Genomic DNA, 115,343 nt, shown 5'->3' on the forward strand with positions numbered 1-115,343 from the left:
TTTTTCACCTTCAAAATGATAAGTCACCATCACAGGCTTATTTGCTTTTGCACCACAAGCATAAACTACCTTTTTAGAAATGACTTTAGTATCCATTCCATTTCCTTGAGCAGATTCAGTACCCATATTGGAAGCTTTGTCATTCATTACCATTTGTTGAGAGCAGGCAGACAATGCTAATAAGCTAGCAATAATTGATAATTGTTTCACAAATTTCATATTTTTTCCTTAGATTATAAAATATAAAAAACATTTTAAACATTAAACTGTTTACTTATTAAGCAACAAACAATATCATTGAAATAAGTAAACAGTTCTATTTATTCTATTACTAATAAGATAATTATCAAATAATATTTTAATGAATATTTATTCTAATGAAGCCGCAACTTCATCACTAATTTCACCATTATGATAGACATTTTGAACGTCATCACAATCTTCAAGCATATCAATTAATCTTAATAATTTAGGTGCAGTTTCTACATCTAAATCAACGCTAGTAGATGGAATCATTGATACTTCCGCATTTTCAATTTTAAATCCTGCTGCTTCAATACCATCGCGTACCGTACCAAGCTCTTCCCAAGCCGTATAGATCTCAAAACTACCATCATCTTGTGGCTGAATATCTTCTGCACCCGCTTCAATTGCCGCTTCAGTTAATGCATCTTCATCTGCATCAAGAATAATGATTAATCCTTTTTTACTAAATAAATAACCAACAGAACCTTCTGTACCTAAATTACCACCGCACTTTGTAAAACTAGGACGAACTTGTGAAATAGTACGATTTGCATTGTCACTTAAACATTCCACCATAACAGCAGTGCCACCTGGACCATAGCCCTCATAAATACGTGTTTCCATATTGGTGTCATCACCACCACCAACGCCACGGTCAATAGCACGATTAATAGTATCGCGTGTCATATTACTTGCGAGAGCTTTATCCACCGCTGCACGTAAACGTGGGTTTGCCGCAACATCGCCCCCACCAATTTTTGCTGCAGTAACTAACTCACGAATTAATTTAGTAAAAATCTTACCACGCTGCGCATCTTGTGCAGCTTTACGATGTTTAATATTGGCCCACTTACTATGTCCTGCCATGTATATTTCCTCTTTATAAAAAAATGCTAAATATAATAAATTTTATATAAAATAGTTAATTAACTTAATAAATATTTTTCAATCGCTAAGCGATTATTCCAAGATTTTGTTAAAGACGACGCCTCTTTTGTACTAAGCCACTGATAATCTATATGCTCAACTAATATTGGCTCTCGTTCTTCTGGTAATGCTAATAAAAACCAATGCTCAACACAATGTGTCACATTAGGTGCGTATTTATAACGAAAATGTGGAAAAATTTCAAATTCAATTTTTTCCTTACAATCAAAGAGCGGTAGTTTTTCAGCAAGAATATCTATTCCTGTTTCTTCTCTCACTTCTCTAAAAGCGGTGTCATAAGGTGTTTCATCATTTTCAATAGATCCTGTTACTGATTGCCAAAATGTCGGATCATCTCGGCGTTGCAACATCAATACACGTTGTGTACTTTCTGCATAAATGATGACTAGTACCGAATGATTATTTTTATATTTCACGTTATAACTAAATGGTTAAACTAACAAAAATAAGGAGTGGACTTTAGTCCACTCAACAAATAACACAAAAATTATATTTTATCTGACTTAATCACAGAAATTGCCAACTCAGCTAAAGCTTGAGGATGTCCAAAACTTGGAGCATCAGTCATTAAACAAGCCGCTGCCGTTGTTTTAGGGAAAGCAATTACATCTCTTATATTCTCCGTTCCTGTCAATAACATTGTGAGACGATCTAAACCAAATGCTAATCCTGCGTGTGGCGGTGTACCAAATTTTAGTGCATCAAGTAAGAAACCAAATTTCTCTCTTTGTTCTTGCTCACTAATGCCTAAGATACGGAAAACAGTTTGTTGCATTTTTTGATCAAAAATACGCACAGAGCCACCGCCAACTTCATAGCCATTAATCACCATATCATAAGCATTGGCAACTGCATTAGTTGGATTAGCTTCTAATGCTTCAGGTGTAAAATCTTTTGGCGATGTAAACGGATGGTGCATTGCAGCCAAACCACCTTCATCATCATTTTCAAACATTGGAAAATCAACAATCCAAAGCGGTTGCCAACTATCTAAATTAGTTAATCCTAAATCACGCCCTAATTTTAAGCGTAATGCTCCCATTGCATCTGTCGTAACAGAATATTTATCCGCACCAAAAAATAGAATATCACCAGTTTGAGCTTGAACACGTTCAAACAAAGTTTTCAATACATCCTCTGATAAGAATTTAGCAATTGGACTTTGTACTCCTTCAAGACCAGCAGTTACATCATTAACTTTTAACCAAGCTAATCCTTTCGCACCATATATACCCACAAACTGTGTATATTCATCAATTTGCTTACGTGTAATATTATTACCATTTGGTACGCGAATTGCAGCCACTCGCCCGTTAATGTCATTTGCTGGTCCACTAAATACTTTAAAGTCAATATCCTTAACAATATCAGCAACATCAACTAGTTCTAGGGGATTGCGTAAGTCAGGTTTATCAGAACCAAAACGACGCATAGCCTCCGCAAAAGTCATTGTAGGAAATTCTCCTAAATCAACACCAATAATCTCTTGCCATAATCCACGGATCATACGTTCCATAATAGCTCGCACTTCAGGTGCGTTTAAAAATGAAGTTTCCACATCTATTTGGGTAAATTCAGGCTGACGATCTGCACGTAAATCTTCATCACGAAAGCATTTTACAATTTGATAATAACGATCAAAACCTGACATCATCAATAACTGCTTAAATAATTGTGGTGACTGTGGTAATGCGTAAAATTTCCCTTTATGCACACGACTTGGAACAAGGTAATCTCTCGCCCCTTCTGGGGTTGCTTTAGTCAACATTGGTGTTTCAATATCTAAAAAGCCATTATCATCCATAAAACGACGAACAAAACTAGTAATTTTTGCACGCGTCTTTAAACGTTGAGCCATTTCTGGACGACGTAAATCTAAATAACGATATTTTAAACGCTGTTCTTCTGTATTGTTTTGGTTGAAATCTAAAGGTAAAATATCTGCTGTATTGTAAATGGAAAGAGTATGAGCTAAAACTTCTACTTCACCAGTTGCCATCGTCTTATTAACTTGATTATCAGGACGAGCAATCACTTCACCCTCAATTTGAATACAATACTCATTACGCAATGTAGCTGCTTTTGTTAATGCCTCTTCGAATTTTGGGTCAAAACAAACTTGCACAATACCATCACGATCACGCATATCAATAAAAATTAGCCCACCTAAATCACGACGGCGATGAACCCAACCACTTAAAGTTACCTTTTGTCCAATATTGCTACGGTTTAATGCTCCGCAATAATGAGTTCGCATCATATAATCTTCCTTTCTTTTTAATGTTAAAATTTTTGTAAAATAATCCGTAAATTATAGCCCAAACACCAATAAATAAAAATCTTAAACATAAATTTATTTGAGCTCAAAGAAAACTTCTTCTAAAATAACCGCACTTTTATCAAAAATAGGCAATTATGAGTAAAGATACTATTTTTTCAGCTCCAATTAAAAATCTAGGTGATTTTACCTTTGATGAAAATGTCGCCGAAGTATTTCCTGATATGATCCAACGCTCTGTTCCTGGATATAGTAATATCATTACTGCTATTGGTATGCTTGCCAATCGCTTTGTTACTGAAAATTCTAATGTGTATGATCTTGGTTGCTCTCGTGGTGCCGCTACGCTTTCTGCTCGTCGTAATATTCAACAAAAAAATGTCAAAATAATTGGGATTGATAATTCCAAACCAATGGTAGAGCGTTGTCGTCAACATATTCAAGCCTATCAAAGTGAAATTCCCGTAGATATTATTTGTGATGATATTCGCAATGTAAAAATAAATAATGCCTCTATGGTCATTTTAAATTTTACACTACAATTTCTTCCCCCTGAGGATAGATACACATTATTAACAAAAATTTATCAAGGCTTAAATCCAAATGGCTTACTAGTGCTATCGGAAAAATTTCGCTTTGAAAACAACAAAGTTAATGAATTACTGATCGATCTTCATCATCAATTCAAACGTGCAAATGGATATAGTGAATTAGAAGTTAGCCAAAAACGCACCGCTCTCGAGAATGTTATGCGTACTGATACCATAAGTGATCATAAAGCACGCTTAAGTTCCATTGGATTCTCACAAATAGAGCTATGGTTTCAATGTTTTAATTTTGGTTCGATGATTGCAGTAAAGTGATTAGTAAAAAAAACCGCACCTTATATCACTAAAAAATAAAGGTGCGGTACATTTTTTTATTATGTTTATATAGTACTTCTAACTATCAAGACTCACAGGCTTTATAATTTCACTAGGATAACAGCCTAATATTTTCAAATAATTACTGTATTCTTTCAATTCATTAAATACGATTTCTGTCTTAGGATTATGAATATTTGCTTCAATCTCCAAATAAAACATTTCCTCCCAAGGTTTTCCGTAAATTGGGCGAGATTCGAGTTTAAGCATATTAATATTGTGTTTTTTAAATACCAATAAAGCATCAACTAAAGCACCAGCTTGTTGGCTTGTACTCATTAATAATAACGTTTTAGTATGAATCTGTGGGGAAACAATAGCTGGTTTTTTAGCAATGACAATAAAACGTGTAATATTATTTAATTGATTAGCTATATTAGAACATAATACATTTAGCCCATAAATACGCCCACCGTCAGCATTTCCCAAGGCTGCTATATTAGGCTTATTCAAATTTGCAACCAACTCCATAGCGTGAGAGCTACTTTCACAATATTCAATATGCACAGAATCTAACTTATGAATAAATTGACTACATTGTTGAATAACTTGAGGATGACTATATAAGCTATCAATTTTTTCTAGATCGCTTTCTCCATTTATAAGTAAGCAATGTTTTATCGGATAAGCTATTTCCCCAACCAAAGACAACTCAGTATGTTGCAATAAATCATATACTTCATTGATAGCCCCTGACGTTGTATTTTCTAAAGGAAGTACGGCGTAATCAGCCTCTTCTTTTTCTACTTTATGAAATACCTCATCAAATGAATTACAACTAACTTCAATTAATTGTTTCTGGTAACGAATCGCATAATTACAGGCTGCAAGATGAGAATAAGATCCCTTTTTTCCTAAAAATGCAATACGAATATTTTTCCCTTTTTGATCATTTAATTTTTTTTGTAAATAAACTTGCTGAGTCACCACAGAATCTTCAATAATTTTTTGAAAAATATCAGTAATATATTGTGCTTCTAATTGATAATCTTGGCTTTCTGAATATTCTATTAATTCTTTTAAAAGCTGTTGTTCACGTTCTAAATCTCTTAATGATTTTTGCGTGACTTCTTTGCTACGAACAACATCGAAAGCTAAACGATGTCTTTCTGATAATAATTTTAATAAACTACGATCGATATTTGTAATCTGTTGACGAATTTCATTTAAATCCAATGTCATTTTTTGTTCCTTAACTCTAATAAAACATAATCTAATTATTAAATCTTAGTTATAAAAAAAGCTATACTTCAATTAGAAATATAGCTTTCTATCTTATTTCTTTCTAATTAGATGAATACTTGAACTGGTGCTACATAACCTTCTGGGACAGAATCTTCATTATCAAAAGTAACAAACTCCCAAGATTCTTGATTTTCTAATAAGGCTCTAAGTAACTTATTATTTAACCCATGACCTGATTTATATGCTTTAAAATCACCAATAATATTATAACCAGCCATATAAAGATCACCTATTGCATCAAGCATTTTATGACGAACAAGCTCATCTTTAAAGCGTAAACCATCTTCATTAAGAATACGGTAATCATCTAATACAATGGCATTATCTAAACTACCACCTAAAGCAAGACCTTGAGATTGTAAATACTCAATATCTTTCATAAAACCAAAAGTTCTCGCACGACTAATTTGCTGGATAAATGCTTGTGATGAAAAATCCATTACATAGTTACGTACATCTTTACTAATAGCAGGATGAGAGAAATCAATGGTAAAATCAAGTCTGAAACCGTGATAAGGTTTAAATTCTGCCCATTTATCACCATCTTCTACTCGAATAGCTTTCTTAACTCGAATAAATTTCTTCGGTGCGTTCTGCTCTTCAATGCCTGCATCAAGTAATAGATAAATGAAAGGACTCGCACTACCATCCATAATTGGAATTTCTGGTGCATCAACCTCAATAATAATATTATCAATTCCTAAGCCAGCTAATGCAGAATTTAAGTGTTCAACTGTTGAAATTTTTGTACCATCTTCATTTATTAAGCAAGTACAAAGCATTGTATCACGAACAGCATCTGCATTAGCTTGAAATGTCACTGGCGGGTTTAAATCCGTTCGACAATAAATGACGCCAGTGTTAGCTGTTGCGGGTCTTAAAGTTAATGTCACTTTATTACCACTATGCAAACCAACACCCGTTACTTTTATACTTTGTTTTAATGTTCTTTGTCTTATCATATATTTAACCCTAGTACCACATAATTACATTATTTATCTGAATTACGTGAAAAATCAGAAACATTCACTCTTTGAAAAGCACTTAGCCTATCTGTAATTGGCGTATCTAAAATATTTTTCTCTTTGAATGAAGTAGGCTTAACTCCCTCATCACGTGCAGAATATTTGCTTTGTAAACTATTTTGAGATGATAAATCCCCTGATTGAGTAACAATATTCTCATTAGGTTTAATTTTCGGCATTATTTGAATATTAGGTTCCTCTATTTCACCAATCCCTGTTGCAACAATAGTTACTCTAATCTCATCAACCATATCAGGCACCAATGTTGTACCTACCACCACTGTTGCATCATCTGAGGCAAACGCTTTTATCGTATCACCAATACTATAAAATTCACCTAACCCCAAATCCATTCCCGCAGTAACGTTAACAAGTACCCCTCTTGCTCCAGATAAATCCACATCTTCTAATAAAGGACTAGCCACTGCATCTTGTGCAGCTTTTTCCGCTCTTCCATCCTCAGGAGAACCTTGAGCAAAACCTGATCCCATCATGGCCCTTCCCATTTCAGACATAACTGTTTTTACATCAGCAAAGTCAACATTAATGATCCCCGGAGATGTGATCATATCTGAAATACCTGTTACTGAATTACGTAAAATATCATTTGCTGCGGCAAAAGCATTCATTAAACTAATGTTTTTACCTAGTACTTTTAACAATTTTTCATTAGGAATCACGATTAAAGAATCAACATATTTAGATAGTTCTTTAATCCCCAATTCAGCAAACTGCATTCTTTTTCTGCCTTCAAATGAAAAAGGTTTTGTAACCACTGCAACAGTCAAAATATTCAATTCTTTAGCAATTTGCGCAACAACAGGTGCTGCACCGGTACCTGTTCCTCCCCCCATACCTGCAGCAATAAAGACCATATCCGCTCCTTCAAGCATAGAGCGAATAGCATCTTGATCATCTTCAGCGGCTTTACGCCCCACATTTGGATTTGCTCCTGCTCCTAATCCTTTTGTGGTCGTTCCACCAATTTGGATAGTATGCTGAACATTACTTTTACGCAAAGCCTGAGCGTCAGTATTGATTGCATAGAACACAATACTACCATGCTCTTCATCTGGGATAGAATAGCTAAGTTCACCAGTATCAACAATATCGCCACTAAATTCATTTTTTATCATGTTAGCGACCATATGGTTAACAGCATTACCGCCGCCACCGCCAATACCAACTACTTTGATGAGAGCTCCTTTCGGATCACCAATATCGTAATCTACTGGTTCAAACATATACATTCTCCGTAAAATGCTAATTTTTCATATATTAGCAATAAGTTAAATTCGTATTACTCTTATTGTAGATTAAAAATGTTAATTTTCAAAATTCTGAACGCACTTTATTTAAAAATTTTTTAATTCCCGATAATATCGGATTTTGAGATATACCATTTGATGATGAATAACTACCACTATCGACTTCATCTAAATGGTTATGATTAACATGCAATAATCCAACGACTGTCGAATACTGAGGTTTATTCACATAATCGGTTAAACCTGTAATATTCAAAGGACTTGCAATACGAACTTGTGTTCCAAAAACCTCTGATGCACATTCTTTTAAATCTTCAATTTGTGCACCGCCTCCCGTAATAACAACACCTGCAATTAGTTCAAATTTCATTTGCTTATTTTCTAATTCATCATGTAATTGCGCTAATTCACTTTTTACTACATTGAGTAAATCTTTATAACGAATAGATGTTACTAAAGATAACTGTTCCTTTGTTAATAGTCTTGGTGGTCTCCCCCCAATACTTGCTACTTCAATTTTCTTTTCAGGCTGTGTGCTAGGGGGATTAACTGCACTACCATAGGTAACTTTAATACTTTCAGCGCCAGCTCTTGAAGTTGCACAAGCTTTAGCAATATCATCTGTGATATAATTTCCTGCATAAGGAATAACTTTACTAAAGCGAATTGCCCCATCAGTGTAAACCACAATATCCATTGTGCCTGCACCAAAATCAATCAAACAAACACCTAATTCTTTTTCATCTTCCGTCAATACCGCTTCCGCTGAAGCATAACCAGAATAAACAATTTTATTCACTTTTAACTTACAACGCTCAACAGCTTTTTTTAGATTATTTAACCAATCTTGATGACAAGCAATTAAATGAGCTTGAGCTTTCAAACGTACACCTTGTAAACCTAGTGGATCTTTAATATTCACTTGTTTATCCACTGCATACTCTTGTGGAATAACGTGCAATAAAGAAAGTCCATCACCCATTCTTACTGAACTAGCGGTATGCATTGCTGCATCAATTTCATCTTGAGTCACTTCTCCGTCACTAATAGGAACAAAACCGCTTTCGTTCAAACTTTGAATATGTTCCCCTGTAATAGCTAAAGTAACACTCAATATTTGACTATCAGCAACAGATTCAGCAGAGTCAATAGCTCGTTGAATAGAGGTAACTACCGCACTTAAATCTGTAATACTGCCTTTATCAATACCTTTTGCAGGGCAACTTGCAGCGCCTAAAATATTTACAACACCATCAGGAAGTAATTCCCCAACAACAGCGACTACTTTTGATGTACCAATTTCTAAACCAACTACAATATTCTCATCTTTAGCCATTTTATCACTTCACAATATTCAAATTAATCATTCCTAATTGACATCAATTAAACCAACAGATGCACCAATACTATATCTCAAATCAATATAAAATAATCTTTTATTTTCTGGTATCTCGATTTGCGGATAAATGGTAACAAACCGATCCAACTTATCATTCCATTTACCCCGTCCCAACTTTAAAATAACATCATTATCTAAAGTTGCTTGCCAAGATCCTCTTTCATCAATACCTAATTCTTTTAATTTAATATCTTGTTTTTTAAGATAATTATTAATATATTCCCAACTTTCTAAAACCAACATGCTCTGATAATTAGGACCTGACAACCTAGGCAAATTGTTTTTTTTCAATCTGTCTGGCGGTAGCCTAAATATTTCCCCTTCTTTTGATACGGCACTAATATCGTTCCAAACGGCAACAGGTTCGTATTCAGATAGCCAAATACTTAACCGATCAGGCCAAATTTTACGAACAACAACATCTTTAACCCAAGGAATCGTCTTTATTTGTTCTTTTATTATATTTACATCTTGAGTAAAAAAACCTTTTAATGTTCCCATTTTTAGTAATTTATCTTTAACATCATCGTAAGTTGTAAATTCATTGCTACTCAGCAATGCAAAACCACTAATAGGTTTATTATCCAATTGATCTAAATAATACTGTTTATTAATGATAATATAAATTATTATTCCCAAAAGTAATATAAATAACAATTTTGCACGAGAGAAAGAGAACTTTTTTCTTATTCCCTTACGTGAATGCATAACCGTCTTATTACGCAAAACATTCATCAAGCACTAAGCTCCAAAATTTTAACAACCAAAGCATCAAAAGTATAGCCAGCAATAGCAGCTGATTTTGGAAATAAACTATGACTAGTCATACCTGGATTAGTATTTACCTCAACTAAACGAAACTCACCATTTTCATCAGTCATAACATCAATACGGCTCCAACCTCGACAACCAACCACATCGTAGGCTCTTTTTACTAATATTGCTAATTCTTGTTGCTTTTTTTCACTTAATCCAGCTGGACAAAAATATTGTGTATTATCTGAAATATACTTAGCATCATAGTCATAAAACTCACCCTCAGGTACAATTTTTACTGCTGGTAATATTTCACTACCCAATATAGGTACCGTAAATTCTTCCCCTGATAGCCATTCTTCAATTAATACGGTTTCATCATGTTTTAATGCCAATTCAACGGCACATTTTAAATCTTCAAGTTTTTTTACTTTTGTTAATCCCACACTAGAGCCTTCAAGAGAAGGTTTTACCATTAATGGCAAACCTAGTTTATTAACAATAGCTTGAGGATTTAATTCATGAAAATTTGCTTGAGTTACCACTTCCATATCTGCAACTGGTAACCCAAAGGCTTTCCACAACATTTTTGTACGCATTTTATCCATAGTCAAAGAAGAAGCCATCACACCACAACCAGTGTAAGGTATCCCTATTTGTTCCAAAAGACCTTGCATAGAACCATCTTCACCACCACGACCATGTAAAATATTAAATACGCGTTCAAATCCACATTCTTTTAATGTTACGATGGGAAATTCTTTAGGATCAATTGGATGTGCATCAAATCCCTGATCTCGTAATGATTTTAGTACTGCTGCACCAGAATTAAGAGAAACCTCACGCTCTGCAGATGTTCCACCCAGTAATACGGCAATTTTTTGTTGTTTTAATTCTTTTTTCATATTATTTTATCCATCATTCAAACTACTTAGACCAATGCTCTGCTAATAAGCGAGATAGCTTACTCACATTCCCCGCACCTTGAGCTAAAATCAAATCACCATCTTGTATTAATTGATCCATTATTTCAGGTAATTGATTATGATCGGTAACTAAAATAGGATCTATTTTTCCTAAATTTCGAATAGAGCGGCACAATGCTCTACTATCAGCACCAGTAATAGGGGCTTCACCTGCAGCATACACATCAAGCATTATTAACACATCAACTTGCGATAATACTTGTACAAAATCATCAAATAAATCTCTTGTTCTAGAATAACGATGAGGTTGAAAAATCATCACTATTCGTTTTTCTTGCCAACCTTGACGGGCGGCTAAAATAGTAACGCCTACTTCAGTAGGATGATGACCATAATCATCTACCAACATAACTTTTCCATTCGGACGACTAAATTCACCTAATTGATCAAAACGACGACCAGCCCCTTGAAAGTTAGCCAACGCAGATAGAATAGCCGTATTTTCAATCCCCTCTTCTTTTGCTACCACTAATGCCGCCGTAGCATTTAAGGCATTATGTTTTCCTGGTACATTTAATACAACCTCAATGCACTCATTATTTGGGGTGATGACTTTATAATTACCTTTAAAGCCAACTTGTTGATAGCCAGTAATGCGATAATCAGCATCTTCACTAAAACCATAGGTAATAATTTGACGCCCTACTTTAGCACGTAATTCCATTAATACATTGTCATCAGCGCACATTATTGCTAGCCCATAAAATGGTAAATTATGTAAGAAATTCACATAAGTCTGTTTCATTTCTTCAAAATCACCATGATAAGTTTCCATGTGATCAGGCTCAATATTAGTAACAACAGAAACCATTGGTTGCAAATGTAAAAATGAGGCATCACTTTCATCTGCTTCTGCAATTAAATAACGACTACAACCTAAATGGGCATTTGTTCCAACGGATTTAACTAATCCCCCATTAACAAAAGTCGGATCCAATCCAGCCTCAGCATAAATCATTGATACCATTGCAGTTGTGGTAGTTTTGCCATGAGTTCCCGCAATAGCTATACCATGACGAAAACGCATAATCTCAGCTAGCATTTGAGCACGTTGAATAACAGGGATATGATTTTGATGAGCCGTAACGACTTCAATATTATCCGCTTTAATTGCACTTGAAATAACTACAACACTCGCACCTTCAATATTTTCTGCTTGATGAGAAAAGAAAATAGTTGCACCTAATGATTTTAAACGAGCAGTTACTAAATTTTCAGCAATATCTGATCCAGTAACAACATAGCCCTCATTTAATAATACCTCGGCTATTCCCCCCATTCCTGCACCACCAATGCCGACAAAATGAATTTGGCTAACACGACGCATTCCCGGTACTAACTTTCTCACTGCTTTCTGAAACTCTACCATTTTTATTCCTAGCTATTCTAATTTTTTATTTTGCTACATCAATAATTACTTCCGCCACACGTTGAGCGGATAAAGGTTTAGACATAGCTTTTGCTTTTATTGCCATATCACATAATATGTTCCGATCTAATTGATTTAATAAATCAACCAATACATCAACATTTAAATCTGCTTGCTCTATAATTTTTGCCGCACCAACATCAGCCAAATATTTAGCATTTAAATATTGCTGCTTATCTTTATGTTGAAAAGGAACAAAAATTGCAGGTACACCTACCGCACTCAGCTCACAAACAGTTAATGCGCCAGAACGACAGACAACAATATCAGCCCAAGCATAAGCTTCTGCCATATCATCAATAAACTCTGTAACTTTGACATCAATATTGTTATAAAGTGCGGTGATTTTTTCTAAAGATCCTGCTCCGACTTGATGTCTAATGTCTAATTTATCCGACAATTTATCTGCTACTTTTGGTATTAATAAATTTAGAACTCTTGCACCTTGACTACCACCAACAACCAATAATCTTAACTTCCCTGTTCTGTTCTTAAAACGAACTTGAGGAACGGGTAATGTAAATAGATCTTGACGGACTGGATTGCCAACAACTTCAGCTTGAGGAAACGCAGTAGGAAAAGCTTGTAACACTTTAGTTGCAATTTTTGAAAGCCAATTATTTGTCAAACCAGCAACAGCATTTTGTTCGTGTAGCACTATTGGTACACCACACAACTTAGCGGCAATACCACCAGGACCAGAAACATAACCTCCCATACCTAATACTGCATTAGGTTGATACTCTTTTATTATTTTTCTTGCTTGGAAAATCGCTCGAATAATTGCAAATGGTGCTTTTAAAAGTGCATTGATACCTTTTCCTCTTAAGCCAGATATTTGAATAAATTTAATTGGAATATTATGTTTTGGAACTAATTGTGCTTCCATACGATCTTTTGTTCCAAGCCAACAAATATCCCAACCTAATTGCTGTAAATACTGGGCAACAGCAATGGCGGGAAATACATGACCACCAGTCCCCCCAGCCATAACTAATAATTTTTTCTTATCTGACACGCTACAATCCTTTATCTATTACTCTAATCGTCTCTAAGTATCGCATTACCAATAGTCATCTGTCTATTTTCATAATCTATTCGTAACAATATACTTACTGCCATAGACATAATAATCAAACTCGATCCACCATAACTAATTAATGGAAATGTTAAACCTTTTGTAGGCAATAAACCTAATGCCATCCCTAAATTGACGAACCCTTGAAAGAATATCCAAAAACTAATTCCAAATGCTAGAAATCCTTTAAAACGCTGTTCTAACAATAATGCATTTTTACCAATTGATAACGCCTTAAAAATCAGCAAACTTAATAAAATAATAATAACAAAAATACCAATCAGACCAAATTCTTCGCCAACAATAGCTAAAACAAAATCAGTATGAGGCTCAGGCAATGCGCCTAATTTTTGAATGGAATTGCCAAGTCCTTCACCAAAAAACTCACCTCTACCAAACGCCATTAAAGATTGACTTAATTGATAGCCATCGCCTAAATAATCTTGAAAAGGATCCATAAAACTAGTCATTCTTTTCCATCTATATTCCGATGTAACAACTAAAACACCAAATAATAATCCGCCAATTCCAATGAGAGCAAGAAATTGAAAAAGATGAGCACCAACGATAAACAGCATACAAAATGTAATCACAAATAACACAACCGTACTTCCTAGATCAGGTTGTTGAATAAGTAATACCCCCATTGTTCCCATTACTAATAAAGGCTTAAATGCACTTAGCTTTCTTGAGCGTACTTCATCGTAACGGCGAGTAAAATAGCCTGCTAAAAAACAAGTCAATGCTAATTTTGCAAATTCTGCAGGTTGAAAATTAAAATAAATAAGATTAATCCAACGTCTTGAACCATTAACTTTAGATCCTATACCAGGAATTAATACGATAATAAGTAAAAATAATGCTATCCAAAACATATAAACATGGTATTTCTTCCACGTTTCAGTATGAACTTTTAGAAAAACAAAAAAAGTGATCACTGATAAAAGAAAGTAGCTTAAATCCCTTTTTGTATAAAAAAATGGATTTTTATCCACTTCAGCAACAGATGCAGAAGACACAGCTACCACACCTACCAATAACAAAATAATAAATAACCAAAATAATCCCCTATCATAAAGTGAATTTTTTGGGGTTATTCTAAGCCAATCTTGGTAATTATCTTTGATCTTATCTAAAAAAGTCATTCCTTACTCTTTATATATTTTATTAATTTAATTTAGCTAATCTTGTAAATTCTTCACCACGTTTTTCAAAAGAAGTAAACTGATCTAAACTGGCACAAGCTGGTGAAAGTAGCACCATATCATTTTGATGTAAATGCTGTTTTATATTTTGTATCGCTTGTTCCATAGTGTCGAATAATTGGCTTTGTTTGGATAATTTTGCAAGTGCAGGACCATCTTGCCCAAAACAATAACAATAAATATTTGGTTGATTAATTAAATTTGATAATTCAGAAAAATCTGCACCTTTTCCATCTCCACCTAACAATAAGTGTAAATTACCTTCAACATACAACCCTGTTAATGCAGCAATAGTGCTACCAACATTCGTTGCTTTAGAATCATTTATCCAACGAATTCCATTTTCTTGATGAACTAATTGAAAACGATGATCTAAGCCTACATATTCGCGAAGTGCGGTCTTAATTCCAGATAAATTCATATCAACAGCTTGTGCCAATGCTACTGCGGATAAAGCGTTCATATTATTATGACGACCAACTAACTTCATCTCATTACAAGGTAAAATTACCTCATCTTTTACCATTAAATACTGTTTGCCATTTTCTGTTTTTAACCAATAATCAGCATTATTTTCCGCAAAGCTAACTTTTTTAACTACACTTGGGCTTGTTTCTTCTGTTAATGGATCCTCTCCATTAATCACTGCCACTTGGGCATTCTTATAAATTTTTAGTTTTGCCTGACGGTAATCTTCTAAATCTACATAGCGATTCATATGATCTTCCGTTACGTTCAATACCGTTGCGGCTGCGGCTTTTAAGCTATAAGTTGTTTCAAGTTGAAAACTTGATAATTCTAAAACATATAAATCATAATCTTGTTCAAGTAAAGATAATGCTGGAATACCAATATTTCCCCCCATTCCAACCTTAATACCACAAGCCTTCGCCATTTCTGTAACTAATGTAGTAACCGTACTTTTACCATTTGATCCAGTAATCGCAATAATTGGTTTAGTTACCGCACGACAAAATAATTCAATATCTCCAATTACCTCAACACCAGCTTGAAGTGCGGTCTGAATTTCTGGTGTTTTTACCGCTAATCCTGGACTAATAACAATTATGTCACTATCTAGTAGCCATTGTTGATTTAAACCACCAGTATAAAGCGGAATAGATTTATCTAATAATTCAATCCCCGTTGGATTTTTTCTTGTATCAATCACTCTTATATCTGCTTGCTGATTTTGTAAATAGCGGACACAAGACAATCCTGTTTTTCCTAAACCAATAATAGTAATTTTTTTATTTTGATATAGATTATTCATTTTATTTATCTCAACACTAACGTAATTTAAGCGTAACTAGCCCAAATAAGACTAACACTAAAGAAATAATCCAAAAACGAATGATTACTCTTGGTTCTGGCCACCCTTTTAATTCAAAGTGATGATGAATTGGTGCCATTCTAAAAATACGTTGTTTTCGTAATTTATATGATCCTACTTGTAAAATCACAGAAAGGGTTTCCATAACAAAAACGCCCCCCATAATAACCAGTAAAAATTCTTGACGAACCAATACAGCAACAACACCTAATGCTCCACCTAATGCTAATGAGCCAACATCCCCCATAAACACTTGAGCGGGATAAGTGTTAAACCATAAAAATCCCAATCCAGCACCAACAATTGCAGTACAAAATACAACAAGTTCAGAGGTATATTTAATATAAGGAATATATAAATATTTAGACCATTCTATATTTCCTGTTGCCCAAGCAATTAATGCAAAAGCAGCCGCCACAAAAACTGTAGGCATAATAGCTAAACCATCTAATCCATCAGTTAGATTAACCGCATTGCTGGTACCTACAATAACAAAATAAGCAAGAACAATATAAAAAATACCTAACTGAGGCATAATTTCTTTAAAAAATGGAACAACCAAACGGGTAGCATTAGTATCTTTACCCAGTAAATACATTCCAATAATGGCAATCAAAGCAATTGCAGATAACCAAAAATATTTCCAACGAGCAATCAAACCATCGGTATTTTTACGTGTAATTTTGCGATAATCATCAACAAAACCAACTGCTCCATAGCCAAACAGTACAAATAAACTAAACCAAATATAAGGATTAGCCAAATTAGCCCATAAAATTGTACTTACGCCTACGGAGAATAAAATCATCACTCCGCCCATTGTCGGTGTGCCTTTTTTACTTAAATGACTTTCTGGACCATCATTACGAATTTCTTGTCCAAATTTTAATAATTGTAATCGCCTAATCACATAGGGACCAATTAATAATGATATAAACAATGCTGTTAATAATGCTAATGCCGAACGCACAGTAATATATGAAATAACATTAAAGCCACTATAAAATTGCTGTAAATATTCAGCGAACCAAACTAACATTGAAAGCCCCTTCTAATGAATAGATCACATCTTCCATTTTCATTCGACGTGAACCTTTTGCCAATACCACCACTTTTTGATTATTTTCTAATTTACTTTTAACTAAGTTAATCAATTCTAATAATAAATCTACTTTATCCTCAAAATGCTGACCATTTTTTACAGCCGAAATAACCCGACTCTCTAAGCCAAAACTTATAATGATGTCAATATCGGATTGCTGAGTGTAGCTTGCTACTTGTTGATGACAATCTTTTGTTTTTTCACCCAATTCAGCCATATCACCTACAACAAGAATACGACAACTATCTTTATATCCTGCTAATACACTAATTGCAGACTGTAAAGAATCAACATTAGCATTATAAGTATCGTCTAATAACAATAAATTCTCACAAGGTTGAATAGGGTATAAACGGCCTTTTACCTGTGATTTTTTTTCTAAACCTTGTTTTACTTGTTGTAAAGTAGCGCCAACATTCATCGCCAAAGCAGTTGCTGCCAATGCATTACTGATATTATGTTTACCTAAATAAGGTAAATCAATTTCAACATTTCCACTTGGTGTATTCAAAATGAACGTTGCGCCTGATACGGTCAATAATATATTTTCTGCATAGTAATCAGCTTGAGAATTCACTAGTGAAAATGACCGCACTTTATGGCTAGCGATGCTTGTTTTCCATTGTTCTAAATAATGGCAATCTAAATTAATTATTGCGACACCATTTTCAGATAAGCCTAAATAGATTTCCCCTTTTGCTTGAGCTACCCCTGCGATACTACCAAAGCCTTCTAAATGTGCAGCTGCTACATTATTGACTAAAGCAACATCTGGATGGGTTAAATCTGTTGTATAAGCAATTTCACCAATATGATTCGCCCCTAGTTCAATTACTGCAAAACGATGTTGTTCAGTTAAACGTAGTAAAGTTAAAGGTACGCCAATATCATTATTAAAATTCCCTGAGGTAAATAATACATCGCTAGGATCTTGTACCATCTCTTGTAAAATAGCGGCAGTCATTTCCTTAACCGTAGTTTTTCCTGACGAACCTGTCATAGCAACGGTTTTAGGATTAATCGTTAACCTTAACCATTGAGCTAATTTACCTAAAGCTACTCGTGTATCTTTAACCACAATTTGTGGCACATTAACATCACATTGGTGATCAACAATAATAGCCGTACAACCTTGTTGAATCGCTTGTGCAAGATAGTTATGAGCATCAAAATTTTCACCTTTTAATGCAAAAAACAAACCATCTTCTACTGATATTCGGGTATCAGTACTAATATTTTCAACAAAAAGATCATTACCTATTAATTGACCATCTAAAATTTCTGCTATTTTTCTAAGGCTTAATTTAATCATTTTATTTGCCAAATACTTTTCTTATGACTTCCTGATCCGAAAAATGATGTTTAGTTGTACCAATAATTTGATAATTTTCGTGACCTTTACCAGCCACTAAAATAACATCATTTTCTACCGCACTTTCTAATGCATAAACAATTGCCTGCTCACGATGATGAATAACTTGAATATCTTGTGAATTTTTAAATCCCTTTAAAATATCTTCAATAATCATTTCGGGAGCTTCCGTTCTTGGATTATCATCAGTAATAATCACTTTATCCGCTAATTGCTCTGCTATTGTGGCCATTAATGGACGTTTACCTGTATCACGATCACCACCACAACCAAAAATACACCATAATTTCCCTTTGCAATGTATTCTTGCTGCTTGTAATGCTTTTTCCAATGCGTCTGGCGTATGAGCATAATCAACGATGGCAGTTATACCTTGTTGAGAAGTTAGCATTTCCATACGACCACAAACACCTTGTAATCGTGCAACTGTTGCAACTAATTCATCTAAGCCATAACCTAAAGAAAGTAAGGTTGCCATTACCAATAATAAATTATTTACATTAAATTCACCGATAAGTGCACTCTGTAATTGACCATTTCCCCAGCTTGACTCAAACCTAATTGAAACACCCTGACCGCTAAATTGCAGTGCGGTTGCTTTTAACCATAATTGATGAGTAGGTTGATAATTAGCATTACAGCTTACTGCAATAGCCTCTGGAAATTCATTTAACCATTGTTCTCCGACTTTATCATCAGCATTAATAATCTTATATTTACAATCAAGTTCTGCAAATAAACGTTTTTTAGCCGAAGCATAATGTTCCATTGTATGATGATAATCTAAATGATCTCTGCTCAAATTAGTAAAAATACCAGCAGAAAAATGTAGCGCCTCTACTCTATGCTGAACTAAACCATGAGAAGAAACTTCAATCGCAGCAAAATCCGCATTTTCTTTCACAAAACGACTCAATGAGGATTGAATATCAACGGCAGATCCTGTGGTATTTACAGCCTCCTCGACTTTTCCATATAAACCATTACCAATAGTCCCCATCACTGCACTTTTATGACCAAGTATCGTTGTCCATTGAGCTAATAACTGAGCAATGGTTGTTTTACCATTTGTACCAGTTACACCAACAAGTGTTAATTTTTTGGAAGGAGATTGATAAAAGCAATCTGCAATTTTAGAAAGATTATATTGAAGAGAATAATACGCAATTAAAGGAACATTATTTGTATAAGATATTTGTAAGTGTTCTTCCAAAGAATCAGCCTCAAAAAGTACCGCACTAGCACCATTATTTATAGCTTGTGGAATAAATTTTCTAGCATCAAGTTGATGTCCCTTAATAGCGACGAAAAGACAGCCAGTCTTCACAGAGCGGCTGTCTAAAGTCATATCATTCAGCTCAACAATGTCATCCAGTTGAACATCTAATAATTCTGTTAATTTAGGCATAATATTTCACACTTAATATATTTCCCATTAAATCTAGTTAATACTTTTTGTCGGTAATTTTTTATCATTTAGATATACTGTTCGTCTGACCGTTTTTTGTTGATCATCTCGATCAGGCATTACATTATTACTACGTAAAGCATATTCCATAATACTTGAAAAAACAGGTGCGGATACGGCTCCACCATAATATTTTCCAGCTTTCGGTTCATTAATAAGCACAACCAACGCATAACGCGGATCTGAAATAGGTGCTAAACCTGCGGTAAAAGCAATATACTTATCAACATATTTACCCTTCTCTAATTTCTTAGCTGTACCTGTTTTTACTCCAACACGATAGCCATCAACCATTGCGTGTTTATTTTTTATCGCCACTTTTTCTAAAATATTAACAATATCTTTAGTAATTTTTTCAGAAAAAACTCTATTTCCTATTACTGGCGGATCAACTTTGGTAATAGATAATGGTCGATAAATACCAAAGCTTCCTAAAGTAGCGTAAGCACGGGCAATTTGTAATGGCGTTGCATTAATACCATAACCAAAAGCAACATTAGCACGTTCAATATCAGACCAACGTTTACGATTGGCATTAAGAATTCCTGATTGCTCACCAATTAAACCTAAATTAGTTGCTTTTCCTAAGCCGATACTACCATAAGTATCCATTAGTACATTCGGAGGCATTCTAAGTGCAATACGGCTTACGCCTCGGTTACTAGAATTTTCGAGTATTTCATCAAGGGTTTGTTTATCTCTTGGTGCAACATCTCTGATACTTGAACCATTCAAAACTAATGAGCTAGTATCAATAACTTCATTTCGGCGTACTGCATTACGCTCTAATGCAGTTAATACAACAAAAGGTTTAACCGTTGAACCTGGTTCAAATGTATCGGTTATCGCTCTATTTCGAGTAAACTCAGGTTTTAATCCCACCCTATTATTTGGATTATAAGAAGGGGCATTTGCCATTGCTAATACTTCTCCAGTACGTACATCAACCAAAACTGCCGTACCTGATTCTGCATTATTTTCTAATACTGCCTTTTTAATCTCACGATATACCACTGTCTGAAGTTTTTGATCAACACTTAAAATAACATCATTAGGTGAATGCATTTTTATATTTTCTATGTCTTCAACTACGTGACCAAAACGATCTCTTCGATAAGTTCTAGAGCCAGCTTTACCGATTAATAATGAATTAAAACTCTTCTCTACACCTTCTATACCACGACCACTATCAACATCTGTATAACCAATCAAATGAGCAATTTCCTCACCTTTGGGATAAACCCGTTTATCTTCTTTTTTAACAACTACACCCGTAATTTTTAGATCTTTTATGTAATCAGCAACTGTCGATGATACCTTTCTAGATAAATAAACAAAGCGAGACTTAGCATTACTTTCTATTTTCCTAATGACATTATGGTAAGGTATATCTAAGGATTTAGATAACATCTGCCAACGTTCTTTATCCTGTAACGAATGATGCTCAAAAATAAGTTTTGGATCGGCGGTTATGGAATACATTGGGACACTCGCAGCCAATAATTCACCATTACGATCTCGAATAGTCCCTCTAGGTGGTACCACTTTTTTCTTCGCCAATGTTCTTTTATCCGCCTCAGTAATTAACTCTGCTGAATTAATTACTTGAACATAAGTAGCTCGAACAATTAAGGACATTAAACACGACACAACAAAAATAATAATAAAACTAAATCGTCCCCTTAAAAAACTTTTATCAAAAGTTATTTTAGGTTTATTGCGTTTAGCTTGACTAATATTTCGTTTTATATTGGTATTCTTCACTGATTTTCTCGTGTCCTTAACCATATTCGCACCTATTCAATAAGTATCACTTCTTTTTCTGGCTGAATTTTTTCCATATTTAATTTAAATTTTGCAATCGCTTCTATTCTTGTATTATCTGTTAACGTCACTTCTTCTAACTGCAAATTCCTAAATTCATTCTGAATCGCTTGTCGCTGTAACAATAAATTTTCTTTTTCTATAACCAACAATCTTGTTTGGTAGGTCATCCATATTGTGCCAATAGCAGAACAAAAAACAGCTAAAACAAGCACGATCAACAACTTATTATCACGAAATAAATCATCAATAACTATTTTTAACAACGGATAACGCTCTGATGAATCTAACATTATATTTTTTCCGCTACTCTTAATACTGCACTTCTAGAACGACTATTAACTTGAATTTCTTGCTCTGTCGGCATAATTGCTTTACCAATAATTTTCAGTGTTTGATTACGTTGAATCTGATCTTCTCGTAAAGGTAATCCTTTTGGTACTACATCGCCCTTACTTTGTTTACGCATAAAATGCTTAACCATACGATCTTCCAAAGAATGAAAACTAATAACAGACAAGCGCCCTTTAGGAGCAAGCACCGCCACAGCCGCGACTAAAACCTGTTCCAACTCATCTAATTCTGAATTAATAAAAATTCTAATTGCTTGAAAACTACGAGTTGCTGGGTGTTTATGCTTATCTTTAAAAGGAACAGAATTAGCAATTAAATTAGCTAATTGTAAAGTACTATTTAATGGGTCTTTGCCATTCTGTAACGCATTTTTATTATAATTAACGATAGATTGAGCAATACGTTTTGCAAAACGTTCCTCACCAAAAGTTTTTAACACCCAAGATAAATCTTGCTCTGAAACTTGTTGTAGCCATTCGCTAGCTGATAATCCCTGTGTTGTATCCATTCTCATATCTAATGGACCATCTCTCATAAAACTAAAGCCACGCTCGGCCTCATCTAATTGCGGTGATGAAACCCCAAGATCGAGTAAAATTCCATCTATTTTTCCAACTAATCCAAGTTTTTCACAAATTTGAGGTATTTCAGAAAAACTATTATGTTCTATATGAAAACGCGGATCTTCTATCTTTTTAGCTTCAGCTATCGCTCGAGGATCACGATCAATAGCAATTAATCGTCCTTGTTTTGAAAGTTTAGATAAAATATAACGAGAATGTCCACCACGACCAAATGTACCATCAATATAAATACCATTGTCCTTCAAACATAGACCTTCTACTGCTTCATTTAATAAAACAGTAAAGTGTTCCGATGATGAAAAAACATTCTGTATAGTCATTATTAACCTAGTGATAATTAATTATATTTTGAGTAAAGCGGTGGATTACACCGCTTTATTTTGCTAGTACGACTGTTAGTACAGTCATCTTATTGTATTACTTATATGGATAGAGAATGCAGTGCTTCAGAAGTAGAAAGCTTACCGCTATAGCCTAACGTAATATCTTTTTCTATCTGAGCTTGCCATTCAGACTCGCTCCAAATTTCAAATTTATTTAATTGTCCAACCAACATAATGGTTTTATCTAACTTTGCATACTGACGAAGTAAAGAACTTAATAATACTCGCCCACTTTTATCTAACTCACATTCAGTAGCATATCCTAACATCACTCTCTTCACGCTACTCTGTAAATCATCAAAATCAGATAAAGCTAATAATTTTTGTTCTACCATTTCCCATTCAGTTAAAGGATAAAGTAGTAAACAAGGTTTACGAACATCTGCAGTACATACCATTTGACCTTGATCATTTTCAAAGATCTCTGGACGATAACGAGTAGGAATTGCCATTCGTCCCTTTGAATCTAGATTGATCGCTGATGCACCACGAAACATCTCATTGCCTTAATTATTTATGCAAAAATAGTTTAAAATGAAAAACCACACTTAATTTGGAAAAATTTACCACAAAAAACCACTTTTCACCACCCGAAAGTGTATTATTTGTTAAATAAAGTTGCAAGTATTTTAAAAGTTATGATTGTAAAGTTTTGTAAGTTTTAATAGAAAAGAAACTTTTAGGTAGGAAAAAAGACATAACATATCCAAATAAAAAATTATCGTTATTTTAAAACTAAAAATCACTAAAAAATTAACCGCACTTTTACTCTGTAAAATGATAGACACCACAGAAAAGAAATATATCTAAAGCTCTTTATTAAATCATAGAAAATATATATAACACTATGGATTAAAAGTAAATTTCTTTCTATAAACATAAAAATTATATTGATATTTTTCCATATTAAATTAGAATTAGATCGCATTTTAACTGTTTAATAAAAAGAGGTTTTTATGAATGCTGTATGGCTTATGTTAGTCGGTTTTGCCGCCTTTGGCTTTGGTTGGTTCATTTATTCACGCTTCTATGCTTCAAAGGTCTTAGAGCTTGATGATAAATTTGTTACACCTGCACATCAATATAGGGATAATGTAGATTTCGTCCCTGCAAATAAATTTGTTCTCTGGGGACACCATTTTACTGCTGTTGCCGGTGCGGCACCAATAGTTGGTCCAGCCATTGCTGTTCAGTGGGGCTGGCTTCCTGCATTTTTATGGGTTGTTCTTGGCACTATCTTTTTTGCTGGTATCCATGATACTTCAGCACTTTGGGCAAGTGTGAAAAACGAAGGTAAAAGTATAGGAACGATATGTACACGCTTTGTAGGAAACAAAGTTGGTCAACTTTTCATGGTGGTTATATTCCTAGTACTATTAATGGTAAATGGTGCCTTTGGTGTAATTATCGCTAAAGAAAGTGTCGAACATACAAGTACAATTATTCCTGCTTGGGGTGCTGTTGTGATAGCACTACTAATGGGGCAAGCTATGTACAAGTTTAAAATGAAACTTGTTCCAGTTACTATTGTTGCAGTTATCGCACTTTATGCACTTGTTCCTCTTGGTGTCGCTGTACCAGTAAGTTTACCTGATTCTCTATTTGGGCTTAACCAAAACGCTCAATGGGTTGTTTTACTTTATATTTATGCTGGTATCGCTTCGATCCTTCCAGTATGGGCATTATTACAACCTAGAGATTATGTAAATGGCATTCAGCTTTTTGTTGGCTTAATATTACTATATGCAAGTATTATTATCGTACACCCAGATGTCTCTGCACCAAGTATTATACCTGCAATTACGGATAATCCAGGTGGGTGGCATATGTTAGTTCCTGTTCTTTTCATTACAGTTGCTTGTGGAGCAATAAGTGGCTTCCACGGGATAGTAAGTTCAGGCACAACCTCAAAACAAGTTGATAAAATGAAAGATGTTCGTTTTGTTGGCTATTTAGGTGCAATGGGTGAAGGTTCTTTAGCGCTAGCAACTATTATTGCTTGTGTAGCAGGTTTAAGCCTTGTCAATGCGGACTTAAGTATAGATACTTGGGCTAATTTATACAAAGGTGGAGTGGCTAGCTTCGTATCTGGTGGTGGTGCTATCATTTATGAAGGTCTTGGTATTCCAAGAGAAGCTAGTGCAACTTTACTTTCTCTTATGGTTATTCTTTTTGCTGCAACCACAATGGATGCAGGCATCCGTCTTCAAAGATATATCATTCAAGAATGGGGCGATATCTATAATATCAGTTTCTTAAGAGGTAAGGGTGTAGCGACTATCGTTGCAGTAGCAACTTCTTTTGCTATCTCAATGAATGGTGTAAGTGATGGTAAAGTGGCAATTTGGCCATTGTTTGGTGCAACAAACCAATTACTAGCAAGCCTTACTCTTATGGTTACAGCAGTTATCTTGCTAAAATCTAAAAAATTTAGTGGTAGCCTTGTGGTACTTGTGCCAATGAGTTTCATACTTATTATGAGTTTCTGGGGTGCAATTATAAAATTAGGCGACTACTACAGTGCTGAAAATTATCTACTTACAACGCTAAATGCAATTGTTATAGTGGTAACATTGCTTGTTGTGTTATCTGCACTTAAAGTTATTAGTCAAATTTTATCAGAGAAAAAAGCCTCTGCTTAACTCCCTAATCCTGTCTTGTTATTTAGAGCAAGGCAGGATTTTTCTAAGGAATAAATAAATGATAAAAAAAATCCTTCGATTTTCGGAAGAATTGGAGCGTTTTTATGTCGGAATGCATAAAAGTGCCATAATGAAAGAAAATGCTGAAATTGATGATTTTTTTATGATTATCGCTTTCAGTGAAATTTATGGTATTGAAAATCCATATTCACTTTATACACTTGAAATGCTTCCCGCTCTAATGCCGAGATTCCATCGTTGGCACCAAAAGGTCGGGCTAAAACACGCGTTTTTTGAAAATTTTCCATGCAGTTGTTGTTGCTAAAGTAAAGGGTTGATATGAATAACATAAAACTTCCTAAAATACTATTTGTCGGGGGAAAGGGGGGGGTTGGTAAAAGTACAACCTCAAGCTCTATCGCAATGTCGTTGTCAAGTGGAGAAAACCCAAATAAAGTATTACTTGTCTCTACCGATCCCGCTCATAACTTAGGTGATATTTTTGATGTAAATTTTAAAAATAGTATCACAAAAGTAAACGAGAATTTGAGTATAATTGAAATTGACTCCTCTCTTGAAGCAAAAAATTATGTTCAACAAGTTGCCAAAAATATGAGGGGATTTGTTAGTGCATCTAGTTATGGACGTATAGATGATTATTTTGCCAAAGTTGCTGATAGTTCATCTACGCTTGAAGCAGCCCTTTTTGAAAGACTCACCACAATCTTAACCAATGAAGCTAATGATTATGATTACATTATAATTGATACCGCACCCACTGGGCATACGCTCAGACTATTCTTTATGCCAAAAGAGCTTAGAGATTGGAGTAAAACCTTACTTAGTATGCAAGAACGCGGTGGTATGAGTGAAAAAGTATTAGGGCATTTAGAAGGTGGAAGTAAAAATAGATTTAGTGATCCTGATGGTTTTATAAGAGGACAACTGATTGAAACACTTGATGAACGATACAACCGTTATAGTGCCTTTTCAAATTTAGTTAAAGATCCAAATCAATGCGGCATAATTTTAGTATTAAACGCCTCAAAACTAGCTATTGCTGAAACTCAACGAGCTATACAGAGTTTAAGCCAAAAGGGATTAAAGCCTTATGCCATAGTTCTAAATAAAGTCCTACCTACTGATTCAGCAGATGATTTTTTAAGTTCAAGAATTGCACAAGAATCGGAATATGTGTTACAAAGCGATGAAATATTTCGTAATTATCGCTATGCTAAAATGCCACTATTTAAACAAGATATAATAACAAAAGACAGTCTTAAGATTTTCGGGGATACCCTACTGAAAATTATAAATAAATAATCCTTATAGTGTATAACTCTCGTTATTCAATGGTAATTTTATCAATAACCTGTGTTATACACTTAATGTTATTCAAATAACTGAGGAATTATCAATATCTTGTAACGTTCTATTGGTATTCCCGTAGCATTTTTTTTACTTCTTCTCGACATCGTTTTAACCAATATTTATACCCTAAATCTTCTGCCAAATATTCTTTATAGTATTTATACCTTTTTAAAAAAGGATAATCAGCCTCATCAGATAATAACAGCAGTCGCTGAATAGAAGCCCAAGAGCTTGAAAAAGTGCGGTGGTAATTTGCAAAGTTTTCTAAAATAATTTTATCTGTCTCACAAAATATTAAATCTTTACAATTTTCCTGAAATTGCTCTCTTAATGGATGTTCGATCAGTGCAACATTTCGTTTAAATTCATTGACTGCTTGATTACAAAAAACTGTTCCTCGCTCAGTTAAACCTCGAATAGCTACTACAGAATAACTTCCACTACTCGCCTCTTTTTTATCACCAATATGGACAATATCAAAACCACAAATCCGCCAAAAATATGCTAATTCCTTGGTATAACCAAAACTTACTGATAAAAAATCTATTTGTTGTTCAAGATCTTTTACCAACTGAGCAATAAGTGATTTTCCTATCCCTTGATTTTGATAACAAGGTTGTACCGCAATTCTTGAAATACGTCTTGAAGTTAATTGACAAGCCTCTAATAAATTTGTTTGTTGTGTTAATACTTGTGCAACTAAATTACCTTTTGGACGACGAATACCACGCTGAATATCAAGAATTAGATCCACATCTTGCATATTTCCTTCTTCTAACGACCAAATACAACCAATTAATTGATTTTCAATATAAGCCAGTTGAAAATGTTGTTTTGGTGCGTCAAATAAACGACGTAAATCTAAAGGGGAAGTACGATAATGTGCTAATGTTAATAAACCATATAGCTGTTCTATTTGTTTACTTTCAACTAGTATTTGTTGCTTAATATTTTTAATTTCTACTTTGGATTCAACCGCACTTTGTAAAAAAATATTATCACTAATCTGATTTTCCGCTTCTAATAATAACAATGTATCAATAAATTGTTCCAACAGATCATTTTCTTGCCAACGTAATGGTTCAACTAATTCAAAATGCTGTAAAGTGCGGTTAATTTTAGGAATAAATTTTAATAAAAATCCTCGTCCTGTTCCTTCATAGCTTTGAATGGTTGTCGTACACAAAACACCTTTGAAATATTGAATTAATTTTTGTAATAAAGCTAATGGCAACATTGCCGCTTCATCAATAACCAAAAATTTATGTTTAAAAATTTCTGGATTTTCTGTAACTTGTTCGAGCAATAAATCAGGTGCAATGAAATCTAAAGGTCTAGATGAAAATTCTTGTAAAATTTTGACCGCACTTTTATTTGGTGCAGTTACTATAACTTCGTCAATTTGCTCCGCTAATAAACCCGCCAATGCAGATTTTCCTCGTCCTCTTTTTGCCGTTACCACATAAATATCTGCATCAAATTTCAAAATCTCATTAATAATTTTTTGCTGACTAGCTGTTGCCAATTTCTTATTTTTAGGCAATTTTTTCTCAGTTTGTAAGGATAAAGGAATAGCTAAATCAGCTGATTGAAAATACACAGGAAAATGGAATTGCTGAATTTTTTGTTGAAAAAATTGCCTAAAATAAGGCGTTGCGATTGCTTGAGTTTTCCCCGACCAACGTAAACTATCTAAATCTTTTTGATCAGAAAAATCTTGCCAAGAATTGACGATAATGACCAATAAGCCACCCGATTTTAGCGTACCACTAGCAATCGCTAATGCATCTAAATTTAAGCTATAACGGGCATCGTAGATAATACAATCTAACTCTTGTCCTAATTTATTCTTTGCTTTATTAAAAGGGATAAACGAAACAAACTCATTTTGGTATAATAACGGCGTATTTTCTTGATAAAAAACGACCGCACTTTGAATTATAATTTGCTGAGGTTGTTTATCAAAAAAGCGGTCTAATTGAGTTTTTAGCCAATTATCATTGCCAACTAATAATGAGAGTTGTCGAGTTTGCATCAATCTTTTTCTATTAAATAAGGATCATCAAATCCAAGAGATTGCATAATTTCTGTTTCTAAGGATTCCATTTCTTCCGCTTCATTATCTTCAATATGATCATAGCCGAGTAAATGCAAACTACCGTGTACAACCATATGTGCCCAATGTGCCATTAATGGTTTTCCTTGTTCTTCAGCCTCTTTCTCTACCACTTGACGACAAATGACCAAATCCCCTAATAAAGGCAATTCCACTTCATCAGGACATTCAAAAGGGAAAGATAATACATTCGTTGATTTATCTTTGCCACGATATTGAAAATTTAATTGATGACTTTCTTCTTCATCAACAATTCTTACTGTCATCTCAGGTTCAGTATTTTCAGCACGAATTGCCGCTATCGCCCATTTTTGAATTTGTTGCTCAGTGGGTAAATTGGTAGTATCTTCACTAGCAATTTGTAAATCTATAATCACGTTATTCATCTATTTACTCGACTACATTATTTAAACCAATCTGAAAAGTCATTGTACCTATAAATTTCAATCTTTTCATAAATTTTATGATAGAACACTAAAAATATGCAAATCATAATATAGCAATAACCAATTCTCCAAATAATTATTTCTTACCGCATTTGTTTCACTTTATTTACAAATTTTATTATTAAATAATTTAATATAAAGCAACATATAATTTTTCATAAAAGAATTATCAATCTTTGCCAAACTTTATTATTTAATTTACAATCAAGATGTTTTTCACTTGCCATTTATAAGGATTTACGATGATTTTAAAAAAGCCATTATTTCTAATAACATTTTTAATGTTATTTACCATGCCATTTAATCTAGCCGTAGCTAAAAAACTGACTGATGAGCAAATAGAATTTAATACCTTAAAATCCCTCGCAGAAAAAGGTGATCCAGAGGCTCAATATAACTTAGGCAATTTATATGTGAGCGGTCGAGGCGTTGAGCAAGATGATAAACAAGCAGTAGCTTGGTATAGAAAATCTGTCACTAAAGGATTTACCAAAGCACAATTAAACTTAGGGAATATGTACGCACTTGGTCGTGGTGTAAAACAAAATTATAGTTTAGCGGTTGAATGGTATGAAAAAGCCGCGAAACAAGGAGACAGTCAAGCACAACATAATTTAGGCATTATGTACGAAAAAGGACAAGGAGTAACGCAAGATCTTGATATGGCAAAAGAATATTTTGGTCAAGCTTGTGATAGTGGTGAACTACTAGGCTGTCAAAATTTTCGTCGTTTAAGCAAATAATTTTATATTCCTATTACAATTTATAAGGCGATTGTTTAGACAATTGCCTAGTTCTCGACAGCTCAGCATTTATAAAAACGTATTAAATAAAAAAAGCTAATATCTAAAATAATTTCCCTTCCAATATCGCTAATATCCGACAATCTTAGTTAAAAAATACCTTTATTTTCACAATATTAAGATATAAATAAATGGAAATAATCTTATGAATTAATTAATATTATACACATACCCTAATATTATCTTTTAAGTATTATTACCATACAACATTCATTACAGAAATTACGGAGGAATTTATGTTTAAACAACTTCAACAGGTTGGTAAAGCATTTATGCTACCAATCGCTATTTTACCAGCAGCAGGTCTATTGCTCGGTATTGGTGGTGCATTATCAAATAAAGCAACCGTTCAAGCCTACCCTATTTTAAACAATGAATTTTTACAAAGTATTTTCCAAATTATGTCTGCTGCAGGTAGTGTGGTTTTTGGTAATTTGGCTTTATTACTTTGTATCGGTTTAGGGATAGGTTTAGCGAAAAGAGATAAAGGTGTTGCCGCTCTCGCTGCAGTAGTTGGTTATTTAATTATGACAGGAACAATTTCGGCACTTATTCCCCTCTTTTCACCTGAAACAAAAGGAATTGATACTGGAGTGATTGGTGCATTAGTAATGGGGTTAATTACCGTAAAATTACATAATAAATACCATAATATCCAGTTACCACAAATTCTAGGATTCTTTGGCGGTTCTCGATTTGTCCCTATTGTTACAGCGTTTAGTGCTATATTCATTGGTGCAATGTTCTTTCTAATTTGGCCAACATTTCAAGGCTGGCTCGTAAGTGCGGGTAAAAATATTGCAGCAATGGGAGAAATCGGCACATTCTTCTATGGGTTTTTAATGCGTCTTAGTGGAGCGGTTGGCTTACACCATATGATCTACCCATTATTTTGGTACACCGAGTTAGGCGGTACTGAACTGGTTAATGGCGAAACCATTATTGGTGCACAAAAAATCTTTTTTGCACAATTAGCTGATCCAAATCATCAAGGATTATTTACTGAAGGTACAAGATTTTTTGCAGGTCGTTTTGATACGATGATGTTTGGCTTGCCTGCCGCTTGTGTCGCAATGTATCACGCCGTTCCCAAAACTCGCCGTAAACAAATTGGGGGATTATTCTTAGGTGCGGCATTAACTTCTTTCATAACTGGTATTACTGAGCCAATCGAATTTATGTTCTTATTCGTTGCACCTTGGCTCTATGTATTCCACGCATTCCTAGATGGTGTATCTTTTTATATTGCTGACTTATTAAATATATCAATTGGTAATACTTTCTCTGGTGGATTTATTGATTTCTTACTCTTCGGAATTTTACAAGGTAATGAAAATACTAACTGGATTACTGTTGTGATTGTCGGCTTACCTTGGGCATTATTATATTATTTCTCTTTCTTATTCTTAATCCGCAAATTTAATGTAATGACACCAGGACGTGGCGATGAACAAGAAGATGTAATGGAACAAACGACAACCTCATTAACAGATAATGCTCATATTATCATTGAAGCCTTAGGTAGTGCAGAAAATATTGAAAATGTTGATGCTTGTATTACTCGTTTACGTGTTGCGGTAAAAAACGTCAAATTAGTAGATAAAGCCAAACTCAAAGCATTAGGTGCGATTGATGTTCTTGAAGTAGGCGGAGGAATCCAAGCTATTTTTGGTGCAAAAGCCGTTTTATATAAGAGTGAAGTTAATCAAATTCTTGGAAGAGAAGATTAACTCAGTAAAAATCCCCAAAGCCTTGTTAAATAATTTTAACGAGGCTTTTTATCTATAAAATTATCATCTTTACTTTCTTCCTTTTTTTCATTTACAATTGACTATCTCATCAAAATCAACTAATGGTAAATGCTGATGATTACTAAAAAGAATTATTTTTCTACCACACTTTTTATACTTACCATAGTAATTGCTATAATCCCCTCACCATTTGCTATTGCAAACAACCTATCAAAACTAGAGCTAGGGATTAAAGCATTTCAAGAAAAAAATTATAAAGCAGCATATAGCTTGCTAAAGCCTCTAGCAGAAAAAGATAACCCTAACGCCCAATTTTATTTAGCTAAAATGAATTTTTATGGTCTAGGTATAACAAAAAATGATGCTCAAGCGTTTAGCTGGTTTAAAAAAGTCGCTGAACAAGGTTATTTAGATGGGCAAACTAATCTCGCCTTTATGTATGAAAATGGTTATGGTACTCCGCAAGATTATGTAAAAGCAGTTAAATGGTATCAAAAAGCGGCAGAAAAAGGCTATGTCTATGCACAAGCAGGACTCGCTTACCTATATCTACAAGGATATGGAGTAACGCAAGATTATGCTCAAGCTGCTGAATGGTATCAAAAAGCAGCATTACAAGGTGAAACTAATGCCCAAGTAGCTCTAGGGACTATGTATCAATATGGTGATGGAGTTATACAAGATTATGTAAAAGCAGCTGAATGGTATCAAAAAGCGGCAGAAAAAGGCTATGTCTATGCACAAGCAAGACTCGCTTACCTATATCTAAAAGGATATGGAGTAACGCAAGATTATGCTCAAGCTGCTGAATGGTATCAAAAAGCAGCATTACAAGGTGAAACTAATGCCCAAGTAACTCTAGGGACTATGTATCAACATGGTGATGGTGTTATACAAGATTATGCAAAAGCTATAAAATGGTTTCGAAAAGCAGCAGAGCAACAGCATATTTATGCACAAGCCAATTTAGGTCAAATGTACGAACAAGGTAAAGGCGTACAACAAGACTATTTTCAAGCATTTAGTTGGTACAAAAAAGCGGCACAACAAGGCGATATATTATCACAGTATAATGTTGCTAATATGAGTTTTAAAGGAGAAGGAACAGAGCAAGATTATTCCAAAGCATTTTATTGGTATTCACAAGCAGCAAGGCAAGGCTTCGATGAAGCTCAATTTAATTTAGGTAAAATGTATGAAAATGGTGTTGGTACAAAACAAAATTATTTAAAAGCGATAGAATGGTATCAAAAAGCAGCAAAACAACAACATATTTATGCTCAAAATAATTTAGCCACTCTGTATCAAAAAGGTTTAGGAGTTAAACAAAACTTCCAAGAAGCTATTAGCTGGTATGAAAAAGCAGCCGATCAAGGAAATGTTAATGCACAATTTAATTTAGGTAATATCTATTTAAATGGTCAAGGAACAAAACAGGATTACAATAAAGCAACGTATTGGTTTCAACGTGCAGCAGAACAAAATTTAGATATGGCACAATTTAATTTAGGGTTAATATACTATCAAAATCATAAAAATCATCCTGAAGCAATTAAATTATTTCAAAAATTACCAAAACAAAACTATCCTTACGCAGCACTATATCTTGGAAATCTATATCGAAACGCCACTATTAATGACATTAAAAAAATCATAAAAAAACAAGAGATGAAAGAACTTTCTTATTTAATTGAGATGTTTCCAACAGAAGAAAATCCCTCTCCTTCCCCTACAATGAGAATGTTTTTTTCTCAATGGATTGATGGTTATATGACCTATTTTCAGTCTATAAATATACAATCAAAATTTCTTTTAAGTGCAAAATGGTACGCATATGCAGCACAAAAAAATATCCCAGAAGCACTATTTAATTTATCATTAATATATAAAGAAGGGCTAGGGAAGCATAACAATATAGCCTTTGCGCTTAAACTACTAAAACAATCGGCATCATTAGGTTATCTTACAGCTCAAGTAATTTTAGGCGATATTTATATGAAAAATCAAAATTATCAAGAAGCACGTAAATGGTATCAAAAGTCAGCCAACCAAGGAGATGCGTCTTCCCTATTCAATTTAGGCTTAATATATTATAAAGGATTAGATGTTAAGAAAAATACTAAACAAGCAATAACATTAATGAAAAAAGCATCACAAGCAGGTTTATATCAAGCTCAAGTATTTTTAGGTGATGCTTATCTTTCAGGGAAAATAGTCAAAAAAGATATAAATGTAGCTAAAAAATATTTTAAACTTGCTTGTAATAATAATTTTAATGAAGCTTGTGATCAGTACAAAAAACTCAACTAATTATTATTTGTAAGCTAAATATTAAATACCTGTTTCTGAAATGATTATCAAATACAGGTATTTTACAGTAAAGACTATCTACTTTTTTATTACCCCGCCACTTGTGGTAAATACCCAGCACGAGTAATAAACGGAATCAATGTAATTGCCACACCTAATACCAACACGATAATTAACATTGGTGTACCACCAATAACTCGGTAAGGTAAATTAGGGTGTACTTGGCGAGCTTTCCAGACTAATGCAACAGGTAATACTACCGCATAAAAAGCGAACATTTGCCCTGCATAACTTAACGCTAAGACAAACCCTTTTGGATAGAAAAAAGCAAAAAGTAATGGCGGTAAAAAAGTTAAAAAACCTAAACCAAAACGCCCAATGTAACGATTAAAAGAACGCTTAAATAAGTCTTCAGTACATTCAAACAATCCTAATGAAACGCCCAAGAATGAAGTAATTAATGCCAGTGCAGAGAAAATTTTCACCGCCTGTGCCAATATTGGACTACCCGTTATTTGCAAGCTTGCATTAACTAAACCATTTAAGGTTGGATCTTCTTGCAAAATTTGCAGGAAAAGTGTTTGGCTTAACACTCCATGAGTAGAAAGCTGCCATATAATATAAAAAACTAATGTAATCGTTGACCCTGTGAGTATAGAAAATCGCAAGGCTTTCACATTGCCTTGTAAATAATTATTTAAACTTGGGATTGAGCCATGAAATCCAAAAGAAGTAAAAAAGATAGGGCTTGCAGAAAGTAATAATGCGTTATCAATCGGCATAGCCATTAAATTATTCATTGTTACTTTTGGTAACATTAAGAATAAAACAAAGATAAAGGTTGCAAGCATAATAAAAAATAATAAACGGTTAATGCCATCAACACTTCTCGTACCAATGATAATAAATGAACCAAAAAATAAGGTAAATAAACCAATAGCGACTTTAGAGGTAATATTATCATCAATAATAGTAGGTAAAGTAGAGGCAAGAATTGAGCCACCGCCAGTAACATAAGCAGATAATAAAGCATATAAGAAAATTAATAATACAGCTGTCGCTACAACTCGTCCAAAACGACCAAAATATTGAGCAGCTAATGTACCGATCCCCGCATCTGCTTCAGCCGTTTGATAGACTTCAACAAATAATAAAGCAGTACAAGTTAATAATGCCCAAAGGACAATTAATAATACTAAAGTAAAGGTAAATCCAATCCCTGCTGAAGTTAAAGGCATTGCCAACATTCCTGCACCAATCATTGTGCCTGAAACAAGTAAAGTACTTCCAACTGTTTTATTCACGATAATTTTCCTTTTGTTAAACTACAATACACTATATGTAATAATTAATTTACATCAACTGTATTATTTTTACAATAATATTCAAATAATAAATTTACTCTAATTTTTATCGAATATAAAAAATAAAAAATAAATTAAATTGTGTAAGGAAATGCTGACAGTTTTTACAAAAAGTAATGAAAATATAACTAATCTCGTTAAAAAGTAGAGATGGGAAATTGACTCATTAACATTTTATCTGGTTATAAAAAAATCCCCATTAAACTATTTTTAATGGGGATATTACTTTAATAAAGCATAGTTACAAGTTACAGATTATAACTTCTATTTCTTATTCAATAAACGATTACTTAATGTCCCAGCTACCATTGCACCATTAACATTTAAAGCTGTTCTTCCCATATCAATTAAAGGTTCGATAGAAATTAATAACCCTACTAACTCTAGTGGTAAATCTAAAGCTGATAATACTACTATTGCAGCAAAGGTTGCTCCACCACCCACACCAGCAATACCAAAAGAGGAAATTGCCACAACAAAAATTAAGCTAACTAGGTAAGAAATAGTAAAAGGATCAATGCCAACTGTTGGTGCGACCATTACCGCCAACATAGCAGGATAAATCCCCGCACAACCATTCTGTCCAATAGTTGCACCAAAAGTAGCGGAAAAATTCGCAATCACACTGCTATTACCTAATTTATCCGTTTGTGTTTCAATGTTTAGCGGTAATGTTGCCGCACTTGAACGAGACGTAAAAGCAAAACTTAATGCGGGTAAAACTTTTTTGTAATAATCAATTGGGTTTACACGAGCGACAAATAATAAAATGCCGTGAATAATAAACATCAATAATATAGCAAGGTAAGACGCCACAATAAAGCTACCTAAATTCACAATATCAGCCCATTGAGAAACGGCACTCATTTTAGTCATTAAAGCGAATACGCCATAAGGGGTGAGACGGATAATTAAACGAACTAAACGCATAATCCATTTATTTAAGGTATCTACACCTTGTGCAATACGTTCACCTAGATCTTTATCTTCTTTTGCAAGACTTAAGCTTGCGACACCTAATAGTGCAGAAAATATAACGACACTAATAATGGAAGTAGCATTCGCTCCAGTTAATTCAGCAAATGGATTACGAGGAATAAATGATAATAACATCGCAGGAATAGATAAATTTGCTACCTGCTCAACTCTACCTGCAACTTTTACTTGTGCTGCAAGCTCCCTTTCTCCTGCCACTAATCCAGCAGCGGAAAGATCGAATATGTATGCCATAGCAATACCAATTAAAGCAGCTATTGCTGTAGTAATTAATAATACCGATAACACACTAAAACTGACCTTACCTAACGCTCCCGCTTGGTTTAGACGTGTTATTGCTGAAAGAATAGAAATAAATACTAATGGCATCACAATCATTTGTAGTAAACGGACATAGCCATTACCAACTAAATTAACCCAGTCTAATGTGCCATCAATAATTGATTTATCATAAATATTTTGTAATAAAGCACCACTTACTAATCCTAATAATAAACCAATAAAAACTGTCAGACCAAGCTTTTCGGTTTTACGAAAAATCACAGCAAGTAAAAATAGCAAGCTGCCAAAAATCACTAAATTTAAAATAATCATATACGCTCCTAATAAAAAATAATAGCAAGAATAACAATCTGCCATTATTAATTCCAATAAGCGTTAAGCATTATTTATAACTAATAGTTATAATAAAATAGTATTAGAAATTAACTTATCTCGCATTCTTTTTTACGTTGTTCCGCTATCGATTGGCGACGAATTTCATCTTGAATTTCCCAAGCATCATAGGCTTGTACTACTTTTGCTACAACAGGATGACGCACAATATCTTTACTTTCGAAATAATTAAAACTTAACTCAGAAACATTACTTAATACTTCCATTGCGTGACGTAATCCTGATTTTTGTGAGCGAGGTAAATCAATTTGCGTAATATCCCCTGTAATCACTGCTTTTGAATTAAAACCAATACGAGTTAGGAACATTTTCATTTGTTCAATGGTAGTATTTTGACTTTCATCTAGGATAATAAAACTGTCATTTAAGGTTCGTCCTCGCATATAAGCTAATGGTGCAATTTCAATCACATTGCGTTCCATTAATTTTTGCACCCTTTCAAACCCAAGCATTTCAAATAATGCATCATAAAGTGGGCGTAAATAAGGTTCTATTTTCTGCCCTAAATCACCGGGTAAAAAACCCAATTTCTCCCCTGCTTCTACGGCAGGACGAGTGAGTAAAATACGACGAATTTCTTGACGTTCCAATGCTTCGACAGCCGCTGCTACGGCAAGAAAAGTTTTTCCTGTTCCCGCAGGTCCAATACCAAAGCTGATGTCATAGCGTAGAATATTATGTAAATATTGAATTTGATTTGTACCACGGGGTTTAATCACACCACGTTTAGTTTTAATTGTCGTACTGTAAACTTTACTTTCTTCTCTTGGTTGATTTTCTGCGTTAGCCTCTTGCAAAAGCATTCTACTTTCTTGAATAGCAATATGTACATCTTCTAAATCAATTTCTTTTACTTTGCCACGAATAGGGGCAGTTTCTAAATATAAATCTTCAATTAATTTAACCGCACTTTTAATTAATCCTAGATAGTGGGATTTTTTATTTTCATCTTCTGGCTGAATGGTGAAAGTAAAATTTTGTCGACAAATAGTTAAATTGAATGTTTTTTCAATTAATTTAATATTTTCATCAAAAGCACCACATAATGCTTGTAAACGTAAATTATCTTGTGGCGCTAATGTAAAAGTTTCTAGAATATTAGTTTTCAAATGTTATTCCTTTCTGTGTGGATAGATATTATATTTTAATACCACCTAAATTTTTCATTGTTATTATAGCAAGACAAAAGAGCGGTTAAAAATTTAATTATTTTTTGCCCTAATTACGTTAGATTAATAAATAACCAGCAAGTTTTTTATTTTTATTGTGATTATTTTTTTCGATAAAAAATGAATTTATTCTATTGATAAATAACAACTTTATTTAAAATAAAATTGCTAAGTTTAATAGCTGATTTCTTTATCCCCTAGTATTCTCAAGAACAATCACAATTTTATCCACAGAAATACTGAATAACTCACAATCTTGATTACTAAGAATAAATTTTAGACATACCTATTTAGTGTTGTATTTTTTACATTCAGAAAACGCACTAATAAAGTGCGGTCTGATTTATAAATAAATATTTTCCCTAAATAATAATATTAATTTTTATTGCTCTTATCCATTTGATTTAATAAGAAATATTAATGATACAGATTATTATTACTAGGTTTATACTGAACTTACCCACATCTTTATCCACAAATTATTTTTATATTAAAATCTCCTCAGGGCATTAATTATCAATTTTTTGATCGCATAAAAAAACACCTTAAATAATCTCTTATTTAAGGTGTTGTGATATTTATATTTTAAAACTATTTATAAATAATATCGCCTTTAGGCTCATAGTCACTAATACGCATTGGAGAATGTTTTTCGATATAATCTTTTAACACTTCAGCATCAACAAATCCAGTATTCACATAGCCCGCATTATCAGTTACTTTAGGATAACCATCGCCACCTGCGGCATTAAAACTAGGCACAGTAAAACGATAGGTTTTATTTAATACCAATGGTTTGCCACCAATACGAACACGAGATACTTTATTTTTACCAATTCTCATTGAGATATTCGCAAACTGTGCGTAAGCACCAGTATCAACAGGCTTTGTCGCTACAACATTAAGATATTTTAATAAATCACTTCCTTTCATTTCTACAACAGTAATTGTATTCGCAAAAGGTTGTACTTTTAATACGTCTTTATAAGTAATATCACCAGCTGGAATAGAATCTCTTACACCGCCAGAATTCATAATACCAAAATCAGCATTGGCTTTTTCCATTTGTGCTTTAGCAATCAAATAACCAAGATTAGTTTGGTTAAAACGTACAACATCACGATCACCTTCTAATTTTCCATCTGTATGACCAATTTTAACATTAAGCTGCTTTTGTCCTTTTTCTTGATATGGTGTTAAGAAAGCAAGCATTTCAGGATCTTTAGGAATTTCTTCATTAATGAATACTTTCTTTTTCTTACCGTCAACTTCAATTTTCTTCACAAGATTAACAGGAATCAGCTCATATTTAACTAAATTAAATTCGCCATTTTTGAAAGTATAATCTGCTCGACCGACATATTTCCCCCACTCGTGAGCTTGTACAATCCAAATACCATTCTGTCTATCTGGCAAGCAAGCTTCACCTGGTTTGTAATGAGCATTAACTTTATTTTCCCCTTCCATACAAACAGGCTCTTGAGAATGCCCCCCGACAATCATATCCAAACTACCTTTTGGCAAAGAGCGAGCAAGTGTTACATCTCCTGGCGCATTAACGCCATATTTTCCATTTTGATAATGTCCCATATGCGTTGCTGCAATAATAATATCTGGTTTTTCTATTTGTTTTAAATCTTCAATCACTTTTCTCGCTTCTACTTTTGGATCACGGAAATCAAGATCGGAGATATATTCTGGGTTACCAATTTTAGCGGTATCTTCAGTAGTTAAACCAATAACTGCAATTTTTAAGCCTTTTTTATTAAAAATTTTATAAGGTTGAAATAAGCGTTTTCCCGTAGTTTTACTATAAATATTTGAAGATAATAAAGGGAAATTAGCCCAAGTCGCTTGTTTTCTTAATACATCTAAAGAATTATCAAATTCATGATTACCTAATGCCATTGCATCATAACCAATCTTACTCATTCCCTTAAAATCAGGTTCAGCATCTTGTAAATCTGACTCAGGTACACCAGTATTAATATCGCCACCAGAAAGCAATAAAACACTTCCACCTTTAGCTGCCACTTCTTTACGAATACGATCGATTAAGGTTTTACGTGCAGCCATACCATATTCACCATCTCGGTTTTCCCAAAAACGACCATGATGATCATTAGTATGTAGAATGGTTAAATGGTAAGTTTGATCTGGTTTCCAATTATCATCAGTCGCACAGCCAGCAACAACAAGACCAATAGCTGTAAGAGTTATGGTCTTAATAAACGGACGCAAACGCATAGGTTCTCCTTATTTTTTATATGAATAGAAAGTATTATAAAACCCAAATTCAACATTAAAGTAAAACATTTAATATGAACAATAAATAAAGTAAGAAGCCAGATTTACATTTCTATTATCAATATTCTCATATCAAAACAAAATGAAACACTGCACACAACTCACCTTGGGAATAACGATAACATATAATAGACCTTATTAAAATAAGGATATTTATCTCAAAATTAGTTGTATAATCACCAAAGTAGCACGAAGACTACTTCCTCATAATAACTCCAAATAATATAGATAAAATCTACCCCTTTAAATCTGCAATACTGCATAGCAAAATAAATGACAATACGTCAGCCTTTGACTGATAAAATCATATTATTAGTTGTGAAATAGCGAAGTTTATGCAACAATTTGCAGTTACTATTTTATATAATTAAACAAATAATTAAGGTGAAGGATAGTGATCGATTTCGATGGCTACCGTCCAAATGTAGGCATTGTCATTTGTAATGATAAAGGGCAAGTTCTCTGGGCAAAAAGGTATGGACAAAATTCTTGGCAATTCCCACAAGGTGGTATAAATGATAACGAAACACCAGAACAAGCAATGTATCGGGAATTATTCGAAGAAGTGGGGCTAAAACCTCAAGATGTAAAAATTCTTTATGCCTCAAAATATTGGTTGCGTTACAAACTTCCTAAACGTTTACTACGTCATGATAGTAAACCGATGTGTATCGGTCAAAAACAGCGTTGGTTCTTATTGCAACTCATCTCTAATGAAAATAACATTAATTTATACACAAATAAAACACCTGAATTTGATGGGTGGCGTTGGGTAAATTTTTGGTATCCTGTTCGTCAGGTCATTATCTTCAAAAAAGAAGTGTATCGCAGAGCATTGAAAGAATTCGCTACATTTATTTTTAGCCAAAAAGATCCATTTAAGCAAGATGAAATAAAATACATTAAAAAATCAATACAAAATAATGAATTAAATAAACAACAAAAATATTCGAAAAAATATAATAGATATTCATCAAATAAGTCAAAAAATTTAAGGTAGAGGTTTAATATGATAACATTTTTTATTATTTGCCTTATTGTCGGTGCTTGCGTTGGCTTTTTTGCGGGATTATTTGGTATTGGTGGTGGTATTATCGTTGTTCCCTTAATGGTCTATTTATTACCCATAGTTAATGTTCCTGACCCATTATTAATGAGTACGGCACTTGGAACCTCTTTTGCAACTATTGTAATTACTGGATTTTCCTCAGCACAAACTCACTATAAATTAGGTAATATTGAATGGAAAGTGTTAAAAGTCTTTACGCCAATTTTAATGTTAACTACCTATGTTGCTGGGTATTTTATTAGTAATTTAGATAAAAGTCTTTCAAGCAAATTATTTGCAGTATTAGTAATCTATTTAGCGATTAAAATGATTATGTCGATAAAAAAAGAGACCGCACTAAAACCATTCTCAACATTATCTTCTATTATTGGTGGCGTATTAATAGGAATTGCTGCAAGTATTGCGGGTATCGGCGGAGGTGGTTTTATCGTACCATTCTTAAATTCTCGTGGAATAGAAATGAAAAAAGCTATTGGCTCATCAGCACTCTGTGGAATGTTATTAAGCTTTTCAGGAATGATCAGTTATATACAAAGTGGTTGGTTTGTTGAAAATATGCCTAATTATACGCTTGGCTATATTTACCTACCCGCTGTTTTAGGGATTACTCTAACCTCATTTTTTACCTCTAAATTAGGGGCGAAAGCAACAACCAAACTTCCTGTGGCGTCTTTAAAACGCTACTTTGCCTTACTATTAATCATTATTGCAATCAATATGCTACTTAAATAAAAGGAACAATATGAATACTGAATTTTTTACTTTTCCTAGCTTTGATCCGATTATTTTCTCTCTCGGACCAATCAGCTTACGTTGGTATGGTTTAATGTACCTAATTGGCTTTCTTTTTGCTCGTTGGCTCGCCATCAAAAGAGCAAATAACTCTCAAGGGGCTTGGAATGTTGAACAAGTAGATAATCTATTGTTTAACGGCTTTATGGGGGTATTTTTAGGAGGAAGAATAGGTTATGTTCTATTCTATCAATTTGACTATTTCCTACAAGAACCAAGTTATTTATTTAGAGTGTGGGAAGGTGGAATGTCATTCCATGGGGGATTAATTGGTGTCATTATTTCAATGATAATAACTAGCAAATTACAAAAACGCTCATTTTGGGTAACCGCTGATTTCGTTGCACCATTAATTCCTTTCGGTTTAGGAATGGGGCGTATTGGTAACTTTATTAATGATGAATTATGGGGAAGAGTAACCGATGTATCTTGGGCAGTGTTATTCCCTTCTGGTGGCTATCTACCTCGTCACCCTTCACAACTTTACGAAGCCTTTTTAGAAGGGTTAGTTTTATTCTTTATTCTTAATTGGTTTATTAAAAAGCCGAGAGCAACAGGCTCTATTGCAGGTTTATTTTTAGCTTGTTATGGTTTTTTCCGTTTTATCGTAGAATTTTTCCGAGAACCTGATCCACAACTTGGCTTATATTTTGGTCAACATATTTCAATGGGACAAATTCTTTCGTTACCAATGATTATTATTGGTTTAATTATTATTGCGTTCGCCTATAAAAGTGCGCTCAAAAAAGGATAAGATTTATGCGTCAATATCTAGATTTATGTCAACGAATTATCGACCAAGGTACTTGGATTGAGAATGAACGCACGGGAAAACGTTGCTTAACAGTAATCAATGCAGATTTAACTTACGATGTAGCCAATAATCAATTTCCATTAATCACGACTCGTAAAAGTTTTTGGAAATCAGCCATTGCAGAATTTCTAGGCTATATTCGTGGCTATGATAATGCCGCTGATTTTCGCAAATTAGGCACAAAAACTTGGGACGCCAATGCTAATGATAATCCTGCTTGGTTAAAAAATCCTAACCGTAAAGGTGAAGATGATATGGGGCGTGTTTATGGCGTTCAAGGACGAGCGTGGCGTAAACCAAATGGCGAAACCATCGATCAACTTCGCAAAATTGTGAATAATCTCACAAAAGGCATAGATGATCGTGGCGAAATTATGACATTTTTCAATCCAGGTGAAATTGATCTTGGTTGTTTACGTCCTTGTATGCACACACACACATTCTCACTTTTAGGGGATACTCTTTATCTCACGAGCTATCAACGTTCTTGTGATGTACCTTTAGGATTAAATTTTAATCAAATTCAAGTATTTACTTTCCTAGCATTAATGGCTCAAATTACGGGAAAAAAAGCAGGGCAAGCCTATCATAAAATTATTAATGCACATATTTATGAAGATCAACTTGAATTGATGCGTGATGTGCAACTAAAACGTGAACCTTTTCCATTACCAAAATTAGAAATAAATCCTGATATTAAAACCTTAGAAGATCTCGAAACTTGGGTAACAATGGACGATTTCAAAGTGGAAGGTTATCAACATCACGATCCGATTAAATATCCATTTTCAGTCTAAATTTAAATAAAGAATGACTGAAATATGGAAACAGATTTTGATGAAAAAATGATGAATTATGCCTTGTCATTAGCTGATAAAGCCGAAGCCTTAGGCGAAATTCCTGTGGGTGCAGTCTTGGTTGATGAACAAGGTAATATCGTTGGTGAAGGTTGGAATTTATCCATAACTAATTCTGACCCAACTGCTCACGCTGAAATTATCGCATTGCGTAATGCGGGTCAAAAAATTCAAAATTATCGACTACTCAACCTAACACTTTATGTTACCTTAGAGCCTTGTACTATGTGTGCTGGGGCAATTTTACATAGTCGTATTAAACGATTAGTTTTTGGAGCATCGGACTATAAAACAGGTGCAGTAGGTTCAAGATTTCATTTTTTTGATGATTATAAAATGAATCATATTGTTGAAATCACTTCTGGCGTACTTGAACGAGAATGCAGCCAAAAACTTAGTCAATTTTTTCAAAAAAGACGGGAAGCAAAGAAACAACAAAAGCGATTAGAAAAAGAAAAAACGATACAATAAAATTTTTAAAATTATCTAAAAAAATACCGCACTTTGACATAAAGAAAGCAACCCTTAGGTTGCTTTCCTTTTAGAATTTTACTGTTTGCCCATAACTTTCAAGAATATCTTTAATATGATTTAAAGATTCTTTTGTCGGAGGAAGTACATCTTCTAACTCATATTTTTCCCCAAAAGTTGCCCACTTATGTGCTCCCAGTCGATGATAAGGAAGTAGCTCAACTTTCTCAATATTTTTCATACCTTGAATAAATTGCCCTAACTTATGTACATCTTCATCAGAATCGGTATAACCTGGCACAACAACATAGCGTATCCATACTAACTGATTACGTTTTTCTAAATATTTTGCAAATTCCAAAGTACGTTTATTGGATACACCAATTAAGTTTTGATGGACTGTATCATTAAGTTCTTTCAAATCTAATAAAACCAAATCTGTTACATCAATTAATTCATCAATAACATTATCATAACGACGTACAAAACCATTAGTATCCAAGCAAGTATTAATCCCTACTTCTTTGCAAGCACGAAACCAATCACGCACAAACTCCGCCTGCAAAATCGCTTCCCCACCAGAAGCAGTAACACCGCCCCCCGTTGCATTCATAAAGGGTTTATAAGTAATCACTTCTTTCATTAATTCTTCAACGGTAATTTCTTTTCCGCCGTGAAGATCCCACGTATCACGATTATGACAATATTTACAACGCATTAAACAGCCTTGCAAAAACAAAATAAAACGAATCCCTGGACCATCCACCGCCCCACAGGATTCATAAGAATGGTAACGTGCAACTACCGACATATTACTTTCCTATAATAAAAAATCTAATCGCCCATTATAAACCATTCTTTTATGTATTATTAGTGTTTATTTGAGTTTATTGCTCCGAATTAGAATCACATTTTTCTATTGTAAATATATATCCTTTATTTTCATTATATCTTGCAACAGAAATTTCATTAGTAGAAAGAAAATAAATTCGAGTTTTTTCGCTTTCTTTTAAATCTTGATAAGCATTATTTAAAATCTCTTTGATTTTATCTTTTTCATTACTTTTAATACTATCAATCTCCTTTTTAATATTTTCTAGGTTTTCTAGAATAGTTCCTAATTCTCTATAACCATCAAAAGTCTTAATTTGCTCTAGTATATTCACCCTCTTTTTTTCTTTATTTTTAATTGTAGTAGAACTTTCTTCCATTTCTTTTCCGATTTTAGATATTATACTATCCAAAATATTATTAATTTCTGAAGAAAGTTGATTATTAAACTCTTTATATCTTTTAAATTCCTCTAGCTGAGAGGGAATATTTTTATAAAAATCATTAATATTTTCAAATTTTCCTAAAAGTTCTTTTATTTCTTCAGATAGTGATTTTTTTTGAGTTTCATTAAAAAATTTTACACACTTTTTAGGAGGAGCTTTATACGAAAACTCAACTATTGAATTTTTAATTATAATATCTGTATATTGCCCTTCTATCATACGCTCTAACATAGGATGTGAATACCCACCCCAAAATAACCAAAAAATACTTATTACAAAAAATTTTATCGTAATCTCTTTATTAAACTTTTTTAAAAAAATGGCTATTAGAATTAACTCAGAAACAAGTATAACAAAAAGAATAGATAACTTAACAATTATTAAGTAAAGAATATAATAAATAGAAAAACTAGAAAGAAATAAGAAATCAAAATTTTTATAATCAAACTCTAATATTCTAACAATATCATCCGTAATAGCGTAATATCCCCAATATCCCATAACAACTAATAAAGAAGAAAATACAATAAAAGCCGACTTATTTAATTGCTCTAGTATTTTTTTACTTATATCTAAGCTAATCGATACAACGAAATAATTTATTATAGGAAAAAATAAGAATAAAAAACTATTTATTTCTCTGTAAGAAATTTTATTTTTATTTATATTAGATAAATAGTAATATAAACAAAGTGTTAATACTATAACAAAAATCACTCCTACAAAAGATTCAATATACTTATGCATTTTCCAAATTTTATAATTAGTTAGCATCATTATGGCTCTTACTAACGGTATCTTTATTTTTTCTATATTAAATAAAATAAACCCCGTTACAGCCATGGCAATAATTAGATAATTATTATCAACCCCAAAAAATAAATGCAATCCCAATAATATAGAATAATACCTTAACATCACCATTACCCTTAATTATAAAAAAACAACCACTTTCATCATACAACAAAAATGGTTGTTTATTATTTAACAAATATTATTATCTAATAAAACTATTTACCACCCCAAGCTTTAATGGCATTCATACGAGCATCATAGCGATCTTTTAAGCTGCCTTTATAATAATCTTTTGCTAATCCGCCTTCCCAGTCACCATAATTTGGATTTGGTAATACAATAAATTTACGTCCAAATTCTTTGCTATTAGCTGCCACAAATGCACGGCGTTCCACATTTGGTTTATGATAAGTTTCACCAGTAAAATCATTTAGATTATCCCCAACATAAAGGATGATTTCATAGCCTTGTTTTTCAATTTCAGCAAAACGAGCGACTTTGTTTGAGGTATCTTTTTTCAAATAAAGAGTTTCTTCTGTTGCTCCTTCAAACCCTAGTTTTTTCATATCGTCTAATGTGCCAGCTTTTTCGTTTTTATCTTTACGATTAGAAACATAGAAAACTTTACCACCATATTTGTTCACATAGTTATTAAATTCTACGGCACCCGGTATTGCTTGAGTTTCACGAGCATTCACCCATCTTGTCCAATCTGCACTAGCAAAGTTTTTATTATTTTTAACTTGCCAACCGGCATAAGCACTGTTATCTACCATAGTTTCATCAAGATCGACAACGACGGCTTTTTTCTTATTCTTTTTCACTTTAGCATTATTAAAAGCAATTTTCGCTGTATTAAATGCCTGATAGGCTAATGCTTGATATTCTCCAGACTCTTGCATCCAGTTAATGCCTAATACTGCCTGTTGTTCTAATTTATGTTCATATTGATCAATATTTGATGTATTACTACAAGCCGCTAATACACATACCGCAGCTAATGAAATAACAACTTTTTTTAAATTTTTCATAAAAACCTCTTTCTATTAATCTAAATTTTATGTTACATAAAAAAACAAGGGAACATTGTATTAATTAATACAATGTTCCCTTTATTTGATTAGGACAAGATAATAATTTTCATATTATCCATTCGCTATTCACTTTACTTTGATTATAACGCTTCTGTAAATGTACGAGTAATTACATCACGTTGTTGTTCAGGTGTTAATGAGTTAAAACGTACTGCATAACCAGAAACACGAATAGTTAATTGTGGATATTTTTCAGGATTTTCCACAGCATCTAATAAAGTTTCACGGTTTAAGACATTAACATTTAAATGTTGTCCACCTTCAACAGTTGCTTCGTGATGGAAGTAACCGTCCATCAATCCTGCTAAGTTACGTTTTTGTGCTTCGTAATCTTTACCTAATGCGTTTGGTACGATTGAGAAAGTATATGAAATACCATCTTTCGCATAAGCAAATGGAAGTTTAGCAACTGAAGTTAATGAAGCAACCGCACCTTTTTGATCACGTCCGTGCATAGGGTTAGCACCTGGCCCAAATGGTGCACCAGAACGACGTCCATCTGGGGTATTACCTGTTTTCTTACCATATACGACGTTAGAAGTAATAGTAAGAACTGATTGTGTAGGAACCGCATTGCGATATGTTTTATGTTTTTGAATTTTCTTCATAAAACTTTCAACTAAGTAACAAGCAATTTCATCAACTCTGTTATCATTATTACCGAATTGTGGATATTCCCCTTCGATTTCAAAGTCTAGCGCGACATTAGAGGCAATGACTTTACCTTCTGCATCTTTAATATCACCACGAACAGGTTTAACTTTCGCATATTTAATCGCAGCTAAAGAGTCTGCAGCAACTGAAAGTCCAGCAATACCACAAGCCATTGTACGATAAACATCACGATCATGAAGAGCCATTAATGAAGCTTCATAAGCGTATTTATCGTGCATAAAGTGAATAATATTTAATGCAGTAACATATTGTGTAGCTAACCAATCCATAAAAGAATCCATACGAGCCATTACTGTATCAAAATCTAATACATCATCAGTAATTGGATCTGATTTAGGTCCAACTTGCATACCTGACTTTTCATCAACGCCACCATTAATTGCATAGAGCATTGTTTTTGCTAAGTTTGCACGTGCACCAAAGAATTGCATTTGTTTACCGACAATCATTGGGCTCACACAACAAGCAATCGCATAATCATCACTGTTAAAATCAGGACGCATTAAATCATCGTTTTCATATTGAACAGATGAAGTATCAATAGATACTTTTGCACAATAACGTTTAAAGCCATCTGGTAATTGCTCAGACCAAAGAATAGTTAAGTTTGGTTCTGGTGATGGTCCCATTGTGTAAAGCGTATTTAAAATACGGAAACTGGTTTTTGTTACTAATGTACGACCATCAAGGCCCATACCTGCAAGAGTTTCTGTTGCCCACATAGGGTCACCAGAGAATAATTGATCGTATTCCGGAGTACGTAAGAAACGAACCATACGCAATTTCATTACTAAATGATCGATTAATTCTTGCGCTTCTTGTTCTGTAATTTTTCCTGCTTTTAAATCACGATCAATATAAATATCTAAGAAAGTTGATACACGACCAAATGACATTGCCGCACCATTTTGTGATTTAACGGCAGCAAGGTAAGCAAAATATGTCCATTGAACCGCTTCTTGTGCATTCTTTGCAGGCCCTGAAATATCATAACCATAAGACGCAGCCATTTCTTTCATTTTGCCTAATGCACGATGTTGCTCAGTAATTTCTTCACGTAATTGGATAGTTGCTTGAATGTCTTCACCAGATTCTAATTTGGCTTGTAATGAAGTAAATTGTTTAAATTTATCTTTCATTAAGAAATCAATACCATATACTGCAACACGACGATAGTCACCGATAATACGACCACGACCATAGGCATCAGGTAAACCAGTAATTACCCCTGATTTACGGCAACGTAAAATATCTGGTGTATAAACATCAAAAACACCTTGGTTATGTGTTTTACGGTATTCAGTAAAAATATGTTCCACTTCAGGTTTAAGTTCACGACGATAAACTTGGCATGAACCTTTAACCATTTTTATCCCACCATAAGGCATAATAGCACGTTTTAATGGGGCATCAGTTTGTAAACCAACGATTTTTTCAAGATCTTTATTAATATAACCTGGGGCATGTGATGTAATAGTTGACGGAGTATCACAGTCAATATCATAAGGTTCGTGTGTTTTATTTTCTACTTTGATTTTTTCCATTACATCATTCCATAACGCCGTAGTCGCATCAGTTGCGCCTGCTAAGAATGATTCGTCGCCCTCATAAGGTGTATAGTTCTTTTGGATAAAGTCACGTAAATTGACTTCTGTTTGCCATTCACCTGCGGCAAACCCTTCCCACGCTTGTTGTTGAGCTTCTGTTAATTGAGTCATCGTAATAACTTCCTTTCTCTCTAAGTAAATAAACTTGATATGTAAAAGGGTAATAAATTATACCGCTTTTACGCCTGAAATAATTAGTGTGAACTTGGTCTATTTGTAAACCATTGCATTAATGCAATGCAAATACCACCACCGACAATATTTCCTAAGGTCACAGGAATTAAATTCTTTATAATAAAATGATATACATCTAAATCAGCAAACTGCTCAGGCGATAAGCCGATAGCTTGCCAAAATTCAGTGGAGCTAAAATGTGCCGTAATCATTCCCATTGGGATCATGAACATATTAGCGACACTATGTTCAAAGCCAGAGGCTACAAACATAGCAATCGGTAAAATCATAATAAAAGCTTTATCTGTTAATGTTTTGCCTGCATAGGTCATCCACACTGCAATACAAACCATAATGTTGCATAATATACCTAAACAAAATGCTTCGAACCAAGTATGATGAATTTTATGTTGTGCCGTTTTTAAAATCGTTAATCCCCATTGACCATCTGCTGCCATAGTTTGCCCTGCAAACCAAATCAATGCGACAATAAACGTAGCCCCAATAAAATTGCCAAAATAAACTACTGCCCAATTACGTAGCATCTGTAATGTGGTAATTTTATTTTCAACTCGGGCAACTGTTGACATTGTTGAAGAGGTAAATAATTCTGAACCACAAGCCACAACCATTATCACACCTAAGGAAAAAACTATTCCACCAACGAGTTTAGCCAATCCCCAAGATGTGCCATTAAGTCCTGTTTGTGTTGTGGTATAAAAAACGAAAGCAAGTGCAATAAAGGCACCCGCTGATATAGCAGACAAAAAAGAGTAAAATTGTTTTTTACTTGCTTTGTAAGCACCCGCATCTCTGCCAATGTTAACCATTTCTGCAGGGGTTGCTATCAAACTGAATGAATTTTCATTTTTCATGAAATATCTCTGAAGAATTACATTTCTTATATTTTAAAATATTCGAGTAAAACTTTAAACTAAAAAATGTTAATTTTTATAAATAGTAACAATATGTTAAACATTTTAACAAACCATTAACATACTAAGTTGAAAACTCACTTTGTTAACATTATTATACAACAAAACATAAGCAAATTGCTATTTTCGATCTTTTCTGATAAAAATACAGTTAAAATGATTCCATTATAGATATTAAGGAGCCTTTTATGGCAGAAGAAACTATTTTCAGCAAAATTATTCGTAAAGAAATTCCTGCTAATATCGTCTATCAAGATGAATTTGTTACCGCTTTTCGTGATATCGCTCCACAAGCCAAAACTCATATTTTAATTATTCCTAATCATATTATTCCCACTGTCAATGATGTGACAGAACAAGACGAAAGAATATTAGGTCGTCTCTTTACAACCGCTGCTAAATTAGCACAAGAAGAAGGGATTGCAGAAGATGGTTATAGATTAATCATTAATTGCAATAAACACGGCGGACAAGAAGTATTCCATTTACATATGCACCTACTTGGTGGTGAGCCTCTTGGTAAAATGTTGGCTAAATAATGAAAAAAATATTCTTAATAATTGCGATTACTTTCGGATTAGTAGCTTGTGGCTCAAGTAATACTTCCCCTTTAAGTAATGATAAACAACCTATTTTAAATATAGATTCTGATTTAGCCACACTTGTTGATGTCAAAACATCGCTATCTCAAGCTTGGATAAAAAATATCAGTAATAATGCTATATCTGTTAATTATCATTTTTTTTGGTACAACAAAAATGGTGTCACTCAAGGCAATGATGTTGGACAAACTGCAACAATTATCCTAAAACCACAACAGAAAACGGAGTTATCACTACAGCCACCAACAGAAAATAGCGTAAATTATCGTCTTTACCTGCGTTTGAAATAACTATTATGTCAACATTATTAATTGATTTAGCTGGACAAGAGCTACAACAGGAAGAAATAGAACTTCTAACCCACCCATTAGTAGCGGGATTGATTTTATTTACCCGTAATTTTTATGATATAGAACAACTTCAAGCCTTAATTAAATCTATTCGTAAAAATGTAAAAAAACCTTTATTGATTACTGTTGATCAAGAAGGCGGACGGGTACAACGTTTTCGGGAAGGTTTTACACAACTTCCAGCAATGCAATCTTTTGCCTCACTGATTAAAGATCCTGAGCAACAATCAAAAATAGCACAAGAAGCAGGTTGGCAAATGGCGTCAGAAATGACCGCTCTTGATATTGATTTAAGTTTTGCCCCTGTGTTAGATTTAGGACATCAATGTAAAGCTATTGGCGATCGTAGTTTTCATAATGATGTTACTTCCACTGTCCAACTAGCTAGTGCATTTATTCAAGGAATGCACCAAGTAGGTATGCCCGCAACAGGAAAGCATTTTCCAGGACATGGTCAAGTCATAGCGGATTCTCATTTAGAAACCCCAGTTGATGAGCGTAGTGAAACCACTATCTTTAACTATGATATTCAACCATTCCAACAATTAATTGAAAATAATCTACTTGATGCGATTATGCCAGCTCATGTGATTTATTCTCAATGTGATGATCAACCTGCAAGTGGCTCAAAGTATTGGCTAAAAAATATATTACGACAAAAGCTCAGATTTCAAGGAACAATATTCTCTGATGATTTAGGTATGAAAGGAGCTGGTTTTATGGGTGATTTTGTTGCTCGTAGTGAAAAAGCGTTAAATGCTGGTTGTGATCTACTGCTCCTATGTAATGAGCGAGAAGGGGTTATCCAAGTATTAGATAATTTAAAACTCGCTGAAGCTCAAACAACCTTTAATTTACGTCAAAGCAGATTACAAAAACTATACAAACGTAAAACATTTAGCTTATCAGAATTACAAAAAACAGAACGTTGGATAAAAAATCATAAAAATCTGACCGCACTTCAACAAGATTGGTTAGCGAGCCAAAGATAATATGAATTTAGCGATTAATTGCGAGCATTATCTAAAAGGTGATTGCCGTTCTTGTCAATGGTTAGAAAAAAACTATGGACAACAACTACAAGAAAAAGAACAACATTTAGAAAAATTACTAAGTGCGGTCAAATTTTCAGAAGAAAATTACTTGTCGCCCTGTCAGTCATCTTTAACTCATTTTCGCAATAAAGCCAAAATGGTAGTAAGCGGTAACGTAGAAAGACCCATTTTAGGTATATTACAAGATCCTAATGACTCACAAAGTGCCGTGGATCTCTGTGATTGCCCACTCTATCCTACACAGTTTCAAGCAATTTTTCCTGTTTTAAAAGATTTTATCGCCAGAGCAGGACTTGTACCTTATAACATCAAAAAGCAAAAGGGCGAATTAAAATATATTTTACTCACACAAAGTCAATATGACGATGATGTGATGATCCGCTTTGTGCTACGCTCAGAAATCAAATTGCCCCTTATTCAACGTGAAATTAATGGATTACTTACAAAGCTACCCCAAGCAAAAGTAATCAGCTTAAATATTCAACCACAACACGCCGCCATACTTGAAGGAGAAAAAGAAATTTTTCTTACAGAACAACAAGTTTTAGAAGAACAATTTAACCAAATTCCTTTATTTATCCGCCCTCAAGGTTTCTTTCAAACGAATCCCCTTGTTGCTGAAGAATTATATGGCACAGCACAGCAATGGATAAAAGATTTACCTATTCATCGCCTATGGGATCTTTTTTGTGGTGTTGGGGGATTTGGTTTACATTGTGCCAAAATTTTACAAGAAAAAAATATCAATATTGAATTAACTGGTATTGAAATATCCCCCTCTGCTATTTATTCCGCCACATTATCTGCTAAAAAATTAGCTTTAAATAACGTCAAATTTCAATCTCTTGATGTAACTAAATTTTCGTTAGATCAAAATCAACAACCCGATCTTGTGATTGTCAATCCACCTAGACGAGGTATTGGCAAACCACTCGCTGAATTTCTTAATCAATTACAACCGCACTTTATTCTCTATTCCAGTTGTAATGCCACTACAATGGCAAAAGATCTCACTTATTTAGCTAATTATAAAATAGAAAAAATCCAGTTATTTGATATGTTTCCACATACGGAACATTATGAGGTACTGACTTTACTAACAATTAGTTCAGATAAAAAATAGCCATAATTCAACCTATAAAACACACACTAATAGAATAAAATATAAGCAGATTAAGATATGTACAACAATCATAATCCTTGACATTTATAATATCATATTGATAATGGTTATCGTTATGGTTTTTAAAACCTATCAATAAATTAAATATAAAGGAGACAATTCAATGTCAAAATTAAGAAAATTAACCCTAGCAGTATGTGTGGGCTTAGCAATAAATACAGTAACATTAACAGCTGAAGCAGCGACAGAACTAACAACCACACAAGTTTCACAAGCTCAATCTTTTCTAGACACTTATTCAAAAATTGCCGAATTATCTTACTCATCAAGTTTACAAGATGCTAAAAAACTTCAACAAGCAATCAATACTTTTGCAAAAAATCCTACAGAAAAAACATTAGAAGCGGCAAAACAAGCTTGGAGAGATTCAAGAGAATCTTATGGTCAATCTGAAATATTTCGTCTTTCTCAAGGTCCTATTGATGCTGAAGAAGGTTGGGTAGAAGCAAAATATGGTAATAAAGAAGGACAAATCAATGCGTGGCCTCTTGATGAGAATATGATCGACTATACCATTGATGCAGAAGGCAAAAAAACCAGTGGTAATATTATTGACAGCAAAGGGGAATTTAATCCAGGTGGAGAAGATCCGAAAGCTGTGAATGTAGATACAATCAATGAAGATATTATCACTGAACTGAATGAAAATGGCGGTGAAGCAAATGTTGCTTCAGGTTATCACGCTATTGAGTTCTTACTATGGGGTCAAGATCAAGACTATAATAATTTTATTGAAGATAAAATAACACATGGTCCAATGACAGCGGGTCAACGTCCATTAACTGACTTCACAACAGATAAATTTGCTCAACGCCGTCTTGATTACTTAAAAGCAGCAACAAATAAGTTAGTACAAGATTTAGAAGTTATTTATAGCGCTTGGACACCAGATGGTGAATATCGTCAAGCATTGATGGGTAAATTAACAGGTGATAAAAGTAAAGAAAATATCGCCACAACCGATGCACTTAGAAATATCTTCATTGGAATGGGTATGTTTATTAAATCTGAATTAGCGAATGAGCGTATCGCCGTAGCAGTTTTAACACCAAGTGAAGAAGATGAACATTCTTGTTTCTCGGACAATACTCACCGTGATATTGCTCAAAACTATTTAGGTTTTGAAAATGTGTTGCTTGGTAAATTCAATAATAAAAAAATTGGTAAAGCACCAATAGATGTATTAAATAGTCAAGATAAAGCGGAAGTAGAAAAAATGCTTCAAAATATAAATGCTCGAATTGCCAAAATTGATCATTTAGCAAAAACAACAATGCATTTTGATTACCAAGTTCATCCAGAAAATAAAGCTGAAGCACAAAATATCGTGAGCTTGAAAAATGAACTACGTCGTTTAGGCGATAAAATGGTAACTGTTGCTAAAAACTATGGTATTAGTTTAACTACTACTGATGTAACAGATAGCGAAGAAAATCACGATTACGAAAAATAATCTCATCTCTAATAAAAATTGGCAGCGTCAGCTGCCAATTTCTTTTTGATGTAGGACAACTTAATGATTCCAATTACGAATACTCTCTCTACTCGTTTTATTATCAGCACAATATTATTTTCTATCTCCTCCTATTGTTTTGCCAGTAATAGTATTTTTGAGAACCGAACAATACTTCCTTCTCATAAACCAATTTCAGGGCTTACTGATACAGAGCAAGACACTTTTATGTTGGGACGATCATTTTTTAGTATTCCCTGGGTTGCCTCACCAAGTGCAACAACTGCACGAGATGGGCTAGGACCATTATTTAATGCAAATGCTTGTATTGCTTGCCATAGCGAAAAACACCATAAATCAAAAATATCTAACAATAGTTATATTCAACGTACATTAGTATTTAAACTTTCTCAGCCTAGCAAACATCATTTACGCCCTAAAAACACCTCAACAATGCCCGATCCTGTTTATGGCCCACAAATAGCCATTAATGCGACAGGAACAATACCTTTTGAAGCAAAACCTGATATTTTATGGCACAATCATCAAGAAAAACTTACTGATGGCACAATAATTGAATTACGCAGACCTGAAGGTAAACTCACAGAATTAAATTACGGCCGATTAGATCCTGATACAAAAATAAGCCTACGTATTGCCCCATTATTAATTGGTTTAGGATTATTAGCTAAAATTCCTGATAAAGATATTATTTCAACAGCAGAAAAACAAAAAAAGACTGCCTCACTTGTAAAAGGCAAAGTCCAATGGGTATATAACCCTTACCATAAAAAGCGAGAAATTGGACGATTTGGTTATAAAGCTGCACAAAGTAGTATCCGAATGCAAACCGCAGATGCCGCCGTTAATGATATGGGTCTAACCAATCCTTTTTTCCCCACTGAAACCTGTACCAAAATACAAGTTGATTGCTTAAATGCAACCCCTTCAAGAAATTCACCACAAGGACGATTAGATCTTCCTTTAGTTCGTTTAAATGCGATTGCCTTTTATCTTGAAAACATAAAGTCCCCCGCTAACATTAAAGATAATCCTAAATATTCAAAAGGAAAGAATATTTTTGAAAATATAGGCTGTGCAGAATGCCATCAACCGATGCAAAAAACGAAAGATAACATTGTATTTTATCCTTATACGGATATGCTATTACATGATATGGGTAAAGAATTAAGTGATAATAGACCTGAATTTGAAGCCACTCCTCAAGATTGGCGAACCGCTGCATTATGGGGAATTGGGGCAAAAGTAAGAGAAGGCTTTTTATTATTACATGATGGTCGAGCAAGAAACCTTACAGAAGCTATTTTATGGCATTCAGGTGAAAGTGAATCATCAACAGAAAAATTTAAACAATTAAGCAAAGAAGATCGACAAGCATTGCTTGAATTTGTGGAGTCATTATGAAAAAAATTTTTATTTTTACCGCACTTATTATGGTTATTTTGGTATTAGTCTTTATTAAAGATCCAAATGCACAACAAAATGAAGCATTAGCCTCAATGTATGATAATGTTATTGTAAAGAATACAGAAAATGCGATCCAACAATGCCATACTTTAGAAGATAGCTTATCACAATCCACTGCGGGTATTCGCCAGAAAAAAATTGAGGATAATTTTGCAAAATTAGTAATGGGATGGAAAGCTGTACAAGCCACCTATATTGCGGGAGATCTTGATCAATACGCTATTGACTATCCAAGATATATAGATATCTTCCATATAGGAAATGAAAATATTAATGAACAAATGCAGAAAGTATTAAAAAGTACCTCTGAACCCAAAACAGCTTTATATAAATATTCCTATAATACAATCAATGCGCTAGAAGCTATTCTCTATGCAGAGAACACATTATCCTCACGAAAATTAGCGATAGCACAATCGATAAACCATAATATTTGTGAACGTCTAACTGATATTTTAAACGTCTATCAAGAAAAGCGTAATGATTTCTTAAGTGCAAGAGATTCTGCACTTTCAATGCTTGCTAATGTATTAGCAAATCAGACATTACAATTAAAAGATTGGAGAATCGGTGATCCAGCAGGATTAACAAAAAAATATCTCAATCAACCTGATAATCGCCGCAATGAATACTTTCTAAGTGGCTTAAGTGTAAAATCAATTAACAAGATTTTACAAACGCAAAGCCAACTAATTATGCCCCAAGACTATCCAAATTTTGTTGAAATAGCTGATATTTATGCAGCACAAAAACAGTTATCTGACGCACAAACAGCTATGAATAATGCTTTTATAGAAATAAATACATTGAATAACGAAAACCTACAAAATACCAAGCTGTACCAAGCAGTAGGGAAACTACAAAGTATCTACTATAACGATCTAATTCAAGCATTACCTGTTATAGCAAAAATTTTAGAAGCTGATGGCGATTAATTAAGGTAATACGTGCATATATTTGATGATTATTTATTAAATCCCGAACAACGCATATATTGGTTATATCTACTAAGTGCGTTCGGAATTTCTTTAGTTTATTATTGGGTTCAACCTAAACCTAAAGTTACACATATCAATACCATTTATGGTGAACTTAAGGCATATTGGTTACACCCCAGTGCATTACTTGATTATCGTTATTTTATTGCAGTATGGCTAATAAAGTTATATATATTACTCCCCTTATTACTATCAGCAAAAACAGTAACATTATATGTAAATCTGCTATTATTAAAAATACATACGCCTTTACATCTGCAATTTTCAGCGTTAACAATCTCATTGCTCTATACTATTACATTATTTATTTCGAGTGAATTTAGTCGCTATTGGTTACATCGCTGGTTACATACTGTTCCGCTACTTTGGCAATTTCATAAAGTCCATCATAGTGCCGAAATATTAACACCCTTGACTTTTTATCGAGTCCATCCTGTTGAGAATTTTCTTTTTGGATTACGCTATGCTTTCACCGCTGGCATTGTTACAGGTCTATTTTTATGGCTATTCGGATCAGGGCTTAGTCTTTATATGATAGGTGGAACAAATGCGTTTATTTGGGGGATGTCATTAATTGGTAGCAATTTACGCCATTCTCATATTTACTTACGCTATCCAAAATTCCTTGAACGCTGGTTTATTTCCCCAGCACAACATCAGCTACACCATACCTATAAATATTGCTCAAAGAATTATGGCGGTTATTTAGGTATATTTGATCGACTATTTGGCACATTGCAATTATCAGAAAATATAAATAAACCAACCCAATATGGTTTTCCTAAAAAACTAGCCAAAAGATATTCTGGTCTAACAAACCTATTGATTAGACCATTTATTGATTGTAAAACATTGTGGAAAAGAAAACATGAAAAAATATAATTCGTTTTATTCAACATTAAGTCTGCTCGTTTGTTTTAGTCTTATAAATACAGCATTCGCCACCCCAAATACCACTCAAACCTTAAGTAAGTCTGAACTCGGGGAAAAATTATTTTTTGATAAAGACTTATCTTTTTATCAAAATCAAAGTTGTGCGACTTGTCACAATCCTGATCATGCTTATACTGACAACAGAAAAACCGTTGCTAATGGTATCGCCTCTCAAGGTAGTGATGAGCATTCTTTCGGCGATCGTAATACACCGACTGCTGCCTATGCCAAATTCTCCCCGAAATTCCACTTTAATAGTAAAAAAAATGAATATATTGGTGGACAATTTCTAGATGGTAGAGCTGCCAATTTAGCCGAGCAAGCGGGTGGACCGCCAGTCAACCCAGTTGAAATGGCAATGGCAAATGAAGCTGAAGTGATCAATAGAATTAAAGCGAAACCTATCTACCGTGATAATTTTATTAAACTATATGGTCAAGAGGTATGGGATTCTACCGATACTGCCTATATGGCAATGAAAGATGCCATAGCAAACTATGAAAAAACAGACATTTTTGCCCCATTTGATTCAAAATATGATCGCTATCTACGAGGGGAATATGAATTAACCTTATTAGAAGATCTTGGACGTACCTTATTTTTTTCTAACAATAATTTAAAATGTATGGAATGCCATTCCTTAGAAAAGCGAGAAGATCTAAAAAATGAAACCTTTACTAATTATGAATATCATAATATTGGCGTCCCTAGTAATCCTGAAATGATCCGCTTAAATAAATTAGCTAAGGATTTTAAAGATACAGGACTAGCGAAGAATCCAACTATTACTGATGAAAAAGAAAAAATGGCACAACAAGGTAAATTTAAAGTTCCAACGCTACGAAATATCGCCATCACCGCACCTTATATGCACAATGGCGTCTTTAAGGATTTAAGAACCGTTGTTTTATTTTATGATAAATACAATAATCCAGAGAATAAAATTAATCCTGAAACAGGCAAAGAATGGGCAGAGCCAGAAGTTGAGGGAACACTAAATATGGATAAACTACAAGCGAAAAAACTCAATGATCGTAAAGTCGATGCTCTGGTTGCCTTTATGGAAACATTAACTGATAAACGTTATGAGCCGTTACTAGAAAAGATGAAACAAGAGAAAGAAAAAGAGAAATAAAATAAATCTATCAGCAATCTTTAAAAAGTGTTGAGCAAATAATTATTGCTCAACACTTTTTTATAATCATTTCAGTAATCGTTTTTCTTTGGATTGATAAAGAAAAAGAAACAGTGCAGGTATTAAATACACAATATATAAACTTAAATCGCCGATTGTAGGTTGATCGGTATAACCAAAAATTCCCCCCAATAAAATACCAAATGGACTTTTTTCATTGAGTACTGATGACCAATTAAAAACAACCTCTTGCCCTAAATCCCATAATCCAGCATTATGTAATCCCCTAAATGCACTTGCCAATAAGCCTGCAGCAACAAAAATAAGGAAAATCCCCGTCCAGCGGAAAAATTTGGCTAAATTTAAACTAACACTACCTTCATAAATTAACCAGCCAATAATAATAGCAAATCCCAATCCTAACACCGCACCAAGTGGCATATATTGAGAGCTACTTTGTTGGAAAATCGCCAGTAAAAAGAACACGGTTTCAATACCTTCTCGAATAACCGCTAAAAATGCCATACCGATCAAAGCCCAGCCTTTACTACCGTCAGCAGACAATGCCGAAGACACAGAATTTTGCAGATTTTGCTTCATTGAGCGACTTGCTTTTTTCATCCATAAAATCATATAAGAAATCATCGCTACCGCAATCAATGCAATAGATCCAGCAACCATAGCTTGTTCACGTTGTGGGATAACACCAGTACCTTTATAAATCCCCCAACCTAATCCAAGACATAAAAGAACAGCAATAAATACGCCAATCCAAACTTTGAAAATCAGCTCGGAACGCCCCGCTTGTTTTAAAACAACTCGCCACAATAGCAACAATTAATGCCGCCTCTAATCCTTCTCGTAACATTATAAAAAATGTAACTAACATAAGTATTCCCGTCTCTAAGCATGAGACGGCATTATATTAATTTCAATAGGCTAATGCAAATCAATACTATTCTTAAAAAAATCAAATGGTTCTAGTAAATTCAGCAATATGATTTAAGTTATAAATAAAGAAGAATATTTCTTAAAATACAATACTAATATTTTAATAACCTAATTAAATCTATACTTAAAATTTTTATTTTATCTCGCCATACTATATAATCCCCTTTCGATTTTGGACAGTCAGTTAAATGAATAAACAGGCTGTTTTCTGTGGTTCGAGAACCTCCCACATAAAAAAACTAAGGATATATTATGCAAAATTCAAATAAAGCCGTCGTTATTTTTTCCGGCGGTCAAGACTCTACTACCTGCCTATTTCTCGCTATTCAAGAATTTGGTGTTGAAAATGTTGAAGTAGTTACTTTTCAATATGGTCAACGACACGCTATCGAATTAGAAAAAGCACAATGGATTGCTCAAGATCTCGGCGTCAAACAAACGCTTATTGATACCTCTGTCATTAAAGCAATCACCAATAATGCCTTAATGGATAAAAATGCAACAATAGAAAACAAAGACAATATGCCTAATACCTTTGTTGATGGGCGTAATGCGTTATTCCTACTCTACACCGCTATTTATGCCAAAGGGCAAAATATTAATACTATTTTTACAGGGGTTTGTGAAACAGATTTTAGTGGTTATCCAGATTGTCGTGATGTATTTATTAAATCAATGAATGTAACTTTAAATCTCGCAATGGATTATAACTTTAATATTCGCACTCCATTAATGTATTTAACCAAAAAACAGACTTGGGCATTAGCAGATAAATTAGGTGCCTTTGATTATATTCGTGAACATACTCATACTTGCTATTTAGGGGTAGAAGGTGGTTGTGGTAGTTGCCCTAGTTGTGTTCTAAGAGAAAAAGGATTAAAAGAATATTTAAAGGAGCGCCAATCATGTTCAAAATAGCCAAAGAATTTAGCTTTGATATGGCACATTTACTAGATGGGCATGATGGAAAGTGTAAAAATCTACATGGACATACCTATAAATTACAGGTTGAAGTCAGCGGTCAATTACATTCTAATGGTGCAAAACGTGGTATGGTAATGGATTATGCTGATTTAAAATCAATAGTTAAAACTCATATATTAGATAAAATGGATCATGCTTTTTTATATGATTTACACAGCGAAAAAGAATGTCAAATCGCTGAATTATTACAACGCTTTGATTCAAAAACCTTTGGCTTAGCAACAAGAACAACAGCCGAAGAAATTGCTAAATACATTTTTGATACTTTAACCTCATTAGGGCTTTCTGTTAGTTTGATCAGATTATGGGAAACGCCTACATCTTATTGTGAGTACAATGGTAATGAATAAAAAACCAATTACTTACAATATTGTTGAGATTTTTGAATCATTGCAAGGCGAAGGCTTTAATACAGGAATGCCTTGTGTTTTTATTCGTTTTGGAAAATGTAATCTAGCTTGTCCTTGGTGTGATACGCCTTATAACCAATTTCATACAATGAGTCTTGAAGAAATTTATGCAAAAGTGCGGTCGTTTTCAGCAAAGAATATTATCATTACTGGTGGCGAACCCACTATCCAACCACAATTAGAAACTTTACTTGATAAGTTAAAAGAAAATGGTTATTTTCTGGCGATAGAAACCAATGGGTTAAAAAATGTCCCACCACAAATTGACTATATTGCGACAAGCCCTAAGCGAATTTATCAAAAACAATATATAAAACGTCATATTGATACGGCTCATGAAGTTAGAATCGTCGTTGATGGTAATGTAATTGAATTTTGTCAATTTATTGAAAAAACCATTCAAGCTACTCATTACTATTTATCCCCTTGCGAAGAAAACGGCAAGATGAATATGTTAGACACTATTACTCAATTAGGAATATTAAACCAACGAAAAAATAAACCTCATTGGCAATTAAGTATCCAGACGCATAAAATGGCTAAGATTGATTAATAATACTACATAACTTTTTATATAAAATAGAGATAAAAAAAAAATCATAGAATTTTAAATCACTATTTTTTATAGCTCAACAAATAAAGCGGTAATGAACTTACCGCTTTTAGAAAAGCTAAATAGAATATTCTATTTTTACTTGTTGTTGTGTTTCAATCGACTTTCTTGCTGCACAGGCAACAGTAACAGCGTCGATAATACCTTGACTTAAGACATTATTAGTATCATTTTTAGAAAGGCTTTTTAAAACAATTTCAGCTTCGATTTCAACTGCTCGATTTAACCAAAGTGGTGATAGACTCGTGATAGAATTATATTTTTGGGTGGCTTTTCCACTTTCTCTCAAAGATAGATCAGCCTCAAATTCATCATATATATTAAATTGCTCTCTAGTACCATCAGATAACGTCAATGTTACGGTTGAAGTAAAAAAATTTACAACTAATGCACCAAGTTCTCCATAAATAGAAATTCCCCATTCATGTAACCTATAAGCAGTCCCCATTTCTAAAGAAGCAAAAACACCATTCTTAAATTGTAATAATAATTGTATAACGTCATGATGATCTGGTGTATTTGGATGGGCTCTATTTGTTGATTGAGCATAGACAGAACCAATATCGCCTAATAACCAACAAAGCAAATCTAACTCATGAATTTCATTAAATAATTTTCCACCAGTTAAATTAACATCATTTTTCCACCATTTTTTATCTTGAAAATCATCAATCCAACGTTGTCGATTAGCTCTCGCCACCATAATTTTTCCTAGAACATTCTTCTCAAGTAATGCTTTTGTCTTCATTAAGCCAGGTAATGTACGTAAAAGATGGCCGACAAAAACAGTTCTCTTCTTTTCATTTGCCAATGACAATATATCTTCACAGTCTTTTTGGTGAATACTAAAAGGCACTTCAATAAAAATATGGCAACCATATTTTAATGCCATCATTGCAGGCACTTTATGAGCATAATTTGGTGTCGCAATTAATACAAGATCGGGCTTAGTTTCTTGTAGCAATGTTTCTATATCATCATATGCATTAACACCAAATTTACTAGCCAGATTTTCTGCTAAATCAATAGAAAGATCGGTAACACCGACTAACTTAGCTCCTACTTTTGTAAATCCAAGAGCAAGCTGTTGTCCAAAAAATCCACAACCGATTAAAGAAATTTTTATATTATCCATCTTATTTTCCTTTTGTTAAACTTTGTCTTATTGTCTGAAAATAATACAAAATAGCCCTTTGTACTCGTTCAAGATTTTTTTCTTCAACAGCATCAACTAACTCCCTATATTGCATCGCAAGCATAGTTGGTGAAACTTGAATTTTGGGTAACTCAGAATCAAGCTTTTGGTAAATCTGAAAAAAAGCATCTAAATATTGAGATAATAAATGGTTTTCCACCGGTTGATACATTAATAAGTGAATCTCATATTCTTCCTGAATAGAAAATAGACCTTCAGAAGCTTTTTTCTCCATAAGACGAACCAAGCGTTGTAGCTCTTTAACCTCGTCAATACTAATTTTCTGCACGGCAATAGGGGCAAATCCATACTGTAATATTTCCCTAACATCAAGAATATCTAAAATAGGCTTTAAACTATCTTGTAAATGTAGCTGAGCATAAAAAGTTAAACCTCTAATCATTGGCACTAATGAAGATGTTCCTACAAAGGTTCCAATACCATGATGAATATCTAGAATATGCAATGCCTCTAATGATTTTATACTTTCTCGAAGACTAGAACGCCCAACCCCAAGTAAATCAATTAATTCACTTTCAGTGGGCATTAAATCACCAGGTTTCATTTTTCGACTAATGATCAAATCTTTAATCTTCTCTTGAAGGGCAAGAGAGGCTTCTTTTTTTGTTAATTTCTCCATAATTTTCTCATTTTGTGATCCAGATCTCTTTACACAAAGATAAACATAAGACATCATACGTCTGATGACGTTATAAAGTTAAACTATTACCAGCTTATTAATAAAATAGTTTTAAGTTTTATATCTGTTACTTCAAATCTACGAATAAACTATATTTCTATATATTACTTTAAGGTGGATACATATGGCAACGTTATTACTTAATAATATTAATAAACGTTATAACAATGGTTTTAAAGCAGTGCAAGATTTCAATTTAAAAGTTAAAGATAAAGAATTTATTGCATTAGTGGGACCCTCTGGTTGTGGAAAATCAACATTACTCCGTATGATTGCTGGATTAGAAGATATTTCTAGTGGTGAATTTTATATTGACGACCGACTTGTAAATGATATTGAAGCCAAAGATAGAGATATTGCAATGGTATTTCAATCTTATGCTTTATATCCACATATGAGCGTTTATGACAATATGGCTTTTGCATTAAAACTGCGTAAATATCCAAAAGAAGAAATTGATCAAAAGGTAAAAGAAGCCGCAAAAATTCTTGGCTTAGACACACTACTCAATCGAAAACCTAAAGCACTATCTGGTGGGCAAAGACAACGCGTAGCACTTGGACGCACCATTGTTCGCTCACCAAAAGTATTTCTTATGGACGAGCCACTCTCTAACTTAGATGCAAAATTGCGTGCCAATATGCGAGCTGAGATTATTCGTATTCATAAGAAACTGAATGCAACAACTATTTATGTAACGCATGATCAAACAGAAGCAATGACTATGGCAGATCGTATTGTTGTAATGAAATCAGGTGTAATACAACAAATCGGAACACCAAAAGAAATTTATAATGCTCCAAATAATTTATTTGTTGCAGGCTTTATTGGTGCTCCAACAATGAACTTTATTCATGGAAAAATCAATAATGGTAAATTTATCACGTCTAAAGGAACAGAATTAACGATTCCTGAACAATATTATGAACTAATCAAAGAAAAGAATTTTGATCAAAAAGAAATTATTTTAGGCATTAGACCAGAAAATATTTCTAACGATCCAATGTTACTAGGAATATATCAACATTCGATTATCAAAGCTTACATCAATGTTGCTGAACTATTAGGTGCTGAATATATTTTACATACCGATATTGATGGTCAAGAAATTCGAGCCATTGTTCACTCAAGACAAAATATCAAAATGGAGCAAGAACTGAATTTAGCATTTGATATGAGATATGCTCACTTTTTTGATCCTAAAACTGAAAAATCACTATTACAACTTTAGCTGAACCATTGAACGCTTACTCACCAATAGAAAAAATAGGAGATTACTACTATGAAATTAAAAAAATTTTTTTCTGTTTTATTACCAGTAACCCTTGCTTGCTCTTCTTTATTAACTGGCTGTAATGATGAAAATAAAGTAGTAGAAATAAATTCTGGTATGCCAAAAGAAGGACAAGAATTAGTAGGAAATATTACTTTTTGGCACTCTTTTACTCAAGGTCCTCGTTTAGAAGTAATTAAACAAGCCGCAAAGGAATTTGAAGAAAAAAATCCTAAAGTTAATATTAAAATTGAAACATTTTCTTGGAATGACTTTTATACAAAATGGACGACAGGCTTATCCTCAGGAAATGTCCCAGATTTAAGTACTGCATTACCAAATCACGTTGTAGAAATGATTAACTTTGGTGCACTACAACCACTTGGTGACTTAATTGATAGTATTGGTCGAGATAAATTTGCCAAAGCTTCCATTGATGAAGGGACAGTAAATGGAAAAAATTATTCAATCCCTCTCTATTCACACGCACAAGTAATGTGGGTACGTAAAGATTTATTGCAAAAATATAACCTATCTGTTCCTAAAACATGGAATGAACTTTATGAAACCGCTAAAACATTAACCCAAAATGGCGTTTATGGACTTTCAGTCCCTATGGGAAGTAATGATTTTATGGCTACTCGTTTCTTAAACCTATATGTTCGTAGCGGAGGTGGTAGCTTACTAACTAAAGATTTAAAAGCAGATCTTACTAGCCCACTTGTACAAGATGGTATTAAATACTGGGTGAAAATGTATAAAGATACCTCACCTAAAGATTCTGTAAATTATAATGTGTTACAACAAGCAACGTTATATTACCAAGGAAAAACTGCATTTGACTTTAATTCAGGCTTTCAAATCGGTGGTGTAAAAGCTAATTCACCTCAATTATTAGAGTTTGTTGATGCTTATCCTATTCCGAAAATGAATGAGAATGATCCTACCCCAGCTTTAGAAACAGCGAATATTCCATTAGTAGTATGGAAAAACTCTAAACATCCTGATATAGCTAAAGCATTCATGAAAACGCTATATGAAAAAGATAGATATATTGAATTCTTAAAAGCGGTACCTGTTGGTATGCTGCCAGCTATTCAAGGTATCTCAAACGAAGAATCTTATAAAAATAATCCTATCATTGCACAATTCCAACATGCCGAATCTGTAATATCTGATGCACTAGTGCGAGGTTCTGCAATAGGTTATGAACATGGACCTAACTTACAAGCAGGTATTCTAACTAACCAACATATTATTGAAAAAATGTTCCAAGATATTATCGTCAATGGCACCGATCCAATGGTGGCTGCACAAAAAGCAGAAAAAGAACTAAATAATTTATTTGAAATTATTGTAACGAAATAAAAATATACCTCCCTAATATTTCTTAGTAGGTATTAGGGAGAATTTAAAGACTATTCTAATTGATTCTGTAAGGAGCTGTCCTTATGTATTACAAACAAAATAACTATACGAGATGGATATTTGTATTGCCAGCGATGTTGGTTGTATCTGTTCTGTTTGTTTACCCATTCTTATCTAGTATTTTTTATAGTTTTACAAATAAAAACTTAATTATGCCTCATTATAGCTTTGTTGGATTTGCAAATTATCAAGCGGTACTGTCAGATCCAAATTTTTGGCTATCATTTGTTAACTCATTAAAGTGGACAGTATTTTCACTTGTTGGACAAGTATTAGTTGGTTTTTTACTTGCTTTAGCACTAAATAGGGTAAAACACTTTACATGGCTATATAAAATCCTACTCATTATCCCTTGGGCTTTTCCAACTATCGTAATTGCATTCTCTTGGCAATGGATTTTGAATGGTGTGTATGGATATTTACCGAATATTTTAGTGCAGTTAGGCTTTATGGACTTAGCACCCAATTTTTTATCAGATCGTACTTGGGCATTTGTTTGTTTAGTTTTCATTAATATCTGGTTTGGTGCACCAATGATTATGGTGAATGTATTATCTGCATTACAAACAGTACCTTTAGATCAATATGAAGCAGCAAAAATTGATGGTGCAAATGCCTGGCAAGTCTTCCGCTATATTACATTACCTCACATAAAATTAGTTATCGGTTTATTAGTAGTATTAAGAACAGTTTGGGTATTTAATAACTTCGATATTATTTATCTTATCACTGGGGGCGGCCCTGCTAACGCGACAATGACTCTACCTATCTTTGCTTATGATATGGGATGGGGAAGTAAACTATTAGGACGTTCATCAGCCGTTACTGTTCTCCTATTTATGTTCTTACTCTCTGTGTGCTTCGTCTATTTTAAAGTTATTAACCGTTGGGAAAAAGAGGAAAAATAAAATGAAAAAGAAATCTAGTATATTAGGGGATATTATTTCTCATATTTTTCTAATAACAACCACTATTATTGCTATTTTTCCTTTAGTATGGATTTTTATATCATCAATAAAAGGTAAAGGAGAATTAACTAGTGAACCTACTCGTTTTTTTCCAAAATCATTTACTTTAGATTATTTTGAACATGTTATTTATGATTTAAACTTTATTGTAAATATTAAAAATAGCTTATTCATATCACTGATAACAACGACAATAGCAATCGCTATTTCCTCAATGGCTGCTTATGGAATAGTAAGATTTTTTCCTAAATTAGGATCAATTATGTCTAAGTTATTGGTTACTACATATATTTTTCCACCAATTCTATTAGCTATTCCTTACTCTATTGCAATGGCAAAAGTAGGGTTAACAAATACCACAACTGGATTGATTGTTGTATATCTCTCATTCAGTGTGCCTTATGCCGTTTGGTTGCTTGTTGGATTTTTCAAAACCGTTCCTGTTGAAATTGAAGAAGCTGCAAAAATTGATGGTGCAAATAAATTTACCGTATTTTTTAAAATTGTCTTACCGCTTGTATCACCAGGTATTGTAGCTACCGCTATCTATACGTTTATTAATGCTTGGAATGAATTCTTATATGCGCTTATCTTAGTGAATGACACAAGTAAAATGACCGTAGCTGTAGCATTACGCTCTCTCAATGGAGCCGAAATTCTTGACTGGGGAGATATGATGGCAGCCTCTGTTTTAGTTGTAATTCCATCAGTAATATTCTTCTGCTTTATACAAAATAAGATTGCAGCAGGATTATCTGAGGGGTCAGTAAAATAATATTATTAGGAGAATAAAAATGATTAAATATGGTGTTGTAGGCGTTGGCTATTTTGGTGCTGATTTAGCTCGCTTTATGAACGAAAATAACGATGCAAAAGTTACTATGGTATATGATCCTGAAAATGGAGAAGACATAGCTAAAGAATTAGAATGCATTGCCGCTAAAAGCTTAAAAGAGCTAGTCAGTAGCCCCGAAGTAGATTGCGTTATTGTAGCTACACCTAATTATCTACATAAAGAACCTGTTATTGAAGCCGCTAAAAATGGAAAACATGTTTTTTGTGAAAAACCAATAGCATTAAGCTATGCAGATTGTGATGAAATGGTTCGTACTTGTGAAGAAAATAATGTTATCTTTATGGCTGGTCACATAATGAACTTTTTTAATGGTGTTCATCATGCAAAAGAACTGATCAAACAAGGTGTTATAGGTAAAGTGCTTTATTGTCATTCTGCTCGTAATGGCTGGGAGGATGAACAACCTACAATTTCTTGGAAAAAAATACGTGAAAAATCTGGCGGTCATTTATATCATCATATTCACGAATTAGATTGTATTCAATTTATTATGGGCGATATTCCTAAAACAGCCACAATGACAGCTGGTAATGTTGCACATCAGGGTGAAAAATTTGGTGATGAAGATGATATGCTATTTTTAAACCTTGAGTTTGATGACAATCGCTTTGCTATTCTTGAATGGGGATCTGCATTCCGTTGGGGAGAACATTATGTTTTGATACAAGGTGAAAAAGGGGCAATCAAGTTAGATATGTACCATTGCAAAGGCACATTGCGTGTTGATGGTAAAGATACTTATTTTCTTATTCACGAAAGCAAAGAAGAAGATGATGATCGTACAAGAATTTACACTAGCACAGAAATGGATGGTGCAATTCAATATGGTAAACCTGGAAAACGCACACCAATGTGGTTAAGTTCTGTTATGCGTAAAGAAATGAAATACCTCAATGATATTCTACATGGAATGCCAGCAACCGAGGAATTTAAAAAACTACTTACTGGCGAAGCTGCTCGTGCAGCAATAGCAACAGCTGATGCTTGTACAAAATCAAGATATGAAAATAGAAAAGTTAAAATAACAGAAATTACTGGCTAAAAATATATTGTTTAAAGTACAAAATTAATCTGCATCTTAAAAATAAACTAATTTTATTTATTAAGATGCAGATTATTATCATTCAATTATTAACTTCAAGTAACAATCGATCTATCACTCGTTTATTCGCTGGTGGAAATTGTCCAGCATCTAATTCAGATTGTGCAATCCATTCCCCCTCTTGTCCTTCTCGCCCAAAAGGTGTACCGAACCATTGTTCAACAAGGTAAAAATAAAAATGAATAATCTTTGTTGGGTATTCAAAAGAAAATTCCTCAAAAAGCACCGCACTTAATACTTGAATATCAATTTCTTCTTCAAGCTCTCTTATTAATGCTTGTTTTGGCGTTTCACCTTCTTCAACTTTACCCCCGGGAAATTCCAAAGATTGAGCAAAGTCTTGCCCTTCTAAACGTTGTGTTAGATAAATCTGCCCAAACTCATCTCGAATAATGCCAGCTGAAACCTTTACTATTGGCTTTATCATTTTATATCCTTACAAAAAACGAAAAAAAGCGGAAATTATCCGCTTTCTCTTAATCATTAAACACGCTTAGCTTTATTGCCATGACAATGTTTATATTTCTTACCTGAACCACAAGGACAAGGCTCATTACGACCTATTTTTCGATCAGAATAGTCGTATTCAGCATTTTCGGTAGTATCTGTTGCTCCCCCTTGATAAACCATTCCATTATTTTCTTGTTGTTGAGCAACTTGACGCATACGCTCTGCTTCTGCGATTTCTTCTTGAGTGCGAATTTGTACACGACTTAAAGTTGTAATCACTAATAATTTTAATGACTCCAACATATCAGTAAACATTTGGAAAGATTCTTTTTTATATTCTTGCTTAGGATCTTTTTGTGCATAGCCTCGTAAATGAATACCACGACGTAGGTGATCCATAGCTGAAAGATGTTCTTTCCATAGCTCATCTAAGGCTTGTAACATCACACCCTTTTCAAAACGACGCATTGTTTCTTCGCCAACAAGTTCTTCTTTACGCTTATATTGAGAAACCGCTTCTTCAAGAATACGTTCACGTAAACGCTCTTCATGTAAAGTATTATCTTCATCAATCCATTGTTGTAATGGTAAATCAAGCAGAAAATCTTGTTTCAGACGCTGCTCTAATGCTGGAATATCCCACATTTCTTCTAAAGATTGCGGTGGAATATATTGATCAATTACCGTATTAAATACGTCTGCACGGATTACATCAATCGTTTCTGAAATACTTTCATTATCTAATAATGTATTACGCTGTTCATAAATAGCATGACGTTGATCATTAGCTACATCATCAAATTCAAGTAGGTTTTTACGACCATCAAAGTTATGTGCTTCTACTTTTGCTTGAGCTGAAGCGATAACTTTAGTCAGCATTTTAGATTCCATCGCTTCGCCTGGTGTAGTAAAGGCTTTTCGCATTAAATTGAGTTTACTTTCATTTAAATAAATACGCATTAACGCATCATCTAAAGAAAGATAAAAACGAGATGAACCTGGGTCGCCTTGACGTCCAGAACGCCCACGAAGCTGATTATCAATACGGCGTGATTCATGGCGTTCTGTACCAATAATATGTAAACCACCCGCTTCTTTTACAATATCATGGCGTTTTTGCCAAGCGGCTTTAATTTCTTCAATCTGTGCTTCAGTTGGCTTATCTAATTTTTCAATTTCTGCTTTCCAGTTTCCACCCAATACAATATCGGTACCACGACCAGCCATATTGGTTGCAATAGTCACTGCACTTGGAGCCCCAGCGTTCGCAACAATCTCTGCTTCTTGAGCATGGAATTTTGCATTTAACACATTATGTTTTATTCCAGCTTTTTTCAGTGCATTAGATAACAATTCTGATTTTTCAATAGAAACCGTCCCAACAAGCACAGGTTGCTGACGAGCAACACAGTCTTTAATATCTTCAATAATCGCATCAAATTTATATTGTTCATTTTCAAACATTACGTCCGTACGATCATCACGGATCATCGGACGATTAGTTGGAACTACTACTGTTTCTAAACCATAAATCTGTTGAAACTCAAAGGCTTCGGTATCAGCAGTCCCCGTCATACCCGCTAATTTTTCATATAAACGGAAATAATTTTGGTAAGTAATGGAGGCTACCGTTTGATTTTCTGATTGAATCTTCACTCCCTCTTTTGCTTCAATAGCTTGATGTAATCCATCAGACCAACGGCGACCAGCCATTGTACGACCAGTATGTTCATCAACAATAACAATCTCACCATCTTTAACAATATAATCAACATCACGTTCAAATAATGTATTTGCACGTAATGCCGCATAAACATGATGTAACAAGGTAATACGACTTGGTGAATATAATGATTCTCCCTCATTCATTAAACCTTGCTCAATTAACCATTGTTCTGTTTTTTCTTGTCCACGTTCAGTTAAATAAGCTTGTTTTGATTTTAGATCCAAAGTGTAATCGCCATCACCGATGTATTCTTCCGTATCTTCTTTTTCTTGTTTAATCAGATTTGGAATCAGTTTATCCACTGCAATATAAAGCTCTGAACTATCTTCTGCTTGCCCAGAAATAATCAATGGAGTACGAGCCTCATCAATTAAAATTGAGTCCACTTCATCGACTAACGCATAATATAAATCTTTTTGAAAACGATCTTCAGGAGAGTGAGCCAAATTATCACGCAAATAATCAAAACCTAGTTCACTATTTGTGGCATAAGTAATATCCGCGGCATAAGCGGCACGTTTTTCAGCTGGCGGTAAACCGGGAATATTGACACCAACGGTCATTCCTAAAAACTCAAATAAAGGGCGATTAGTTTCTGCATCACGGCGAGCTAGATAATCATTTACTGTGACAACATGAACCCCTCTACCAGGTAAAGCATTTAAATAACAAGGTAAGGTTGCAGTTAATGTTTTACCTTCCCCTGTACGCATTTCAGCAATACAACGATCATTAAGGATCATTCCACCAACTAATTGCACATCAAATGGACGCATTCCTAAAACACGTTTACTTGCTTCTCTTACTGTCGCAAATGCTTCTGGGATTAAATTTTCTAATTTTTCACCACTCTTTAATCGCTCACGAAACTCTGCTGTTTTAGCTTTTAATTCATCATCACTTAAGGCTTCAAACTCTTTTTCTAGTTTATTGATAATATTAACTTTTTTGTTTAGGCGACGTAAGATTCTATCGTTACGACTACCAAAAATTTTTGTAGCTACTGTTCTTAACATAATTTTTTCTTTTCAAATATAAATTTTAATAAATATCCACAAACGCTTTATAGCGAGTTTGCAGAAACAAGGAACGAAATAATAAATTTAAGCCGTAAAATAAGGTCCAGCTCGAATAGGCGTGTTCCTAAAAAAAGGAACGCTAAAAAAGTGCGGTTCAATTTTATGAAGAATTTTAGTAATAACGACAGAATGGTTTGGTTGAAGTTTTTGATTTTGAACTTGCTTAACCAATATTGCAATACCAGCAGTATAAGATACTGTCTGACGCTGTTCATTAGATAAATTATTATGATTTACTGACTGATTTTCTAAGCTTGATACGGTAGGCAACGCAAAAATCGCAATTAAACTTAAGAATAATTGCGGCCAAAAATGCGGCTTAGTTTTTGTATGTATCATCGTCTAAATCTAAAATCTTTTATAAGTGAGACAAAAGTTATAACTATTGTAACGGAAATTAGTTACAATGTCATAACTATTATAATGTTGTACTTTTAAGAGATATTGGGTTAAAACAAAAGAAAACAAGCCTATGCGTTACAGTAAACCTAAAAATATTAATCAAATTATAGAAAAAACAACCTTTTCGCAAATTATCAAGAAAAGTGCTTTTATAAATGAGCTAAATGAAAAAATTCAATTCCTTTTCCCTAAAGAATTTAAAGGATATTATCGTGTGCTAGAGATAGAGCAACATAATATTCTTTTTGAAGTCGCCAATGCAATGGTGCGACAGGCCTTTTTATTTAATCAAAAAAAACTACTTGAATTGATAAATAAAGAATATCCTGAAATTAAAGAAATTAAATTTAGTATTAATCCTGAATTAAATTCTTTTTAAAAATACAATTTCTTAATATACAAAATAATTAAAAGCACGATATTTTCTTAGTAACAATTTACCAATTATCTAATTAAAAACCTTACGCGCCTATCATTGCTACATTAAGTCATAGTTTTAATACAAGATTATTAAAAACAAAAAAGCACTTTAAAAAATTAAAGTGCTAATAGTTTTAAGATCTAAAATAATTATCCATTCAATTCTGATAACATATTTTCTCTCACTGAATCAAAGTTAATCTCTTTTAATAATTTTCCATTTTCAAAAATAGTTTCTAATACATCATCAGAGAAATCATCTTTTGTTGATAATCCATCAATATAGTGATCAAGAGAAAGAACTTTTACCCGACCTTTTTGAGATTTTTTTAAACCATCATCAGTTTTAGGATTTTTAAAAATCGCCTTTTCTTCATTGTTGATAATAATTGAGGTTGCTTTAACGGCAAAACCTAAAGTATCTCGAGTATGATTTTGATAAGTTAATGACCCAACGCCAAAAACAAGATTACTTGATGCAAATCCTTTTTCCGTTAAGCCCTCTAAAATCCTTGTCATTTTTTCATAATTAACACCATCGCCATAAATAGCACCAATATGGCAATCAAGAACTTTATACCCTTTACGATTAACTGTACCACCAAAAGTATCCCACAAACATTCAATTAAACCTTTTTGTTCATGTTCAGTTTTAGCGTCCTTATCACCGCAAATAATCTTATAGCTATCGCCACTATCAGGACGAATAATGATTTTTGCGTGATCTGGACGAGCCATAATCTCATCTCTTAAAATAGGTAAATTAACCGTTATGTTATGCCAGAAATCCGTAGTATCTGAAACGATAGACAACATAGAATTTGGGTATTTTTTCATTAAATAACGAAAAGTCGGTAACTCATCAATACCGTGAGCACTCATCACAGAATGTTCTGTTGCTGGAATTGACGTGCCAATTAAATTTTTAGAACCATAATAGCCTTCAATAAAAGAAATAGCAGGTATCGTATCCGTACCTAAAAAAGCAGTTAAATGCCCAGCACCTGATGTTTCCGCTGTTTCTAAAGAACTCATACCTCGCATTGAAAAATCATGGGCTTGAAAAGGTATATGCTCTTGATTATCACAAGTTTTTTCTGCAAAACTCATTAATGTCTTACGATAAACTCTCGCAACACTTGCTGATACAATAGGTTGCCATAAAGACATATTAATCAAGGTTTCTAAGTAATTAGTCAACCAAAAGAAGTCATTATGCGTATTTTCAATAGTCAGCATAGGAACTTTAATTGCTACCGATTTTCCCTCAGGAATAGTTTTAATTTTAATCGGTAAATAACCCAATTTATGCAGTTCCGCAATATGTTTCCCACCATCTTCCGTACCTAATGTACGCTTAATGAACGCTGAATATTCCTGTAAAACTTCATCTAAAGGGCGAGAAAAGAAATTTTGATTAAAATAATGTATAAGGTATTTTTTGATAAATGCTTGAAAACCAAAAGATACCGCTCTATCCAAGTGTGGAGCACGTTTGTTACTACGTGGTGTAAACGTACTATAAATAACTTGCGAACCTTCTGGATATTGCTCACGGTGTGATACTTTATAAAAATCACACATTAAGGTAGGAATGGCTGTAGAATGTTGTAAATTAAACATTAATATAAAATCTCAATTAGACTAAATTCAACAGAATTATAACAAAACACAATATAAAAGTAATGTATATTTTACTTTATTATCTCAAATAAAATTACAATCTAATTATTTTGTAGCATTAACGCTCTTAAATTTCTTTAAGGCTTAAAAATAGCAATTAATTCATTCACTTTGACACGCTTAATAGAGGATTGACTGATGAATCTTTGCACTCGGATACGTTTGATTTTAGCACCTTGATAAATAGTTCTTGTAAAATGAGTATCATGATTAGATATGATAACTGGAACTTGTTTCTCAAGTACAACCTGTTTCGCTAATTCAGCCAAACGTTGTTGGTGTATTAAACCAAATTCATTTCCAGCATAGCCAGTAAAATTCGTATCTTGCAAAAGAGGTGCATAAGGCGGATCACAATAAATAACAGTATCTTTATCTGCTAATTTAAAGGCTTCTTGAAAATCTGCACAAATAAATACCGCACTTTTTGCTTTTTGAGAAAAGTAACGTAGTTCTTTTTCTGGAAAATAATGGGTCTTATAACGCCCAAAAGGAACGTTAAATTCACATTTGGAATTGTAGCGACATAATCCATTAAATCCAAAACGATTTAAATATAGGAAAAAAATAGAGCGTTGAAAATTATCTTTTGTCTCATTAAATTGCTGGCGAATTTGATAATAAAATATCGGTGTATTTGCTTGAGGATGAAAAAAGATCTTTTTGCTTTCTTGAATATAATATTCCACATCTTGTTTTACAATATTAAACAAATTAATGAGATCAGGATTAATATCAAGCAAAATATAGCGTTCAAACTGACTATTTAGAAAAACTGAACCCGCTCCTACAAATGGCTCAATAAGGCATTTTTTTCTTTTTGGTAAAACTTTATTAATTTCTTCTGTTAAACGATACTTTCCACCCGCCCATTTCAAGAATGGGCGAGATTTCAAAGAAGATAGATTCACATTTGTAGTATCTGACATTCAAATTAATCAAATTGAGAACAGTGATTAATTGCATCTATCACTAATTGACGATCAGTATTATCTGCAATATATGCTTGACCTAAAGATTGTAACAAAACAAGGCGTAACTTGCCTGCCAATACTTTTTTATCTCGCATCATATGCGGTAAATAATCATCAGGTGTCATTCCATCAGGTGATACCGTTGGTAGATTAGCCTTTGCCAATAATCGCTCTAATCGAGCAACATCATTAAAACTTAAATGCCCAAGTTTTTCAGACAAAACCGCTGCCATCATCATACCTACGGCAATCGCCTCGCCGTGTAACCATTGCCCATAGCCTAAATGAGCTTCAATAGCATGACCAAATGTATGACCTAAATTAAGTAATGCTCTATCGCCTTTTTCTGTTTCATCACGATTGACAACATCTGCTTTGATTTGACAACAATGACCAATACAATGCTGTAATGTCTGCAAATCTAAAGCAACTAAATCATCAATATGTGTTTCCAACCATTCAAAAAATGAATGGTCTAAAATGGCCCCATATTTGATAACTTCCGCAAGTCCAGCATTTACTTCTCTTTTCGGTAATGTCTTTAACGTAAGAGTATCAACCACAACGGTTGTTGGCTGATAAAAAGCACCAATCATATTTTTACCTAATTCATGATTTACCGCTGTTTTTCCACCAACAGAGGAATCTACTTGAGATAACAAAGTAGTAGGTACTTGGATAAAACGCACACCTCGCTGATAACTTGCGGCAGCATAGCCAGCCACATCGCCTATCACACCACCACCTAATGCTACAATAGTCGTATCTCTACCATGATTAGATTTTAAAAGTGCGGTAAAAATAAGATTTAATGATTCTAGGGTTTTATATTGCTCACCATCAGGTAATAATACGTACTCAACTTGGCAACCAATTTTGACAAAAGTATCCGTTAATAACTTGAGATAATACTCTGCGACAGTAGAATTAGTCACGATCATCACTTTATCCAATTTTTTCAATGGAAAAACGCTCGGATCAGACAATAATCCTTCACCAATATAAATAGGATAACTACGTTCTTTTAATTCTACTTTTACACAATACATTTTGTATCCCTACTTAAATAGTACTTAATTATTAAAATTATCGATCAAGTCTGCTATTTGTGTCGCCATTACTTTAGCACTTTGCTCATCTGTTGATAGCACAATATCCGCAATCTCTTCATAAAGTGGATTACGTACCTTTGCAAGATCTTCCAAAACCTGACGAACATCATCAACACCTTGTAATAAAGGACGTTTTTTATCACGTTGCGTACGTTGATATTGCTTTTCAACGGTTGTTTCTAAATAAATAACAATACCACGAGCGGATAAATAATTACGGTTATCTTTTGATACAACAGCACCACCGCCAGTAGAGAGTACTATCCCTTGACCTTGGGTTAATTCATTAATAATACGCTCTTCACGCTTACGAAATCCTTCTTCTCCCTCTACATCAAAAATCCAGCTTATATCAGCACCTGATCGTCTTTCAATTTCAGCATCTGAATCAATAAATTCCATACCTAAAATTTGAGCTAACTGACGACCAATAGTACTTTTACCAGCCCCCATAGGTCCCACTAAAAATATATTACGTTTCTCTGCCATTAGTTTTTTTCTTCATTAAAAATTTAAAATTTGATCCATAAAAGAACAAACAACCACAGTTCGAACATAACGTGGTTGTAAAGATCACCCAAAAATAAATCTAATTATCGCAATAAACTGTATTCCTTTTCAACCTCAAAGACTAATTAATTTTTATATTTATAACAAAATAATGAATATAAATGATATCTATAACGAATTATCACTATTTTTTCAAAATATTAGATACTTTCTGAACAATTTGCCCTTGTTTAATTAACGTATTTTTCTTTACAATTCTTGGTGTTACAAAAATGACCAACTCTCTTTTTTGATGTTGTTCATTTTGTTTACTAAAAAGATGCTCAATCACTAGAATATCACCAAGTACAGGAACCTTATCTTTTCCTTTTGTTATCGTATCGTGAAATACCCCACCTAATACAATAGTTTCACCGTTTTCCGCTAAAACTTGTGTATTAATTTCCTGCTTATCAATAGAAACCACTTCACCTAATCCATAAGTAATACTATTACCTGGTGCATTCTGGCTAATAACAAGATCAAGTAATATAGTATTATTTTTAGAAATATGTGGCGTAACATCTAAACCTAATACCGCTTCCCTAAACTCAATTGATTGTGAACCACTTTTTTCATTCACAGAAACATAGGGTAACTCCGTTCCTTGCTTAATACTCGCACTTTGTTTATTGGTCGTAATTAATCTTGGACTAGCAATAATTTCAACAGCATTTTCCTGCTCAAGTGCAGTAAGTTCTAAATCAAGTAAACGCCCATTAATTTTAGCAATTTGTAAGGCTAGAGCGCCTGCTGGATTAGTTGTGGTAGCAAAATTAATATTTAATTGATCCTTTAAATTTGTAATCCCAGTAGATTCTAAACGTCCTGTGATAGCATGGTTATTTGCTGATGAATCCAAAATCCCCCATCTGACCCCAAGTTCTCTTAAACTTTGATCTGTCATCGTTACGATTCTTGCTTCAATAGCAACTTGCTGAATAGGTTGATCCAAATCTTCTACTAATTTTTTAAACTGCTTTATTGATTGCTTACTATCTTTTATCAATAATGTATTTGTTCTATCATCAAAACTAATACTTCCTTCAGAGGACAATAACGAACCAGTTCCCGTTGTCAGCGACTTTATCACTTCCGATGCTTTTGCATAATGTAACTTAACACTAGATTGAATAAGTTCTGGTTCAGAAAGTATTATACTCTTCCCCAAGCTCTCTTGAGTTGGGCGCAAAGGTTCATAAATTTTCTCAGTCAAATAATAAATATTATCTTCTTTCAATAACTCTAAGCGTTTACTTTTTGCAACTGATCTTAAAAACTTATCCAAATTTGTTTTTTGTAATTGTAATGAAAGACTACCAGATAAATTATCATCAATAATAAGATTAATATTCTGTTGTAACGCAAGCTGTTGCAGTGTTGCAACCATTGGAGCCTGTTTTAATCGAATTGAAAACTGATTATCCGCCCATAATAAATTGGATAAACTACCAAACAATACACTATATTTTATGATAAATATGATCTTTTTTTGCATAGCCTATCCTACAATTTAACAATCAATAATTCTTTGTTACCACATTCATCACCTTTCCAGATCTGCAACTGGATTTCACTTAATGTGATACTGTCTAAAACAAACAGCTCTTTACCGATAGTTTCACCTACTCTTACATTAAAAATATCTTGCGATTCAGAAATAAATAATGCTTCTAAATAATCTGTATATTGAATAACCCCAATAAGATTAAGATCGTTAAAATTCACTGTTTTTGCAATATTCCTTTTAATTTTTGAGCAATTTATATTAATTTTTTCATTATCAACATCAATCGTACTATGAGCAGTAATTGATAATGATCGCTGATTCTTATCAAATGGATCTGCAGCCAAAGTCATATCAACGAAAATTAATAAATACAACATAAAATAAATACGCAACATAATTATTCTTCCTTTAAATTCAAAAGTAGTAATATATCGACTTTAATAGAAAAATCTTCATCATCATTTTTTACTTTCAAAATACTTAAATCACCTAATTGTAGCTGTGGAAACTCCTTTAAAAGAGCGGTCAAAAATAAATGTAAATTATTAAAATAACCTTGCAAGCTTAAACTTAATACAGGTGATTCGTGCATTTCCCACTGAGAAAATATTAATCTCATATGAGAACTTGTTATCCTATTAATATATTGATTAATTGGTACTAATGCTCGGCCAATTTCAGGCGTTAATAATTTTGATGTATTCTTTTTTCGTAAAGTAGCAGTAATTTTCTTCTGGTGTTCCAATTGCTGTGAATATTGTTGAAGATCATCAACTAATAAAAGTTGTTTTTTATGTAAAGAAAAATAATTAAATCCACAAAATATTAAAATAATGAACAATAAAAAAATAAGAGAAATCCATTGTTTTTTAGGTGATAGATTAATCATTTTAAATATCAAAGGGTGAGATAAAAACAATAATGATGGATTTTTTTTCATAGTTTGTCCTTTAACAATAAATTTAATTCAAAAGACAACTGCTCATTATTGACTGAAAAATATGCTAACCTAATATGTTTAATGGCTTTTTGTTTTTCCAAGAAATCATTAAGTAAATCAAATTCTTGTTGTGAATTGGTATACCCTTTTAAATTCAAACTACTTGAATTCAAGTGTAATTCTTGAAGCTCACCCTGTTGAAAAGGAAGATTATTAAGCATTGTAAATAAAGCATTAAATATAGAATGGTGAATAGATGATAACTCCATTTTTTGTTGTGTATTTTTGCGATAATAATCAGTATCTTTTTTAGCCTGATTAATCAATATTATTAATTTTTCTATTTTTTGCTTACTTTGAAAAATAGCCGTGTTTTTCTGATTATAAAATACTGAACTAAACCAAGTAATCATAATGCAAACTAACAAGATAATAACCAACCTTAATATAAAAAAGAGTAATTTTCTTTTTTGTAAAGCTTCTCGCCAAGGCAATAAATTAATACTCATTCACTCCCCCCTTATTTACTATTTTATCCTTTGCCCATAGTGCATTACCTAAAGGGATAAAAGGTAAAGGAGTTTCTACTATAAACCAATTTTCAGGATAGCTATCTTCTTGATTAATATCATCTTGAAAAAGAAAAACTTGAGTAGGTAATAGCTCATATTGCTGACAAAATTCAGATACAAGTGCGGTTATTTTTTGAGAAATTTTTTCTAAAATAATGAGTTGTTGTGCTGTTTCAGCAATAACAATAACACTTTGACTATCTTGATAAACAAATATACTTTTTTCTAAGCATTCATTACTAAAAATATCAGGGGGAATCAAATATGTAAAAGCACGTTTAATGGCATAAATTTTATTATCTAACACTGTGATTTTTATTGGTTGAAATTGATTAACATAACTTTTTACCTTTTCTTGTTGAATTGCAAAAAGATCCATTCTAATACTCTGAACAAAAAATTTTTCATTAATATCAAACCATATATCTTCAAGAGCAACGGGTAACTCACTTTCAAGTAAAAATAATGCTTGTTGCAATCGTTCTTGTTTTTCTATGTAATTAGGAAACACAATACTTTTCTGCCAAATATAATGCGGGGAAATAGAAGCAACCCATTGATATTGATTAAAATTATTCATCCTTCCAAACGTATTTTCCAAAACAGATAAAAGTTCATTTTTTCCTTCCATTTTAATACTAAAAAATTCAGGCGTTTTATCCTCTTTAAAATAACAAAAAGTAAAAATATTATTTTTTATAGAAACACCGACTTGTCTTAAAAAATATGATTTTTTTATTCTCTCAAACATTGCCTTTACCTTTTATTTACAATGAAAATATTATTTTTAGCTTTTTATTTTCGATATGAATCTTTATACTTACATCATCAGTATTCTTATTTTTTTATCTATTTCATTACACAAGAGAGCGTTTTTCGATGCGGATCGCAAAATTAATATTTAGCACCCTATTAACCTTAACGATAATTGGCTGTTTCGTTGCGGGATTTTTCTATGTTCAAATAAAAAAGGATCTACCTGATGTAGATACCTTAAAAACAATTGAATTACAACAACCGATGCAAATTTATACTGCTGATGGTAAGCTAATTGGTGAAGTTGGTGAACAACGACGTATTCCAGTTAAACTATCGGAAATTCCTGAAAAACTCATTCAAGCGATCATTGCTACTGAAGATAGTCGTTTTTATGATCATCATGGATTAGATCCTATTGGTATTGCCCGAGCAATTTCTGTTGCAATTAATAACGGCGGAGCTTCTCAAGGTGCAAGTACCATTACCCAGCAATTAGCGAGGAACTTTTTCTTAACACCAGAAAAAAAACTAATTCGAAAAATAAAAGAAGCTATTCTTGCTATTGAAATTGAAAACACATTAACTAAAGATGAGATACTTGAACTTTATCTTAACAAAATTTATTTAGGTTACCGTGCCTATGGTGTAGCAGCTGCTGCAAAAACTTATTTTGGTAAACAGATTGATCAACTAACTTTATCTGAAATTGCCGTAATTGCAGGTTTACCTAAAGCACCTTCTACGATGAATCCATTATATTCCTTAAAACGTGCAACAGGTCGTCGTAATGTCGTACTTGGACGAATGCTAGAGATGAAATACATTAGTAAAGAGGAATATGATGCAACAATAAAAGAACCTATTATTGCAAGTTATCATGGTGCTCAATTAGATTTTAGAGCAGACTATATAACCGAAATGGTTCGTCAAGAAATGGTTAAACGTTTTGGTGAAGAAAAAGCTTATACTAGTGGCTATCAAGTCTATACGACCATCTTGTCTAAAGACCAAGAAATAGCCCAAAAATCCGTTCGTGATAACATTATTGCTTATGATATGCGACATGGCTATCGAGGTGCTGACATATTATGGAAAGCAAATGAAAAACCACTTGATGAAGAATCAATAATTGATAAATTAAAACAATTACCTAATGCTTATCCTCTTATTCCTGCTGCGGTCATATCTGTTGATAAAAATGCTACGAATATATTACTAAATAACAATGAAACAATAGTATTAACTGATAAAGCAACACGCTGGGCTGGGAAAAAGCAACCTAAAGTGGGCGAACAAATTTGGGTAAGACAAAAAGATGACGGAGAATGGATATTAGCTCAAATACCTGTCGTCAACTCAGCTCTCGTTTCATTAAATAGCGATAATGGCGCTATTCAAGCATTAGTTGGCGGCTTTAGCTTTGAACAAAGTAAATTTAACCGTGCGATACAATCACTCGTGCAAGTTGGTTCATCAATCAAACCCTTTATTTATGCTGCAGCACTAGAAAAAGGACTTACCTTATCAAGTATTCTCCAAGATTCGCCAATTGTCATTAAAAAGCAAGGGCAAAAAACTTGGTCTCCCAAAAACTCACCAAATCGTTATGATGGTCCGACTCGTTTAAGAGTAGGCTTAGGTCAATCAAAAAATATGGTGGCAATTCGAGCAATTCAAATGGCTGGAGTTGATTTCACCGCAGACTTTTTACAACGCTTTGGCTTTGATCGAGAACAATACTATGCTAGCGAAGCATTAGCACTTGGTGCGGCTTCATTTACACCACTAGAAATGGCAAGAGCTTATGCGGTATTAGATAATGGTGGTTTTTTAATTGAACCTTACTTGATTGATAAAATCCAAGATAGCTATGGAAAAGACTTATTTATAGCCAATCCAAAATTAGCTTGTGTAACTTGTGATGATATTCCTGTTATCTATGGTGAAACCGAAAAACTTGACGGATTTAAAAATATCGATTTAATTATTGAAAATCCAGAAAATAATATCATAAATGAGACCAGCAATAATGAATCCGAAGATTATATTGACGACCCTGAATTAGATAGTCAAAATAGTAAACTTGATGAGAATAAAATAGACATCATGGCAGACGCCAAAACATTTGATTCTGAAACTCAATATGCTCCACGAGTAATTAGTGGTGAGCTAGCATTTTTAATTCGAAGTGCATTGCACACAGCAATTTATGGTGAGCAAGGAACTAGTTGGGTTGGTACTAGCTGGCGTATGGCTAAACAAATCAAACGTAATGATATTGGCGGTAAAACAGGTACCACAAATAAAAATAAAGTAGCCTGGTATGCTGGTTTTGGTGCTAATTTAACTACTGCTGTTTATATCGGTTTTGATGATAATAAACTTAACTTAGGAAGAGGAGAGGCAGGAGCTACAGCGGCAATGCCTGCTTGGACTAATTATATGAAAGCTATATTAGCTGAATTACCAGAAAGAAAATTACCTCAGCCTAAAAATATTATTGAAAAACAAATTGATTTTTCATCAGGATTATTAGCCTCCTCTGGCGGAAAAACAGAATATTTTATAAAAGGCACTGAGCCTAGAAAAACTTTTGTACCACAAGATCAAGGTTTTTATGTTCCTAATGAATTACAAAAAAATAACTCCCTTCCAGGAAAGAGTAATCCTAGTGAACGTCAAGAATTATTCTAATTTTTAAAAATATATAATTGTTTAATTATAAGGTGCGTGCATAAACACACCTTTTTCTTTACAATGTCTTTAATATGAATTTAAAAAAGGTTTTTTATGCTTAGCTACCGCCATAGTTTCCATGCAGGCAATCATGCCGATGTATTAAAACATATTGTTTTAATGCTTATTATCGAAAATTTACAACAAAAAGAAAAAGGGTTTTATTACCTTGATACTCACGCTGGTGTTGGACGCTATCGCTTATCTAGTGATGAATCAACAAAAACTGCTGAATTTAAAGAAGGTATTGGGCGTTTATGGAATCAAGAAGATTTACCTGAAGAGATTGCTCACTATATATCATTAATTAAATTATTAAATTCTGGGGCTAAAGATCTTAATTACTATGCTGGTTCTCCACTTATTGCAGCGGAATTACTACGCCCACAAGATCGTGCTTTATTAACAGAATTGCACCCAACAGACTTCCCTATTTTAAGAAATAATTTTAGAAAATTTAGAAATGTGGACACTAAGCGTGAAAATGGATTTCAACAACTAAAAGCCACCTTGCCTCCCAAAGAACGCCGAGGCTTAGTCTTAATCGATCCACCTTATGAATTAAAGGAAGATTACGAATTAGTCGTTCAAGCAATTGAAGAAGGTTATAAACGTTTTGCTACAGGGATTTATGCTATTTGGTATCCAGTAGTGCTACGCCAACATACAAAACGTATGATAAAAGGCCTAGAAAATACAGGTATTCGTAAAATTCTACAAATTGAATTGGCTATTCGTCCTGATTCAGACCAACGAGGTATGACGGCAAGTGGTATGATCGTAATTAATCCACCTTGGACATTAGAAGCACAAATGAAAAAAATCTTACCTTATTTGACCCGCACTTTAGTTCCTGAAGGCACTGGAAGCTGGTCAATAAATTGGATCACGCCTGAATAAATGAATAGTTAGGAATAACCAATTAAATCAATTTTCTTATATATTTTGATTTATCATTGAAATAAATGCAGAATAACAGCAATCTTAAAATTTATAATAAGGACTACATTATGACAAAACATTATGATTATTTAGCTATCGGTGGTGGTAGCGGTGGCATTGCCTCGATTAACCGAGCAGCAACTTATGGTAAAAAATGTGCCATTATCGAAGCAAAACATTTAGGCGGTACTTGTGTAAATGTTGGTTGTGTACCGAAAAAAGCAATGTGGTATGGCGCACAAGTAGCTGAAGCGGTTCATCATTACGCAGCAGATTACGGTTTTGATCTATCAGTAAACAAATTTGATTTTGAAAAGCTAATTGAAAATCGTCAAGCCTATATTAGCCGTATTCATACTTCTTACAACAATGTATTAGCGAAAAACAATATTGATGTGATTAATGGTTTTGCTAAATTTGTAAATAAAAATACGGTTGAAGTCAACGGTGAGCAAATTACCGCCGATCATATTCTTATTGCAACTGGTGGTCGCCCAACACGTCCAAATATTAAAGGGGCAGAATATGGTATTGATTCTAATGGTTTTTTTGAATTAAAAGCATTACCTAAACGCGTTGCTATTGTTGGTGCTGGCTATATTGCCGTTGAAATTGCAGGAGTAATGAATAGTTTTGGTGTTGAAACCCATTTATTTGTTAGACAACACGCACCATTACGCAATTTCGACCCAATGATTGTTGAAACATTATTAGAAGTGTTTAAACAAGATGGCATTAATTTACATACCAAAGCCCTACCTGAAGAAGTAATTAAAAATGCTGATGGTTCATTAACTTTAAAATTACAAGATGGCAGAACACAAGATGTTGATACATTAATTTGGGCGATTGGTCGTGAACCAGCAACCGATGTGATCAATTTAGAAGTAACTGGTGTTGCAACCAATGAACGTGGCTTTATCAAAGTGGATAAATACCAAAATACCAATGTGGACGGTATTTATGCAGTTGGCGATATTATCGAAGGTGGTATAGAACTTACTCCAGTTGCAGTTGCAGCAGGTCGCCGTTTATCAGAACGTTTATTTAATAATAAACCAGAAGAACACTTAGATTACAATCTAGTACCAACAGTAGTATTCAGCCACCCACCAATTGGCACAATTGGCTTAACAGAACAAAAAGCTATTGAGCAATATGGTGAAGAAAATATCAAAGTATATAAATCTTCATTTACACCGATGTATAGTGCTATCACCAGCTATCGTCAACCTTGTCGAATGAAATTAATTTGTGCAGGCAAAGAAGAAAAAGTGGTTGGATTACACGGTATTGGTTTTGGTGTTGATGAAATGATTCAAGGATTTGCGGTAGCAATCAAAATGGGCGCGACAAAAGCTGATTTTGATAATACAGTAGCAATCCACCCAACCGGCTCAGAAGAATTTGTAACAATGCGTTAAGCGTTAAATTCGATCAAAACAAAATAAGCAGATATTTTTATATCTGCTTATTTTTTTTATTAAAACTTATAAAATATTGACCGCACTTTTAGTTTATTTAGTTAATAAATCTAAAGCTTCTTGATATTTATCTACGGTTTTTTGAATAATATCAGCTGGAACTGCTGGTGCTGGTGGCTCTTTATTCCAACCACTATTTTCTAGCCAATCACGAATAAATTGTTTATCAAATGACGGAGGATTAATCCCCTCTTGATAAGTTTCCGCTAACCAAAAACGGCTTGAGTCTGGCGTAAGCACTTCGTCCATTAAGGTTAATGTGCCATTTTCATCTAAACCAAATTCAAATTTTGTATCACAAATAATAATGCCTTTTGTTAATGCATATTCTGCAGCAGCGGTATAAAGTGCGATAGCTTTTTCTTTAACTTGTGCAGCTAAATCTGCACCAATTAATTTTTCACATTCAGCATAACTAATATTAATATCGTGGTTACCCACTTCTTCTTTGCTTGATGGTGTAAAAATCGGCTCTGGTAATTTACTCGCTTCCACTAACCCTTTTGGTAATTCTAAACCACAAATAGTGCCTGTTTTTTTATAATCTTTTAAACCACTACCCGTTAAATAACCACGCACAATCGACTCAATTTTAATTGGTGTTAAACGCTTACATACCACCGCTCTATTTTTTACTAAATCCGCTTCTTCTTTTGGTAACACATCATATACCGCATCGCCCGTAAAATGATTTGGCATAATATGTGCCAATTTGTTAAACCAAAAATTAGAAATCTGCGTTAAAATTTCCCCTTTGCGAGGAATAGGATCATCTAAGATCACATCAAATGCAGATAAACGATCGGTTGCCACCATTAGCATACGTTTATCATCAATTTCGTATAAATCACGAACCTTACCTGAATAAATTTTTTTTAAACTAAGTTGTGTCATTATATTGCACCTTTTCTTGATATGAAAATTACAGGATATTGTACCGCACTTTTTAGTATTTTTAAGCAAACGATTGCTATTTTTTAATAAAAAATATTGCTAGGGAAAGAAATAAAAGATTGAGAATACCCCTAAGATAAGCGACAATATAGCCCATTTTGATTAATTAACCATATAAAAAATAACATAATGTCTTTAAACGATTACCCACAACAAGTTAGTAAACGTCGCACCTTTGCGATTATCTCTCACCCAGATGCTGGTAAAACCACAATCACAGAAAAAGTATTGCTTTACGGACAAGCAATTCAAAAAGCCGGTTCAGTAAAAGGGAAAGGTTCAGCACAGCACGCTAAATCAGACTGGATGGAAATGGAAAAAGAACGTGGTATTTCCATTACAACTTCTGTAATGCAATTCCCTTATAATGATTGCCTAGTGAACCTATTAGATACCCCAGGACACGAAGACTTCTCCGAAGATACTTATCGTACCTTAACAGCGGTAGATAGTTGCTTAATGGTAATTGATAGTGCTAAAGGGGTTGAAGATCGTACCATTAAATTAATGGAAGTAACTCGCTTGCGTGATACCCCAATTCTTACTTTTATGAATAAATTAGACCGTGATATTCGTGATCCAATGGAATTATTAGATGAAGTAGAAAGCGTACTTCAAATCCATTGTGCTCCTATTACTTGGCCGATTGGTTGCGGTAAATTATTTAAAGGGGTTTATCATTTATACAAAGACGAAACCTACTTATATAAAACAGGGCAAGGACATACAATTCAAGAAGTAAATGTGATTAAAGGCTTAGATAATCCTGAATTGGATAAGGCAGTAGGTGAAGACCTTGCTCAACAATTACGAGATGAATTAGAACTCGTGCAAGGTGCTTCCAATGAATTTGAGCTTGATGCTTTTTTAAGTGGCGATTTAACGCCTGTGTTCTTTGGGACAGCACTTGGTAATTTTGGTGTAGATCATTTCCTTGATGGATTAACTCAATGGGCACCAACACCACAAGCTCGTCAAGCAGATAATCGCTTAGTGGAAAGTGCGGAAGAAAAATTAACAGGTTTTGTATTTAAAATTCAAGCAAATATGGATCCAAAACACCGAGATCGTGTTGCCTTTATGCGTGTCGTTTCAGGAAAATATGAAAAAGGAATGAAACTCCGCCACGTTCGTTTAGGCAAAGATGTAGTGATTGCCGATGCCCTCACCTTTATGGCGGGAGATCGTAGCCACGCAGAAGAAGCCTATGCAGGCGATATTATCGGGCTACACAATCACGGTACAATCCAAATCGGCGATACTTTCACACAAGGGGAAGATTTAAAATTCACAGGCATACCGAACTTTGCCCCGGAATTATTCCGCCGTATTCGCCTAAAAGATCCACTCAAACAAAAACAATTACTCAAAGGCTTAGTACAACTTTCAGAAGAAGGTGCAGTACAAGTTTTCCGTCCATTAATCAATAATGATTTAATTGTGGGAGCGGTAGGGGTATTACAGTTTGATGTGGTCGTCGCTCGCTTAAAAACTGAATATAACGTAGAAGCTATTTATGAAAACGTCAATGTATCCACCGCTCGCTGGGTAGAATCCGCAGATGTGAAAAAATTTGAAGAATTTAAACGCAAAAATGAACAACATCTCGCACTAGACGGTGGCGATAATCTTACCTATATCGCACCAACAATGGTAAATCTCAACCTAGCTCAAGAACGTTATCCAGAGGTGACTTTCTTTAAAACAAGGGAACATTAAAAAGCAAGCCCCTATTATTTTGGGGCTAAGCAATTTTCTTGATAGATTTAATTAATAAGGGGAATTATTATGATTAATATAAAAGAAAAAATTGAGATTATTAAGCCTATCATAAAAAAGAAAATCAAGGATATTACAAATTATATAACAGAAAAAACTAAAACGTTGAAAGAAAATAGACCTCTTGCGGTTATATATTCAGCAATAGCATCGTTCATCATAATGGTATTAATTCTCATATTTGTTACATTTTGCTTAGGAGAAGTAAAAAAGTTAAATGGTTTTTGGACTCTTATAACATTAATTATATCTTCTCCTATTGCTTTTACTATTTGGCACTTCCGTGATCAAAATGCTATACAACAAATTGAAAATGCCCGTAAAGATACCAATTTAAAAGAATTTCAAAAACTTGCTGAATGGGTTAGTGGTGCTCATTTAATCGAAGATAAAATCATTGAAAAATCTATTAATCAAAACGATGATATAGAAACAATTCGAGAATATACCAATGTACCACAAAATCTATCCATTCCAACATACAGTAAAAAAGACGGTGCTGTTGGACTACAAATCTCTGCGGTTTATAACTTACTACCTTTTTATCGTGGTGAACATGGCGAAAGTTTTAAAAAACCTGCTTTAAATTTATTAACCTCGGCTTGGTTATCTTTGCAACAAAAAGAATTAGAGAACTTAGAAAAATTAGGGAAAGGAAATTTAGTAGATAAGATTGGTAACTATAAGAAAATAATATCTAAAATACAACAAAATGCAAAATCTCCATTAGGAATTGCTATTACAAGAGTATTACTTTCTCTAAATCAAAAACAAGAATTATGTTTATTGGAACATAAAGAGGTTTTCCCTAATTTAGTGCTTGCTGGTATGGATTTTCATTTATCAGGGTTAGATGAAAAAGTATTAAATTTATTTCAAACTAGAGCTGATTATTCAGGTATAAATTTAATAGGTGCTAATCTTCAAGGGGCAAATCTTCAAGGGGCAAATCTTCAAGGGGCAAATCTTCAAGGAGCTAAACTTCAAGGGGCTAAACTTCAAGGGGCTAAACTTCAACAAGCTAGCCTTCAAGGGGCTGAACTTCAAGGGGCTGAACTTCAAGGGGCTGAACTTCAAGGGGCTGAACTTCAAGGGGCAGACCTTCAAATGGCTGAACTTCAAGGGGCTGAACTTCGATGGGCTAAACTTCAAGGGGCTAAACTTCAACAAGCTAGCCTTCAAGGGGCTAAACTTCAAGGGGCAGACCTTCAAATGGCTAAACTCCAACAAGCTAGCCTTAAAAAGGCTGAACTTCGATGGGCTGAACTTCAAGGAGCAGACCTTCAAGGGGCAGACCTTCAAGAGGCTGACCTACAAGAAGCTTACCTTATAGAGATAGACCTTCAATGGGCTAAGCTTCAAAGGGCTGACTTTCAAGGGGCTAACCTCCAAGAAGCTAAATTTCACAATTCCAATTTAGAAGGGACTAATTTTACTAATGCTGAACATCTAGAAACTGTTGATTTTACTGGAGCACAAAATCTTGATAAGGCTATTGGTTTACCACCAGAAATTGTTGAGAAATTTAAACAAAAAACAGAAAATTAAACAAAAAATAAGCCTAGAATATTCTAGGCTTTTTCTATATAAAAAATGTATAAATTATTTCACACGAGAAACATATTCGCCTGAGCGAGTATCAACTTTGATGACTTCGCCGATTTGTACAAATAAAGGTACACGAACAACTGCACCTGTGCTTAATGTTGCTGGTTTACCACCTGTACCTGCGGTATCCCCTTTCACACCTGGATCAGTGTCAACAATTTCTAATTCTACGAAGTTTGGTGGGGTGATTGCGATAGGGCTACCATTCCATAGGGTTACGATACAATCAGCTTGGTCTAATAACCATTTTTCTGCATCGCCAACCGCTTTTTGATCCGCTGAATATTGCTCAAATGTTTCTGGGTGCATAAAATAGAAGAATGCGTCATCTTTGTATGAGTAAGTTAAATTTAAATCCATTACATCAGCTGCTTCAACAGAAGTCCCTGATTTAAAGTTTACATCTAATACTTTACCGGAAATTAATTTACGAATACGAGTACGAGTAAAAGCTTGACCTTTTCCAGGTTTAACAAATTCATTTTCAACAATAACGCAAGGCTCGCCGTCTTGCATAAATTTTAGACCCGGTTTGAAATCACTGGTAGTATATGTAGCCATATTATCCTCAAATAATAAAAGAGATTGTTTTAAAAGTGAGTATTTTAACCCAAAACCTCCCCATTAGAGAAGAACAAAATTGGACAGATTATCTTGCCAATGCAATTTCTGATCCAAAACAATTACTTAATGTCCTTAAATTACCTATTGCTCCCTTTGAGCAAGCAATTCAAGCTCGTAAATTATTTGCGATGCGTGTACCGATGCCTTTTGTGGAAAAAATGGAAAAAGGTAACGCTAACGATCCCCTATTCTTACAAGTAATGACCTTACAAGAAGAATTTTTATTACGAGAAGGTTTTACCAAAGATCCGCTACAAGAACAGCATACCCCTGCTCCAAATATTTTGCATAAATATCATAATCGTCTGTTATTTATGATTAAAAACAGTTGTGCCATTAATTGTCGTTATTGCTTTCGCCGCCACTTTCCTTATGCTGAAAATAAAGGAAATAAAGAGAATTGGAAGCAAGCATTAGACTATATTGCTCAACATAGCGAAATTGAGGAAGTAATATTTTCTGGTGGTGATCCTTTAATGGCAAAAGATAATGAGTTGGCTTGGTTATTAAAATCCTTAGAAAATATACCGCACTTACAACGCTTAAGAATTCACAGTCGTTTGCCGATTGTTATTCCACAAAGGATAACGGAACAATTATGTTCACTTTTTAATGATTCACGCTTTCAAGTTATCTTGGTTACGCATATTAATCACCCAAATGAAATTGATGATAAACTAGCAATGGCAATGAAAAAATTAAAAAATGCGAATGTAACCTTATTAAATCAATCTGTGATGTTAAAAGCAATCAATGATAATGCTCAAGTGCTTAAAAATTTAAGTGATAAATTATTTACGATTGGTATTTTGCCCTATTATTTGCATTTATTTGATAAAGTTGAGGGGGCAAGCCATTTTTATATTGAAGATGATCAGGCGATAAAAATTTACAAAGAATTACAAAGTATCACTTCTGGTTATCTCGTGCCGAAATTAGCTAGAGAAATCGCTGGCGAAAAGAATAAAACTTTATATTCGGCATAGGAAAAAATAGAAATATCCTTTAGAATAGGGATGATTATTGTCGCACTTTTTTAAAGTGTTTATTTTTTAAAATAGAAAAATTTAAGGTATCAACGTGACAACAGAACATAACAATTTAGAAAATAAATTAAAAATACAGTCAGAGCAAAATACAGCTGAAAATACACAACCAAAACAAAATGAACTTGATCTTGAGTTTAGCCAAATGGACCCTGTTATTCCTAAAAAACCAATTGCTGAAAGTACCTCTATTTTAAACAAAGCAAAAAATATGGTTTCAGCTTTTGGTAAAAAAGACAATCAACATTCGACTACGCAAGAAGAAGCGGTTGCACCAGTATCTGCTAATATGCAAGAAACCAGTAATCAAAATATAATTGAAAGCGAAAACATCGAAAAACCAATGACTCAAAACTTAAAAAATCCAGAAAAATGGGCAGTGTTACAAATGTTGCCAACAAAATATCGCCGAATCTTCCTTGTATTACTTTTAGCGATAATAATATTATTAATCATCTCTTGGTTAAAACCAAATAGCGATACAGTTCAATCCTTTGAACAAAAAACATCAAGAGAAATACCTACACAGTTCCAATCATTAGATGAAAATCAACCAATGGAACCAACAATTTTAGATACCTTAAATTCATCATCAAAAGAAGAGCAATCCGAGATAGCACAAGAAAATACAGCGACCTCTGAAGGCGAAAAAAACGAAGCAGAAAAAAATGAGGCGATCTCAAAAACTCACATTGATGATAGAACATCACCACAGCAAGTGGTCAATGAACCCGTACAACAGGCTCAAACAACAGATACCGCAAAAGCAGTCACTGAGCCAGTAGTAACGAATACACAAGAAAAATCACCAAAAGTAGAAGAGACAACATTATCCAATAGAGCAACAACAGTTGAAACCACAAAATCAACGCCATCAAAACAACAGCAACAAGAAATGCAAAAATTGGTGAATAAGCTGGCAAGCAATACGGCAAAACCAGTACAAGCAAGTAAAAGCAAAGCGGATACAGTAAAAAATAAGGAACAAAAATCAACTACAACAAATAACACAAAAAATTCAAAAACATTAACTATTGAAAAAGGAAAATCACTAATGCAAATTTTCCGTGAAAATAATCTAAATATTTCAGATGTGAATGCGATGACAAAAGCAAAAGGTGCAAATAATATACTAAATAGCTTTAAGTCAGGTGATAACGTTAAAGTTTCCGTCAATAGTCAAGGACGTGTTTCTGAATTAACACTTCAAAATGGTGCACGTTTTATTAGACAAAACGACGGTACTTATACGCTGAAAAAATAAGATCATATAAAAATATCTTATTATGGGAAAAGGGTTTATGTTTAAAAAAATAGTGTTTGTTATTTTTTGTATTATGTTGAATGCTTGTAGTCAACAAATGGTATCCAATATAGTCCAAAAATCTGATAATACCTTAAGCAAAGTGAATGATGTAGATAACTACAACAAAAAACGGTTGCAACAAACCGCAATCCGTTATCTTTGCAAAGATAATAAAGATATAAAAATAACAAAAATTATTAAAAATGAAAAAACAAAATTAAAATCAATTTCCCTGACCTTTAATGGACGAACTCAAAAATTGATACAGAACATTTCAGAAGTTGGTAAAACTTATACCAATATTCATTGGCATTGGTATGAAAGAAGTAATTACAGTGTATTGAGTACCTCTGTTGGCGATATTTTAGCAGAGAACTGTATTCGACAAGAATAGATATTGAAAATGATATAAAAAGCCCATTTATTATTAACAAATAAATGGGCTTTTTCTTGAATAATACTAGTAAAAATTACAATCGCTCTTTTTCACCACCAAAATCATCTAACAAATTTTCTGTTAATTTGGACAACGTAGCTGTCATCAAAATAAAATCGGCATCAAAACGTTGAGCATAATCTTCTTTCAAAATATCATCATTTTTTTCACGAATTTCATCAGCAAACTTAAGGCGTTTTAAGGTGCAATCTTCATTCAATAGAAAAGTAAGATTTTCTTCCCATTCTAATGCTAATTGGCTAACATATTTTCCCGCATTCAATAAAGACAAAACTTCTTCTGCTTCAAGATCTTGTTTCTTACAGCGAATAACAGCGGCATCATTACTCCCTTTTAATTCAGCCTCTTCACCTATAATTAACCATTGTGGTGCATTATCATTAGCTATCCAATCACTCATTACTGTTATAGGCTCATTGGCAAACATAAGAGGAACAACGGGCAAAGATCCTAAGGATTTCCTTAACAATGCTAAGCAATCTTCTGCTCGTTTAGCAGAAGCCGCATCAATATAAATAAGCTGTTGCTCTGTATCAATCCACATCGCCGTTTGTTGACTTTTACTAAAGGCTCGCGGTAATAAAACAGAAATCACATCATCTTTTAATGCTTGCTTTTCAATTTTTTTTAGTTTTCTATTTTCTTTTTCTTCTAATTCATTAATTCTTTGCTCTAATTCACGTTTGATTACTTGAGCAGGTAAAATTTTATCTTCTTTTTGTGCAACAAGTAAAATTTGTTTAGCCACAGAAAAATGCAATAATTCTGATTCTCTTAATGGATTGATCCACCCAAATTTGCTCATTTCCGATTGCTGACAAGGAACAAATTCACAAGATAATAGTTGCTCTTGTAATTTATCATTTGACCAATCTAATTCTTTTGTCAAACGATAAATCATTGCGTTTTTAAACCAAAACATAGTAGATCCTTATTGTGATTCAGGTAAAATATAACATTAATAATTCATCGTTATTGTAACGTAATTTGAGAGAAAATAATGCAACATAAATTAATTACTTTTATTGGTGGCGGAAATATGGCACAAGCTATTGTTTTTGGCTTGCTGAATAAAGGCTATCCCGCAGAGAAAATTACGGTTTGTGATCCTAATCAACAAAAACGTGATTTATTTTCACAAAAAAGGGTTAATGTTTCCAATGATAATATGACCAGCGTTCAATCTGCGGAAGTAGTGCTATTCGCCGTTAAACCACAAGTATTAACTGATGTTTGTCAGCCATTTACTGAAAAAAGTGAGATTGATTTTTCAAATAAATTAGTCATTTCTATTGCAGCAGGTATTTCTGTTGCAAGAATACAAGCCTTGTTGCCAACAGCAAAAAATATTATAAGAATAATGCCAAATACTCCAGCACTTGTTTCTCAAGGTATGGCTGGATTATATGCTCCCGAAAATGTTACTGATAAATTTAAATATTTCGCAGAAAGTTTATTAAATGCGGTAGGAAAAACTTGTTGGGTTGATAACGAACAGGATATGCACAGCATTACCGCTGGTTCTGGTAGCAGTCCTGCTTACTTTTTCTTATTTATGGAGGCTATGCAACAAGCACTTGTTGAAATGAATATTGATAAAAGTACCGCACGTTTACTGGTACAACAATCTGCACTAGGTGCAGCTCAAATGGTTAAAGAAAATCCTAATGTTTCAATTAGCCAGTTACGTGAAAATGTTACCTCTAAAGGTGGAACAACCGCTGCAGCATTAGCGATATTTAATCAACAAAATTTACAAGAAATGGTTCGCTCAGCAATGAGTGCCTGTGTACAACGTTCTCAAGAAATGGAAAAAGATCTTTAATGAAACTTTCACCTTTTAATTGGCTTGCGATAAGCTTCTTTGGTTATTATTGTAGCTTTGGCGTTTTTATGCCACTCTTTCCTGTATGGCTAAAATCACAATCCTACCCAGAAGAAACGATTGGTTTAATTTTTGCCTCTTCCTATTTGTTCCGTTTTATTGGTGGAATATTTTTCTCATCGTTAATTAAACGAGCCTCACAACTACTAAGTTCATTACGCTATCTTGCTTGGGCAAGCTGTTTCACAATGGTAGCCATTAGCCTTTTTGCTGAAAACTTTTGGCTACTTTGTATTGGTATTTGGATTTTTTCTATGCTCAATGCAGCTGGTACCCCTTTAGGCGATGCCTTAGCAAACACGTGGCAACAACAAATTTCATTAGACTATGGCAGAGTACGCTTAATCGGCTCCATTGCCTTTGTAGTCGGAGTAAGCGTTTTTGGTTACTTAACAGGGATTATTGGTAAAGAATATATTAGCTGGATTATTGCTGTGCTTTTATTGATTTATTCAATCGCTCAAATGACTTCGCCAAGTATCTTACCACTAGATCCACCAGAAAGTGCGGATCAAAAATCAATAACTTTTAAAGCATTATTAAAAAATAATTTAACAATCAAGCTATTAATTGCAATTTCATTAATTCAAGGATCTCACGCTGTTTATTATACTTACAGTATTATTTATTGGGAAAAAGTCGGCATTCCAGTAGAAATGACCAGTTTGTTATGGGGATTAAGTGTTGTTGCTGAAGTGGTCTTTTTCTTTTTTTCTACCAAGCTATTTAAGCATTGGCAAATAACAGGATTACTTTATTTAGCTGCTATCGCCACAAGTTTACGCTGGGGATTATTTACTTATGCTCAAGAGATCTGGTTTATCATTATTATCCAAATAATGCACTGTTTAACCTTTGCTTTAAGCCATTATACAATGATTCGTTATATTTCTACGCAACCCCTATCTCATATTGCTAAATTACAAGGTTTATACAGTGCAATCGCAGGATCAGCCTCAATCGCATTATTAACGATTGTTGCAAGTAAAATATACCCAATTTCAGCCTATTATGCATTTATGACGATGTCAGCATTAGCATTATTTGCGATCATTTTCATTCCTAAGCAAATTAAAACAACGGTCATTAGGCAAATAAATTATGAAGGATAATGTGCTTATTGATTTGTTCTTAAATGAACTTTGGTTAGAAAAAGGATTATCAGAAAATACTATTCAATCTTATCGTTTAGATTTAACAACAGTATCAAATTGGTTATTAACCAAGAAGTTAACTTTTGAAACCTTAGATACTGTTGATTTACAAACTTTTCTAGGAGAACGTTTAGAACAAGGATATAAAGCAAGTAGCTCAGCAAGAATGTTAAGTACTTTACGACATTTTTTTCAATATTTGTACAGAGAAAATTATTGTAAAGATGATCCTAGTGCAGCATTAAGCTCCCCAAAATTACCAAGTAGGTTGCCTAAATATTTAACTGAACAACAAGTCAATGCACTACTGAATACGCCAAATGTAGAAGATCCTTTAGAGTTACGAGATAAAGCGATGCTCGAACTACTTTATGCCACAGGTTTGCGAGTAACTGAACTGGTATCACTAACCATTGATAGCTTTAATATAAACCAAGGTGTCATTCGAGTTATCGGCAAGGGAAATAAAGAGCGTATTGTGCCAATAGGAGAAGAAGCAACTTATTGGCTACGTCAATTTATTCTCTATGGACGCCCTGTATTATTAAATGGACAGAGTTCTGATGTGGTATTTCCAAGTCGTCGAGGCAATCAAATGACTAGACAAACATTTTGGCATAGAGTGAAACATTATGCCATTCTTGCTGAAATTGATAGTAATGCTCTCTCTCCTCACGTATTACGCCATGCCTTTGCTACCCACTTAGTTAATCACGGTGCCGATCTTCGAGTCGTTCAAATGCTACTAGGACACAGCGACCTTTCTACTACTCAAATTTATACTCATGTAGCAAAAGAACGATTAAAATTATTACATGAAAAGTATCATCCGAGAGGATAAATACTGTTGGAATTGACACAAAAAATAACCCCTAAATTACTTTAGGGGTTGAATTTTTTTATAACTTTATGCTTATTTCAAACAATCAATATAGCTATCAGCCATTGATTGTAAGAACTTAACATAAGAATGTTTACCTAATCGAATATTTGTTCCCAACGGATCTAAACGGCCAACTTTAACTCCCGTTGCTTGACTTAGGGATTCAATTACTTTAGGCGTAAATTGTGGTTCAGCAAATAAACATTGTACCTTATGTTCTTCGATCTCTTCTTTGATATGAGCAATGGTCTTTGCTCCAGGTGGTGTTAATGGATTAATTGTGAAATATCCCACTTGTTTTAAACCATAGGCATTATTGAAATAGCCATAAGCATCGTGGAATACATAGAAACCTTTATCATTAACCTTTGCTAGCTCTTTTTTAAGTTTCGCATTTTTCTTATCTAAAGTACGCTTGAATTCAGTTAAATTTTTCTCAATGCGTTCTTTTTTATTTGGATATAACACGGTTAATTTTTTAGCAATATCTTTTGCCACTAAGGTACTAATATCTGCAGAAGTCCAAATATGCCAGTTAATGCCATGATGGTCATGCCCTTCATGCTCATGTTCTTCATGTTTCGCACCATGTTCGTGGTCATGATCGTGCTCTTCGTGTTTTGCACCATGTTCGTGGTCATGGTCATGCTCTTCGTGTTTTGCACCATGTTCATGATCATGTTCCTCATGTTTTGCACCATGTTCGTGGTCATGGTCATGCTCTTCGTGTTTTGCACCATGTTCATGATCATGTTCCTCATGTTTTGCACCATGTTCGTGGTCATGGTCTTCTTCCATACCTTCACCATGATGATGGTGGTGGTGATGTCCTTTAATTAACATACTATCGTCAATATCAGATATTTTAGAAATAGTTACTAGTTTTTCTGACGAAACATTGTTATCTAATGTTGAATCCAAAAACATATCCACATCTTCACCAATCCAAACCACTAATTCTGCTGACTTTATTTTTTGAATATCTGATGGTTTCAAGCTGTAATCATGTGGGGAAGCACCTTCAGGAACCAATATTTGTGTATCAGTTACGCCATCAGCAATCGCAGCACTAATAAAACCTAGTGGCTTAATCGATGTCAAAACAGAGGCACTCGCTCCAGCAGATAATGAAAGAATGGCTGTCGCAATAGCAGCCTTTTTAAAATTTATTTTTGAAATCATAATTTACTCCCAATTAATAATTCTCAAGAAAAGTCGTAATAGATTATACCCATTAAAATAAAAATTCTAGATTTTATTCAATACAAATCTATTCTAATTCTCTTTTTTAAGTAACTTATCGATAACTCTGGACACGGCAAAAAAGCCAAAAGTAGCTGTAATCATTGTTGCAGCGCCAAATCCATTGGCACAATTCATTGTTGCGGAAATATTACAATCCCCTTGTATTTTAGGAAAAATCAATGGTTGAGTAGAAAACACACAATCAATACCAAATTTACGTTTAATATTTTGACTAAAATGGTATTCTTTACGCAAAATAGACCGCACTTTAGCGGCTAAAGGATCTTGTATCGTCTTACTTAAATCCGTAATTTTAATTTGACTCGGATCTGTCTGCCCGCCAGCACCACCTACCATAATGATCTTTATTTTATTTCTTTTACAATACGCAATTAACGCTGCCTTTGTTCTGACATTATCAATAGCATCAATAACATAATCATAACTATCTGTAATGTACTGACTAATATTCTCTGGTGAAATAAAATCATCAATGATCTGAACATTGCATTCTGGATTAATTAAAGCGACTCGCTCCTGCATTGCTTCCGTTTTAAGCTTGCCGATATTACCACTGAGAGAATGAATTTGGCGATTAATATTCGTAACACAAATATCATCCATATCAATCATTGTAATATTACCAATTCCTGAGCGAGCAAGAGCTTCAACAACCCAAGATCCTACGCCACCAATACCAATTACACAAATATGAGATTGTCTTAAAATATCAAGCTCAAGAGAACCGTATAAACGACCGATTCCCCCAAAACGCTGTTCATAATTATCAATACGTTCCATTATTTTAATAACCACACTCTACCATAATGTTTAGATAATCCTGCTATATGCCCTGCTTCATCACCTATTCCTCGATAAAGGTCAAAATGATGCCCATTTACTGCACCACCTACATCTAACGCAATCATTAAATGTAATTGATGTTCTCCTGTCCAATTTCCTTGATTATCCATTTGTGGTACTTCAACCAATACGATTGAGCCAGAAGGAATAACATTTTTATCCGCCGCAATCGCTGCCATAGGAATAAGAGGAACACCTGCCGCCCCTCTTACTTTCCCTTTTGGATCATTTTTAAAGAAAACATAAGAAGGATTACGTTCTAATAACCCTTGTAAACGAGATGGATTTGCTTTTGCCCATTCTTTAATTGCTTGAATCGACATTTTTTCTTTAGGTATTTCGCCATCTTCCACCAACAAGCGACCAACAGAAACATAACTTTGCCCATTTTGTCCCGCATAAGCAAAATAATTCAAATGACCATCTCCAAAATCAACATAACCACTACCTTGTACGCCAAGCAGAAAATTATCTATCATTGAATCACTATATGCTAATTCTAATCCTTGTCCTTTTAATGCTCCTGCATAAATCTGTGCTCGGCTATAACGTTTATGACGTGGCATAGCATAAATAGGTTGATTATATCGTCTATCAGGGAATCTTTTAGCATGAATAACAGGAGAATAATATCCCGTCATTAATACATTTTGATAGCCATCATATCCTTTCATAACATTTGGCTGAATGCCATAATTCACTAACTCATTAACATTGGCACCAGATAACACCCAATTAGTAATTTTGCTATAAGTGTGTGAAAATCTGTTTGTCAAACGACTCGAATATTGTTGAACATTTGAAAGTTGTGTTAAAAAATCACCTTGATTTATTACCGCACTTTGATTTTCCACATCATTAACGAGTAAAAAATCCTGAGTTTGATAACTCCGTCCTGCAAACTTAGCACCAAAATTTTCAGTACCACTAGATTGAGAACTAGTTTTTTTTATATCAGATGAGCAAGAAGTAAAGAGTAAACTAAACACCAGAACCACGAAGTTAATTATTGATATTCTTTTCGTCAAAAAATGCATTATTGATTCCTAAATAAACCACTTAAAATTAAAGGAACCTAAACTAACAAAAAAAATCATAAATATATAGTACTTTTTATGAAAATTAGTTAAATGAATAAAAGAAAATACACCCCAAATAGAATTAACACATAAAACACAAATAAAGGATAAAAAAATAGCATAACGGTCAATTTTATAACAAACAACTTTTTTTATTATTTTTTTACTTGCATAAATTATTAATACGAGTATAGTGTGCAACTCACAGACGCGGGGTGGAGCAGCTTGGTAGCTCGTCGGGCTCATAACCCGAAGGTCGTTGGTTCAAATCCAGCCCCCGCAACCAGATTTTATAAATCCCTAATTGAGAATATCAGTTAGGGATTTTTTATAGGTAAAACCTCTAGCTCTTTTAAAATAAAAAAATAGCATAATTCATTTATCTGATTATGCTATTTTAGTATCCTTATAAAATTTAGCTTAGAATATTATCTAACTCTTGGCTCACTTCTTCGACTTTTTTCGTTCCATCTAAACGGAAATATTTTGTATTACCTTGCTTAGCTTCAGCTTGATAGTAATCAACCAAAGGTTTTGTTGTATTATGATAAACTTTTAAACGATCTAGTACTGTTTCAGGCTTATCGTCTGCACGAATAATCAGATCTTCACCTGTAACATCATCTTTACCTTCCACTTTTGGTGGATTATAAACCACATGATAAGTACGTCCTGAAGGTTGATGTACACGACGCCCACTCATACGTTCAACAATGACTTCATCAGGTACATCAAATTCAAGCACATAATCAATATCAATACCAACTGCTTTTAATGCGTCAGCTTGCGGAATTGTACGAGGGAAACCATCAAGTAAAAAACCATTTTCACAATCGTATTGCGCCACACGATTTTTAACTAATGCAATAATTAAATCATCTGGTACAAGTTGCCCTGCGTCCATTAATGTTTTTGCTTGTTTACCTAAATCAGTACCAGCTTTAATCGCAGTACGAAGCATATCACCTGTTGAGATTTGGGGAATACCAAACTTATTCATAATAAACTGAGCTTGTGTACCTTTTCCTGCACCTGGTGCGCCTAAAAGAATAATTTTCATTTTTACCTCTAAATTAAATAAAAAACTAAATAAAATAATAAAAAACCGCAATACAATACCTTGATTAATATACAAATTCAAGTAGCGTATTTTTAAATGTGATATCTATAAATGATTTACATCTCTTTTCTACTGTTTTTTCTCATTCCAAGGGGCAATCCAAAATAAACATAACATACCCGGAATTGCAAGAAAGAAACAGAACCAAAAATAATCATAATAACCAAAAGATTTTATCAATACGCCAGCCTGACTATTCACTGTTGCTCTTGGCAAAGCAGATAGACTCGTAAATAAGGCTAATTGTGTTGCGGTATAAAGTGGATTAGTTTCCCTTGCCATAAATGCAACAAAAGCGGCGGTACCTAAACCAACCCCCACATATTCTCCAGCAACCACAATCCCTAGTGCAAATAATTCAAAAATATCGACTTCAGTAAAAGGACCAAGGTGTGCTAACCAAGCAAATCCTAAAATAGTTACCATTTGTACCACACCAAATAGCCATAATGCACGATTAATCCCTATTTTTAACATAATAATGCCACCCAATATGCTTGCCACTAACATAGGCCATAAGGAAGCATTTTTGGCAACTAAACCAATTTGTGTGGTACTAAATCCCATATCAAGATAAAACGGAGAAATCAGTGCCGTTGCCATACTATCCCCTAATTTATAAAGGAAAATAAAAGCTAAAATACCGATTGCCGACCAAGCTCCTTTTCGTCCAAAAAACTCTTTAAAAGGCTCTACCACATTTTCTTTTAAAGTTCGATGTTTACTTAAATCAATAGGCGGTTCTTTACTTAAAAACAAAGTCATTAAAATCCCCGGCAACATAAAAAGTGCGGTAATAATAAAGACAGTTTTCCAAGGGAGATGATCTGCTAAAATTAATGATAACGATCCTGGTATCAGTCCAGCAACACGATAAGCATTAACGTGAATCGAGTTTCCTAAACCTAATTCATTATCTGACAAAATTTCTCGACGATAAGCATCTAAAACAATGTCTTGGCTAGCAGAGAAAAATGAGGTTAATGTGGCAATACCAGCGATAATCGTCAACCCGAATTCACTTTTTGGATCTAAAAAACCAAAAGAAGCGAGTGAAACAATAAGTAATAATTGGGTGATCAGCATCCAACCACGTCGTCTGCCTAAAAAAGGTGGAATAAATCGGTCTAATAATGGAGACCACAAAAATTTCCAAGTAAAAGGTAAAGTAACCAACGTAAAATATCCTAAGGTTTTTAAATCTACAGATTCTTTACGTAACCAAAGTGGCAATAAAGATACAATAATATAAAGTGGTAAACCTGAGCTGAATCCTGTAAATATACAAATCAGCATATTTCGACTAAAAATTTGTTGATATAGCGATGTTTTTTGTTCCATAAAGCACCGTCACTTATTTTCATAAAACAGATGATGAGAGTATAGAACTTTTTTTACATTAGGTTAAGTTAAAATTGCTTAAGCAAACGTTTACTATTAACAGAAATCAGGTAGAATAACGCCGTTTTTCCTATCATATATAAGGTCTATTATGTCTTTAGAAAATCTTTTCGAAATTACAAAACGTAATTCAAATATTAAACAAGAAATTATTGCAGGGCTAACCACCTTTTTAGCAATGGTTTATTCTGTTATCGTTGTACCTAATATGTTAAGTGCAGCAGGATTTCCGCCAGAAAGTGTCTTTATTGCTACTTGCTTAGTATCAGGAATTGGTTCTATTCTTATCGGATTGTGGGCAAATGCCCCAATGGCTATTGGTTGTGCTATTTCATTAACCGCATTTACTGCATTTAGCTTAGTGCTTGGACAACAAGTCAGTATTCCAGTAGCACTCGGTGCAGTTTTCTTGATGGGGGTTGTATTTACCTTAATTTCTGCAACGGGTATTCGTTCTTGGATTTTACGCAATTTACCTGCCAGTATTGCACATGGAGCAGGAATTGGTATCGGTCTATTCTTACTATTAATTGCCGCTCATGGTGTCGGTATCATAGTAGGCAACCAAGCAGGACTACCTGTAAAACTTGGTGATTTCGCTTCATTCCCTGTCCTAATGTCCTTAATCGGTTTAGCCTTTATTATTGGTTTAGAAAAAATGCAAATCAAAGGCGGAATTTTATGGGTAATTATAGCAATTACGATTATTGGTTTAATTTTTGATCCGAAGGTCACCTTCTCTGGTGAAATTTTTAAAATGCCTACCTTTGGTGAACAATCTTTATTCTTAGAATTAGATATTATGGGTGCATTACAACCAGCTATTTTACCTGTTGTTTTTGCCTTGGTAATGACTGCAATCTTTGACGCAACGGGAACTATTCGAGCGGTTGCCGGGCAAGCTAATTTATTAGATAAAGATGGGCAAATTATTAACGGTGGTAAAGCGCTTTCTTCTGATTCAATGAGCAGTATTTTTTCTGGAATACTAGGTACAGCTCCAGCGGCTGTTTATATTGAATCGGCAGCAGGCACTGCCGCAGGTGGTAAAACAGGGATTACCGCAATAGTGGTAGGAATATTATTTTTATTTATGCTATTTTTCCAACCATTAGCAACCCTAGTACCGAGTTATGCAACGGCTCCCGCATTAATGTATGTTGGTTTATTAATGCTAAGTAATGTGAGTAAATTAGACTTTAACGACTTTGTAGGTGCAATGAGTGGCTTAATTTGCGCCGTATTTATTGTCTTAACGGCTAATATCGTTACAGGTATAATGCTTGGCTTTGCTACATTAGTTATCGGTCGTGTTGTTAGCGGCGAAGCGAAAAAATTAAATATTGGAACAGTATTAATTGCGGTTGCATTAGTTGCTTTCTATATTGGTGGCTGGGCAATTTAATCGCTTATCTCTTCTAAAATAAAGGTTTAGTTTTTACAACTAAACCTTTATTTTTACCTTATTCAACGGGCTTTACTACAGTTCCTTTCAATAATTTCCTTATCCAACTGCGATTCGCACTTAAACTATGGATAATATCTTCACTTAAAGGCAAAGGTTCATTATAAATTAATGAAGCTAAAACTTCGCCTAGCAATGGTGCAGAAGTTAAACCACGAGAGCCTAATGCACCAGTTAAATAAAGGTTAGTAAAATGACTTGCATTTCTTATGGTTTGTTTACGACGACGTAAATTAAAAATATTTTTATAATCAACAACTTGCTCATTAAAATTTGGAACATTACCAACCATTGGAATACGATCTCTAACGGTACAACGAATACCCATTCTTGCTTGATTTTCTGAAGTATCAATTTCATTGACCCAATCTACCCCAGTTAAATTTTTTTGTATTTTTTGTTGATTTTCTTGTTGCTCTTGTAAACTAAATTCTCGAGTATCATTATCTCTAATATGGCTTGCTCCGATACAATGTGTGTTTTTATCTATATCGACAGGTGTTAAATAGCCATCATAACAAACAACTGTTTTCAGTTTTTGTAATGTTTCCGATGTGGGAATATGGCTCACTTGACCACGAACCGAGCATAAAGGAAGCTGGTTGGTTTGTGCAAAATCCTTTAATTTATGTCCATTTGCTAATACAACAATCTGATGAGCAAATAGCTCTCCTTTTGCATTAGTCAGATACCATTGATCATTTTCATCTTGTGAAAGTGCGGTAATATTTTGAAAAGTTTTTAAAATTACACCGCACTTTTCTAAATAGCTAAAGGCATTTTGTACAAATTGACGTGGAGCTAACCAAGCACCATTAGGAATAAAACCCCCACCACAAGGTAAAGGCAAACCCACTACATCGCTAAGCCCTTGTTTATTTAATTCTTGGTATAAACTTGAACTCCAATGATAGTCAGCTATTTTTTGTAATTTTTTCGCACTTCTTTCGTCATAAGCACACAAAGCTACACCACAAAATTTATGGTCAAACTGGATACCTTGTTTAATCGCCCAATGTAATTGTTGTAGTCCATAGGCAAAAGCGTGTACATAAAAACGAATATTTTTTTCATCATCATCACTTAATTGAGGATAAAATGCCCCTTGTTTATTGCCTGAAGCATTCAAGGCGGGCTGTTCATCTTCACAGTAAATTGTTACTTTTGCTCCACGATTAACTAAAGAAATAGCAGTAAATAAGGAAGCAATCCCTCCGCCAATAATCGCAATATCAGCTTGTTTCGTTAATTTAGCAGATTGTGGTAGATACCAAGGTGTTTTAATATCTAAAGGTTGTTCCTGTAACTTAATCCCTTGCAAACATTCTCTTTTTTTACCGTAGCCTTTTCGTTTAGTTACTGTAAAACCGACAGATTCAAGTCCTTTTCTGACAGCACTTGCCGCCGTGAATGTTGCAAATGAACCTTGTTGTTTTGTATAACGATAAACATATTCGTATAGTTTATCATTCCACATTTCAGGATTTTTGCTCGGTGCAAAGCCATCTAAGAACCAAACATCAATTTTATTTTGCATATAATCCCCTAATTGCGGTAGATTATCTGCTACATCGCCAAACCAAAGATCCAATGTTGTTTCTTCAAAATGAATACGATAGCAACCCACAATAGGATCAAGCCAATTTTCTTGCAGCTGGCTTGCTATTGATGAAAATTCTGGATACGCTAAATGTGCTTGTTTTAGTTGTGCTAAAGCTAACGGATATTTTTCAAAAGAAAGAAAAAACAAACGTTTTAATGGTGAATTAGGGTATTCTTTTCTAAATTGACGAAATAACTGAATAGTAGCAAAAAAATTTAATCCTGTTCCAAATCCTGTTTCAGCAATCACAAAATGACTAGCTTGAAATTCAGTCCAACGTTTCCAAAGATGATTACCTTCGATAAAAACATATTGTGTTTCCTGTAAACCATCTGTATTAGAAAAATAAATATCATCAAACGCTTCTGATACTGGTGTATTTTCTTGATTAAAATAAACTTTTGCTGAAGTAATATTTAACATAGTATTTAGATATTTGTTGAAAGGATTAACTTTGTTATAATGATAGCCCAAAATTTGGTATTGGTCGAACCTTCTAATAAATACTTGCAATATTTTCGTTTCGTAGTAATTTAACGACCAATTAATTTCAAAACTCATAAGGAATAATCAATGAAAAGAGCGGTGATTACTGGCTTTGGTGTCATATCAAGTATAGGTAACAATAAAGAAGAAGTGTTATCTTCATTAAAAACAGGTAAATCAGGTATTGAAATTGTCCCTAGTTTCGTTGAGATCGGTATGCGTAGCCAAATTGCAGGTACTATAAAATTAAACCCCGCCGAACATATTGATCGCAAAGTATATCGTTTTATGGGCGATAGTGCCGCTTATGCTTATCTCGCAATGAAAGAAGCCATTGAAGATTCTGGCTTAGCAGAAGACCAAGTTTCAAATGATCGTACAGGACTTGTTGTTGGCGCAGGAACAGGTTCAGCTCATAGCCAAGTAGTTGCTTGCGATGCTATTCGTGGACCAAGAGGCGTAAAAGCGGCAGGTCCTTATGCTGTAACCAAAACAATGGCTTCCAGTGTGTCAGCTTGTTTAGCCACGCCTTATAAAATTCGTGGTGTAAATTATAGTATCAGTTCAGCTTGTGCTACATCAGCACATTGTATTGGACATGCTGTAGAATTAATTCAATTAGGTAAACAAGATGTTGTTTTTGCCGGTGGTGCTGAAGAACTTTCTTGGGAATGTGCTGCTGAGTTTGACGCAATGGGTGCTGTGTCCACAAAATATAATGATACCCCTGAAAAAGCATCTCGTGCTTATGATGCAAATCGTGATGGTTTTGTTATTGCGGGCGGTGGTGCAATCGTTGTAGTTGAAGAATTAGAACACGCTTTAGCTCGTGGAGCAAAAATCTATGCAGAAATCGTTGGCTATGGTGCAACATCAGATGGTTATGATATGGTGGCTCCAAGTGGTGAAGGTGCACAACGCTGTATGAAACAAGCTCTTGCTACTGTTGATACACCAATTGATTATATTAACGTTCATGGTACTTCTACACCAGTTGGTGATGTAAAAGAATTAGAAGCCATTCGAGCAGTATTTGGAGATAATATACCCGCTATCTCATCAACAAAATCAATGACGGGCCATTCTTTAGGGGCCGCTGGTGCTCACGAAGCCATTTACTCATTACTTATGCTAGATAATGATTTTATCGCACCAAGTATTAACATTGAAACTCTTGATGAAAAAGCTGAAGGAATGAATGTAGTAACAGAAACCAGAGAAAATGCGGGATTAAATACAGTTATGTCAAACAGCTTCGGCTTTGGTGGCACTAACGCCGCATTAGTTTTCAGACGTTATAGTAAATAATTAAACTTTTCGTCTAAAAAATAAAGCCTATTAATTTAAAAATTTAATAGGCTTTTTCATTTACATAATTCCAATAAAAGAGAGTAACAATAATTGCTACTCTCAATGGTATAAAGTCAATTATGCATAAACAGGAAGACGTTTACAGATTTCTAATACTTTTACTTTTGTACTTTCTATCACTTTGTCTTCATTTTCAGTACCAATACTGTCTAATACATCACACATCCAACCAGCTAATGTCGCCACATCTTGCTCATTAAAACCACGACGAGTAACTGATGGCGTACCAACACGGATACCTGAAGTAACAAATGGTTTTTGTGGATCATTTGGCACAGAATTTTTATTTACAGTAATATTTGCACGACCAAGAGCGGCATCCGCTGCTTTACCTGTAATATTATGGCTAATTAAATCAACTAGGAATAAATGATTTTCAGTACCATTGGACACTATTTTATAACCACGTTGTTTAAATATTTCAACCATTGCTTTTGCATTTTTTACAACGTTTGCTTGGTAAGTTTTAAACTCTGGCTCTAGTGCTTCTTTAAAACAAACGGCTTTTGCTGCAATAACGTGAACCAATGGACCACCTTGACCAGCTGGGAATACTGCACTATTTAACTTTTTATAAAGTTCTTCATCACCATTGGCAAGGATTAAACCACCACGAGGACCAGCTAATGTTTTGTGAGTTGTTGTTGTTACAACATGAGCATAAGGCATTGGACTTGGATACACACCAGCCGCAATCAATCCTGCAACGTGGGCCATATCTACAAATAAATAAGCACCTACTTCATCTGCGATTTCGCGCATTTTAGCCCAATCAACTACTTGAGAATAAGCTGAGAAACCACCAACGATCATTTTTGGTTTTACTTCAAGTGCTTGCTTACGTAATGCCTCATAATCAATCACACCTTCAGCAGTAATACCATATTGTTCTGCATGATAAATTTTTCCTGAAAAACTCACAGAAGCGCCATGAGTTAAATGCCCACCATGAGCAAGGCTCATTCCCAAAATAGTATCACCTGGATTTAACAATGCCATATATACCGCTGCATTTGCTTGTGAGCCAGAATGTGGTTGCACATTTGCATAATCTGCGCCAAATAATTCTTTCGCACGATCAATCGCTAATTGCTCAACGATATCAGCATATTCACAGCCGCCATAATAACGCTTACCCGGATATCCCTCCGCATATTTGTTAGTAAACTGTGATCCTTGAGCTTGCATTACTCTTGGACTTGCATAGTTTTCAGAAGCGATTAATTCGATATGCTCTTCTTGACGGCGATTTTCGTCTTGAATAGCTTGCCATAATACTGGATCATAATCTGCAATATTCATCGATCTTTTTAACATTGTGTTTTCCTCATTAGTGATAGAAATAAACCTGTATTTTATCCTGTTATAACATAATTTTTAATTAAAATATCTTACCATTTTCGAGTTAGCTAATTATTTAACTAACTCTCTTGCTACTGCTCGATAACCAATATCTCGACGGTAAAAACGACCAGTCCATTGAATTTGTTCAGCTAATTTTAATGCTTTTTGTTGTGCTTCAAAAACAGAATTTCCTAAAGCAGTAGCACATAATACTCGTCCACCATTAGTTACTAATTTTCCATTTTTCTCAGCTACACCAGCTAAAAATACTTTTTCATCAGCAACCTCCTCTGTTGGCAACCCAGTGATCTCATCAGCTTTACGATAATCATCAGGATAACCTTCAGCGGCTAACACAATGCCTAATGCTGCTTTTGAATCCCATTCAGATTTAACTTGATCCAATTTACCTTCACAAGCCTTTAAGCATAGTTCTACTAAATCAGATTTCATACGCATCATAATTGGTTGCGTTTCAGGATCACCAAAACGGCAGTTAAACTCTATCACTTTTGGCTGACCATTTGGCATAATCATTAAACCAGCATACAAGAAACCTTTATAAGGATTATCTTCAGAAGCCATACCTTGAACAGTCGGGTAAATCACTTCATCCATAATGCGTTGGTGAATATCAGGAGTTACGACTGGTGCTGGAGAATAAGCTCCCATTCCACCTGTATTCAAGCCTTTGTCTTGTTCACCCACTCGTTTATGATCTTGACTGGTTGCCATTGGTTCGACATTTTTACCATCAACCATCACAATAAAACTAGCTTCTTCACCATCTAAAAATTCTTCTACAACCACGCGATGCCCAGCTTCACCAAAAGCATTTCCCGCTAACATATCTTTAATTGCATTTTCTGCTTCTGCTATTGTCATCGCAACGATAACGCCTTTACCTGCGGCAAGTCCATCTGCTTTAATAACAATAGGCGCCCCTTTTTCTCTCACATAAGCTAAAGCTGGTTCTATTTCAGTAAAATTTTGATATTCTGCAGTAGGAATATTATGACGAGCAAGGAAATCCTTAGTAAATGCTTTAGAGCCTTCTAATTGTGCCGCTGCTTGACGAGGTCCGAAAATAGTCAATCCTTCTTTTTCAAAGGCATCTACAACACCAATAACTAATGGTGCTTCAGGACCAACAATCGTTAATCCAATATCATGATCTTTAGCAAATTTCACTAAAGCGGGGACATCTGTTACAGAAATATCCACATTTTGTACCGCACTTTCTGTAATAGTACCTGCATTACCTGGTGCAACAAACACTTTATCTGCAAGCGGTGATTGTGCTGCTTTCCATGCTAATGCGTGCTCACGCCCACCATTACCAATAATTAAAATATTCATAAATTTTCCTTTCTATTAAAATAAACTATTTTCTATTTGGATAAATTAACTTCATTCCGCCTTGAGGAACTAATTGCAAATAACCAGAATCACCACTCAGCACACCTGAAAGAATAGAGCCTGTCGTACAGTCGCTTATAGGTGTATCGTATCCTAATGTACTCATTAAAAATGTTGAAAGTTTATAATGAGGTGTAATTTCACACTGACTAAAAATTTGAGATATTTTTTGCTGAAATTTAGCATCCTTAGAATAAATATATAAAGGAACCAAATAATTATCTTCATCTAATGTACCTTGATTATAAAATTCTTTTTGAACATTTTGCCCATGATCAGAAGTATAAATAACAAGCCAGTCATTAGTGTTTCTTTTTTCTAAAAATCCTACAACCTTTTTAACAAATTCATCCATTTTGACAATAGTACTATCGTAATTATCTAATGCAGAGCTACCCTTAAAGAATTTTTCATTTTCTTGTAAATATTTCCCATAAGGTTGATGAGATCCTCTATGATGTAAAACAATAAAAGACGGATCAGAATTTAGCTCTAATTTTTCAAATAAAGGCAATAGAGTATCATCAGGAATAGCATCTTTATCTGAAAAACCCAAATCAGTAGGAAAAATCACTTCATCCATCCAAGCCTTTCCTAAAAAATTCATCATTACCATTTCTCGCTCAGGTTGCGCAGAATAAAATCTTGTTTTATATCCTTGCAGTTTAGCTAATTTAAAAAGATTAGTCGTACCTTTAGAAATTTGCTCCATACCATTTGGTGTAGGAATAGCATTAAAAAACATAGGTAAAGATAAAGAAGTAAACACACCACTAGCATAAGCTTGCTTAAAAATCGCATTATTGTTTAAGGAAGATTCCGTCAAAAAAGGTGTTGTTTCTCTCTCATACCCAAATTTTGCAATATGTTTAGCACTAACACTTTCTCCCATAATAAGAATAATATTTTTTATAGTAGGTTTTGCTATTATTTGAGGAGCAGTCTGTCTATACATAGGAATATTACTCGTTTGAAAAATATATTTAGGTAATAAATTTCCTACAAAATACCCAAAAGAAAGATAGTTTGATTTTATTCTAGAGTAATAAGTGTTTGGTGAAAGAAAACGCTCATGCGATGTTGTCGTATAAGAGCGAATAAATACATATCCTATACCTAATATAAATACTATATCTGCAAATATAGATTTTTTTCTCTTAAAAGTAAGCAGAGATAAAAAAACTAAAAATTCAATAATACCCCAACAGAGTACAGCAAAATTCTCAGCTAATATTGGCGTACCTGCATTAGCGACTTCAGAAAATTCTTTAAAAAATAAGAAATAATTAACACTACTCATCCAACTTTGGAAAATAGCATAATGTAAATTGTTACCTATGGTGGAAACCACAAAAAATAGTGCAATAAAACCTTGAGTTATTTTATATTTAGCAAAATAAAATAAACTAACAAAAACAAAAATAACTATAAAAGTTTCAGCAATGCTAGAAACTTTTGGTAAATTCCAAATATATCTGTAAAGAATTTCGCTAGCAGAGAAAAATAAACTATAACAAAA

101 protein-coding genes, 1 tRNA gene, 3 pseudogenes and 1 riboswitch (2 of these 106 cut by a window edge) are annotated in these 115,343 nt (G+C 33.8%); of the genes and pseudogenes, 44 read left to right on the forward strand and 61 right to left on the reverse strand.

All coding sequences use genetic code 11. The features are described 5' to 3' along the window. From EV697_RS05050 to aspS, 4 genes are all read right to left on the reverse strand, one after another. Positions 1 to 219 carry the 5' end (the start) of a hypothetical protein gene (locus EV697_RS05050; RefSeq protein ID WP_132023312.1) on the reverse strand. The gene continues 252 nt to the left of window position 1, outside the view, so the window shows 219 of its 471 coding nt (coding positions 1-219); it begins with the start codon at positions 217 to 219; the stop codon falls past the left edge of the window. Positions 220 to 369: 150 nt separating this feature from the next. Then, positions 370 to 1,113, reverse strand: a complete 744-nt coding sequence (locus EV697_RS05055; protein ID WP_132023314.1) for a YebC/PmpR family DNA-binding transcriptional regulator — start codon at positions 1,111 to 1,113, stop codon at positions 370 to 372. A 59-nt stretch (positions 1,114 to 1,172) separates the two neighbouring features. Further along, positions 1,173 to 1,610, reverse strand: a complete 438-nt coding sequence (gene nudB, locus EV697_RS05060; RefSeq protein WP_132023316.1) for a dihydroneopterin triphosphate diphosphatase — start codon at positions 1,608 to 1,610, stop codon at positions 1,173 to 1,175. A 71-nt stretch (positions 1,611 to 1,681) separates the two neighbouring features. Next, on the reverse strand, positions 1,682 to 3,454 hold the full coding sequence (gene aspS, locus EV697_RS05065; protein WP_132023318.1) for an aspartate--tRNA ligase: 1,773 nt from the start codon (positions 3,452 to 3,454) through the stop codon (positions 1,682 to 1,684). Positions 3,455 to 3,609: 155 nt separating this feature from the next. On the opposite strand from aspS, the gene cmoA reads away from it, so the two are divergent. Then, positions 3,610 to 4,335 carry a carboxy-S-adenosyl-L-methionine synthase CmoA gene (gene cmoA, locus EV697_RS05070; RefSeq protein WP_132023320.1) on the forward strand — a complete coding sequence of 242 codons (726 nt, stop codon included), beginning with the start codon at positions 3,610 to 3,612 and terminating at the stop codon, positions 4,333 to 4,335. Between the two features lie 78 nt (positions 4,336 to 4,413). On the opposite strand, the gene EV697_RS05075 is transcribed toward cmoA, so the two are convergent. The 17 genes from EV697_RS05075 to mraZ form a co-directional block, all read right to left on the reverse strand. Continuing rightward, positions 4,414 to 5,577 carry a chorismate mutase gene (locus EV697_RS05075; protein WP_132023322.1) on the reverse strand — a complete coding sequence of 388 codons (1,164 nt, stop codon included), beginning with the start codon at positions 5,575 to 5,577 and terminating at the stop codon, positions 4,414 to 4,416. 107 nt (positions 5,578 to 5,684) lie between these two features. Then, positions 5,685 to 6,602: a UDP-3-O-acyl-N-acetylglucosamine deacetylase gene (lpxC, locus tag EV697_RS05080; protein WP_132023324.1), complete on the reverse strand. Its 918-nt coding sequence runs from the start codon at positions 6,600 to 6,602 to the stop codon at positions 5,685 to 5,687. Positions 6,603 to 6,631: 29 nt separating this feature from the next. After that, on the reverse strand, positions 6,632 to 7,909 hold the full coding sequence (ftsZ, locus tag EV697_RS05085; RefSeq protein ID WP_132023326.1) for a cell division protein FtsZ: 1,278 nt from the start codon (positions 7,907 to 7,909) through the stop codon (positions 6,632 to 6,634). A gap of 88 nt (positions 7,910 to 7,997) precedes the next feature. Beyond that, positions 7,998 to 9,269 (reverse strand): cell division protein FtsA, encoded by a 1,272-nt coding sequence (gene ftsA, locus EV697_RS05090; protein WP_132023328.1) that lies wholly within the window; start codon positions 9,267 to 9,269, stop codon positions 7,998 to 8,000. Positions 9,270 to 9,302: 33 nt separating this feature from the next. Then, complete coding sequence (locus tag EV697_RS05095; RefSeq protein ID WP_132023330.1) at positions 9,303 to 10,067, reverse strand: cell division protein FtsQ/DivIB; 765 nt, start codon at positions 10,065 to 10,067, stop codon at positions 9,303 to 9,305. Then, positions 10,067 to 10,993: a D-alanine--D-alanine ligase gene (locus EV697_RS05100; RefSeq protein ID WP_132023332.1), complete on the reverse strand. Its 927-nt coding sequence runs from the start codon at positions 10,991 to 10,993 to the stop codon at positions 10,067 to 10,069. Before EV697_RS05100 ends, EV697_RS05095 begins: the two co-directional genes overlap by 1 nt. A gap of 22 nt (positions 10,994 to 11,015) precedes the next feature. Beyond that, positions 11,016 to 12,443: a UDP-N-acetylmuramate--L-alanine ligase gene (gene murC / locus EV697_RS05105; protein WP_132023334.1), complete on the reverse strand. Its 1,428-nt coding sequence runs from the start codon at positions 12,441 to 12,443 to the stop codon at positions 11,016 to 11,018. Positions 12,444 to 12,468: 25 nt separating this feature from the next. Continuing rightward, positions 12,469 to 13,521 carry an undecaprenyldiphospho-muramoylpentapeptide beta-N-acetylglucosaminyltransferase gene (murG, locus tag EV697_RS05110; RefSeq protein ID WP_132023336.1) on the reverse strand — a complete coding sequence of 351 codons (1,053 nt, stop codon included), beginning with the start codon at positions 13,519 to 13,521 and terminating at the stop codon, positions 12,469 to 12,471. Positions 13,522 to 13,544: 23 nt separating this feature from the next. Then, positions 13,545 to 14,726: a putative lipid II flippase FtsW gene (gene ftsW, locus EV697_RS05115; RefSeq protein ID WP_132023338.1), complete on the reverse strand. Its 1,182-nt coding sequence runs from the start codon at positions 14,724 to 14,726 to the stop codon at positions 13,545 to 13,547. A 22-nt stretch (positions 14,727 to 14,748) separates the two neighbouring features. Continuing rightward, the gene (gene murD / locus EV697_RS05120; protein WP_132023340.1) at positions 14,749 to 16,059 is read right to left on the reverse strand and encodes a UDP-N-acetylmuramoyl-L-alanine--D-glutamate ligase; all 1,311 of its coding nucleotides are present in this window, start codon (positions 16,057 to 16,059) and stop codon (positions 14,749 to 14,751) included. Positions 16,060 to 16,075: 16 nt separating this feature from the next. Next, on the reverse strand, positions 16,076 to 17,158 hold the full coding sequence (gene mraY, locus EV697_RS05125) for a phospho-N-acetylmuramoyl-pentapeptide-transferase (RefSeq protein ID WP_132023342.1): 1,083 nt from the start codon (positions 17,156 to 17,158) through the stop codon (positions 16,076 to 16,078). Further along, entirely contained in the window at positions 17,139 to 18,533 is a 1,395-nt protein-coding gene (murF, locus tag EV697_RS05130; RefSeq protein ID WP_132023344.1) for a UDP-N-acetylmuramoyl-tripeptide--D-alanyl-D-alanine ligase, read from the reverse strand. The genes mraY and murF overlap by 20 nt, the downstream gene beginning before the upstream one ends. Position 18,534: 1 nt before the next feature. After that, positions 18,535 to 20,001 carry a UDP-N-acetylmuramoyl-L-alanyl-D-glutamate--2,6-diaminopimelate ligase gene (gene murE / locus EV697_RS05135; RefSeq protein ID WP_132023346.1) on the reverse strand — a complete coding sequence of 489 codons (1,467 nt, stop codon included), beginning with the start codon at positions 19,999 to 20,001 and terminating at the stop codon, positions 18,535 to 18,537. 33 nt (positions 20,002 to 20,034) lie between these two features. After that, positions 20,035 to 21,849, reverse strand: coding sequence for a penicillin-binding transpeptidase domain-containing protein (locus EV697_RS05140; RefSeq protein WP_132023348.1), 1,815 nt, complete (start codon positions 21,847 to 21,849; stop codon positions 20,035 to 20,037). Between the two features lie 8 nt (positions 21,850 to 21,857). Continuing rightward, a complete protein-coding gene (gene ftsL, locus EV697_RS05145) occupies positions 21,858 to 22,178 on the reverse strand; it encodes a cell division protein FtsL (RefSeq protein ID WP_132023350.1) in 321 nt (106 codons plus the stop codon). Next, the gene (gene rsmH / locus EV697_RS05150; RefSeq protein ID WP_132023352.1) at positions 22,178 to 23,143 is read right to left on the reverse strand and encodes a 16S rRNA (cytosine(1402)-N(4))-methyltransferase RsmH; all 966 of its coding nucleotides are present in this window, start codon (positions 23,141 to 23,143) and stop codon (positions 22,178 to 22,180) included. The genes ftsL and rsmH overlap by 1 nt, the downstream gene beginning before the upstream one ends. A gap of 101 nt (positions 23,144 to 23,244) precedes the next feature. Further along, on the reverse strand, positions 23,245 to 23,703 hold the full coding sequence (gene mraZ / locus EV697_RS05155) for a division/cell wall cluster transcriptional repressor MraZ (protein ID WP_132023354.1): 459 nt from the start codon (positions 23,701 to 23,703) through the stop codon (positions 23,245 to 23,247). A 459-nt stretch (positions 23,704 to 24,162) separates the two neighbouring features. Here mraZ and EV697_RS05160 point away from each other — a divergent pair, with 459 nt between their 5' ends. Genes EV697_RS05160 through EV697_RS05170 form a run of 3 tightly spaced genes read left to right on the forward strand, consistent with a single transcriptional unit; the run spans position 24,163 to position 27,171 of the window. Continuing rightward, positions 24,163 to 25,848, forward strand: coding sequence for a carbon starvation CstA family protein (locus EV697_RS05160; protein WP_132023356.1), 1,686 nt, complete (start codon positions 24,163 to 24,165; stop codon positions 25,846 to 25,848). Between the two features lie 58 nt (positions 25,849 to 25,906). Continuing rightward, the gene (locus EV697_RS05165) at positions 25,907 to 26,173 is read left to right on the forward strand and encodes a cory-CC-star protein (RefSeq protein WP_132023358.1); all 267 of its coding nucleotides are present in this window, start codon (positions 25,907 to 25,909) and stop codon (positions 26,171 to 26,173) included. 14 nt (positions 26,174 to 26,187) lie between these two features. Continuing rightward, on the forward strand, positions 26,188 to 27,171 hold the full coding sequence (locus EV697_RS05170) for an ArsA family ATPase (RefSeq protein WP_132023360.1): 984 nt from the start codon (positions 26,188 to 26,190) through the stop codon (positions 27,169 to 27,171). A gap of 109 nt (positions 27,172 to 27,280) precedes the next feature. Here the strand turns inward: EV697_RS05170 and EV697_RS05175 are convergent, their stop codons facing one another. Continuing rightward, positions 27,281 to 29,254 (reverse strand): tRNA(Met) cytidine acetyltransferase TmcA, encoded by a 1,974-nt coding sequence (locus EV697_RS05175; protein WP_132023362.1) that lies wholly within the window; start codon positions 29,252 to 29,254, stop codon positions 27,281 to 27,283. Next, on the reverse strand, positions 29,254 to 29,721 hold the full coding sequence (gene ybeY, locus EV697_RS05180; protein WP_132023364.1) for an rRNA maturation RNase YbeY: 468 nt from the start codon (positions 29,719 to 29,721) through the stop codon (positions 29,254 to 29,256). Before ybeY ends, EV697_RS05175 begins: the two co-directional genes overlap by 1 nt. 302 nt (positions 29,722 to 30,023) lie before the next feature. On the opposite strand from ybeY, the gene EV697_RS05185 reads away from it, so the two are divergent. The 3 genes from EV697_RS05185 (at position 30,024) to EV697_RS05195 (ending at position 34,645) form a co-directional block, all read left to right on the forward strand. Then, positions 30,024 to 30,524 carry a tetratricopeptide repeat protein gene (locus EV697_RS05185; RefSeq protein ID WP_132023366.1) on the forward strand — a complete coding sequence of 167 codons (501 nt, stop codon included), beginning with the start codon at positions 30,024 to 30,026 and terminating at the stop codon, positions 30,522 to 30,524. 296 nt (positions 30,525 to 30,820) lie between these two features. After that, the gene (locus EV697_RS05190) at positions 30,821 to 32,314 is read left to right on the forward strand and encodes a PTS transporter subunit EIIC (protein WP_132023368.1); all 1,494 of its coding nucleotides are present in this window, start codon (positions 30,821 to 30,823) and stop codon (positions 32,312 to 32,314) included. Between the two features lie 135 nt (positions 32,315 to 32,449). Further along, positions 32,450 to 34,645: a tetratricopeptide repeat protein gene (locus EV697_RS05195; protein WP_165906472.1), complete on the forward strand. Its 2,196-nt coding sequence runs from the start codon at positions 32,450 to 32,452 to the stop codon at positions 34,643 to 34,645. An 89-nt stretch (positions 34,646 to 34,734) separates the two neighbouring features. On the opposite strand, the gene EV697_RS05200 is transcribed toward EV697_RS05195, so the two are convergent. From EV697_RS05200 to ushA, 4 genes are all read right to left on the reverse strand, one after another. Continuing rightward, positions 34,735 to 35,949, reverse strand: coding sequence for an aromatic amino acid transport family protein (locus EV697_RS05200; RefSeq protein ID WP_132023372.1), 1,215 nt, complete (start codon positions 35,947 to 35,949; stop codon positions 34,735 to 34,737). A 324-nt stretch (positions 35,950 to 36,273) separates the two neighbouring features. Further along, positions 36,274 to 37,599: an L-cystine transporter gene (locus tag EV697_RS05205; RefSeq protein ID WP_132023374.1), complete on the reverse strand. Its 1,326-nt coding sequence runs from the start codon at positions 37,597 to 37,599 to the stop codon at positions 36,274 to 36,276. A gap of 110 nt (positions 37,600 to 37,709) precedes the next feature. Then, positions 37,710 to 38,789 carry a PhoH family protein gene (locus EV697_RS05210; RefSeq protein ID WP_132023376.1) on the reverse strand — a complete coding sequence of 360 codons (1,080 nt, stop codon included), beginning with the start codon at positions 38,787 to 38,789 and terminating at the stop codon, positions 37,710 to 37,712. A 651-nt stretch (positions 38,790 to 39,440) separates the two neighbouring features. Further along, on the reverse strand, positions 39,441 to 41,096 hold the full coding sequence (ushA, locus tag EV697_RS05215; protein ID WP_132023378.1) for a bifunctional UDP-sugar hydrolase/5'-nucleotidase UshA: 1,656 nt from the start codon (positions 41,094 to 41,096) through the stop codon (positions 39,441 to 39,443). A 454-nt stretch (positions 41,097 to 41,550) separates the two neighbouring features. On the opposite strand from ushA, the gene rppH reads away from it, so the two are divergent. The 5 genes from rppH to tadA are packed head-to-tail and all read left to right on the forward strand — an operon-like array spanning position 41,551 to position 45,159. Beyond that, positions 41,551 to 42,156 (forward strand): RNA pyrophosphohydrolase, encoded by a 606-nt coding sequence (gene rppH, locus EV697_RS05220; protein WP_132023380.1) that lies wholly within the window; start codon positions 41,551 to 41,553, stop codon positions 42,154 to 42,156. Positions 42,157 to 42,165: 9 nt separating this feature from the next. After that, a complete protein-coding gene (locus tag EV697_RS05225; protein WP_132023382.1) occupies positions 42,166 to 42,957 on the forward strand; it encodes a sulfite exporter TauE/SafE family protein in 792 nt (263 codons plus the stop codon). Positions 42,958 to 42,967: 10 nt separating this feature from the next. Next, the gene (lgt, locus tag EV697_RS05230; RefSeq protein WP_132023385.1) at positions 42,968 to 43,771 is read left to right on the forward strand and encodes a prolipoprotein diacylglyceryl transferase; all 804 of its coding nucleotides are present in this window, start codon (positions 42,968 to 42,970) and stop codon (positions 43,769 to 43,771) included. 5 nt (positions 43,772 to 43,776) lie between these two features. Further along, positions 43,777 to 44,628, forward strand: a complete 852-nt coding sequence (locus tag EV697_RS05235) for a thymidylate synthase (RefSeq protein ID WP_132023387.1) — start codon at positions 43,777 to 43,779, stop codon at positions 44,626 to 44,628. A 24-nt stretch (positions 44,629 to 44,652) separates the two neighbouring features. Further along, positions 44,653 to 45,159, forward strand: a complete 507-nt coding sequence (gene tadA / locus EV697_RS05240; protein WP_132023389.1) for a tRNA adenosine(34) deaminase TadA — start codon at positions 44,653 to 44,655, stop codon at positions 45,157 to 45,159. Between the two features lie 70 nt (positions 45,160 to 45,229). On the opposite strand, the gene pflA is transcribed toward tadA, so the two are convergent. The 5 genes from pflA to focA form a co-directional block, all read right to left on the reverse strand. Beyond that, complete coding sequence (gene pflA / locus EV697_RS05245) at positions 45,230 to 45,970, reverse strand: pyruvate formate lyase 1-activating protein (protein WP_132023391.1); 741 nt, start codon at positions 45,968 to 45,970, stop codon at positions 45,230 to 45,232. Between the two features lie 76 nt (positions 45,971 to 46,046). Then, positions 46,047 to 47,354 carry an IFT57 family protein gene (locus tag EV697_RS05250; RefSeq protein ID WP_132023393.1) on the reverse strand — a complete coding sequence of 436 codons (1,308 nt, stop codon included), beginning with the start codon at positions 47,352 to 47,354 and terminating at the stop codon, positions 46,047 to 46,049. Between the two features lie 92 nt (positions 47,355 to 47,446). Continuing rightward, positions 47,447 to 48,262, reverse strand: coding sequence for a 5'-nucleotidase, lipoprotein e(P4) family (locus tag EV697_RS05255; protein WP_132023395.1), 816 nt, complete (start codon positions 48,260 to 48,262; stop codon positions 47,447 to 47,449). Between the two features lie 143 nt (positions 48,263 to 48,405). Continuing rightward, a complete protein-coding gene (gene pflB, locus EV697_RS05260) occupies positions 48,406 to 50,718 on the reverse strand; it encodes a formate C-acetyltransferase (protein ID WP_132023397.1) in 2,313 nt (770 codons plus the stop codon). Positions 50,719 to 50,801: 83 nt separating this feature from the next. Beyond that, the gene (gene focA, locus EV697_RS05265) at positions 50,802 to 51,656 is read right to left on the reverse strand and encodes a formate transporter FocA (RefSeq protein ID WP_132023399.1); all 855 of its coding nucleotides are present in this window, start codon (positions 51,654 to 51,656) and stop codon (positions 50,802 to 50,804) included. Positions 51,657 to 51,904: 248 nt separating this feature from the next. On the opposite strand from focA, the gene hinT reads away from it, so the two are divergent. The 9 genes from hinT (at position 51,905) to EV697_RS05310 (ending at position 60,913) form a co-directional block, all read left to right on the forward strand. Beyond that, positions 51,905 to 52,255 carry a purine nucleoside phosphoramidase gene (gene hinT / locus EV697_RS05270; protein ID WP_132023401.1) on the forward strand — a complete coding sequence of 117 codons (351 nt, stop codon included), beginning with the start codon at positions 51,905 to 51,907 and terminating at the stop codon, positions 52,253 to 52,255. Continuing rightward, positions 52,255 to 52,608: a YcfL family putative periplasmic lipoprotein gene (locus tag EV697_RS05275; RefSeq protein WP_132023403.1), complete on the forward strand. Its 354-nt coding sequence runs from the start codon at positions 52,255 to 52,257 to the stop codon at positions 52,606 to 52,608. Before hinT ends, EV697_RS05275 begins: the two co-directional genes overlap by 1 nt. Before the next feature lie 5 nt (positions 52,609 to 52,613). Further along, positions 52,614 to 53,660 carry a beta-N-acetylhexosaminidase gene (gene nagZ, locus EV697_RS05280; RefSeq protein WP_132023405.1) on the forward strand — a complete coding sequence of 349 codons (1,047 nt, stop codon included), beginning with the start codon at positions 52,614 to 52,616 and terminating at the stop codon, positions 53,658 to 53,660. A 1-nt stretch (position 53,661) separates the two neighbouring features. After that, positions 53,662 to 54,846: a 23S rRNA (uracil(747)-C(5))-methyltransferase RlmC gene (gene rlmC / locus EV697_RS05285; protein ID WP_132023407.1), complete on the forward strand. Its 1,185-nt coding sequence runs from the start codon at positions 53,662 to 53,664 to the stop codon at positions 54,844 to 54,846. Positions 54,847 to 55,009: 163 nt separating this feature from the next. Beyond that, the gene (locus EV697_RS05290) at positions 55,010 to 56,359 is read left to right on the forward strand and encodes an imelysin family protein (protein WP_132023409.1); all 1,350 of its coding nucleotides are present in this window, start codon (positions 55,010 to 55,012) and stop codon (positions 56,357 to 56,359) included. A 63-nt stretch (positions 56,360 to 56,422) separates the two neighbouring features. Beyond that, complete coding sequence (locus EV697_RS05295) at positions 56,423 to 57,784, forward strand: di-heme oxidoredictase family protein (RefSeq protein WP_132023411.1); 1,362 nt, start codon at positions 56,423 to 56,425, stop codon at positions 57,782 to 57,784. Then, positions 57,781 to 58,782: an imelysin family protein gene (locus EV697_RS05300; protein ID WP_132023413.1), complete on the forward strand. Its 1,002-nt coding sequence runs from the start codon at positions 57,781 to 57,783 to the stop codon at positions 58,780 to 58,782. Before EV697_RS05295 ends, EV697_RS05300 begins: the two co-directional genes overlap by 4 nt. A gap of 12 nt (positions 58,783 to 58,794) precedes the next feature. Beyond that, positions 58,795 to 59,727 (forward strand): sterol desaturase family protein, encoded by a 933-nt coding sequence (locus tag EV697_RS05305; RefSeq protein ID WP_132023415.1) that lies wholly within the window; start codon positions 58,795 to 58,797, stop codon positions 59,725 to 59,727. Then, positions 59,714 to 60,913 carry a cytochrome-c peroxidase gene (locus EV697_RS05310; RefSeq protein ID WP_132023417.1) on the forward strand — a complete coding sequence of 400 codons (1,200 nt, stop codon included), beginning with the start codon at positions 59,714 to 59,716 and terminating at the stop codon, positions 60,911 to 60,913. Before EV697_RS05305 ends, EV697_RS05310 begins: the two co-directional genes overlap by 14 nt. Before the next feature lie 66 nt (positions 60,914 to 60,979). Here EV697_RS05310 and efeU read toward each other — a convergent pair whose 3' ends face one another. Both efeU and EV697_RS10075 read right to left on the reverse strand, forming a co-directional pair. Next, positions 60,980 to 61,750 carry an iron uptake transporter permease EfeU gene (efeU, locus tag EV697_RS05315; protein WP_207904094.1) on the reverse strand — a complete coding sequence of 257 codons (771 nt, stop codon included), beginning with the start codon at positions 61,748 to 61,750 and terminating at the stop codon, positions 60,980 to 60,982. Between the two features lie 4 nt (positions 61,751 to 61,754). After that, a pseudogene (locus EV697_RS10075) lies at positions 61,755 to 61,802 on the reverse strand (hypothetical protein); the annotation flags it as partial. Positions 61,803 to 62,068: 266 nt separating this feature from the next. Next, positions 62,069 to 62,113: riboswitch (PreQ1 riboswitch) on the forward strand. Between the two features lie 3 nt (positions 62,114 to 62,116). On the opposite strand from EV697_RS10075, the gene queC reads away from it, so the two are divergent. Genes queC through EV697_RS05330 form a run of 3 tightly spaced genes read left to right on the forward strand, consistent with a single transcriptional unit; the run spans position 62,117 to position 63,811 of the window. After that, positions 62,117 to 62,782, forward strand: a complete 666-nt coding sequence (gene queC, locus EV697_RS05320; protein ID WP_132023419.1) for a 7-cyano-7-deazaguanine synthase QueC — start codon at positions 62,117 to 62,119, stop codon at positions 62,780 to 62,782. After that, complete coding sequence (queD, locus tag EV697_RS05325) at positions 62,770 to 63,198, forward strand: 6-carboxytetrahydropterin synthase QueD (RefSeq protein WP_132023421.1); 429 nt, start codon at positions 62,770 to 62,772, stop codon at positions 63,196 to 63,198. Before queC ends, queD begins: the two co-directional genes overlap by 13 nt. Continuing rightward, positions 63,191 to 63,811, forward strand: a complete 621-nt coding sequence (locus EV697_RS05330; RefSeq protein ID WP_132023423.1) for a 7-carboxy-7-deazaguanine synthase QueE — start codon at positions 63,191 to 63,193, stop codon at positions 63,809 to 63,811. Before queD ends, EV697_RS05330 begins: the two co-directional genes overlap by 8 nt. A 118-nt stretch (positions 63,812 to 63,929) precedes the next feature. Here EV697_RS05330 and EV697_RS05335 read toward each other — a convergent pair whose 3' ends face one another. Beyond that, positions 63,930 to 65,006 carry a Gfo/Idh/MocA family protein gene (locus EV697_RS05335; protein WP_132023425.1) on the reverse strand — a complete coding sequence of 359 codons (1,077 nt, stop codon included), beginning with the start codon at positions 65,004 to 65,006 and terminating at the stop codon, positions 63,930 to 63,932. A gap of 1 nt (position 65,007) precedes the next feature. Beyond that, complete coding sequence (locus tag EV697_RS05340; RefSeq protein WP_132023427.1) at positions 65,008 to 65,706, reverse strand: FadR/GntR family transcriptional regulator; 699 nt, start codon at positions 65,704 to 65,706, stop codon at positions 65,008 to 65,010. Positions 65,707 to 65,890: 184 nt separating this feature from the next. Between EV697_RS05340 and EV697_RS05345 the strand changes: the two genes are divergently transcribed. From EV697_RS05345 to EV697_RS05365, 5 genes are all read left to right on the forward strand, one after another. After that, positions 65,891 to 66,997 (forward strand): ABC transporter ATP-binding protein, encoded by a 1,107-nt coding sequence (locus EV697_RS05345; RefSeq protein WP_132023429.1) that lies wholly within the window; start codon positions 65,891 to 65,893, stop codon positions 66,995 to 66,997. 51 nt (positions 66,998 to 67,048) lie between these two features. After that, positions 67,049 to 68,407, forward strand: a complete 1,359-nt coding sequence (locus EV697_RS05350) for an ABC transporter substrate-binding protein (protein ID WP_132023431.1) — start codon at positions 67,049 to 67,051, stop codon at positions 68,405 to 68,407. A gap of 83 nt (positions 68,408 to 68,490) precedes the next feature. Then, the gene (locus tag EV697_RS05355; protein WP_132023433.1) at positions 68,491 to 69,375 is read left to right on the forward strand and encodes a carbohydrate ABC transporter permease; all 885 of its coding nucleotides are present in this window, start codon (positions 68,491 to 68,493) and stop codon (positions 69,373 to 69,375) included. Position 69,376: 1 nt separating this feature from the next. Beyond that, positions 69,377 to 70,210, forward strand: coding sequence for a carbohydrate ABC transporter permease (locus EV697_RS05360; protein ID WP_132023435.1), 834 nt, complete (start codon positions 69,377 to 69,379; stop codon positions 70,208 to 70,210). Between the two features lie 19 nt (positions 70,211 to 70,229). After that, positions 70,230 to 71,333, forward strand: a complete 1,104-nt coding sequence (locus EV697_RS05365; protein ID WP_132023437.1) for a Gfo/Idh/MocA family protein — start codon at positions 70,230 to 70,232, stop codon at positions 71,331 to 71,333. A gap of 82 nt (positions 71,334 to 71,415) precedes the next feature. Here EV697_RS05365 and mutT read toward each other — a convergent pair whose 3' ends face one another. The 4 genes and pseudogenes from mutT to secM form a co-directional block, all read right to left on the reverse strand. Further along, complete coding sequence (gene mutT, locus EV697_RS05370) at positions 71,416 to 71,820, reverse strand: 8-oxo-dGTP diphosphatase MutT (protein ID WP_132023439.1); 405 nt, start codon at positions 71,818 to 71,820, stop codon at positions 71,416 to 71,418. Between the two features lie 56 nt (positions 71,821 to 71,876). Next, positions 71,877 to 71,963: pseudogene (locus EV697_RS10120) on the reverse strand (SEC-C metal-binding domain-containing protein); the annotation flags it as partial. Positions 71,964 to 72,049: 86 nt separating this feature from the next. Then, positions 72,050 to 74,585: pseudogene (gene secA / locus EV697_RS05375) on the reverse strand (preprotein translocase subunit SecA); the annotation flags it as partial. 87 nt (positions 74,586 to 74,672) lie between these two features. Next, positions 74,673 to 74,987, reverse strand: a complete 315-nt coding sequence (gene secM / locus EV697_RS05380; RefSeq protein ID WP_132023443.1) for a secA translation cis-regulator SecM — start codon at positions 74,985 to 74,987, stop codon at positions 74,673 to 74,675. 133 nt (positions 74,988 to 75,120) lie between these two features. Here secM and EV697_RS05385 point away from each other — a divergent pair, with 133 nt between their 5' ends. After that, the gene (locus EV697_RS05385) at positions 75,121 to 75,429 is read left to right on the forward strand and encodes a DciA family protein (protein WP_132023445.1); all 309 of its coding nucleotides are present in this window, start codon (positions 75,121 to 75,123) and stop codon (positions 75,427 to 75,429) included. A 191-nt stretch (positions 75,430 to 75,620) separates the two neighbouring features. Here EV697_RS05385 and EV697_RS05390 read toward each other — a convergent pair whose 3' ends face one another. The 9 genes from EV697_RS05390 to EV697_RS05430 all read right to left on the reverse strand — a co-directional run bounded on the left by EV697_RS05390 (position 75,621) and on the right by EV697_RS05430 (position 83,561). Continuing rightward, entirely contained in the window at positions 75,621 to 77,093 is a 1,473-nt protein-coding gene (locus tag EV697_RS05390; protein ID WP_132023447.1) for a nicotinate phosphoribosyltransferase, read from the reverse strand. 137 nt (positions 77,094 to 77,230) lie between these two features. Beyond that, complete coding sequence (locus EV697_RS05395; protein WP_132023449.1) at positions 77,231 to 78,082, reverse strand: Dam family site-specific DNA-(adenine-N6)-methyltransferase; 852 nt, start codon at positions 78,080 to 78,082, stop codon at positions 77,231 to 77,233. A gap of 5 nt (positions 78,083 to 78,087) precedes the next feature. After that, positions 78,088 to 79,176, reverse strand: coding sequence for a 3-dehydroquinate synthase (gene aroB, locus EV697_RS05400; protein WP_132023451.1), 1,089 nt, complete (start codon positions 79,174 to 79,176; stop codon positions 78,088 to 78,090). 24 nt (positions 79,177 to 79,200) lie between these two features. Beyond that, entirely contained in the window at positions 79,201 to 79,728 is a 528-nt protein-coding gene (gene aroK / locus EV697_RS05405) for a shikimate kinase AroK (protein WP_132023453.1), read from the reverse strand. A 205-nt stretch (positions 79,729 to 79,933) separates the two neighbouring features. Next, positions 79,934 to 81,286, reverse strand: a complete 1,353-nt coding sequence (locus EV697_RS05410; RefSeq protein WP_132023455.1) for a type IV pilus secretin PilQ — start codon at positions 81,284 to 81,286, stop codon at positions 79,934 to 79,936. Between the two features lie 8 nt (positions 81,287 to 81,294). Then, positions 81,295 to 81,693, reverse strand: a complete 399-nt coding sequence (locus EV697_RS05415; RefSeq protein ID WP_132023457.1) for a hypothetical protein — start codon at positions 81,691 to 81,693, stop codon at positions 81,295 to 81,297. A 2-nt stretch (positions 81,694 to 81,695) separates the two neighbouring features. Further along, complete coding sequence (locus EV697_RS05420; RefSeq protein ID WP_132023459.1) at positions 81,696 to 82,238, reverse strand: hypothetical protein; 543 nt, start codon at positions 82,236 to 82,238, stop codon at positions 81,696 to 81,698. Then, complete coding sequence (locus tag EV697_RS05425) at positions 82,235 to 82,747, reverse strand: PilN domain-containing protein (protein ID WP_132023461.1); 513 nt, start codon at positions 82,745 to 82,747, stop codon at positions 82,235 to 82,237. The genes EV697_RS05420 and EV697_RS05425 overlap by 4 nt, the downstream gene beginning before the upstream one ends. Further along, complete coding sequence (locus tag EV697_RS05430) at positions 82,737 to 83,561, reverse strand: hypothetical protein (protein ID WP_132023463.1); 825 nt, start codon at positions 83,559 to 83,561, stop codon at positions 82,737 to 82,739. Before EV697_RS05430 ends, EV697_RS05425 begins: the two co-directional genes overlap by 11 nt. A 128-nt stretch (positions 83,562 to 83,689) precedes the next feature. Here EV697_RS05430 and EV697_RS05435 point away from each other — a divergent pair, with 128 nt between their 5' ends. The 3 genes from EV697_RS05435 (at position 83,690) to gorA (ending at position 88,671) form a co-directional block, all read left to right on the forward strand. Next, positions 83,690 to 86,263, forward strand: a complete 2,574-nt coding sequence (locus tag EV697_RS05435; RefSeq protein WP_132023465.1) for a penicillin-binding protein 1A — start codon at positions 83,690 to 83,692, stop codon at positions 86,261 to 86,263. Between the two features lie 96 nt (positions 86,264 to 86,359). Next, positions 86,360 to 87,205 (forward strand): 23S rRNA (adenine(2030)-N(6))-methyltransferase RlmJ, encoded by an 846-nt coding sequence (locus EV697_RS05440; protein WP_132023467.1) that lies wholly within the window; start codon positions 86,360 to 86,362, stop codon positions 87,203 to 87,205. Positions 87,206 to 87,315: 110 nt separating this feature from the next. Then, positions 87,316 to 88,671 (forward strand): glutathione-disulfide reductase, encoded by a 1,356-nt coding sequence (gorA, locus tag EV697_RS05445; RefSeq protein WP_132023469.1) that lies wholly within the window; start codon positions 87,316 to 87,318, stop codon positions 88,669 to 88,671. A 93-nt stretch (positions 88,672 to 88,764) separates the two neighbouring features. Here the strand turns inward: gorA and EV697_RS05450 are convergent, their stop codons facing one another. Next, positions 88,765 to 89,625 (reverse strand): phosphoribosylaminoimidazolesuccinocarboxamide synthase, encoded by an 861-nt coding sequence (locus EV697_RS05450; protein WP_132023471.1) that lies wholly within the window; start codon positions 89,623 to 89,625, stop codon positions 88,765 to 88,767. A 189-nt stretch (positions 89,626 to 89,814) separates the two neighbouring features. Between EV697_RS05450 and prfC the strand changes: the two genes are divergently transcribed. Further along, positions 89,815 to 91,404 carry a peptide chain release factor 3 gene (prfC, locus tag EV697_RS05455; RefSeq protein ID WP_132023473.1) on the forward strand — a complete coding sequence of 530 codons (1,590 nt, stop codon included), beginning with the start codon at positions 89,815 to 89,817 and terminating at the stop codon, positions 91,402 to 91,404. A gap of 69 nt (positions 91,405 to 91,473) precedes the next feature. Next, on the forward strand, positions 91,474 to 93,012 hold the full coding sequence (locus tag EV697_RS05460; RefSeq protein ID WP_132023475.1) for a pentapeptide repeat-containing protein: 1,539 nt from the start codon (positions 91,474 to 91,476) through the stop codon (positions 93,010 to 93,012). Positions 93,013 to 93,066: 54 nt separating this feature from the next. On the opposite strand, the gene efp is transcribed toward EV697_RS05460, so the two are convergent. Next, entirely contained in the window at positions 93,067 to 93,633 is a 567-nt protein-coding gene (gene efp / locus EV697_RS05465; protein ID WP_132023477.1) for an elongation factor P, read from the reverse strand. Between the two features lie 35 nt (positions 93,634 to 93,668). Here efp and epmB point away from each other — a divergent pair, with 35 nt between their 5' ends. The 3 genes from epmB to EV697_RS05480 all read left to right on the forward strand — a co-directional run bounded on the left by epmB (position 93,669) and on the right by EV697_RS05480 (position 96,442). Continuing rightward, on the forward strand, positions 93,669 to 94,682 hold the full coding sequence (gene epmB, locus EV697_RS05470; RefSeq protein WP_132023478.1) for an EF-P beta-lysylation protein EpmB: 1,014 nt from the start codon (positions 93,669 to 93,671) through the stop codon (positions 94,680 to 94,682). Positions 94,683 to 94,776: 94 nt separating this feature from the next. After that, a complete protein-coding gene (locus tag EV697_RS05475; protein WP_132023480.1) occupies positions 94,777 to 96,006 on the forward strand; it encodes a LysM-like peptidoglycan-binding domain-containing protein in 1,230 nt (409 codons plus the stop codon). A gap of 37 nt (positions 96,007 to 96,043) precedes the next feature. Continuing rightward, positions 96,044 to 96,442, forward strand: coding sequence for an MliC family protein (locus EV697_RS05480; protein ID WP_165906473.1), 399 nt, complete (start codon positions 96,044 to 96,046; stop codon positions 96,440 to 96,442). A gap of 76 nt (positions 96,443 to 96,518) precedes the next feature. Here EV697_RS05480 and rdgC read toward each other — a convergent pair whose 3' ends face one another. Next, positions 96,519 to 97,427: a recombination-associated protein RdgC gene (rdgC, locus tag EV697_RS05485; protein WP_132023484.1), complete on the reverse strand. Its 909-nt coding sequence runs from the start codon at positions 97,425 to 97,427 to the stop codon at positions 96,519 to 96,521. A gap of 78 nt (positions 97,428 to 97,505) precedes the next feature. Between rdgC and proC the strand changes: the two genes are divergently transcribed. Genes proC through xerD form a run of 3 tightly spaced genes read left to right on the forward strand, consistent with a single transcriptional unit; the run spans position 97,506 to position 100,385 of the window. Next, positions 97,506 to 98,330: a pyrroline-5-carboxylate reductase gene (proC, locus tag EV697_RS05490; protein WP_132023486.1), complete on the forward strand. Its 825-nt coding sequence runs from the start codon at positions 97,506 to 97,508 to the stop codon at positions 98,328 to 98,330. After that, positions 98,330 to 99,502 (forward strand): 3-phenylpropionate MFS transporter, encoded by a 1,173-nt coding sequence (locus EV697_RS05495; RefSeq protein WP_132023488.1) that lies wholly within the window; start codon positions 98,330 to 98,332, stop codon positions 99,500 to 99,502. Before proC ends, EV697_RS05495 begins: the two co-directional genes overlap by 1 nt. Next, positions 99,492 to 100,385 (forward strand): site-specific tyrosine recombinase XerD, encoded by an 894-nt coding sequence (gene xerD / locus EV697_RS05500; RefSeq protein WP_132023490.1) that lies wholly within the window; start codon positions 99,492 to 99,494, stop codon positions 100,383 to 100,385. The genes EV697_RS05495 and xerD overlap by 11 nt, the downstream gene beginning before the upstream one ends. Positions 100,386 to 100,457: 72 nt before the next feature. Here xerD and znuA read toward each other — a convergent pair whose 3' ends face one another. The 3 genes from znuA to mltA all read right to left on the reverse strand — a co-directional run bounded on the left by znuA (position 100,458) and on the right by mltA (position 103,573). Further along, positions 100,458 to 101,609 (reverse strand): zinc ABC transporter substrate-binding protein ZnuA, encoded by a 1,152-nt coding sequence (znuA, locus tag EV697_RS05505; protein WP_132023492.1) that lies wholly within the window; start codon positions 101,607 to 101,609, stop codon positions 100,458 to 100,460. A 93-nt stretch (positions 101,610 to 101,702) separates the two neighbouring features. Continuing rightward, positions 101,703 to 102,473, reverse strand: a complete 771-nt coding sequence (gene tcdA, locus EV697_RS05510; RefSeq protein ID WP_132023494.1) for a tRNA cyclic N6-threonylcarbamoyladenosine(37) synthase TcdA — start codon at positions 102,471 to 102,473, stop codon at positions 101,703 to 101,705. Further along, on the reverse strand, positions 102,473 to 103,573 hold the full coding sequence (gene mltA / locus EV697_RS05515; RefSeq protein WP_132023496.1) for a murein transglycosylase A: 1,101 nt from the start codon (positions 103,571 to 103,573) through the stop codon (positions 102,473 to 102,475). Before mltA ends, tcdA begins: the two co-directional genes overlap by 1 nt. 251 nt (positions 103,574 to 103,824) lie before the next feature. Here mltA and EV697_RS05520 point away from each other — a divergent pair. Further along, positions 103,825 to 103,901 (forward strand) — tRNA-Met (locus EV697_RS05520). A 129-nt stretch (positions 103,902 to 104,030) separates the two neighbouring features. On the opposite strand, the gene adk is transcribed toward EV697_RS05520, so the two are convergent. Beyond that, a complete protein-coding gene (gene adk, locus EV697_RS05525; protein ID WP_132023498.1) occupies positions 104,031 to 104,675 on the reverse strand; it encodes an adenylate kinase in 645 nt (214 codons plus the stop codon). A gap of 129 nt (positions 104,676 to 104,804) precedes the next feature. After that, on the reverse strand, positions 104,805 to 106,076 hold the full coding sequence (locus EV697_RS05530) for an AmpG family muropeptide MFS transporter (RefSeq protein ID WP_132023500.1): 1,272 nt from the start codon (positions 106,074 to 106,076) through the stop codon (positions 104,805 to 104,807). A 151-nt stretch (positions 106,077 to 106,227) separates the two neighbouring features. Between EV697_RS05530 and EV697_RS05535 the strand changes: the two genes are divergently transcribed. Then, positions 106,228 to 107,541 carry an NCS2 family permease gene (locus tag EV697_RS05535; RefSeq protein ID WP_132023502.1) on the forward strand — a complete coding sequence of 438 codons (1,314 nt, stop codon included), beginning with the start codon at positions 106,228 to 106,230 and terminating at the stop codon, positions 107,539 to 107,541. A gap of 58 nt (positions 107,542 to 107,599) precedes the next feature. Here EV697_RS05535 and mnmC read toward each other — a convergent pair whose 3' ends face one another. Beyond that, positions 107,600 to 109,627: a bifunctional tRNA (5-methylaminomethyl-2-thiouridine)(34)-methyltransferase MnmC2/FAD-dependent 5-carboxymethylaminomethyl-2-thiouridine(34) oxidoreductase MnmC1 gene (gene mnmC / locus EV697_RS05540; protein WP_132023504.1), complete on the reverse strand. Its 2,028-nt coding sequence runs from the start codon at positions 109,625 to 109,627 to the stop codon at positions 107,600 to 107,602. Positions 109,628 to 109,777: 150 nt separating this feature from the next. On the opposite strand from mnmC, the gene fabB reads away from it, so the two are divergent. Further along, positions 109,778 to 110,998, forward strand: a complete 1,221-nt coding sequence (gene fabB / locus EV697_RS05545) for a beta-ketoacyl-ACP synthase I (protein WP_132023506.1) — start codon at positions 109,778 to 109,780, stop codon at positions 110,996 to 110,998. Between the two features lie 120 nt (positions 110,999 to 111,118). Here fabB and glyA read toward each other — a convergent pair whose 3' ends face one another. The 3 genes from glyA to EV697_RS05560 form a co-directional block, all read right to left on the reverse strand. After that, positions 111,119 to 112,378 carry a serine hydroxymethyltransferase gene (glyA, locus tag EV697_RS05550; protein ID WP_132023508.1) on the reverse strand — a complete coding sequence of 420 codons (1,260 nt, stop codon included), beginning with the start codon at positions 112,376 to 112,378 and terminating at the stop codon, positions 111,119 to 111,121. Between the two features lie 96 nt (positions 112,379 to 112,474). After that, positions 112,475 to 113,764, reverse strand: coding sequence for a phosphoribosylamine--glycine ligase (purD, locus tag EV697_RS05555; RefSeq protein WP_132023510.1), 1,290 nt, complete (start codon positions 113,762 to 113,764; stop codon positions 112,475 to 112,477). Between the two features lie 25 nt (positions 113,765 to 113,789). Then, on the reverse strand, positions 113,790 to 115,343 hold the 3' portion of the coding sequence (locus EV697_RS05560) for a phosphoethanolamine transferase (RefSeq protein WP_132023511.1). It continues 24 nt past the right edge of the window; the window shows 1,554 of its 1,578 coding nt (coding positions 25-1,578); the start codon falls outside the window, past its right edge; it ends in the stop codon at positions 113,790 to 113,792.

It is taken from the genome of Bisgaardia hudsonensis (assembly GCF_004345785.1).
Taxonomy (GTDB): domain Bacteria; phylum Pseudomonadota; class Gammaproteobacteria; order Enterobacterales; family Pasteurellaceae; genus Bisgaardia; species Bisgaardia hudsonensis.

Excerpts from the sequence above, each read along its gene's own strand:
- EV697_RS05055 (WP_132023314.1), bottom strand. The coding sequence starts at position 1,113 with ATGGCAGGACATAGTAAGTGGGCCAATATTAAACATCGTAAAGCTGCA.
- aspS (WP_132023318.1), bottom strand. The coding sequence starts at position 3,454 with ATGATGCGAACTCATTATTGCGGAGCATTAAACCGTAGCAATATTGGA.
- cmoA (WP_132023320.1), top strand. The coding sequence starts at position 3,610 with ATGAGTAAAGATACTATTTTTTCAGCTCCAATTAAAAATCTAGGTGAT.
- EV697_RS05075 (WP_132023322.1), bottom strand. The coding sequence starts at position 5,577 with ATGACATTGGATTTAAATGAAATTCGTCAACAGATTACAAATATCGAT.
- lpxC (WP_132023324.1), bottom strand. The coding sequence starts at position 6,602 with ATGATAAGACAAAGAACATTAAAACAAAGTATAAAAGTAACGGGTGTT.
- ftsZ (WP_132023326.1), bottom strand. The coding sequence starts at position 7,909 with ATGTTTGAACCAGTAGATTACGATATTGGTGATCCGAAAGGAGCTCTC.
- ftsA (WP_132023328.1), bottom strand. The coding sequence starts at position 9,269 with ATGGCTAAAGATGAGAATATTGTAGTTGGTTTAGAAATTGGTACATCA.
- EV697_RS05095 (WP_132023330.1), bottom strand. The coding sequence starts at position 10,067 with ATGAATGTTTTGCGTAATAAGACGGTTATGCATTCACGTAAGGGAATA.
- EV697_RS05100 (WP_132023332.1), bottom strand. The coding sequence starts at position 10,993 with ATGAAAAAAGAATTAAAACAACAAAAAATTGCCGTATTACTGGGTGGA.
- murC (WP_132023334.1), bottom strand. The coding sequence starts at position 12,443 with ATGGTAGAGTTTCAGAAAGCAGTGAGAAAGTTAGTACCGGGAATGCGT.
- ftsW (WP_132023338.1), bottom strand. The coding sequence starts at position 14,726 with ATGACTTTTTTAGATAAGATCAAAGATAATTACCAAGATTGGCTTAGA.
- murD (WP_132023340.1), bottom strand. The coding sequence starts at position 16,059 with ATGAATAATCTATATCAAAATAAAAAAATTACTATTATTGGTTTAGGA.
- mraY (WP_132023342.1), bottom strand. The coding sequence starts at position 17,158 with ATGTTAGTTTGGTTCGCTGAATATTTACAGCAATTTTATAGTGGCTTT.
- murF (WP_132023344.1), bottom strand. The coding sequence starts at position 18,533 with ATGATTAAATTAAGCCTTAGAAAAATAGCAGAAATTTTAGATGGTCAA.
- murE (WP_132023346.1), bottom strand. The coding sequence starts at position 20,001 with ATGCCTAAATTAACAGAATTATTAGATGTTCAACTGGATGACATTGTT.
- EV697_RS05140 (WP_132023348.1), bottom strand. The coding sequence starts at position 21,849 with ATGGTTAAGGACACGAGAAAATCAGTGAAGAATACCAATATAAAACGA.
- ftsL (WP_132023350.1), bottom strand. The coding sequence starts at position 22,178 with ATGTTAGATTCATCAGAGCGTTATCCGTTGTTAAAAATAGTTATTGAT.
- rsmH (WP_132023352.1), bottom strand. The coding sequence starts at position 23,143 with ATGACTATACAGAATGTTTTTTCATCATCGGAACACTTTACTGTTTTA.
- mraZ (WP_132023354.1), bottom strand. The coding sequence starts at position 23,703 with ATGTTTCGTGGTGCATCAGCGATCAATCTAGATTCAAAGGGACGAATG.
- EV697_RS05160 (WP_132023356.1), top strand. The coding sequence starts at position 24,163 with ATGAATGCTGTATGGCTTATGTTAGTCGGTTTTGCCGCCTTTGGCTTT.
- EV697_RS05165 (WP_132023358.1), top strand. The coding sequence starts at position 25,907 with ATGATAAAAAAAATCCTTCGATTTTCGGAAGAATTGGAGCGTTTTTAT.
- EV697_RS05170 (WP_132023360.1), top strand. The coding sequence starts at position 26,188 with ATGAATAACATAAAACTTCCTAAAATACTATTTGTCGGGGGAAAGGGG.
- EV697_RS05175 (WP_132023362.1), bottom strand. The coding sequence starts at position 29,254 with ATGCAAACTCGACAACTCTCATTATTAGTTGGCAATGATAATTGGCTA.
- ybeY (WP_132023364.1), bottom strand. The coding sequence starts at position 29,721 with ATGAATAACGTGATTATAGATTTACAAATTGCTAGTGAAGATACTACC.
- EV697_RS05185 (WP_132023366.1), top strand. The coding sequence starts at position 30,024 with ATGATTTTAAAAAAGCCATTATTTCTAATAACATTTTTAATGTTATTT.
- EV697_RS05190 (WP_132023368.1), top strand. The coding sequence starts at position 30,821 with ATGTTTAAACAACTTCAACAGGTTGGTAAAGCATTTATGCTACCAATC.
- EV697_RS05195 (WP_165906472.1), top strand. The coding sequence starts at position 32,450 with ATGATTACTAAAAAGAATTATTTTTCTACCACACTTTTTATACTTACC.
- EV697_RS05205 (WP_132023374.1), bottom strand. The coding sequence starts at position 37,599 with ATGATTATTTTAAATTTAGTGATTTTTGGCAGCTTGCTATTTTTACTT.
- ushA (WP_132023378.1), bottom strand. The coding sequence starts at position 41,096 with ATGCGTTTGCGTCCGTTTATTAAGACCATAACTCTTACAGCTATTGGT.
- EV697_RS05225 (WP_132023382.1), top strand. The coding sequence starts at position 42,166 with ATGATAACATTTTTTATTATTTGCCTTATTGTCGGTGCTTGCGTTGGC.
- lgt (WP_132023385.1), top strand. The coding sequence starts at position 42,968 with ATGAATACTGAATTTTTTACTTTTCCTAGCTTTGATCCGATTATTTTC.
- EV697_RS05235 (WP_132023387.1), top strand. The coding sequence starts at position 43,777 with ATGCGTCAATATCTAGATTTATGTCAACGAATTATCGACCAAGGTACT.
- tadA (WP_132023389.1), top strand. The coding sequence starts at position 44,653 with ATGGAAACAGATTTTGATGAAAAAATGATGAATTATGCCTTGTCATTA.
- pflA (WP_132023391.1), bottom strand. The coding sequence starts at position 45,970 with ATGTCGGTAGTTGCACGTTACCATTCTTATGAATCCTGTGGGGCGGTG.
- EV697_RS05250 (WP_132023393.1), bottom strand. The coding sequence starts at position 47,354 with ATGTTAAGGTATTATTCTATATTATTGGGATTGCATTTATTTTTTGGG.
- EV697_RS05255 (WP_132023395.1), bottom strand. The coding sequence starts at position 48,262 with ATGAAAAATTTAAAAAAAGTTGTTATTTCATTAGCTGCGGTATGTGTA.
- pflB (WP_132023397.1), bottom strand. The coding sequence starts at position 50,718 with ATGACTCAATTAACAGAAGCTCAACAACAAGCGTGGGAAGGGTTTGCC.
- focA (WP_132023399.1), bottom strand. The coding sequence starts at position 51,656 with ATGAAAAATGAAAATTCATTCAGTTTGATAGCAACCCCTGCAGAAATG.
- hinT (WP_132023401.1), top strand. The coding sequence starts at position 51,905 with ATGGCAGAAGAAACTATTTTCAGCAAAATTATTCGTAAAGAAATTCCT.
- EV697_RS05275 (WP_132023403.1), top strand. The coding sequence starts at position 52,255 with ATGAAAAAAATATTCTTAATAATTGCGATTACTTTCGGATTAGTAGCT.
- nagZ (WP_132023405.1), top strand. The coding sequence starts at position 52,614 with ATGTCAACATTATTAATTGATTTAGCTGGACAAGAGCTACAACAGGAA.
- rlmC (WP_132023407.1), top strand. The coding sequence starts at position 53,662 with ATGAATTTAGCGATTAATTGCGAGCATTATCTAAAAGGTGATTGCCGT.
- EV697_RS05290 (WP_132023409.1), top strand. The coding sequence starts at position 55,010 with ATGTCAAAATTAAGAAAATTAACCCTAGCAGTATGTGTGGGCTTAGCA.
- EV697_RS05295 (WP_132023411.1), top strand. The coding sequence starts at position 56,423 with ATGATTCCAATTACGAATACTCTCTCTACTCGTTTTATTATCAGCACA.
- EV697_RS05300 (WP_132023413.1), top strand. The coding sequence starts at position 57,781 with ATGAAAAAAATTTTTATTTTTACCGCACTTATTATGGTTATTTTGGTA.
- EV697_RS05310 (WP_132023417.1), top strand. The coding sequence starts at position 59,714 with ATGAAAAAATATAATTCGTTTTATTCAACATTAAGTCTGCTCGTTTGT.
- queC (WP_132023419.1), top strand. The coding sequence starts at position 62,117 with ATGCAAAATTCAAATAAAGCCGTCGTTATTTTTTCCGGCGGTCAAGAC.
- queD (WP_132023421.1), top strand. The coding sequence starts at position 62,770 with ATGTTCAAAATAGCCAAAGAATTTAGCTTTGATATGGCACATTTACTA.
- EV697_RS05330 (WP_132023423.1), top strand. The coding sequence starts at position 63,191 with ATGAATAAAAAACCAATTACTTACAATATTGTTGAGATTTTTGAATCA.
- EV697_RS05335 (WP_132023425.1), bottom strand. The coding sequence starts at position 65,006 with ATGGATAATATAAAAATTTCTTTAATCGGTTGTGGATTTTTTGGACAA.
- EV697_RS05340 (WP_132023427.1), bottom strand. The coding sequence starts at position 65,706 with ATGGAGAAATTAACAAAAAAAGAAGCCTCTCTTGCCCTTCAAGAGAAG.
- EV697_RS05345 (WP_132023429.1), top strand. The coding sequence starts at position 65,891 with ATGGCAACGTTATTACTTAATAATATTAATAAACGTTATAACAATGGT.
- EV697_RS05350 (WP_132023431.1), top strand. The coding sequence starts at position 67,049 with ATGAAATTAAAAAAATTTTTTTCTGTTTTATTACCAGTAACCCTTGCT.
- EV697_RS05355 (WP_132023433.1), top strand. The coding sequence starts at position 68,491 with ATGTATTACAAACAAAATAACTATACGAGATGGATATTTGTATTGCCA.
- EV697_RS05360 (WP_132023435.1), top strand. The coding sequence starts at position 69,377 with ATGAAAAAGAAATCTAGTATATTAGGGGATATTATTTCTCATATTTTT.
- EV697_RS05365 (WP_132023437.1), top strand. The coding sequence starts at position 70,230 with ATGATTAAATATGGTGTTGTAGGCGTTGGCTATTTTGGTGCTGATTTA.
- mutT (WP_132023439.1), bottom strand. The coding sequence starts at position 71,820 with ATGATAAAGCCAATAGTAAAGGTTTCAGCTGGCATTATTCGAGATGAG.
- secM (WP_132023443.1), bottom strand. The coding sequence starts at position 74,987 with ATGATACATACAAAAACTAAGCCGCATTTTTGGCCGCAATTATTCTTA.
- EV697_RS05385 (WP_132023445.1), top strand. The coding sequence starts at position 75,121 with ATGCGTTACAGTAAACCTAAAAATATTAATCAAATTATAGAAAAAACA.
- EV697_RS05390 (WP_132023447.1), bottom strand. The coding sequence starts at position 77,093 with ATGTTTAATTTACAACATTCTACAGCCATTCCTACCTTAATGTGTGAT.
- EV697_RS05395 (WP_132023449.1), bottom strand. The coding sequence starts at position 78,082 with ATGTCAGATACTACAAATGTGAATCTATCTTCTTTGAAATCTCGCCCA.
- aroB (WP_132023451.1), bottom strand. The coding sequence starts at position 79,176 with ATGTATTGTGTAAAAGTAGAATTAAAAGAACGTAGTTATCCTATTTAT.
- aroK (WP_132023453.1), bottom strand. The coding sequence starts at position 79,728 with ATGGCAGAGAAACGTAATATATTTTTAGTGGGACCTATGGGGGCTGGT.
- EV697_RS05410 (WP_132023455.1), bottom strand. The coding sequence starts at position 81,286 with ATGCAAAAAAAGATCATATTTATCATAAAATATAGTGTATTGTTTGGT.
- EV697_RS05415 (WP_132023457.1), bottom strand. The coding sequence starts at position 81,693 with ATGTTGCGTATTTATTTTATGTTGTATTTATTAATTTTCGTTGATATG.
- EV697_RS05420 (WP_132023459.1), bottom strand. The coding sequence starts at position 82,238 with ATGAAAAAAAATCCATCATTATTGTTTTTATCTCACCCTTTGATATTT.
- EV697_RS05425 (WP_132023461.1), bottom strand. The coding sequence starts at position 82,747 with ATGAGTATTAATTTATTGCCTTGGCGAGAAGCTTTACAAAAAAGAAAA.
- EV697_RS05430 (WP_132023463.1), bottom strand. The coding sequence starts at position 83,561 with ATGTTTGAGAGAATAAAAAAATCATATTTTTTAAGACAAGTCGGTGTT.
- EV697_RS05435 (WP_132023465.1), top strand. The coding sequence starts at position 83,690 with ATGCGGATCGCAAAATTAATATTTAGCACCCTATTAACCTTAACGATA.
- EV697_RS05440 (WP_132023467.1), top strand. The coding sequence starts at position 86,360 with ATGCTTAGCTACCGCCATAGTTTCCATGCAGGCAATCATGCCGATGTA.
- gorA (WP_132023469.1), top strand. The coding sequence starts at position 87,316 with ATGACAAAACATTATGATTATTTAGCTATCGGTGGTGGTAGCGGTGGC.
- EV697_RS05450 (WP_132023471.1), bottom strand. The coding sequence starts at position 89,625 with ATGACACAACTTAGTTTAAAAAAAATTTATTCAGGTAAGGTTCGTGAT.
- prfC (WP_132023473.1), top strand. The coding sequence starts at position 89,815 with ATGTCTTTAAACGATTACCCACAACAAGTTAGTAAACGTCGCACCTTT.
- EV697_RS05460 (WP_132023475.1), top strand. The coding sequence starts at position 91,474 with ATGATTAATATAAAAGAAAAAATTGAGATTATTAAGCCTATCATAAAA.
- efp (WP_132023477.1), bottom strand. The coding sequence starts at position 93,633 with ATGGCTACATATACTACCAGTGATTTCAAACCGGGTCTAAAATTTATG.
- EV697_RS05480 (WP_165906473.1), top strand. The coding sequence starts at position 96,044 with ATGTTTAAAAAAATAGTGTTTGTTATTTTTTGTATTATGTTGAATGCT.
- rdgC (WP_132023484.1), bottom strand. The coding sequence starts at position 97,427 with ATGTTTTGGTTTAAAAACGCAATGATTTATCGTTTGACAAAAGAATTA.
- proC (WP_132023486.1), top strand. The coding sequence starts at position 97,506 with ATGCAACATAAATTAATTACTTTTATTGGTGGCGGAAATATGGCACAA.
- EV697_RS05495 (WP_132023488.1), top strand. The coding sequence starts at position 98,330 with ATGAAACTTTCACCTTTTAATTGGCTTGCGATAAGCTTCTTTGGTTAT.
- xerD (WP_132023490.1), top strand. The coding sequence starts at position 99,492 with ATGAAGGATAATGTGCTTATTGATTTGTTCTTAAATGAACTTTGGTTA.
- znuA (WP_132023492.1), bottom strand. The coding sequence starts at position 101,609 with ATGATTTCAAAAATAAATTTTAAAAAGGCTGCTATTGCGACAGCCATT.
- tcdA (WP_132023494.1), bottom strand. The coding sequence starts at position 102,473 with ATGGAACGTATTGATAATTATGAACAGCGTTTTGGGGGAATCGGTCGT.
- mltA (WP_132023496.1), bottom strand. The coding sequence starts at position 103,573 with ATGCATTTTTTGACGAAAAGAATATCAATAATTAACTTCGTGGTTCTG.
- adk (WP_132023498.1), bottom strand. The coding sequence starts at position 104,675 with ATGAAAATTATTCTTTTAGGCGCACCAGGTGCAGGAAAAGGTACACAA.
- EV697_RS05530 (WP_132023500.1), bottom strand. The coding sequence starts at position 106,076 with ATGGAACAAAAAACATCGCTATATCAACAAATTTTTAGTCGAAATATG.
- EV697_RS05535 (WP_132023502.1), top strand. The coding sequence starts at position 106,228 with ATGTCTTTAGAAAATCTTTTCGAAATTACAAAACGTAATTCAAATATT.
- mnmC (WP_132023504.1), bottom strand. The coding sequence starts at position 109,627 with ATGTTAAATATTACTTCAGCAAAAGTTTATTTTAATCAAGAAAATACA.
- fabB (WP_132023506.1), top strand. The coding sequence starts at position 109,778 with ATGAAAAGAGCGGTGATTACTGGCTTTGGTGTCATATCAAGTATAGGT.
- glyA (WP_132023508.1), bottom strand. The coding sequence starts at position 112,378 with ATGTTAAAAAGATCGATGAATATTGCAGATTATGATCCAGTATTATGG.
- purD (WP_132023510.1), bottom strand. The coding sequence starts at position 113,764 with ATGAATATTTTAATTATTGGTAATGGTGGGCGTGAGCACGCATTAGCA.